Here is a 115343-nt window from a genome sequence, read left to right on the forward strand (position 1 = left end):
CGCCGACCTCCTCCTCAACGCCCTCACCAACCTCGACGCCGACCAGATCGCGATCGAGCTCAAAGGCGACCCGATCGCCTGACCCGCCCCACCCCTGCCCTCGCCCTGCCCCACACACATCACCCCACGTCGCGAACTCCTTCCGGACGGACATAGCGGCTCCGCCGCTCGAAAACTCCGTCGTTACGGAGACACAGACGGCGTGTCACGCGAGAACTCCTGTTGTACACATGTCGGCCTTCTCCACAGATTTCGGGATGCGGTCCCGGCCTCCTGGGCGTATGGCCAAGCTCGCTGTATGCACACCTGGAATCTCGACGACTTCGGCGGTATCGCCTCCCGATCTCAGCTCGCTGCCGCGGGCGCGACACCGCGCGAGCTGGCCACAGCCGTACGTGACGGAGCCCTCGTGCGCGTCAGACGCGGAGTGTATGCGCTCCCCGCGGTGCGTGGGCCAGCGTGCGACGCCGCGCGGATGGGCGGGCGCCTTCAGTTGCGTGTCCGCAGCCAGGAGCTACGGATGGTGGGGAGGGATGGATGCGCGCACGCATGTGCGGGTGCCGCCGACGGCTCGCGGCGTCCGGCGCGAGACGAGCGTCGTCGTTCACTGGACGGCGTCGGAAGACTGCGCCGATGTCTGGCGGGTGTCGCGCGCGGACTGCCTCAGGAGCGTCGTGCGGTGCGCGGACGCGGAGACGGCCGTCGCGGTGCTCGACACGGCGCTGTCCAGCGAGGATGTGCGGCTGCAGGAGCTGCCAGACGTCTTCTCCGGCGAGCCTCGGCGTTCGCGAGCGGTCGCGCGTCTCGCTCGGCCAGGCTCGGATTCCGGGGTGGAGTCGATCGTTCGTCAGCGGTTGGCCGCTGCCGGTTTCGCGGTCGAGCAGCAGGTGGCGGTGCCGGGCGTCGGCCGGGTGGATCTGCGCGTGGACGGCTGGCTGTACATCGAGCTCGACGGGTTTCGATTTCACGGCGGCAGGGATGCGTTCGAGCGCGATCGTGCACGCGACCTCGGCCTCGCGCTGCGCGGCGGCGGGAGGCTGAGGTTCTCGGCCGCGCAGGTGCTGAACGAGTGGCAGACGGTGCTGGACAGCATCCACGCGGTCGTTCGGCAGGAGGAATCACGCGACACGCTGCCGATTTCTCCGTTCGGAAGGAGTATCGGGCGCGCGGGTGCAGGTTCTCCGTCGAAACGGAGCCGGGGCGCGGCGGCAACCGGTGGGATGGTGAGAGCGCTGGGCGCGACGGCCGGGAGCCGGTCGTGACCGGCGCCCGCCTCACGTCAGACGATGTTGAGGAGCAGGTGGCCGGACGAGACCGTTTCGCCCACGGCGGCGTTGATGCCGGCGACCGTGCCGTCCTTGTGGGCGGTGAGCGGCTGTTCCATCTTCATGGCCTCGAGCACGAGCACCAGGTCGCCCTTGACGACCTCGTCTCCGTCGGAGACCGCCAGCTTGACGACGGTGGCCTGCATCGGGGCCGTCACCGAGTCTCCGGTGGCGGTGTCGACGGCGTGCGCTCCGCCACGTCGGCGAGGTGCTGGGGCGGATGCGCTGGTGTCGGCGCCGCCGGTGAGGAGCCTCGCGGGGAGGGAGACCTCGATGCGCTTGCCCTCCACCTCGACGACCACGCTGTTGCGGCGTTCGGCCGTGGCGGCGTCGCCGAGCTCGCCGGACCAGGGGGCGATGTCGCCCTGCCAGTCCGTCTCGATCCAGCGGGTGTAGATGGAGAACGGCTCGCCGTCCTGAGGGGCGAAGGCAGGGTCGCGGACGATGGCGCGGTGGAACGGGAGCACGGTCGGGAGACCGGCGACCTCGAACTCGTCCAGGGCGCGGCGGGAGCGCTCGAGCGCCTCTTCGCGGTTCGCGCCCGTGACGATCAGCTTGGCCAGCATCGAGTCGAACGATCCGCTGATCACGTCGCCGGCCTGGATGCCGCTGTCGACGCGGACACCGGGGCCGCCCGGCGCCTTGAAGACGTGCACAGGACCGGGGGAGGGGATGAAGCCGCGGCCGGCGTCCTCGCCGTTGATGCGGAATTCGAACGAGTGCCCGGTGGCGACGGGGTCCGCGTAGTCGAGCTCGCCGCCCTCGGCGAGACGGAACTGCTCGCGCACCAGGTCGATGCCGGTGACCTCCTCGGACACCGGGTGCTCCACCTGGAGGCGCGTGTTGACCTCGAGGAAGGAGACGGTGCCGTCCTTGCCGATCAGGAACTCACAGGTGCCAGCGCCCTGGTAGCCGACCTCCCTGAGGATGGCCTTGGATGCGGAGTAGAGCTGGTCGGTCTGCTCCTGCGTGAGGAACGGTGCAGGAGCCTCCTCGACGAGCTTCTGGTGCCTGCGCTGCAGAGAGCAGTCGCGGGTGGAGACGACGACCACGTTGCCGTACGCGTCCGCGAGGCACTGGGTCTCGACGTGGCGCGGCTGATCCAGGTACTTCTCGACGAAGCACTCGCCGCGGCCGAACGCAGCGATGGCCTCGCGGGTGGCCGACTCGAACAGCTCGGGGACCTCGTCGCGGGTGCGGGCGACCTTGAGGCCGCGCCCTCCGCCGCCGAACGCCGCCTTGATGGCGACAGGCAGGCCGTGGATGTCCACGAAGTCGAGCACCTCGGAGGCGTCGGCGACCGGGTTGAGCGTTCCTGGGGCGAGCGGTGCGCCCACCTTCTCCGCCACGTGGCGCGCGGAGACCTTGTCTCCGAGGCGCTCGATCGCGTCGGCGGACGGGCCGATCCAGGTCAGGCCGGCGCCGATGACGGCGCGGGCGAAGTCGGCGTTCTCCGCGAGGAAGCCGTATCCGGGGTGCACGGCATCTGCGCCGGACCTGCGTGCGATGGAGAGCAGCTTGTCGATGACCAGGTAGGTCTCCGCGCTCGTCGTGCCGTCGAGCGCGTACGCCTCATCGGCGAGGCGGACGTGCATGGCGTCTCTATCCTGGTCGGCGTAGACCGCGACGGACGCGATACCGCTGTCTTTCGCTGCGCGGACGACCCGGACGGCGATCTCGCCCCGGTTGGCGATGAGGACCTTGGTGATACGTGGCACAGTTTCCTAGCCTATTGCGCTGGCGGGGGAGCCTTTTGGGCGATCCCCACAAAAATGGTCGGGTCGGACGTGAGGGTGGCTACAGTCGCCGGTTCCAGAGGTCGGGCCAGTTCACGCCCAGTTCGACGAACAGCTCTCTCAGGGTGGAGAGGGAGAGACCCACCACGGTACTCGGGTCTCCGTCGACCCGTGTGATGAACGGGCCGCCGAGGCTGTCGATCGTGAATGCGCCGGCGACCTCGAGGGGCTCGCCGGTGGCGACGTACGCGTCGATCTCGTCCTCGGACACATCCGCGAAGGAGACGGACGCCACCGCCGTCCGTCCGACGGCCTGGTTCTCGATGCCGTTCCTGTGGTCGATCAGCCAGTGGCCGGAGTGCAGCTGTCCCGTGCGGCCGCGCTGCGCGAGCCAGCGCGAGCGTGCCGTCTCCGGCAGGTGCGGCTTGCCGTGGATCTCGCCGTCGAGTTCGAACGCGGAGTCGCCGCCGAGGATGAAGCCGTCGATGGGCTCGCCGTTCAGGTCCCCGCGCACGGCCTCGGCCTTCAGCCTGGCGAGCAGCTGCACCATCGCGGAGGCGGACAGCGGGCCGTGCTCGGCTTCCGCCGCGAGGACGGCGGCCGGTTCGTCCACGTGGGAGGGGACGACGATCGGCTCGATCCCCGCGGCGCGGAGCAGTGCGAGCCTGGCTGGTGACGTTGATGCCAAGTAGAGGCGCATGGGTTCCTGTGGGATGCTCGACGGATGCCCCAGTTCGATGAGGTCGACCTCGACATTACCAACGTCGCCCACGGCGGCGTCTTCGTCGCACGCCACGAAGGCCGCGTCGTCTTCGTGCCCGACACCCTGCCGGGAGAGCGCATCCGGGCCAGGATCACCGATCAGAAGCACGACAGCTTCTGGCGCGCGGAGACCCTGGAGGTGCTCGAAGCCGCTCCGGAGCGGCAGGAGCACGTCTGGGAGGCGGCGTCCATCCACCGGGACCCTGGCACCAGGGCTGGCGGCGCCGAGTTCGGCCACATCCGCCTCTCCCACCAGCGCGAGCTCAAGCGTCAGGTGATCGCGGACGCGATGCAGCGCATGGCGAAACTGGACACTGATGTACAGGTCGAGCCCGTCGCCGGCGAGACCGCAGACGGCACGGGATGGCGCACACGCGTTCGGCTGCAGGTCGACAGGTCGGGAGCGGTCGGCCCGTACGCCGCGCGCTCGCACACCGTCGTCCCCGTGACGAACCTGCCGCTCGCGACGGAGCTCGTCGACAAGACGGCGCCGTTCGGCCAGACCTTCCCCGGCGCAGAGTCCGTCGACGTGGTCGCAACGGCCACGGGTGCAGCGCACCTCCTCGTGAACGAAGCCCCCGTCAAGCGCGGCAGGAAGCTCGTCCGACCGCGGCAGCGGCCTGTGCCGATCCGCGAGATCGTCGGCGACCGCGAGTTCCAGTTGGATGCACGCGGCTTCTGGCAGGTGCACCGTGCGGCAGCGGCCACGCTCACCGAGGCCGTCCAGTCCGCGGTGGATGAGGCCCTGTTCGACCCGCGCGCGGCGAACCTCGACCTCTACGGCGGCGTCGGGCTCCTCGCCGCGGCGCTCGGCGACCGCTTCGGGTCGACGCTGCGCATCACCTCGGTGGAGAGCGACGAGGCTGCAACGGACAATGCGGCGGAGAACCTGGCCGACTGGCTCGGCGCAGCCACCGTCACCGACAGAGTCGAGCGGTTCGTCCAGCGACTCGCCGGGGAGGCGTCCGCCGTCGAGCGGGCCAGACTGCGTGCCGCGACCGTCGTCCTCGACCCTCCGCGCTCCGGGGCGGGTCGCGCCGTCGTCGACGCCATCGCGTCGCTCGCACCCGCGCAGATCGTCTACGTCGCCTGCGATCCCGTGGCACTCGCCCGCGACGTCGCCCTCTTCGCCGAGCGGGGCTATCCGCTGCGCACGCTGCGCGCCTTCGACCTGTTTCCAAACACCCACCACGTCGAGGCCGTCGCCACGCTGGCGCCGTGAGCACGTCAGCGTCGCGTCGCCCCACTACGATGGTCAGCATGGTGCGGGTGGCAATCGTCGATGATCACGAGTCCGTGCGTCTTGGGCTGAAAGCGGCCTGTCAGGACGCGGGCTACGAGGTGCTCGTCACCGCGCCCACCGTCGACGAGTTCGTCACGCTGCTCGGCGCGCAGGAGTGCGACGTCGTCGTCCTCGACCTCTCCCTCGGAGACGGCTCGAAGGTCACGGACAACGTCAAGCGCGCGCAGGCGACCGGCGCCGCCGTGCTCGTGCACAGCATCGCCGACAGGGTCGCCAGCGTCCGCGAGGCGCTCGCCGCGGGCGCGGCGGGAGTCATCCCCAAGTCGTCGCCGACCACAACGGTCATGAACGCGATCAAGACGGTGGCGAGCGGCGACGTGCTCAACAACCTCGAGTGGGCGACGGCGATCGATGCTGACAGCGACTTCGCCAAGGCCCAGCTCGGCCGCCGCGAACGGGATGTGCTGCACCTGTACGCCTCCGGCTTGCCGCTCAAGGCGGTCGCCGCCCAGCTCGGCATCGCCAACTCGACCGCCCGCGAATATCTCGACCGCATCCGGGTGAAGTACGTCGAGGTCGGCCGCCCCGCCCCGACCAAGGTCGACCTGCTCCGCCGTGCCGTCGAAGACGGAATCCTGCCCGGGCTCGACCCCGACACGGGCAATGAGCGCAACTAGCGCGCCACCGCGGACCGCCCCTCCCGAGGCGTCCCAACCGCGCAACCCGATCAGCCGCGAGCGGTTCGAGCGCATCGCGGGCCGGAGCGTTTCGGCCTTCGGCCTGGTGTTCGGCCTGCAGACGATCCCGACCGCTCTCGGTCAGCTTCCTGGGCTCCGCTCACCGTGGGGCCTGATCGAGATCGTCGTGGTGTTCGGCGGTCTGGCCGCCATCGTCCTGCTCGCGATCGTGCAGCGGTTCGTGAAGGCCGCGATGGCCACCCTGTCCGTCATCTACTTCGCCGCCATCGTCACCTGGCCGCTGATCGCGCTCGACTCGCACTCGTTTGCGGCAGACAAACCGTGGGTGTGGTTCCTCTGCTCCGTGTTCACCGCGTTCGCGGCCGTCGCCCTGCCGCTCTGGCTGGCGACCGCGTACACGTTCATCACCCCGATCGCGTACGGCGTGGTCAGGGCGCTTCCCGCCGGCGGCGGCGTCGGCGCCGAGCTGGCCGGCCTCGACGCGCTGTACGCGATCATCCTCGGCGGGGTGATCCTGGTGATCATCGCGATGCTGCGGCAGGCCGCATCCACCGTCGACACCGCGCAGAGCCAGGCGCTCGCCAAGTACGCGAACGCCGTGCGTCAGCACGCGACGGAGGTGGAGCGCGTCCAGGTGGATGCGATCGTGCACGACAGCGTGCTGACCACCCTGCTGTCCGCGGCCAGCGCCCGCACGCCTGAGGCCAAGGAGCTCGCGGCGCGCATGGCGTCCGATGCGATCGGCCACCTGCACGCAGCGGAGGCGTCGAGCCCGGAGGACCAGTCGCTGGTGGGGCTCGACCGGCTGAGTGAGCGGATCTTCACCGCGGCCAACGCGTTCTCGTCCCCGTTCGAACTGGATGTGCGGGACGTCGAGGTGCACGTGCTGCCCGTGAACGTCGCCGAGGCCGTCTACTCCGCGACCGTGCAGGCGATGGTGAACAGCATGCAGCACGCGGGCAACAAGGATGTGCGTCGCACGCTCTCGATCCGCGGCGGAAGCCCGCAGGCGACGGTGCACATCGTCGTGGCAGACACCGGTCGCGGATTCTCGGCAGCGGATGTGCCTGCGGAGCGGCTCGGGTTGCGGGTGAGCATCCGGGAGCGGTTGTCGAAGGTGGGCGGTCACGCCAGGATCGAGTCCGCGCCCGGCGAGGGCACGACGGTGACCATTCTCTGGCCGTCGTCTGAGAGTGACGCGGAGGTGCGGTCGTGATCACCCTGCCCCGGTTCCTCTTCCTCGGCCTCGGGGCGCTGTTCTCCGCGTACCACCTGTTCCTCGCGCTCTCGTCGCTGTCGACGCCGGTGAACCCCGGGCCGCCGATCGCCGCGATGATCCTGTATGCGGTCGCCACGGTGATCAGCCTGTGGCCGACCAGCCCGACCAAGATGCCGCTCTGGCTCGCCGCGTTCGACCTCGCTGTCTGCGTCGCCATCCCGATCCTGGTCACCAGCCAGCTCGATCCGGCGAAGGACAACGGGTACGCCACCTGGTACGTCGCGGCCGTCGGAACGCTGATGACGATCGTCGCCGTGCGCCGGCAGCAGTTCGCGGCCTGGGTGGGTGTCGGCTACCTGGCCGTGCAGACCATCGTCTGGGCAGGGGTTCCCGCGCTCGCCGGGCTCGGCGTGATCGGCTCCGTGGTGTGGGTGGGCGTCGCGGTGGTCATCTCCGGCTCGCTCGCGAAGGCCGGAAGGGACGCGTTGCAGTTCGCCAGAGCGGAGCGTGAGGCCACCGAGTGGCAGGCCGCTCAGGAGGCGCACGTCATGGAGCGTCAGCTGCGCCTCAGGCAGACCTACCGGGTGGCAGCTCCGATGCTCGCGGAGATCGTGCGCCGCGGCGGCGATCTGACAGAGGCGGAGCGGCGGGAGTGCCGCTATCTCGAGGGGGCCATCCGCGACGAGATCCGCGGCCGCCGCCTGCTCAACGACGACGTGCGCCGCCAGGTGATGGATGCGCGTCGCCGGGGCGTCGTCGTCAGCCTCCTCGACGAGGGCGGCATCGACGACCTCGACCAGCGCGCCCTGGACGGCGTGTTGCGCCGCTTGGCGGACGCGATCCGCGGCACCACGACGGACAAGCTCATCGTGCGCACGGTGCCGCGTTCCTCGAAGACGGCGGTGACGGTCGTGGGGTTGCGCATGTCCGACGACGGAAACGCCAACGCGCTTGGCGCGGACACCGAGGACGACGAGGTCGACCTCTGGCTGGAGATCCCGCGCCCGATCCACGAGGCGTAACGCACTCGTTCGACCGCACCAACTGACCTACACCGCGTATCCGCGACAGGCTGCGTATCTGCAACAGAAAAGGAGAAAGGGGCCGACACCCGAATTGTCGGCCCCTTTTCAAACCCCGAGTCAGGGCGACAACCCGAATATCGCCCTGACTCGCCCCCAAAACACTCGCCCGCTTACCCTAGTCGGCGAGTGATTGGCGGTGTGACTCACGAGGAGAGACACCTAGCACTGTCTATAGTGCCGATGATCCCAAGAGATAAAAAGTCGTCATTTTGGAGGACATGGGGGACAATCCGCCCCACGCGGCCCTCCGCCCCCGCGAAAAGCGGCTTGTCCCGCACTCGGGGGCCGCTGATCGTGGGGTACAGCCGGTCAGCCGGTGAACGAGCGCCATGCTCCGACCCCGGGAGTGAGCGGTGTGCGCAGGGAGCGCTGGCTCCGTGCCCAGGCGTCAGGGCCGGTCTCGGGGCGCGCATCCCGTGCGGCAGCTTCTGCCTCGGCCATGGCGGCCGTGAGCACGGCGGTCACCGCGGCGACCTCCTCCGGCGTCACGCCGCGCGTGACGATCCGGATGTTCTCGGCGTCAGAACTCACAGCGGGATGTTCCCGTGCTTCTTCGGCGGCATCGACGCGCGCTTGGTGCGCAGCGCCCTCAGTGCTTTGATCACGGACACACGCGTCGCGGCGGGCTCGATCACGCCGTCGAGCTCCCCGCGCTCCGCGGCGAGGAACGGGCTGGCGACGTTGTATGTGTACTCGTTGGCGAGCTTCGTGCGGACGGCGGCGACGTCCTCGCCGGCCTCCTCCGCGCGCTTGATCTCGCCGCGGTACAGGATGTTCACGGCGCCCTGCCCGCCCATGACGGCGATCTCGGCTGTCGGCCATGCCAGGTTGATGTCCGCCCCGAGCTGCTTGGAGCCCATGACGATGTATGCGCCGCCGTACGCCTTGCGGGTGATGATCGTCACCAGCGGAACGGTGGCCTCCGCGTACGCGTAGAGCAGCTTGGCACCGCGGCGGATCACGCCGGTCCACTCCTGGTCGGTGCCCGGGAGGTAACCAGGCACATCCACCAGCGTGAGGATCGGGATGCTGAACGCGTCGCAGAAGCGCACGAACCTGGACGCCTTCTCGCCGGCGTCGATGTTGAGGGTTCCCGCCATGGCACTCGGCTGGTTGGCCACGATGCCGACGGAGCGGCCCTCGACCCTGGCGAAGCCGATGACGATGTTCGGGGCGAACAGTGGCTGGATCTCGAGGAACTCACCGTCGTCGACGACGCCCTCGATGATCGACTTCACGTCGTACGGCTGGTTGGGCGAGTCGGGGATGATCGTGTTGAGCTTGCGGTCGGCGTCCGTCAGCTCCAGCTCCGGCTCCGCACCGAACACCGGCAGCTCCGCCAGGTTGTTCTGCGGCAGGTAGCTGAGCAGGGTGCGTGCGTAGTCGAGGGCATCCTCTTCGTCGCTCGCCAGGTAGTGCGAGACGCCGGAGATCTTGTTGTGGGTGAGCGCGCCGCCGAGCTCCTCGAAGCCGACGTCCTCACCGGTGACCGTCTTGATCACGTCGGGGCCCGTCACGAACATGTGGCTCGACTTGTCGACCATGATGACGAAGTCGGTCAGCGCCGGGGAGTACACGGCGCCGCCTGCTGCCGGCCCCATGACGATCGAGATCTGCGGGATGACACCGGACGCGGCCGTGTTGCGGCGGAAGATCTCGCCGTACTTGCCGAGCGCGACGACACCCTCCTGGATGCGCGCGCCGCCGGAGTCGAGGATGCCGATCATCGGAACGCCGGTCTTGAGCGCGTGATCCATCACCTTGATGATCTTCTCGCCCGCGACCTCGCCGAGCGAGCCGCCGAAGATGGTGAAGTCCTGGCTGAACACGGCGACGTTGCGCCCGTGGATCGTGCCGACGCCGGTGACGACCGCGTCGCCGTACGGCCGCTTGTTCTCCATGCCGAAGGCGTGCGTGCGGTGGCGGACGAACTCGTCGAACTCCACGAACGAGCCCTGGTCGAGCAGCAGGTCGATGCGCTCGCGCGCTGTGAGCTTGCCTTTGGCGTGCTGCTTCTCGATGGCCGACTGGCCGCTCGCCGTCACGGCCTCGTGGAAGCGCTCCTTGAGGTCGGCGAGCTTGCCTGCTGTGGTGTGGAGATCGGCAGTCTGTCCAGGTTCTGTGTCGGTCACGCCGTTCACTCTACCTGCCAGCAGTTAGCCGGTGCCGTTGAGGAATCCCTACAAATTCCTCACCCGTCGCTGGCAGACTGGAGCAATGGAGCTCCGCCGCAGTCGCGCAATCGTCCCCGTGATCGACTTCCTCGCCGAGGCGGGATCGACCAACGACGTCGTCGTCGCTCGCGCGGCAGAGCTGCCGGACCTCGCGGTCGTCGTCACCGACAACCAGACGGGAGGCCGGGGGCGCCTCGGCCGGGTGTGGGTGTCGCCTCCCGGCACGGCCATCGCGGTCTCGGTGCTGGTCAAGCCCTCCGGCCTGCCCGTCCCGTCGTACGGCTGGTTTCCGCTGATCGCCGGGCTCGCGATGAGCAGAGCGCTGAATCCGCTGGTGCCGGGCGAGGTCGAGGTCAAGTGGCCGAACGACGTGCTGATCGACGGCGACAAGGTCTGCGGCATCCTCACCGAGCTCCTGCCCGATCTCTCCGGTCTGGTCATCGGCTCCGGTGTCAACCTGACCCAGACGCGCGATGAGCTGCCGACGGAGACCTCCACCTCGCTGCTGGTGGCCGGAGCACAGGACATCGATGTGGATGTGGTGCTCTCCTCCTACCTCACCCATCTCACCACCCTCTACCGCGAGTTCCAGACAGCAGGGGGCGATCCCGTGACGAGCGCCATCCGCGACGAGGTGGCTGAGGCCTGCCACACCATCGGCCGGAGCGTCCGCGTGCTGCTGCCAGCGGGGGACGACCTGCTCGGAACGGCCATCGGCATCGACGAGGACGGACGCCTGCTCGTCGAGTCGGATGCCGGGATCACGGCTGTCGCGGCGGGCGACGTCACGCACCTGAGGTATTAATTGACCATGAGCAACACGCCCAACGATTCAGGAGCGCAGGCCGCGCCTCCCGAGCGCATCGTGGCGCGTCTGCGCTCCAACGCGAGAGCCATGTTCTGGCCGAGCATCGTCCTGATCGCCGCGTGCGGCGCCCTCGGCTACTTCGCGGGGCGGTTCGACGAGGTGTGGGAGATCGTCCTGCTGTGGTCGGCCGCGGCCGCCGTCATCCTGCTGCTGTTCCTGCTTCCGCTCGCCTCGTGGCTGAGCAGGAGGTACACCATCACGACCAGGCGGATCATCCTGCGTCACGGGTTCTTCGTGCGGGTGCGCCAGGAACTGCTGCACAGCCGCGGCTACGACGTCACCGTCAAGCGAAACTGGCTGCAGAGTGCGTTCCGGTCGGGGGATGTGCGCATCAACTCCGGGCTGGAGCGCCCCGTCGTGCTCAAGGACGTCCCGAAGGCCGACACTGTGCAGCGGGCGCTGAACGACCTGATGGAGCACGCGCAGACCGTCGTCGCCGTGCGGCGTCAGCAGTCGGAGTCAGTCTCGGACGAGACCACCGTCTGGGGCTCCAGGTAGCGTCGCCGCCGGCAGGGATGCGGACGTGAGCACGGACTCCGTCGTCGCCCGCGCTGCGGTGGTGCGATCGCCGCGGTGCGGGGAGAACACCCACCAGCGGTAGAACGCGAACCGGAACACCGTGCCGAGCGCGAGGCCGACCACGTTGTTGGCGATGTTGTCGGACAGGCGGCTGTCGAAGCCGAGCACGAAGCGCGACACGTAGACGCAGAGCACGGGGATGACGAGGCCGCAGATGCTCACGATGAGGAACTCGACGCCCTCGCGTGCGACGTTCGCTCTGCGCTCCTTCGCGAACGCCCAGTACCGGTTGCCGACGTAGTTCGTGGCGATGGCCACGGCGTTGGCGATCACGGTCGCGATCAGGGCGCCCCAGTGCGAGGCGGACATCGGCGTGAGCAGCAAGGCGTTGAACACCGCGAGGTTGACGAGAACGCCGACGGCGCCGACGGCGCCGAATTTCGCCAGCTGCGGCAGGAGCCGCGACTGCCGGCTTTCCGGCTGTTTCTCGATCGTCATACGTCCTACCCGATGTGCGCGAAGATAGATGAGGGCGCTCGCGAGCATACGCGCGAACGATATCCCCAATCTGAGAGTTGCCCCCGTCCACCCTGAAGAGTATCGAGGAGAACATCCGATGGCCAAGAACACGGTCGGCGTGATCGGCGGAGGGCAGCTCGCTCGCATGATGGTCCCGCCCGCTGTCGAGCTCGGAATCGACATCCGCGTCCTCGAGGAGGCGGAGGGCATGAGCGCCGAGATCGCAGCGACCGGCGTCGGAGACTACCGCGACCTCGACACCGTCCTGGCCTTCGCCGAGACCGTGGATGTGGTCACCTTCGACCACGAGCACGTCCCGCCTGCGATCCTCCGCGAGCTGGTGTCGCGCGGCATCGAGGTGCATCCTGGGCCGGACGCCCTGCTCTACGCGCAGGACAAGCTGCAGATGCGCGCCAAGCTCAGCGAGCTCGGGCTTCCCGTGCCGGACTGGGCGGCTGTCGAGTCCGCCGACGAGCTCGGCGCGTTCCTCGACGACCACGGCGGCCGTGCTGTGGTCAAGACGGCGCGCGGCGGCTACGACGGCAAGGGCGTCCGCGTCGTCACGGAGGCCGCAGGGGCGGACGACTGGTTCCTCGCGCTCGCCGAGGACGGCAGGGGAGGCGCGCTGCTCGTCGAGGAGCTGGTCTCGTTCAGCAGGGAGCTGGCGCAGCTCGTCGCCCGCAGGCCGTCCGGCGAGATGGCCGTCTGGCCGGTGGTGGAGACCGTGCAGCGCGACGGCGTCTGCGCCGAGGTCATCGCTCCCGCTCCTGGTTCCACGGGTCGTGCGGCAGAGCTCGCAGCGGACATCGCCAGGACGATCGCAGACGGGCTCGGCGTGACCGGCGTGCTCGCCGTGGAGCTGTTCGAGACGACGGACGGCCGCATCCTGGTCAACGAGCTCGCGATGCGCCCGCACAACAGCGGGCACTGGTCCATCGAGGGCGCGGTGACCAGCCAGTTCGAGCAGCACCTGCGCGCGGTGCTCGACCTGCCACTCGGGTCGACGGCGACGCGCGACGACTGGTCGGTGATGATCAACATCCTGGGCGGCCCTGCTGAGGGCTCGCTGCAGGACAGATACCCTGCCGCGCTCGCCGCGCATCCCGAGGCCAAGTTCCACGGCTACGGGAAAGACCCGCGACCCGGCCGCAAGGTCGGCCACGTCACCGTCGGCGGAGACGACCTCGACGACGTCGTGTACCAGGCACGGGCCGCAGCTGCCTTCTTCACCGACTGACGCCGCGCGGGGCGTGCCGTCCCAGTCGCCGGGCGGAGCGCATCTAGCATGGTGGTCATGCCCGCAGCCTCCACCAGCCCGCTCGTCTCCGTGGTGATGGGGTCGGACTCCGATTGGTCGGTGATGCAGGATGCGTCACGGCTGCTCGCCGAGTTCGGCGTCGACCACGAGGTCGAGGTCGTCTCCGCACACCGCACCCCGGAGAAGATGATCGACTTCGGCAAGCGCGCCGCGTCCCGCGGCGTGAAGGTGATCATCGCCGGCGCTGGTGGCGCCGCCCACCTGCCGGGGATGCTCGCGGCGGTCACGACGTTGCCCGTCGTCGGCGTCCCCGTCCCGCTCGCCAGGCTCGACGGCCTGGACTCGCTGCTCTCGATCGTGCAGATGCCCGCTGGCGTCCCCGTGGCGACCGTCTCGATCGGGGGAGCGCGAAACGCCGGGCTCCTCGCCGTGAAGATCCTCGCCACCTCCGACGGCGCGCTGCAGACGGCCCTGGAGACGTTCGCCGCCGACCTCGAGGCCAGCGTCGAAGAGAAGAACCGGGCCCTCCAAGCAAAGCTATGAGCATCGCGACCCCGCTGCGACACCCGGATGTGTCGTCCGCTCCGATCATGACGAAGCGGGCGTGGTGGCTCGTCGGCCTGAACGTGCTTCTGCCGGGCTCCGCCCAGATCGTCGCCGGCAGCAAGAAGCTCGGCCGTGTCGGCATCGTCGCCACGCTGCTGCTCTGGCTGCTGGCGATCGTCACGCTCGTCGTCTACCTGATCTCCCCATCGTCGATCTACACGCTGTTCACCCAGACCGGCGGCCTGCTGGTGCTGCAGATCCTCCTGGTCGCGTACGCGGTGCTGTGGATCGTTCTCACCCTGGACACGCTGCGCCTGGTGCGGCTCGTCAAGGCGAAGCCGAACGCACGCGGCTGGATCGCGGCGTTCTCCGTGATCGTGCTGGTCGGGCTCACCTGCACGGCGGGGTACGCCTCTGTCGTCGCAGGGTCGGCGCGCGGCGCCCTCGGCAACATCTTCTCGGCAGGCCCGTCGCAGCCGCCCGTTGACGGCCGGTACAACATCATGCTTCTCGGCGGCGACGCCGGCCCAGATCGCGACGGCCTGCGCCCGGACAGCATGTCCGTGGTCAGCATCGACGCGAACACCGGTCAGGCGGTCACGATCGGTCTCCCGCGCGACCTCGACCCTGTTCCGTTCTCCGCGAAGTCGCCGCTGCGCACCATCTATCCAGACGGCTACGGCTACGAGGACCGCTGCGACGTGGACGTCTGCCAGCTCAACTCGATCTACACGGAGGTCGAGCTGTACAAGCCGGAGCTGTACCCGAACGCGAAGAAGAACCACAGCGAGCCGGGAATCGAGGCGATGCGGGATGCGCTGGAGGGCGCGACCGGCCTGACCATCCAGTACTACGTGCTGATCGACATGCAGGGCTTCTCCGATCTGGTCGACGCGCTCGGCGGCGTCGACATCAACGTGACGGAGCGCGTCCCGATCGGCGGCGACGAGAACCTCAACGGCGTCGCGGAGTGGATCGAGCCCGGGATGCACCACATGGACGGCTATCACGCCCAGTGGTACGCCAGGGCGCGGCACGGGTCGACCGACTACGACCGCATGGCCAGGCAGCGTCAGCTCCAGGATGCGATCCTCAAGCAGGTGAACCCCGTCAACGTCGTGAGCAAGTTCCAGGAAATCGCCTCGGCGGGCGCCCAGGTAATGAAGACCGACATCCCGCAGTCGATGCTCGGCTACTTCGTCGACCTCGGCATGAAGACCAAGTCCCTCCCGGTGAAGCAGCTCGAGCTGGTGCCCCCGACGATCGACCCTGAACACCCCGACTACGCGCAGATTCACGGTCTCGTGACGCAGGCTCTCGCCACTACCACTCCCACGCCGTCTGGCAAATAGGCGCCCGCACGCTCTCAGGCGACCCCTAAACAGGTCACAGTAACCCCTGAGGCGCAATGGGTAGCGTGTCACGCCTATGTCGAGTACTGGTGTGAATGTGACGAAAAAGACGAGCGAACGACTGGCTTCCCTCGACGGCCTTCGAGGGGCGGCGGCGCTGATCGTGCTGCTGCATCACGCCATGTACACGAACCCGAACTTCCCTGGCACCCCCGGCTCCGGAGTGGCCCCGACCGGCTCGCCGATGTGGTGGATCAGCTACACGCCGCTGAAGCTGTTCACGGCGGGCTGGGAGTCCGTGATCGTCTTCTTCGTCCTCTCCGGTCTGGTCGTCACCCTGCCGGTGGTCCGCAAGCGCGGCTTCGACTGGATCGCATACTTCCCCCGCCGCGCCGTGCGGCTGATGGTGCCGGTGATGGCCTCCGTGCTGCTTGCAGCAGGATTCGTGGCCGCCATCCCGCAGATCACCACCCAGCCCAAGGGAACCTGGCTCAGCGACTCGTCGACGCCCAACTTCAGCTGGGAGTACATCGTCAAGGCGTGGGATCTGCTCGGCGGAGACGGCCAGATCAACAACCCGCTCTGGTCGCTGCGCTGGGAGCTGATCTTCTCGCTCGCGCTCCCTGTCTTCGCCATCGCCGCGATCGCGGTGCGCCGCTGGTGGCTGGGCGGCCTGGCCGCCGCCGTGCTGCTGACCTGGCTCGGCGTCCGCACGGACGCCGGCGCGCTGTCCTACCTGCCTGCGTTCTTCGTCGGGGCGGTCATCGCCGTCCGTCTGGACTCGGTGCGGATCTTCGCCGAGCGGATGAACGCCCGTCGCATCCGGCACCTCGCCTGGGCCGGGATGACGATCGGAAGCGGTGCGCTGATGATCGCGCCGTGGCTGTTCGGCCCTGGCGTCGCCGACCTGCCGGAGTTCGTCGCCGTGCTCAAAGGCCTGATGCCGCTGGCCGCGGCCGGGCTCGTGGTGGCGGCAATCGGCTGGAAGCCGTTGCGTGCCCTGTTCGAGTCCCGCCCTCTGCAGTTCGCGGGGACCATCTCGTTCAGCCTGTACCTGGTGCACGTGCCGATCCTGATCTTCAGCACGTACCTGTTCGCCGGACAGGCCTGGTATGTGCCGCTGCTGTTCGCGATCCCCGTTGCGATGCTGGTGGCGGTCGGCTTCACTTGGCTGATCGAGAAGCGCAGCCACGGCTGGTCGCGCGCGGTCGGCGCCTGGGCATCCGGACGCTACAGCGCCTGGTTCGGGCCGGAGGAGGCGTCGACGCAGGAGAAGGCGTCGACGCAGGAGAAGGCGTCGACGCAGGAGAAGGCGTCCGAGACAGGCTCAGCCCGCAAGGCCGCAGTGGAGTCAGGCACGCGGGTCGGGCGCTAGTTCGCGCGGCTCCGCCTGGGCAGGCGCGGCCTTCGCATCGTCTCCGCCACGGGTGGCGAAGGCGTGGGCGACGACTGCTCCGGTGAGCTTCGACAGGGTGTGCGATCGCTTCTCGACCAGCCAGTAGAACCCGGCAGCCACGGCGATGGCGGTCGTCACCGCGAGCACAGCGACGACGGGGAGTGAGAGCGTCGGGAAGAGGTAGTAGAACGTGATGATGATCGGCACGTGCACCAGGTAGAGGCTGAACGAGACCGTGCCGGCCCAGCGCAGCGGCCCGACCGACAGCAGCCAGGCCAGCGGTCCCCACTCCAGGCAGCAGATCAGGATGATGAGCGCCGCGATGGGCTGGAAGCCCGCGAGGAACATGGCGGGGATGGGGGTCAGCGCCGGGAACAGCCAGGTGCCGATCAGCAGCATCGACGCCGCCACGAGGACGACCGCCCAGACCAGATGCCCGATCCGCCACGACGAGATGGTCTCGCCCAGCGTGCGGATGCGGGGGAACATCGCTGCCGCGAGGGTGCCGACGAAGAACGCGGGCAGGTACCGGAAGCTCTGCGCTTGCGAGTCGATTCCGAAGAAGGTGGAGACGACGACCAGCGCCAGGATGAGCGGCCAGAACCGCTTGAGCGCCACCGCGAGCCCGACGAACAGCGCCAACGCCATCGAGAACGCCATCTCCCAGAAGATGGACCACAGCGGGTTGTTGAGCGACACGTCCGTCATCAGCGGGTCGATGTTGACGAGGAACCGCTCGATGCTCAGGGGATGCACGCTCGTCGAGGCGACCCACGCGCTGGTCCCGAACCGCGGGATCTGCGGCACGAGGAGCGCGAGCGCCGCCGCGAACACGAGAGAGCAGAGCACGGGCAGCCCGATACGCACCACGCGTCGAGGGAAGTACGCCATCCAGTCGAACTCCCGCGGACGGAGCACGGGCAGACTCAGCACGAACCCGCTGAGCACGAAGAAGATGATGACCGCCTCCGGCCCAGCCGTCAGGAGCTTCAGCGGCGAGTGGCTGAACCACCAGGTGAGCGAGCCCTCCGCGGGAAGGTCCCCTCCCATGTAGGTGGCCGCGAACGGCTGGTACAGCAGGCTCACGTGGTGCGCGACCACGATCAGCGCGGCGACACCGCGGAGACCGTCGAGGGACGTGAGGCGACGGGGGGAGGAAGACATGACCGGGACAGGATAGCAATCCGCGGCTGAGCGGGCTCTCGGAGCGCGCCGTGGGCGAGGACAGGTCGCCGACTACAGGTCGGCGTGCAGCTGCCAGACCCGCTCGGCGGAGTCGCGCCAGCTGAACGCGCGGGCGCGGTCTGCGGCGAGGATGCCGAGTCTCGTGCGCAGTTCGTCGTCGTTCAGCACCCGGCCGATGGCGCCGGCGAGCCGCTCGGAGTATGCGGGGTCGTCAGGGGTCTCCGGCCGCTCGACCACGAGACCTGCGCCGGCGGCGACCTCCACGAGAGCCGGATCGTCGGAGTGGATGACCGGCAGCCCGAACTTGAACGCCTCGACGATCGGCAGGCCGAAGCCCTCCGCGAGGCTCGGGAAGACGAAGACCATAGCACGGTCGAGGGCGACGGCGAGGTCGGCGTCGTCGAGGTGGCCGAGAGCGCGCACCCTGTCCTCCGGCAGCCCGGCAGCAGCGGCGACGCCGGTGGCCGACCCGTCGCCGAACCTGTCCGGCCCGGCGATGATGAGCGGGATGTCCTGAGCATCCGGCAGGGCGACCGCCCGGATGAGCGGCGCGATGCCCTTGCGCGGCATGATCGAGCCGAGGGTGAGGGCGTACCGCTCCGGCAGGCCCAGTCGCTCGGCGCGCTCGTCCGCATCCGCGGGGAGCCGCAGGGTCGTGGCAGGTGCGCCGCCGATGACGCGCACCCTGTCGCCGAAGTCGATGAACTCGCCGAGCTGGTCGGCGATGGCGTGCGTCGGGACGACGATGGCGTCCGCGTGCTTTCGCGCGCGCTTGGCCATCGCCTTGTGCCAGAGGGCGTTCGCGGAGCCGAGCGACTCCGGATGCAGCCACGGAAGCACGTCGTGGATGGTCACGGCGATCTGGTCGCCGTCGTTCACCCTGTCGTGCTTGCGCAGGGGAGCCAGCAGGCTGGGCGCGTGCACCATTCCGGACACCCCACCGAGCTTGAGGCCGGACTGCCACGCCATGACGAGCTCGCGCCTGCCCATCGGCAGCTTCGTGATCGCTGCGATGCCCGGCAGGCGCATCCGGAGGTCGTCGATGACCTCGTCGGGGACGTTCGGGACGATGCCCTCCACCTGGCAGCCGGAGGGCGCCGTGGCGATGAGTTGCCTGGTCAGTTCCTCGGTGTATCTGCGCGCCCCGCCAGGAGCGTCGCCGATGAGCTCATCAACGACCACTCTCAGGGTTGTCATGCTGCTCCAGAACTCCGTGTCGCGCTGCGTCCGCCAGTGCTTCATCCCATGCGCGCATGGGCTCGAGGCCGGCAGCGCGCCACGCCTCGTGACCGAGCACCGAGTACGAGGGCCGAGGTGCGGGGCGGACGAACGCGGAGCTGTCGGTCGGTGTGACCCTATCAGGGTTCAAACCGGCCTCGCTGAACACCGCCTTCGCGAATCCGTACCAGCTCGTCTGGCCAGCGTTCGTGCCGTGATAGACGCCGGCAGGCGCTTCGGCGTCGAGCAGCGCGACGATCTGCGCCGCGAGGTCGACGGTCCACGTCGGCTGGCCGAGCTGGTCCTCCACGACGCTCACGGTCTCGTGGCTGCCTGCCAGTTTCACCATCGTCTTGGCGAAGTTCGCTCCGCCTGCTCCGTAGAGCCAGGCGGTGCGAACGACGTACGTCCCGTCGGGATGCGCGGCGAGCGCCAGCTCCTCGCCTGCGGCCTTCGTGCGGCCGTAGGCGTTGATCGGGTCGCGTGGGGCGTCCTCGGCGTACGGCGCGGTGCCGTTGCCGTCGAACACGTAGTCGGTGGAGACGGTGACGAGCTTGGCGCCGTGCTGCTTCGCGGCGATGGCGAGGTTCTGCGGGCCCGTCGCGTTGATCGCGTACGCCTCGTCTTCGTGCGTCTCGGCGTTGTCTACGTTGGTGTACGCGGCCGCGTTGATGACCACGTCGTGGCCAGCGACGGCGGCGAGCACCGCATCCAGGTCGGCCACGTCGAGGTCGGCACGACGCAGCGCGGTGACCTCACGGTCGGCGAGCGCCAGCTGCAGGTCGAGGCCGAGCTGGCCTGCTGCTCCCGTGATGAGGTAGCGCGTCATCAGTTGTCCAGCGCGGCGCGGGCCTTGAGCGGCTCCCACCAGCTGCGGTTGTCGCGGTACCACTGCACCACGTCGGCGAGACCCTGCTGGAACGGTACCTGCGGCTCGTAGCCGAGCTCGGCGCGGATCTTGGAGATGTCGACCGAATACCGCAGGTCGTGCCCGAGGCGGTCGGCGACGCGGTCGACGTACGACCAGTCCTTGCCGGTCGCATCCAGCAGAAGCTGGGTGAGCTCCTTGTTGGTGAGCTCTGTCCCTCCGCCGATGTTGTAGATCTCGCCGGCGCGGCCGTTCACGAGCACCATCGCGATGCCGCGCGTGTGGTCGTCGACGTGCAGCCAGTCGCGGATGTTGTTGCCCTCGCCGTACAGCGGGACGTGCTTGTCGTCGATCAGGTTGGTGACGAACAGCGGGATGACCTTCTCGGGGAAGTGGTACGGCCCGTAGTTGTTCGAGCAGCGCGTGATCGAGACGTTGAGCCCGTGCGTGCGGTAGTAGCTGCGGGCGAGCAGGTCGCTGCCGGCCTTCGACGCCGAGTACGGCGAGTTCGGCTCGAGCGGGCGCTCCTCGTCCCACGAGCCATCGGCGATGGAGCCGTAGACCTCGTCGGTGGAGACGTGGACGAAGCGCTTGACGTCGTTGCGGAGCGCGGCGTCGAGGAGCTGCTGGGTTCCGAGCACGTTGGTCTCGACGAAGATGGATGCGTCTCGCACTGAGCGGTCGACGTGCGACTCCGCGGCGAAGTGCACCACGGCGTCGATGTCCGGGAACAGCTCGTCGAGCAGGCCGCCGTTGCGGATGTCGCCCTTGATGAAGGTGTAGCGGGGAGAGTCTGCGACCGGCGCCAGGTTCTCGAGGTTGCCGGAGTACGTCAGTGCGTCGAGCACCACGACCTCAGCGCCTTCGAGCCCGGGGTATGCGTCCTGCAGCGTGCGCCGGACGAAGTTGGAGCCGATGAAACCGGCGCCGCCGGTGACGAGAATTTTCATGGAAGTTACGACCTGCCTCACGGATTCTGGACTGCCGCAGAGATTCTACCGGGTCGCTTCCTGAGAGCCTTCATCGATAGGTATCGCGGATATTGCACGACTGCACGGTTCCGCCTAGGCTCGCGCTCGTGACTAACTCGGGGGAGCGCACAGGTGCGCGAATGACACTGTTCGGAATGATCGCGGCGGGGGCCACGGCGATCGCGCTCTTGTCGGCGCCCGTGGCGGCGAACGCCGACACGGCGGACGATCAGAAGGCGGCTCGGTACTACGCGCAGGTGCAGGCGGCCGCTGCGGGGACGGAGACGTCGCAGGAGGCAGAGCAGCAGAACGTCGTCGACGGGATCGGCGAGTTCCAGACGGCGGGCGCCGCCGACGCGGTGCCGTCGAAGTTCGTCGCAGGCGATCTGGCCAGCGATGCCGTGTTCTACAAGGGCAACGCGTGGAGCGCCGCGACCATCCAGTCCTTCCTGAACACCAAGGGCTCCGGATGCACGACCGCGGCTGCGCCGGGGTGCCTCAAGAACTTCAAACAGACCACGCCCACCAAGGTGGCCGACCCGATGTGCGCCGCGTACACGGGTGCTGCGGGGGAGACGGCGGCGACGATCATCGCGAAGGTCGGCGTCGCGTGCGGCATCAACCCCGTCGCGCTCCTCACCATTATCCAGAAGGAGCAGGGTCTCGTCTCTACGACGGCGCCGACCCAGTGGATGTACGACCACGCGACAGGGTGGAACTGCCCGGACACCGCCATCGGCTGCAGCACGAGCGCATCCTCGACCGGCTTCTTCAACCAGGTCTACGGCGCGGCGTGGCAGTTCAAGCGCTACGCCAACCCTGCAGGCACGAGCAACTACTTCACCTGGATCCCCGTCGGGAAGGTCAAGGCCGTCCAGTACAACCTCGACGCATCCTGCGGCACCAAGCAGGTCGCGATCTTCAACAAGGCGACCGCCGCTCTGTATTACTACACGCCGTACACCCCGAACGACGCATCGCTCGCCAGCTACCCCGGCGAGGGCGACGGCTGCTCCGCATACGGCATCCGCAACTTCTGGATGCTGTTCAACGCCTGGTACGGATCGTCCACCGCCGGATCCGTCCCCGCCATGGCGCGGCTCTCCGGCAGCGACAGGTTCGAGACGTCCGCCGCCATCTCGCGCGCCGCATATCCGACGCCCGGCGCCGGCGTGGCGTCGGCATACATCGCCAGCGGCATGAACTTCCCCGACGCGCTCGCCGCCGCCCCGGCAGCCGCGAAACTCGGAGGCCCTCTGCTGCTCGTGCAGACGACCGCGGTTCCATCGCCGATCATGACGGAGCTGCGCAGGCTCAAGCCGAAGACGATCTACGTGGCCGGCGGCGTCGCCTCGGTGACGAACGGCGTCCTGGCGCAGCTGCGAACCGTCACTCCGACGGTCAAGCGCGTCGCCGACTACGACCGCTTCGCCACGGCGAGGGCCATCGCGAACCAGGCGTTCGGGTCGGGCGTCGACACCGCGTACGTCACGTCTGGCATGAACTTCCCCGACGCGCTCTCCGCCGGGGGAGCGGCCGGTGCGCAGGGCAAGCCGGTGCTGCTGGTCAACGGTGCGCTCGGCGCCCCGGACAGCCTCACCGTCGCGGAGCTGCGCTCGCTCAAGGTCACGAAGGTCAACGTCGTCGGCGGCCCTGCCAGCGTCTCGGCCGGCTTCGCCAACGGGCTGCAGAAGGCTGGCTTCGCCGTGACGAGGCTCGCCGGCAGCGACAGGTTCGCCACCAGCGTCGCCGTCAACGCCGCCGCGTTCCCCGGAGCGACGTCGACAGCACTGCTCGCGTCCGGCGCAGCGTTCCCCGACGCGCTCTCCGGCGCAGCGTACGCCGCGACTGCGAAGAGCCCGCTGCAGGTCACACCCCAGGGATGCGTCTACCCCCGGGCTGCCGTGCAGACCCTCAGGGCGCCGACGTACAAGCTCCTCGGCGGCACGACGGCGCTCAGCGATCTCGTGGGGAAGCTCAGCGTCTGCCAGTAGACTCCTCGGGTGCAGATTCGCGAACTGAGTATTCCTGACGCTTACGAGATCACTCCGAAGCAGCACGCGGACGACCGCGGACTGTTCCTGGAGTGGTACAGGTTCGACCGTCTGGAGGAGACCGTCGGCCACGCGCTGAACCTCCGTCAGGGCAACACCTCCGTCTCGAAGCGCGGTTCGGTGCGCGGCATCCACTTCGCCGACATCCCGGTCGGGCAGGCCAAGTACGTCACGGCCACGCACGGCGCCGTGCTCGACTTCGCCATCGACATCCGGGTGGGCTCCCCGACATACGGTCAGTGGGACACGGTCCTGCTCGACGACAAGGACCGCAAGGCGATCTACGTCTCCGAGGCGCTCGGGCACTGCTTCGTCGCGCTGACCGACGACGCGACCGTCAGCTACCTCGTCACCGACGTGTACAACCCCACCAGGGAGCACGGGATCAACCCGCTCGACGCCGAGATCGGGCTCCGCTTCCCCGAGGAGGCAGGCGAACTGCTGCTCTCCCCGAAAGACACAGAGGCCCCCGGCCTCGCCGAGGCCGCAGCGGCCGGGCTGCTCCCCACCTGGGAGGCCGCCCGCGCGTTCTACGCCTCGCTCGACAACGGAGGTAACTGACCGATGCGCGGAATCATCCTGGCCGGCGGCTCAGGCACGCGACTGTGGCCGATCACCAAGGGCATCTCCAAGCAGCTGATGCCGATCTACGACAAGCCGATGATCTACTACCCGCTGTCCACGCTGATGATGGCGGGGATCAACGAGATCCTGATCATCACGACCCCGGAGTACAACCAGCAGTTCAAGGCGCTGCTCGGCGACGGCTCCGAGCTCGGCATCCGGCTCGAGTACGCGGTGCAGCCGTCCCCGGACGGCCTGGCGCAGGCGTTCATCATCGGTGAGGAGTTCATCGGGGACGAGTCCGTCGCGTTGGTGCTCGGCGACAACATCTTCCACGGCGCCGGCCTCGGCTCGTCGCTGCGCAACCACAGCGAGGTCGACGGAGCGCTGATCTTCGCGTACCACGTGAGCAACCCGACCGCGTACGGCGTCGTCGAGTTCGACGAGACCTTCACCGCCGTCTCCATCGAGGAGAAGCCGGTCAAGCCGAAGAGCAACTACGCCGTCCCCGGCCTCTACTTCTACGACAACTCCGTCGTGGAGATCGCCAAGACGATCGAGCCGAGCGCGCGCGGGGAACTCGAGATCTCGACCGTCAACGAGCGCTACCTGGATGCGGGAACCCTGCAGGTCCAGGTGCTCGACCGCGGAACGGCGTGGCTCGACACCGGGACATTCGAGTCGATGATGCAGGCGTCGGAGTACGTGCGCGTCATCGAGGACCGGCAGGGCTTCAAGGTGGGCTGCATCGAGGAGATCGCCTGGCGCGCCGGCTGGATCGACGACGACCAGCTCGCCACGCTCGCCGCACCGCTGGTCAAGAGCGGGTACGGACGCTACCTCAACGGGCTGCTGGCCGTCGAGGCCTGAGCGCTACGCGCATCCACTGCTGACGAAGCTCCCGCCGTGCGACGGCGGGAGCTTCGTCGTTTCGTCGGCGTGGCGAGCCTGCGCTGAACGGTTCGGCGTCGAATAGGGTGGCTGTGGCGCCCGACCGCGCTGTCTACCGGCTCGCCCGGCACACCGGCTACGAGGAGCAGCAATGTCCAACCTCCGTATGGGTACGGCGATCGTCGCCGCCGTCAGCGCGATCGTCGCCCTGGGGATCGCGGGTCCCGCCATCGCCGCTCCCGCTCCAGGAGCTGCCGCGAGCAGCATCAGGCAGACCGCGGATCCGGCGCCGTCGGCCCCACCGGCTGCGGCCCCACCGGCTGCGACGCCGAAGAAGATGGGAGAGTACGCTCCCGAGCAGTTCACAGCGGCGGCGGAGGAGCTTCCCGCCGACCTGACCGACGCCGTCGCACGCGACCTCGGGCTGACCCCTGAGCAGTACCTGAGCGACGCAGCGGCCGCCACGGATGCCGCCGGCGTCGTCACCTCGCTCAAGAAGGACGGCGTCGACGTCGTCGCCTCGCGCATCGACGGCACGGAGCTGCACGTCACGGTCGCGTCGCAGGCGGATGTCGCGTCGGCGGAAGCGTCAGGGGCGACGGTGACGGTCGGCACAGCGGCGCCGGCCCCGAGCGGCCTGACACTCAACGCAGCAGCCTCTCCGCTCCTCGGCGGCACGGCCTGGGGATACCTCACCAACGCCACCACCGGCGAAGGGGAGCGCTGCTCGATCGGCTTCAACGGCACGAACGCCGCCAATCAGCCGCAGTTCGTGACGGCAGGTCACTGCATCCAGGGCACGCCGCAGTCGTCGATCATGCAGATCGTGCAGAGCAGGCCGAGCGACCCTGCGGCCCAGTTCGGAGCGTCGATCGGCGCACCGCTGGCGGGAAGCTTCCGCTTCGGCGGAGGGTTCGACTCCGGGATCGTCTCCGTCACCAGCACGGGATTCGCGCCGCAGGCGGCCATCTCGACCTGGGGAGGAGCGCAGGGAGCGCCGACCGCGAGCTCGCTCGCGATCAAGGGCGACACCACGGCCGTCGTCGGCGCGGCGATGTGCAAGTCAGGGTCGAGCAGCGGCTGGACCTGCGGCAAGATCCTCTACGTCGACGACCTCGTCAACGTCGACGACCAGCAGGTCAACGAGATCATCAGCGACGCGTGCGTGCTGAAGGGCGACAGCGGCGGTTCCGCGGTGGTCGGCGCGTACGCCCTCGGTGTCACCAGCGCCAGCTCGCAGTCGACCACCTGCGGCTCTGGGCAGCTCGGCGCGTTCTTCCCGCTCCGGTCGGCGACGGCCAACAGCGTCGCGGCGCAGCAGCCGGGCTGGAAGCTATCGGTCGCGGTCGCCGCCCCCGTCCCCACGGTGCACAACGGGTCGACCGTCTTCACGCCAGGCTCGTTCACCGGCTCCGTCGCCGGCGGCAACGCGCAGACGACCGTGTCGGTCTACTACGACGGGCGCACGGACGCAGCTGGCGCGAACGCCACGGCGACGGTCTCGTCGGCCGGCGCGTGGAGCGTCCCGCTGCCGACGACGCCGGGCGCGCACACCTACCGCCTCGTCTCCCGCTGGGGCACGACCTCCTCCGCGACGACCACGGGTTCGATCAGGACCGTCGCGAAGCCGGCCGTCGCCCGCCTCTCCGGCAGCGACCGGTTCGACACGGCCGTGCAGATCTCGAAGGCAGGATTCCCCGGCACGGCGGCGACCGTCGTCGTCGCCTCCGGAGTCGACTTCCCCGACGCCCTGTCCGCCGCTCCCGCCGCCGTCAAGCTCGGCGGCCCCCTGCTGCTGACTATGCCGGGCGCGCTGCCCGCATCCATCGCTGCGGAGATCGCCAGGCTCAAGCCGAAGAACATCGTCGTGGTCGGGGGCGTGAACGCCGTCTCTCCCGCCGTCGCCACCGCGCTCGGCCGGTACGGCAAGGTGACGCGTCTGGCGGGAGGCGACCGCTACGAGACGTCCAGGCTGGTCACCTCCTACGCGTTCGGCTCCGCGAAGCGCGTCTACATCGCCACGGGGACCTCGTTCCCCGATGCGCTCTCCGCTGGTGCCGCCGCGGGGTCGTTCGCCAACCCCGTCGTCCTGATGCCCGGATACGCGACGGGCGTGGACGCGGGAACCTCGGCTCTCATCACCAAGCTCGGCGCCACCTCGATCGCTGTGGTCGGCGGCCCGGTCAGCGTCTCCACCGCGCTCGCCGCCTCGCTCGGTCGCATCGCCCCTGTCACGCGGCTGGGCGGCAGCGACCGCTTCGAGACGGCGCAGGTTGTCAATACGAACGCGTTCGCCACGGACTCCGCGCTGTTCGTCGCCTCGGGTGTCACCTTCCCCGACGCGCTGGCCGGCTCTGCGCTCGCCGGCGCGAAGGGCGCTCCGCTCTACGTGGTGCCCAACGGATGCGTGGCACAGAGCACCGTCGCGGAGGTCGGCCGTCTCGGCGCGTCGGCGATGACCGTACTCGGCGGCACGTCGGCGCTCTCGTCGGGCATCTCGTCGCTGAGCGTGTGCCCCTGACGCGGCCGGGACGGGGACCGCGTCTCGACCACCCCCGAACAGGGTTCGTCAAAACTGAGGCAAATTCAATAAACCAGCGTTCCGCGCACAATACGTGCAATTCTTTTGCGTCGGAGGGCACGAACGCTGCGTATCCTGGCTAGGCTCGACGATGTGTTGACCCGCCAGACTCACGCGCGCCTTCTCGCAGCGCTCATGACGACCATCGCCGTGACGCTCGGAGGCGCCATTCTCGGCGCGCCGGCACAGGCCACCGAGGCGGCTGTCGCAGCCCCTGCTGTGTCCGCGGAGGCATCGGCCTCCGCATCCCGCGCCGCATCCGTCGAGAGCGTCCTCGGCCCGGTGAAGACGGCCGTCGGCTCCGACTTCAAGCCCGGCTACATCATCAGCGACTACAACTTCTACAACGGCTCAGCGCTCGACGCCGGCAGAATCCAGAGCTTCCTCAACTCCCAGGTCTCCTCCTGCCGAGCCGGATACACCTGCCTGAAGGACTACCGCCAGAACACGTACAGCAGGGCGGGGGATGCGCTCTGCGCGGCGTACACGGGCGGCGCCAACGAGACGGCGGCGACGATCATCGCCAAGGTCGGGGCGGCATGCGGCATCAGCCAGAAGGTCATCCTCGTGCTCCTGCAGAAGGAGCAGAGCCTGGTCACGGACGACTGGCCGACGACCGGCCAGTACAACAAGGCCACCGGATACGCCTGCCCTGACACCTCCGCATGCGACACCCAGTACTACGGCTTCTACAACCAGGTCTACATGGCGGCCTGGCAGTTCAAGCGCTACGGCAACCCGCCGGGGACGAGCAATTCGTTCACCTGGTTCCCTGTCGGCCAGGTCAGCGCCATCCGCTGGAGTCCCGTCGCGTCCTGCGGGGCAGGCAACGTGCTCATCCAGAACGCGGCGACCGCTGCGCTCTACTACTACACGCCGTACCAGCCGAACGCCGCGGCGCTCGCCAACATGTACGGCACGGGCGACAGCTGCTCCGCGTACGGCAACCGCAATTTCTGGCGGCTGTACACCGACTGGTTCGGCCCGACCACCGGCGGCGCAGCTCCGATCGGCAACTACGAGTCGGCCACGGTCGGCGGCTCGACGTTCGCCATCGCGGGCTGGGCGATCGACCAGACGATGATGCGTGCCGTGGTGAACGTGCAGATCACCTGGAACACCCCGTCCGGTGTCACCACCCAGACCGTCGCGGCCAACGGCAACAGGCCGGACGTCGGGAACGCGTATCCGTTCGCCGGAGCCAACCACGGTTTCACCGCGAGCATCCCGCGCTCCGGCGACGGGCAGTACTCCGCCTGCGTGACGGCCATCGCCACGACAGGCAACACCGCAGGCAACTCGGCCTTCGGCTGCCGCACGGTGCTGTTCTCGTCCGGCATCAACGGCAGCCCGTCCTCGAGCAGGGTGCAGGGAGCCGACCGCTTCGACACCTCGGTCGCCGTCTCCAAGGCTGCGTACCCGGCAGCGGGCGTTCCCGTGGTCTACATCGCTTCCGGCGCGAACTTCGCGGACGCCATCAGCGCAGGACCGGCCGCGGCCGCCCAGAAGGGCCCGCTGCTGCTCGCCAACGTCGGCTTCGTCCCCGCGTCCGTGCTGGCAGAGATCAAGCGGCTCTCGCCCGCGAAGATCGTGGTGGTCGGCGGAGCGGCGGCGATCGGTGACTCGGTCGTCGCAACCCTGAAGACCGTCCAGCCGAACACGGTCAGGGTCGCAGGCTACGACCGCTTCGAGACCTCGAGGCAGCTCGCCAGGTACGCCTTCCCCGCCGCGACGGGCGCGTACTTCGCGTCCGGCGTGAACTTCCCGGATGCGCTCTCTGCGGCCGCGGCAGCCGCTGTCGCCGCCCAGCCGATGCTGCTCGTCACGGGCTCCGCTGCGGTGGATGCGCCGACAGCGGCCTACCTCGCAGGGTCGAAGGTGAAGACGGCCACCGTCATCGGCGGACCGAGTGCGGTGGGCACGGGCTTCGAGAGCTCCCTCCAGAGCAGGGGAGTGGCGGCGACGAGAATCGGCGGAAGCGACAGGTTCGACACGAGCCACCTGATCAACGCGGCGAAGTTCCCCACCGCATCCACGGTCTACATCGCGGCGGGCACGACGTTCCCCGATGCGCTCTCCGGCTCGACGCTGGCAGGCGCGACCCGCAGCCCGCTGTTCGTGACGCCAGGCTGGTGCGTGCCCCGCGCGATCGGCAACGACATCGCGAAGATGAAGGCGACCAGGGTCGTGTTCATCGGTGGCCCGTCTGTGCTGTCGGGAGACGCGACGGCGTTCAAGCCGTGCTGACGGGCGCCGCCGGTACGACTTACGCCGCGCTGTCGTCCAGCTGCAGGTAACGGTAGAACTCCGCCTTCAACTCCGCGAGCGAGTGGTGCTGGTTGGTCTCGTCGAGGACGAACTCGATCGGAGTGTCGACCTTGCGCAGGCGCCAGCCGCGTTTGCGGGCGTAGCCGCACATCCACACGTCCTCGAGGAACGCGAAGTAGCGGGGGAGGTCGGTGAAGAACGACGTGTCCGCCACGATGTCGATGTCGCAGGCGCAGCCGCCCGTGCCGACGTAGCTGACCCTGTCGCCCGGCTCGGCGGGGCGGCGTGCCCAGTAGTCGCCGTCCATCGTCCAGGCCCAGAAACCGGCGATCGTGTGCGGGCCGGAGGCCGCGAGCAGGTCGGTGACGAGGTGGTCGCTGACGTCCTGGTCGTCGTCGAGCATCAGGAAAGCGCCGCGGTAGCCCTCCTGGTGCAGTTTGCGAGCGACGAAGAAGCGGCCGAGACCTCCGACGTTCACCCTGCTCGTGAACAGGCTCACCTCGGCGATGGCGCCGTGCGGACGGTACGCGGCGATGTGCTCGCGGTAGTACGCGGCGTCGGCAGGGCGGTTGTTCCAGAACAGGAGGCGGATGCGGGTGTCCTGCTGCGCATCCAGCTGGGTGAGGATCGCGTCGATGCGCTCCCTGCGATTCCAGAGGCAGACGATGATCGCGATCTCGCCGCCCTGTGCTTCCCCGAGGAGACGTTTCGGCTGGAACCGTCCTGCGCGATAGCGCGCCATCGCCCAGCGCCAGCGCGCGGCGGACACGGCCCGGCGCGCGAACGACGACGCACTCACCTGGAGACCCACCAGAGTCTGCCCCAGAGGCCGAAGCGGACGGCCAGGCGCAGCGGGGCGAAGTACCAACCGGCGTACTTGCGCGACAGGTAGCGGTATGCGCTGTCGTGGTGCGCCTTCTCCATCGTGTGCGCGTCGCGCGAGGTGGAGTGGGCGCCGGTGTGCGTGACCACCGCCTCCGGGATGTACATATTGCGCCAGCCGGCCCTGCCGAGGCGCGCGCCGAGGTCGACGTCCTCGAAGTACATGAAGTATCCGGGGTCGAAGCCGCCGAGCTCGCGGTACGCCTCAGAGCGCACGAGCACGCACGCGCCGGACAGCCAGCCTGCTGCGCGGCGGCTCTCGGTCTCGCGCTCTGCGCGGTAGCGCACCGTCCACGGGTTGGCAGGCCAGATGCGGCCGAAGAGCGCGTGGGCGACCCCCGTGCGCAGGGAGGGGAGGCGGCGGGCGGACGGGTAGACCGTGCCGTCCGCATCCAGGATCTTGGGGCCGAGGGATCCTGCGCCCGGCAGCTCGGCGGCGGCGTCCGCGAGCACGTCGATGGCGCCTGGCTGGAAGATCACGTCGGGGTTGGCCACGAGGATGAGGTCAGGGTTCGACGTCGCGGCCTCGACGCCGGCACGCACACCGCCGCCGTAGCCCTCGTTCTTCGGCAGCTCCAGGAAGGTGTACCCGGCCGCGCGCACCAGCTCGCCGGTCTCCGCGGCGCCGTCCGACGCGTTGTCGACCACGATGACCTCCGCGACGCTCGACCCTGCCGACGGCAGCGACGACAGGAACGGGCGCATGGCCTCTGTCGAGTTGTACGTCACCGTGACGACGAGAACGGAAGGAGTCATGCGTGCTTTCTTGTGCGGCCTGCTGGCGGGGTGGTCAGGAGGAGAGGTCGACGACCTCCGGCACCGCGTGGATGACACCCACCGCGAGCGGGTAGTACGGCACGTCGAACGAGCACGCCTGCGGCATGTCGGAGAGGTGACGGCCTGCGCTGTCCATCAGCGACGCGTTCACGAAGTACTTGCCTGCGCCGAACTGCGCATCCTTCAGCACGATGGCGACCGTGCGGCGCGCCCTGAGCCTGGACAGGTCGGCGCCGATGCGGGCCGTGGTGGTGCCGTAGACCGGCAGGCCCATCGTGTTGTCGATCTGGATGGCGCACATCCAGTCGTCGATGCCGGTGTCGTGCTCCAGCGTGACCTCGATGCGCACGTCGTCGCCCGGCTGCACAGGCTCGCCCGGCTCGCGGCCGACCGCGAACACGCGGGCGTCGATCACCCGGCCGTGCTCTGCGACGGAACCGGGGTGCTTGTTCGCCTGAACGGCGGCCTCGGCCTCTGCCTCGACCACGCGGCGGTCTTCGAGGATGTTGCGGAACTCGGTGACCGCCTCGCCTGGATCGCCGTCGAAGACGACGGCGCCGCGGTTGAGGAGGACGGCACGGTCGGCGAGCTCTGTGACCTGGTTGAGGTTGTGCGTCACGAGGATGATCGTGCGCCCCTCCTCCTGGAAGGAGCGGATCTTGTCGAGGCACTTGCGCTGGAACGCTTCGTCGCCGACCGCCAGCACCTCGTCGACCAGGAGCAGGTCGGGGTCGGTGTGCACGGCAACGGCGAACGCCAGGCGCACGTACATGCCGGACGAGTAGAACTTGACCTGCGTGTCGATGAAGTCGCCGATGCCGGAGAAGCTCAGGATCTCGTCGAACCTCTCCTCCGTCTGCTCCCGGCTGAGGCCGAGGATGGAGGCGTTGAGGTAGACGTTCTCCCGGCCGGTGAGGTCGGGGTGGAACCCGGCGCCCAACTCCAGCAGCGCGGCGATGCGGCCGCGGCGCGAGACGCTGCCGGAGGTCGGGTCGATGATGCCGCCGATGACCTTGAGCAGGGTGGACTTGCCGGACCCGTTGTGGCCGATGAGGGCGACGGTCGTGCCGGCGCGCATCGTGATGCTGACGTCTTTGAGCGCCCAGAACTCCTCGCGGTGCTCACGGCCGCGCCCGAAGGCCACCAGGCGCTCCTTGAGCGAGTTGTCCTTCCGGATGACGAAGCGCTTGGAGACGTCGGTCACGCGCACGACCTCTGGAGCTTCGCCCCCAGCGCCCGTCGCGGTCCCGTTCTCGGTGAGATTGGTCGTCATCGTCACACCACCTGCGCGAAGTTGCCCTGCAGACGGGAGAACACCCGCTGGAAAACGAAGAGGAGGACGACGCCGATCGCGAACGCGATGCCCATGCGCATCAGCAGCAGGTCAGGGTACTCTGCGACGCCCTGGCCGCCGACCCACATCGCCTTCTGGAAGCCGAGGACGGCGAGGGTGATCGGATTGTCGGTGTAGATGTCGAGCGCGAGCGAGTGACCGAGCGCATCCCTGACCATGGTCCAGGAGTAGACGATCGGCGATGCCCAGAGAAGGAGCAGCAGCACGACCTCCACGAGGTACTGCACGTCGCGCAGATACACGTTGACCGCCGACAGCAGCAGGCCGAACGCCGTGCCGAACACCAGCAGCAGCAGCACGGACGGGATGAGGTACCACGTCTCCGCGTGCAGCGGCGGCTTGCCGATCACCAGGGTGGCCACCAGCAGGATCACGAACTGGATCAGGAAGTTGAAGATGGCGGAGCCGACGCTCGCCAGCGGGAAGATCTCGCGCGGCAGGTAGATCTTCTTGATCAGCCCGGAGTTACCGACGATGGATGCGGTGGTGCCGCTGATGATCTCGGAGAACAGCGAGTAGACCGTCAGGCCGGTGAAGACGTAGATCGCGAAGTCCGGGATGTTCCTGGCGGCGCCGAGCACCTGGCCGATCACGATCGCATAGATGAGGAGCTGCGTGAGCGGGCGCACCAGCGTCCAGACGAAGCCGAGCACGCTGTCTTTGTAGCGCGACTTGAGGTCGCGGCGGACGAGGAGGGAGAGGAGCTCGCGGTGGCGGAAGATCTCGCGCAGCGAGTGCCACGATCCGGATTTGCTGTCGCCTCCGACCGTCACCATCCGCTCTTGGGAGAGCGCAAGGTATCGATCCTGTGCAGTCATTCAGTCGTCAATCTGTGTCGGGGTGTTGTCGGCGAGCGCTCGATGGATTATAGCTCGGGGCGTCGCCCGGTCAGGCGTTCCGCCACTGCGCGCAGCGGCTTGGTGAGCCGCCACGACGAGCTGTTCTCGAGTCCGGCGATGCGCTTGTGCAGGTCGTTGTTGATCCTGGTGCGCTCCGAGACGATGCCCTGGACGCGGTCGGGCGCCGGGGTCGGGTTCTTGCAGAACTCGATGAGCGGCGTGAGCGAGGTGGCCCAGGTCATCCCGGCGGCGAAGCGCTCGACGTTGCCGGCGATGCGGGCGCGCTCGTCCGCGTCGAAGAGGAGCTCCTCGATGGCGGAGGCAAGCGCATCCACGTCTTCCGGCGGGACGACGCGGCCGAGCTCGTTGTCGCGGATCAGCTCCGCGAAAGTGTCGCCGTCCGTGCTGATGATCGGCAGCGAGGCCCACAGGTAGTCCAGGATGCGCGTGCGGAAGCTGAACGCGGTCTCCAGGTGGTCGTAGTGGGTGCTCACGCCGAGGTCGGCGTCGAGCAGGAAGTCGGCGCGCTCCGTGTACGGCACCCAGGCGTCGTTGAAGAACACGACGCTGCCGGTGAGGCCGAGCTCTTCCGCGCGCTTGCGGGCTTCGACCGCCATCCGCATGGTCGGGATGTTCGGGTTCGGGTGGCTTGCGCCGAGGAAGTAGAGCCGCAGGTCGGGGTGGGCCTTGGCCGCGATCGCGACGGCCTCGATGAGGGTCAGCGGGTCGAACCAGTTGTAGATGCCTCCGCCCCAGATGATCACCTTGTCGTCCGCGGCGATGCCAGGGACGGTGCCCTTGATGCCGTGCGCCCGCTGGACGGGTGCGTCGTTCTCGACGCCGAAGGGGGCGACATCCAGGAGAGAGCGCATGCTCGGGTCCCTGTCGTAGGTCGCCGGGTTGATCCTGGCGAGCCCGGCGAGCTGACCGAGCCAGAAGTCGCGCTGCTTCTCCGATGCACAGACCATGAAGTCGGCGCGTTCGAGCTGGTCGTTGAGCACCTCGACGGTGTCGATGGCGACGGCGAGGCGATCGGCGGCGCCCAGGTCTTTGCCCTGCTCCAGCTGCTCCAGGTGCATCGGGTCGTAGATGTCGGCCACGATGATCGTGTCGGTGTCCTTGATCCACTGGTGGGTGCGCAGGATGTGCCCCTGGAAGACGAGCACCTCCGCCCACTCGACGTGCGAGTGCAGGCTGGAGTCGTCTGCGAAGTGCACGGGGAAGGCATCGGAGTGGATCTCGGCCTTGTTGGTCGAGACGAGGCGCACGTCGGCGAACGCGGAGAGCGCCTTCGCGATCTCCCACGCCCGGATCGCCGGGCCGGCCATCAGCACGCCGAGGGTGTCGGGGGTGACGACCAGGATGCGGCGCCTGCTGCCCGCTTCCCCTGGTGCGGTTCCGGTCTGCGACGGTTGCGACGGTGTGGACGTCATGGAATAAGAGTCTCCTGCTTGCACGTGATGGTGCGCCAGGGCATTCTGGCGTCGGATGACGTGCTTCTCGCCCGCGTCGGGCACGCCCAGCACGAAAAGCCGTCGGCAGGCTACCACTGCAATCGGGGAAGTCGGTGTGATCCCGTCAGCTCAGCGGGGGGCTCAGCGGCGTCCGCGGCCGAGCATCCTTGCAGCGCCGTCCGCGATGCGCACGATGCGGCGGGAGGTGAGGCGGTCTATGAACTCTCGCAGGGCGCGATTCTCCTCGCGCAATGTGTCGACCTCGCGCTCCAGCCCTGTCGCCTGCGCGTCGGCGGCGGAGACGCGCCTGTCCAGGTCGGCGATGGCCAGGCCGATCGCCCGCGCCTCAGCGACGGCCGCGTCGTCGACCGGCACGTCGGCCACGGGGGAGGCGACCGAGTCGGCGATGCGGGTGTCCGGCACGTACTCTCCGGAGGCGATCCCCGCTGCGAGCTCTGCGTCGTCAGGGTGGCGGCAGAGATAGAGGGGGAAGAGCACGCCGTCGAGCAGGCGCCGGTAGTCGCGCATCCCGTGGTGGTTGGGGCTGGGGGTGAGGTCGGGCGAGTTCTCGTACGCGCTTCCTGCGTTCCGCACCTTGCGGCTGTACTGCTCCCAGGAGCGCCACGGGAAGTGCAGCACCTCGACCTCGAAGCCCCTTGGGACCTGCCCGCGGTTCTCCAGGCTGACGAAGTGGTTGCCCTGCACGACCTCGACCTCTGCGTCGCCGATGTGGGCCGCGTCGTGGGTGGCGTGTGCTTTGAGACCGACGCGCTGAAGCGCATCCACCGAACGCAGGTCGCGGTACGCGAGACGCTGCAGGCCGGAACCGGCGATGGCGGCTGGGCCGATCATGTCGTGCACGGGCACGTCGAACGCCTGGATGTCCACCGGGATGTTCTCGAACGCCTCCTTGAGCGTGATCCCGTGCCGAACGGGCAGCCAGAACTCGTCGGCGTCGGCGTTGATCACCCAGTCCGCGCCGTGCACGGTCTTGGCCTCGCGGGCCATGCGGGTGACGGTGACGCCCTGCTGCTTCTGGTGCACAGGATCGCTGCGCAGGTCGACGACGCCGCGCTCCGCATAGCCCTGCAACAGCTCGTATGTGCCGTCGACGGAGCCGTTGTCGGTCACGATGATCACGTCGACGCCCTGCCGGAGGTGGTGATCGAGCATCGCACCGACGATGTCGACTTCGTCGCGCACCATCAGGGTCATCGCCAACTTCACTCGCTGCCTCCTCGCCGCACAGTCTAGATGACCGGTCGCCTCGGCTCCGCCGCTAGACTTGCCCGGATGAACACCTGGAAGGACAGTGCCGGACGCGCGTTCCGATCGATGCTTCCGCCCGAATCCGCACCTCGTCGTGTTCTCCGCGCAACCCGTGGCGCGGCCCGCAGTTTCCGCGACACGCTCAGCGCGCCGCAGGCGGAGGTCGGCCACGAGGGGCCGGGGCTCACCGACTACGCGCAGTGGCGCGCGGAGCAGCCGGCCCTCGAACCGCTGCCGAGCGACCAGCAGGAGACGACCTTCGTCGTCGTGGTCGAGACGAGCGCGCATCCGGATGAGCGGGAGACCAGTGCGGTCGACGCGACGGTCGCGAGCGTCGAGGCTCAGCGCACCGTCACGGCCCGCACCGTGGTCGCTGTCTCCGGCACACCGCTCGCCGAACTGCTCGACGGAGCGGACGAGCACTTCGCTCTGTTCCTCACGTCCGGCTCCGTGCTGGACCCCGCAGCGCTCGAACAGGTCGCGAAGGAGCACAGGGTCGACCCCGTGCGCCGCGTCATCGCGTTCGACACGGACCAGGTGACGAGCACGGGCGAGCGCGTCTCTCCGCGGTTCAGGCCCACCTGGTCGCCAGAGATCATGCTCGGCGTCAACTACCTCGGGCGCGCGTTCGCCATCCGCACGTCAGCGGCCAGCGCCGACGACAGCGCGACCCTCGACTCGCACGGCATCTGGAAGCTGCTGCTCGGCACAGAGCTGTCGGATGCGGTGGTCGGCCTCATCCCGCACATCCTGCTGTCGACGCCCGCCGGTCCGATCCGCGGCGCGACGGAGGCGGACGCCGCCATGGTGCAGCGTTGCCTGCGCGAACGGGGAGAAGCCGCGACCGCCCAGGTCAGCAACGGGATCGTGCGGGTCGCGTTCGAGCTGGAGACCTGGCCGAGCGTGTCCATCGTCATTCCCACCAAGCACTCGACGGCGAACCTGGAGCGGCTGCTGCCCAGCCTGGCGAGCACCGACTACCCCTCCTTCGACGTCACCATCGTGGACAACGGGGGAGAGACGGAGGAGCACGAGTCCTGGTACGCGGAGCTCGACGCCGGAATCCCGGTGCGCCACGTCTGGTGGGACGAGGAGCCGTTCAACTACTCCCGCGTGAACACCGTCACGGCCGCATCCACCGATGGCGACGTGCTGGTGTTCCTCAACGACGACACCGAGATCGTCGACCCTGACTGGCTGCGCGAAATGGTGGGGATGCTGCACCGCGAAGGTGTCGGCACGGTGGGCTACCAGCACAGGACGGCCGACGGGCTGGTGCAGCACGGCGGTGTGATGCTCGGCCCAGGCGGGTTCGCCGCCAACCTGTTCGCCGGGATGCGCCCGGACGACGACAGCCTGCTCGGCCCTGTCCGCTGGTACCGCAACGCGCTTGCGGTCACCGCCGCCTGCGTCGCGATCCGCCGCGAGCTGTTCGACGTCGGCGGGTTCGACGAACGCTTCCAGCTCACCGGCAGCGACGTGGTGCTCGGCCTCGACCAGATCATCAGAGGCAGGCGCAACGTCGTCATCCCGTTCGACGCCGTCCGCCACTTCGAGTCGCTGACCCGCGGCGCCCACGCCCCGCGCGCTGACTCGTTCGCGAGCTACTGGCGCTACCACCCGTGGCTCGCCGCGGGCGACCCGTACTCGTCGCCCAACCTGTGCAGGCTCACCGAGGTCCCGCGCTTCGCCGCGGCGGACGACCCGTCTCCGCTGCAGCTCGCGATGGCCGGACTCGGCCGCGAGTTCGCCTCCGACGCGCAGAAGTCGACCATCTCCGAGGACGCGACGGCGCTCATGTCGCTCGCGACCATCTCCGCTGAGGAGGTCGCCGCCGTCGTCTCGACGCACGCATCCACCACAGGGCACCGTGAGGTGCGCACGATCAACTGGCTGCTGCCCGGCTTCGACATGCCGTTCTTCGGCGGGGTCAACACCACGCTGCGCATCGCGGACAAGCTCGCGCGCGAGCACGGCGTCGTCAACCGCTTCCTGGTCAACGGGCACCCGAACAACGAGTTCTACGAGTCGGCGATCGTCGCCGCCTTCCCCGGCCTGGCCGGCTCGGAGGTGGGCAACTACTACGGAGACGACGACGGAATCGCGGCCGTCCCTCCCGCCGATGTCGCCATCGCGACGTTCTGGCTGACGGCCGTGGATGTTGCCAAGACGCCTGGCACACCGCGCAAGTTCTACCTCATCCAGGACTACGAGCCGTCGTTCTATCCGGCGAGCACGCTGTTCGCGATGACGGAGCAGACATACAAGCTCGGTCTGTACGGCATCTGCAACACCGAGAGCATGCACGACATCTACGCCGGAGGGTACGGCGGCACGGCCACCTACTTCACGCCGGCGGTGGACAGAGGCATCTACCACCCTGTCGGCCGCCGCGAACGCGGTGACGACGAGCCGGTGACGATCTTCGCATACGCCCGCGACCACTTCCGCAATTGCTGGGAGCTGGTGTTCGCCGCGCTCAGCGAGGTCAAGCGCAGGCACGGCGACCGGGTGCGGATCATCGCCGCCGGCGCCAAGTATCTGCCGCCGAGCGCCGACTTCATCGACCTCGGTCTGCTCGACTACCGTGCGACGGGCCGGCTGTACCGCGAGACGGACATCGGCGTCACGATGCAGATCTCTCGGCACCCGTCCTACCTGCCGCTCGAACTGATGGCGAGCGGCGTGGCGATGGTCGCTCCTGACTCCGACTGGTTCCGCTGGCTGTTCCACCCGGACGAGAACGCGCGCACCACGATGATGACCTACGACGATGTCGTGGCCGGGATCGACGAGCTGGTGCAGGATGCGCAGAAGCGTCGCGCCATCCAGGCCGCGGGCATCCAGACCATCGACGTCGCCCACTCCGACTGGGATGCGGCGCTCGACCACCTCTACGACTACCTCTGCGACCCGGAGGCCAACGCCATCCCTTCCTCCTCCCCTCGCACCGTCGCCCCCTGACCCGGCCCTGCCGCCCAACCTCGACCATCGAGTCGGGACTTGTGCACGCCGTCAGCGGCGTGTCGCCTGTATAACTCCCGGCTCGATTATCGGGGGACGGGAGTCAGGAGGCGGGGGAGGGCGCGGTAGGTGGCGACGACGAAGAAGGTGAGGGCGAGGAGGACGGCGAGCGTGAGGGGGATGACTCCGCCAGGGGGCTGCCAGGTGGGGGTGAAGAAGGCCGCGGTCCAGGAGGTGGAGCCGGTAGCGTAACGGCGGAGCGTGAACGCGAACGCGGCGAGCTGACCGAGCGCGAGCACGACAGCCGCCGCGCGCAGCGACGCGACCGTGTTGCGCGAGCCGACGCCGATCTCCGCATTGTCGAGCGCCATACCGCCCCAGATCGCCAGCACGAGCACGATCGCCAGCATGTAACGTCCCTGCCAGACGTCGCCCACCTGCCGCCACAGCGCGACCTGCACGATGACGGGGATGATGACGAGGGCGACGGAGAAGCCGAGCGCGATCCAGCGCTCCCTGCCGCGTCCGAGCACGATCGGCAGCAGCACCAGCAGGCCGAGCACTCCGAACCAGACCGCGATCACCCCGTCCGGCGCAGGAACATCGACCGTGCCGAACAGCCCGATCAGCTGCTTCGCGTACGAGAAGGTGTTCTCCAGTACCGTCTGCGCCACGGTGAACAGGCTGCCGGGCGTCGGCTCGATCTGCGCCTTCACCTGGTTCTCCGGACGAGTGAACCAGAACAGCTGGCCGGCTCCGACGACGGCCAGCAGCGCCAGCACGACCCAGGTGGATGCGCGCCGAACCAGATACCGCCAGTCCGCCCCGCGCATGGCGAGCACGACCGACACGGCGATGAGGAGGAGCCACAGCATCCCGAGGCTGCGGCCGCCGGTCACGAGGGCGGCCGAGACGATGGCGGTGACGGACGACAGCCAGAGCAGCCACCCGGCAGGGCGGTGCCTGGCGATGGTGAGCAGGGACACCAGGAGCGCGCCGGCGGACGCCAGCTCGACGCCGTTCGGGTTGATGGCACCGCCGAGGAAGAACACCATCGGGGTCAGCGCGCCGACGGGGAGCAGCAGCGCCCAGCGCGCGCCTGGCCAGCAGCGCACCAGCGCGGCGAGCACGGCGAGAAGCGCTGCGACGATGGCGCCGGAGAAGATGCGCATGGCGTGGATGGCCGTCTCGCCGGAGAACACCAGGGACGGGAGACCGACCACCACGTAGTAGACGGGGCTGTTCGTGTATGCGGTGGTGATCAGGCGCTTCTGCTCGCCAGGGGAGGCGTTCGAGCTGCCGACGCAGGCGGGCGTGACGGTCGGCTGCCCGGCGAAGCAGCTGCCCGCGCCGGGGATGTAGAGGTAGGCAGGGGCCTCGAAGTACTTGTTGTCGCCAACGATCTCGCCGCGCGCGGCCGTTGTCGCCCGCACCGTGTGCGACGCCTCGTCCGGCACCGAGTAGATCGGCGTCGCGAGAGACCAGGCGGTGAGCAGCACGAACAGGGTGCAGAAGACCGCAGCGAACAGTCTCAGAGGGAACCGCATCCCCGTCACCCCTGCGGGATGAACAGGGATGCGAGGAACACGAACGCGCCGACGCCCGCCATGATCCAGCGCGGCACGGGCCGCTTCGCCAGCAGCAGGGCTGCACAGGCGAGGAAGAACGGGATGAGCGAGATGCCGTAGCGCGCGGGCGGCGGATCCGGATATGTGCCGAGGGCTGCATACGTCACGATCGACAGCAGCGGCGCCGAGATGACGGCTGCAGCGAAGGTCGCCCACGCGACAGCGGCGCGGCGGCCGCCCCAGCGCGCGACCATGAGCAGGCCGATGACCCCGGCGATGGTGACCCAGGCGACCGCGTAGTTCGAGATGAGCCCAGGGCCCTTGAGGAACGTGGTGGTGTCCCCGACGCCACGTGCTGAGCCGTCGATGAAGAGGCCGGACTGCAGGATGAGGGAGGTGATCCCGAGCGGCCGGACCTTGCCCATGTCCGGTGCTGGTCCGACCGCCGTGACCGACGAGTAGACGGTCCAGGCGAGCTGCAGCACCATCGAGACGACAACGGAGACGATGCCGGTGATGGTCCGCCCGTCGGCGAACGTCCGGCCGATCCAGCCGGCCTTGGAGGTGCGGTTGCGGTAGGCGTCGATGGCGGCGCGGATGATCAGGAAGAACACGGCGGCTGCGACGGCCGCGAGGTTCTGCACCTTCAGCATGGTCACGAACGCCGCGCCTGCCGCGAACCACACGTACCCTCTGCGGCGATCGGCGACGGTGGCGAGATAGAGCATGAGCCCGCCGGCGAACAGGGCGGTCGCATCCGTGCTGATGTAGGTGTTCGACCAGTACGCGGGCAGCGAGCCGATCATCAGCAGGCCGACGCCCGTCGCGGCGACCGGATGCACTTTCAGCCGTCGCAGCGCGAGGTACAGGAACAGGGCGGCGGCGGCCAGCCAGATCGCGCCGACGAACCGGCCGGCATCCACCAGGTCGACGCCGAGCCAGACCAGTGGCTCGGCGATCACCCGGGTGATGCCGAAGTAGAGCGGGGTGTAGATGTACGCCGAGGTCGCGCCGTGGAACGGGAACAGCTCGGCGTTCTTGGCGTTCGAGAGGTCGCAGCGGGCATCGGGAGACGGGGCGAGCAGGCGCAGACCGCGGCAGCCCAGCTGCTGACGGGCGTACGTGCCCGTCGGCTCCCCGCGGTGAACGGTGAACTCATGCCCCATCTTGGCGAAGTAGTCGATGTAGACGTACTCGTCGACGGGCGAGACGCCGCGGTGGCCAGGGACCTGGACGATGCCGACCAGCAGGGAGGCGATGATGAGCAGGGCGGGCGCGATGGCGCTCCGCGAGAACAGGCGCGCGAAGAACCCGCGTCGCCCCGCAGGGGCTTCGGACTCGATGTCGATGCTGATGATGCGGCCTTACGCTCGTGGGTCTCACCGGTGGATCGCACCGGGCGGCGAACTGCGCCAGCTTAGCAATCAGTCGCTGGGAGGCACGGGCGACGCGGCCGCCACAGCCCGCCTTGGTAAGCTGGCGGGCGCACACGCCCATGCGAAAGGACCGTATGCCTGCAACGCGACCAGGGGTCGTCTCGGTCGTCCTCGTCAATTTCCGGGGAACAGACGACACGCTCACCGCCATCGAACACCTCGGCCGCCTCGACTGGCCGGCCGACCGGCTCGAGATCGTGGTGGTCGAGAACGCCTCAGGCGACGACAGCGCCGCGCGCATCCGGGCTGCGGCGCCGCACGTGCTGCTGATCGAGTCGAAGTCGAACCTCGGGTTCGCCGGGGGATGCAACCTGGGCGTCAAGGAGGCGAGCGGCGAGTACGTCGCCTTCCTCAACAATGACGCCAAGCCGGATGCAGCGTGGGTGCGCGCCGCCGTCGAGCGCTTCGAGTCCAGCCCGTCGGTCGGCGCCGTCGCCAGCCGCGTGCTCGACTGGGAGGGGCAGAACGTCGACTTCATCGGGTCGGCGATGACCTGGTTCGGCCAGGGGTACAAGCCGCTCACCGCACAGCCGGTGCCGAGCACGCCTGACGTGCCGCACGACGTGCTGTTCGGCACGGGTTCCGCGATGTTCGTCCGCCGCTCGGTGTACGAGCAGCTCGGCGGGTTCGACGAGCGCTATTTCATGTTCTTCGAGGACGTCGACCTCGGCTGGCGGCTCAACCTGATGGGCCACCGGTACGTCTACGAGCCCGCCTCGCTGGCGTATCACAAGCACCACGCATCCATGTCGTCGTTCGGCGCCTTCAAGGAGACATACCTCCTGGAGCGGAACGCGCTGTTCACGCAGTACAAGAACCTGGGCGACGAGGCGCTCGCCAACGCCCTGCCGGCGACGCTCGCGCTCACCGTGCGCCGTGGCGTGGCGAAGGGCGAGCTCGACTCGACCTCGTTCGACCTGCGCAAGGGCGCATCCAACGACCCGACGATGGAGATCTCGAAGGAGACCGTCGCCGCCGTGTACGCGATCGACCAGTTCGTGGAGCACCTGCCGTCGCTGGTCGAGTCGCGCGAGCAGATCCAGCGCACCAGGGTCGTCTCCGACAGCCGCATCTGGTCGCTGTTCGGCGAGACCGACGCCCCGTCGTACACGGCGGAGCACTACCTCGAGGGATACGACAAGCTCGTCACGGCGTTCCCCGTCACGGAGAGCCCGGATGTCACCCGCGTGCTGATCATCACGGGCGACCCGATCGGCGTCAAGATGGCCGGTCCGGCGATCCGCGCGTGGAGCATGGCGGAGGCGCTCGCGAAGGACAATCTGGTGACCCTGGTTTCGCTGTCCGGCGTCGAGCCGGTGTCCGCGCCGTTCGACATCGTGCACATCCGCCCGGGCGATGACCGGTCGATGCGCAAGCTCGAACGCGAGAGCGACGTGATCGTCTTCCAGGGGCTCGCGATGGCGCTGTTCGACAGCCTGCGCAAGACCGACAAGATCATCGTCGCCGACGTCTACGACCCGATGCACCTCGAACAGCTCGAACAGGGCAAGGAGCTCGGCCGCGAACAGTGGGACAAGCAGGTCGGCGACGCGACCGACGTGCTCAACGAGCAGCTCGAACGCGGCGACTTCTTCCTCTGCGCCTCCGAACGTCAGCGCCACTTCTACCTCGGTCAGCTCGCCGCCCTCGGCCGCATCAACCCGGCCAACTACGCGGACGACCCCGACCTCGACCACCTCATCGACGTGGTGCCGTTCGGGCTCTCCGAGACGCCGCCCGCGCACGAGCGGGATGTGCTGAAGGGAGTCCTTCCCGGCATCGGCGCAGACGACAAGCTCCTGCTCTGGAGCGGCGGCCTCTACAACTGGTTCGACCCCAAGTCGCTGATCAGCGCTGTTGCGAAGCTGTCGGAGACCCACGACGACGTCCGCCTGTTCTTCCAGGGCACCAAGCACCCGCATCCCGGTGTTCCGGAGATGGCGATCGTCGCGGAGTCGCGCGGGCTCGCCCAGGACCTCGGCGTGCTCGACAGGTCCGTCTTCTTCAACAGCTCCTGGGTCGACTACGCCGACAGGCAGAACTACCTCACCGAGGCGGACGCCGGCGTCAGCACCCACTTCTCGCACGTCGAGACGACGTTCTCGTTCCGCACGCGCATCCTGGACTACCTCTGGGCAGGGCTGCCGATGGTCGTCACAGCCGGCGACCACTTCGCGCAGCTGGTCGAGGAGGAGAAGCTCGGTGTCGTCGTCCCGTCCGGCGACGTGGATGCGCTCGCAGCGGCCCTCGAGACCGTGCTGTACGACGAGAAGTTCATCGCGTCGGCCAAGCGCAACATCCAGCGGGTGCGGAAGCGCTACTTCTGGAACGTGGTGCTCGCTCCGCTGGTGGACTTCGTCGCAGACCCCCGGCACGCGGCCGACCTGGTCGCGAAGGGCGTCGTCGGCGCAGGCGGCGCACCGCGCAAGACGACGACCAGGCGCAAGAAGCACGGCATCCGTCACGACGTCGGCCTGTTCTTCCACTACATGAAGAACGGCGGGCCGGCCGTGGTGGCCAAGAAGGTGCGGAGCAGGCTGGGGAGACGCTGACCGTGGCGCGCACGATCTCCGTCGCGCTCTGCACGTTCAACGGCGCGAGGTACATCCGCAGGCAGCTCGCGAGTGTGCTCGCGCAGACGGTTCCCCCGATGCAGATCGTCGTCTCCGACGACGGCTCGACGGACGCGACGATCGCGATGCTGGAGGAGGAGCTGCGGGCGCACGAGGCGGCCACGGGATGGAACCCGGAGGTCGTCGTTCTGCGCAACGAGGCGCCGCTGGGAGTCACGGCGAACTTCGAGCAGGCGCTGCGCGCATCCACCGGCGAGCTGATCGCGCTGTGCGACCAGGACGACGAGTGGGAGCCGCGCAAGCTGGAGAAGCTGGCCGGGATGTTCGACGCGCGGCCGGGGCTCGGCTTCCTGCACACGGACGCCACCCTGATCGACGACGACGGCGCCCCGACGGGAGGAACGATCTTCGGAGCGCTGGAGGTGTCGGACGAGGATCGGCAGGCCGTCCACTCCGGCCGGGCTTTCTCCGTCTTCGTCCGCCGCAACATCGCGACGGGCGCGACGGCGATGGTGCACCGCGACCTCGTGGCGGCGTGCGGACCGTTCCCCGCCGCGTGGGTGCACGACGAGTGGCTGGCGATCCAGGCCGCCGCGCGCGACAGGCTCGACCTCAGCGAGGAGCCGCTGACTCGTTACCGGCGGCACGCGGCCAACCAGATCGGCGCCGGCGACCCGACCATCGGTCACAAGATCCGCCGCGTGCTCGGGGCGCGAGGCGACCGCAACAGGATGCTCGCCGAGCGGTCGCGCATCCTGGCCGACAGCCTGCTGGGAGCGGACGGCGTCGACTCTTCTAAGGCCGCGCTCGCCGAGCGCAAAGCGGAGTTCGAGGCGACGCGCGCTGCTCTTCCCGCCAACCGGCTGCGGCGGTTCGTCCCTGTGCTGCGGCTCGCGACGGCCGGCGACTACCCGCGGCTGGCGAGCCAGGGGTGGATGGACGTGGTCAGAGACCTGTTCCAGCCGGCGTGAGGCTCGGCTGGGGTTCCTGCTGCGCCTCCGGCTGCTGAAGCGCCTCGTCCTGACGTCGCGGCTGTTCCTCCTCGAGCGCCGGGGACGCCGCGACAGCATCCACGACCTCCTCCGGCTGCCGCGACCACGCGGAAACGTGCAGCAGCAGCGCAGCTGCCGCAACGAGCAGCACGGCGAAGACGGCCAGCCAGAGCCAGACCCCGCCGGGAGGAGCCCACGCCGGCTGCCCGAACAGGTAGGTGCGCATCGAGCCGTTGGACCCCACCGCGTAGCGGCGGAGCGTCGCCTCGAACGCCCAGAACTGCGCGCCGGCAGCGCCGACCACCACGATCACGGCGATGCGCCGCCAGGCGTACGACGCGCGCACGAACGCGGTGTCGCCGAGCAGCGCGGCCAGGCCGACGACGAGACAGAGGAACAGTGGCAGGTTGTACCGTCCCTGCCAGATCATCCCTCCGCCGTGGATGTACGCGGCCTGCACCAGCGCAGGGCAGAGCAGGAAGGCGGCGACGAGCAGCCACGCGACGAGCAGGCGGCGGCGCCGGAGCACGACCACCGCGCCGACCGCGACGGCGCCGATGGCGAGCCCCCACAGGTAGAGCACGACGTCCGGTGCGGGGGTGTCGAGCCAGCCGAACAGGCCGACGAGGCCTTGGCTGTATCCGATCGTGCCGATGAAGACCTTCTGGAAGCCGACGAGCGGCGACGAGCCGATGCCGGGGAAGGAGAGCGCCTGGTCGGGATGCTCGATGGCGTTCGCCAGCGAGTTGGTGCCGACCGTCCACAGGCCGGCAGCGATGGTGCCGGCTGCGACGACGGCGATCAGCACGATGACGGCGCGTCGCCTGAGCAGGGCGACCAGCGCATCCCGATCGGTGAGCAGCAGCAGCGGGATCACGAGGGCGAGCGCCACCCACAGCGGCGAGAGGCCGCGGGAGTTGACGGCCACGACCGCTCCGGCCATCACCACGACCGCCCGGCCGGTGAGACGGGCCGGATCGGGGGAGAGGGTGATCGCGAGCATCCCGCAGAACACGGCGAGCGTGGCCGTCGCCTCGACGGCGCTCGGGTTGACCGAGCCGCCGAGGAACAGGAGCATCGGAGTGACCGCAACCGCGAACGCGAGCAACGGCATCCGGCGATTGCGCATCGTGAACACGATGGCGAACGCGAGCGCGGCGAACAGGGTCGTCAGCAGGGCGCTCAGGATGCGCATGGCGTAGATTCCGCCCGCGTCGTGGAAGACCAGGGACGGGAGCCCGACGACGGCGTAGTAGAGGGGGTTGTACAGGCCGGCGGTGGTCGGCGCCTCGACGCTCTGCCACGGGTCGGCGCTCGGCGTGAAGGCGCAGTTCGCGGTGACGGCGGGATTGAACGCGAAACAGGTGACGGCGTGCGACTCGGCGATGTAGCGCGGGACGGTCACGATGTGGCCGCTCTGCGACGGCGTGCCGACGAGCTCTCCGCGGACGACGCTGGCCGCGCGAACGATGTGGGCCGGTTCGTCCGGCGACGCGGAGGGAGGGGTCGCGAACACCCACGCTGTCATCAGCGCGAACAGCACGGCCCAGGCCCCGAAGAACGCGGTCAGCGGGATGGAGCGGCGCCTGCGGGCCGGATGGGCGGTCGGCGCGACCGTGTCGCCGCCCGCCTGTGGGTTTCCCATGAGGCAAAGATATCCGACCGGAGGGTCAGATCGCGGCAGGCGGCTCCACCGGCGTGACCGGCTTGTCGGCGTCTCCGACCCTTCGCACAGCGCGGAGCGCCAGCCAGCACGCAACGACGACCAGCGCCGCGAACACCAGCAGCGACAGCAGGTTCCCGCCGGGCGGAGCCCACGGCGGGGTGCCGAACAGGAACTGCTTCAGCGAGCCGATCGGCGTCACAGAGTATCGACGCAGCGTGTTCTCGAAGGCGTAGAGCTGCCCGAAGGCGAGCACGATGACGACGAGCCAGGCGAAGCGCCTCCACGTCGCGGTCGCCCAGTCGGCGGGGATGCGCGTGGCCAGCACGACGGCGAGGCCGACGATCAGGCAGAGGAACAGCGGCATGTTGTACCTGCCCTGCCAGATCACGCCGCCGCCGGTGATGTACGCGGCCTGGATGACGGGCGGAAGCAGGATGAACGCGCCGAAGAGCACCCAGGCGAAGACGAGCATCCTGGATCGCAGCAGCACGAGCGCGGCGACGAGCACGATGCCGATCATGGCGGCCCAGATGAAGTAGACCTCCGGAGGGGCGGGGGTGTCGAGCCAGCCGAAGATGCCGATCAGGCCGTGGCCGTACTCCGCGGTGCGCACGAGGGTGATGAAGAAACCGCTGAGAGGGTTGGTGCCGACGCCGATGAAGCTCTGCGGGGTCTGGTCGGGGTTGTCGACGGCGTTGTGCAGGGAGTTCGTGCCGACCGTCCAGGCCAGCGCAGCGATCGTGGCGAGCACGACGCCGACCGCCGCGGCGATCACCGCCGGCTTCCTCAGCAGCGCGAGCACGGTCCGCCACGGCACGAGCACGAACGGGATGAGGATTGCCAGCAGCACCCAGAGCGGCGAGAGTCCGCGGGTGTTCACCGCGACCGCCCCGCTTGCCAGCACGATCATGGCGCGCGACAGTAACCGGGAGCGGTCGGGATCGAGCACCACAGCGAGGATTCCGGCGAACACGGCGAGAGTGGCCGTCGCCTCCACGCCGTTCGGGTTGACGGAGCCGCCCAGGAACAGCAGCATCGGCGTCACGGCGACGGCGAAGCCGAGCACCGGGATGGCTCGCCGTCGCAGTCCCCAGAGCACGGCGAACGCGAGCGCCGCGAACAGTGCTGTGACGATGCCGCTGACGATGCGCATCGCGTAGATGCCCGAGGTGTCGTGCAGCAGGAGCGTCGGCCAGCCGACCAGCAGGTAGTACACCGGGTTGTACAGGCCGGCGGTCGTGTACGACGTGGTGAGCGCGCCAGGGTCGGTGAGCGGGGCGAGTCCGCACGCGGCAGGTCGCTCCTGATGGAAGGCGAAGCAGGTGTCGTCCTGGGTGCGCGCCACGTAGGCGGGGACGGTGACCCTGTGGCCGTCGGCGGACGGGGTGCCGATGAACTGGCCGCGCGCGACGCTCGCCGCCTTCACGATGTGCGCAGGCTCGTCCGGCGACGCACCGATCGGCGTGGCGACGGCCCAGCTGGCGCAGAGGGCGGACAGCAGCACCCAGACGACGAGGAACGCGCGCCAGACCCTCGGCCGTTCGCTTGTGCTCTGTTCCTGGGGGGTCGAGAGCGAGCCGGCGGACGGCGTGGTGTCGGTGGTGCTCACCGGGTGTTACTCCTTTTCGTCGCTGAGTGCGGCGATGCGCTGCTCCAGCTCGGCGATCCGCAGCTCGTGCAGCGCGCTGCGCTCTGCGAGGGTGCGGGTCTTGCTCTCGAGGGTGGTCAGTTCCGAGCTGTGCTGGATGCAGACCAGGAACAGCACGGCGATGCTCACGAAGAACACCAGGTTGACGGGCGCTCCGACGCCGATCAGGCCGGCCAGCCAGTCCAGGATGGTCGGGAAGACGCCGATGATGAGGGCGAGGACACCGGCGATCAGCCACCAGATCGCGTGGCGTTCGCGCATCCGGCCGCGGCGCAGCATCTCGATGACGACCGCGAGGGTGAGCAGGGCGGCGAGGATTCCGAAGATGTAGCTGGTGATCGACATGGTCAGGCTGTTGCCGTTTCCTTGATGGCGGTGCGGGGGCGCATGAGCGCGACGACGAGGGCGATGAAGGCGCGGGCCAGATAGACGGCCGCCTTGATCGGGTTGTGCGACGGCTGACCGCCGGCTCTCGGCCGCATCGAGGTGGGCACCTGAGCGACCCGCAGTCCGCCGCGAGCGGCGATCACCAGCGCCTCGACCGTGTCTCCGAGGTATTCGGCGGGGAAGGAGTGCGCGAACAGGTCGATCGCGCGGGGGCCGTTGGCCTTGAAGCCGCTGGTGGTGTCGTTGAGGCGCGTGTTCACGACGCGGCTGAGCACCGTCGAGAGCACGTTCATGGCCCAACGGCGAGGACCCCGGACCTCGTAGTCGCCCTGCCCGGAGAACCGGGCGCCGATCACCAGGTCGGCATCGTCGAGGGCGGCGAGCAGCGACGGGACGTTGCCAGGGTCGTGCTGGCCGTCCGCGTCGATCTGCACGGCGACGGAGAAGCCGTTGTCGCGGGCGAACTGGAAGCCGAGGCGCATCGCGCCGCCGACCCCCATGTTGAACGGCATGGATGCGACGAGTGCCCCTGCCTCTTTGGCGATGCGCGCAGTTTCGTCCGTCGAGCCGTCGTCGACGACGAGGCAGGTCACGCCTGGCAGTTTGGCGTAGACCTCGGTGACGACGTCTGCGACGGATGCCTCCTCGTTGAAGGCGGGCATCACGATCAGCGTCTGAGAGAGATCGAAGGGCATGGAAGTCAACGTACTAGATCGGTGTGGGCGTCAGAGGGGGTGCGCTCGGCCGGTCGGGAAGGACGGCCTCTGTCGGTTCCCCATTGTCGCATGTCCTGCTGAGCGTCCTGATCAGGAGCCACACCGCCAGTCCCGTCGTGATCGCGAAGACGACGGTGACGAGGAGCCACCCGCCTGGCGGCTGCCACTGCGGCGCCCTGAGCATGTCGATCCAGGTGAGGTTCTGCTGCAGCCCGGTGACGTAACGGCGCAGCATCCAGAGGAACGCTGCGAGCTGGGCGATGCCGAGCAGCACGACAGCCACCCGCATCACAGCGGTCAGCCGCTTGTCCGCTGCCGGGAGCGCGTGGTCGAGGCCGATCCCCGCGAGCACCGCGAGGAGCACGGCGGGCGCGATGGTGTACCTGCCCTGCCAGATGTATCCGGCGTCGTGGATGACAGCGGCCTGCGAGAACGGCGGAACGAACACGATCGCCAGTCCGAGCAGCAGGGCGCCGATCTTCACGTTGCGGGGTCCGAGCGTGGAGCCGAGCAGGATCACCATGCCGCCGACCGTCGACCACACGGCCACCGTGAGCGCCGGGGCCGGGATTTCCATCCAGCCGAACTGCGCGATCCAGCCGATCATGAAGCTGAACGTGCCGTCGAGCGTGTTCGAGAAGCCTTGCCACCAACTGCTCCCGGCCCCCACGGGCGCATAGCCGGGGGTCAGAGAGCGCGGGCGAAGATAGAACAGCGCTGCGGCGACAGCGACGGCGCCGATCACGACGATGCCCGCCCAGGTCAGCCACGACCGGAACACGGTGCGCAGCACCTCCCGCTTGCCGAGCAGCAGCGCGATCACGAACGCGAGCGCCAGCCACAGCATCGCGATGCTCCTGGTGTTCACCAGCAGCAGGCTCACCGCCACGATGCCCAGGATGCGCAGCACCAGCCGGCTGCCGGCAGCCGGCGTCCCGAAGGTCAGCAGCAGGAGCGCGAACGCGGCCGCGGACGCGGCGACCTCGATCCCGTTCGGGTTGAGCGTTCCGGAGAGGAAGAGCACCATCGGCGTGACGCCGACCGCGAGCCCGGCCAGCGCCCAGCGGGAGCGGGGGAGTGCGCGGAGGGCGGTGAACGCGAGAGCGAGCAGGGCCGAGCAGAGCAGCGCGTTGACCAGCCGCATCCCGTACAGGCCCTTCGCGCCGTCGAGGAAGGCGGTCGGCCAGCCGACGAGGACGTAGAAGACAGGGGTGTTGACCGTGGTGGAGGTGTGGCCGGTGGTCGGCGCATCCTGGTTCTCGACGGGGGCGACGCAGGACGGGGTGACCGCCACGTTCCTCTTGAAGCACGGCATGTGCGACTCGAGCTTGGCGAAGTATGTGGACACGGTCTGGTCGATGGTGCCGGGGATGCTCGCCGAGTCCGGGCCGAAGAGCTCGCCGTGCGCTGCGGCGTACGCGCGAATGGCATGCGCAGGCTCGTCAGGGCTCGCGCCCTGCGGGGTGGCGACGGAGAAACTCGCCATCAGGAGGAACAGCAGGCCGAAGGCGATGCCGAACACGGTGATCGGGCGGCGGGCGGGCCGGACGTGCCCGTCGTGCTTGGTCATGCACCGTCCTGTCGTCGTTCGGATGGCCGACGGCCCGGCGCGTGAGGTAGGTTCGGATCTCGGACAACCGGGTTCCATCGGAGAGGAACAAGTGGACGATATCACCCGTCGCCCCGCTTCCCGCTGGTGGGTGGTGGGCGTGCTGCTCATCGCCGTTGCCGCGGGCCTGGTGGCCGTCGGCGCCGGCTGGACGGTGTGGATCCTGGCCGCGGCGGCCGCGCTGTGCCTGGCGACGGGGGTCGCAGCCTTCGGCGGCTGGAGCCTCGGCGTCGTGTCGGCGATCGCCGTCCCGCTCGCTGTCGAGGCGTTCGCGATCAGGGTCTTCCACCGGATCGGACTCGGCGTCTTCACCGGCAATCTGCTCGTCTTCGTCCTCATCGCCCTGGCCGGGCTGGTGCTCGTCGCCGCCGGCGGCGACCGGCTGCGGCTGCCTGGCCGGAGGATCTGGTGGGGAGTCCTTCCCGCTGCCGTGATCCCGGCCGCGGTCGGGGCGGTGTTCGCGATCCTCCCCGCGCTGCGCGACGGCAACGCGCTCTCCTGGGCGATGCGCAGCGACGCGGTATGGAACCTGGTGTCCGCGAGATTCCTGCTCGACGACCGCGGTCTCATCCCGTCCCTTCACCCGAACTCGTCCCCGATGACCGCGATCCTGCTCGCAGCAGGCATGGCGCCCGGACGGGCCGGGATCGCGATGACCGACCTGTTCAAGCACGACATCGCTGCGATGGCAGGGACGTTCGCGCTGGCGACGGTGATCACCAGCCTGCTCGCCGGTCTCGTGATCGCGCAGCTGATCCGGCCGGAGCATCCGGTGTTCCGGGCGATCGGGGCCGTCCTCGGCTCCGCGCTGATCGCATCCTGGTTCGTCGCTGGGTTCTCGTTCGAGTTCGGGTTCTACAACGTGATGCCCACCGTCGCCTGCCTGCTGGGAAGCTGGCTCGCCTGGCGGGCAGCGCCCCGTTCCCCGGTGATCGCCGTGGCGCTGCTGTTCGCGATGACGACAGCTCTGCTCGCCCTCTGGGCCTTCCTCGCCATCGTGCCGCTCGCGCTCGCCGCTGTGCTGGCCGTGCGCCACATCCTGCGCAGCCCGCGCTCGCTCGGGTGGCTGTCCTGGACGATCCTCGGGGTCGCGGCGGTGCAACTGCTCGCATACGGGGTGCTGGTCTCGCTGCGGGACCTGCGCCGCGACCAGGGCGCGCTCGCGCAGGGCGGCTCGATGGCGCCGGTGACGCCGGCGCTGCTCTTCATCATGATCGGCCTCTGCGTCGCCATCGCCGCCGTCTCTGCGCGGACGGCGGGAACGCGCGCCGACCTCGTCGGAGTGGTCACGGTGTCCGTCTCCTTCGCCGGGCTGTACGCCTACCTCGGCACGCAGGTGCAGGCGGCCGCGTACTGGTGGGGCTACTACCCGGCCAAGCTGGTCTGGTTCGGCGGCATCCTGCTCCTCGTCGTCGCGATCGGTCTCGTGCTGGAACGCCTGTCGCGCGTCGACCTCGCGGTCTGGCCCAGGGTGGCGGCGACGGCAGGGGTGCTCGTCGCGATCGTGTCGGTGGCGGCGAGCGTCCTCCCCAAACCGCCGACCGTCGGCTCCCTGCTCCCGTACGCCGACATCCTCGCGGGAGAGGGGGTCGCGTCCGGCGACGATGTCCTCCCGACGATGTTCGCCCTGGACGACCCGGCCGACGCGAAGAACATGCTCGTCGGATACTTCGACTGGAAAGCGGACGGCTTCGCCAACCTCTGGCTCCTCGGCGCATCGGCGACCAGCGGCACCGACCCGATCCGCCCGTACTCCTACTACCTCGACACGACGTCGGTGAAAGACGTGTGCTCGGCCGTCAAGGCCTGGGGCGATGGCGTGACCATTCACACCAGGAGCGAGTCGCTGCCGGCGAAGCTCGCGCTGACCTGCCCGGATGTGGACGTGACGGTGCTGGTGGGACGGGTACCGACGGCGGGGTGATCGCGCGCGGCGCGGTCACCACCCGAGGAACATGTGCCTCAGCAGCGACCGCATCCCTGCGCCGTCGCGCTTCGCCAGCGCGGACGGAAGCTTCGTCGCCGCGTTGAGCCGTGACGACCAGTGCGCGGACGACACGCGCGCCGCCCTGCGCCAGCCGCGCTTCTTCAGCACCGCCGCCGCGGTGAGGAAGAACGCGCGCTCCTCGTCGAAGCGGCTGCCGTCCTGCGCCGTCCAGGAGGAGACGCTGCCCGCGTGCCTGCGGTAGCGGAACTCGTGGTCGGGCAGCAGCACGAGGCTGCCGCCGTCGAGGACGATGTCGAGCTGCAGGTTGAGGTCGAGGACCACGTCGAACTCGGGGTCGAAGCCGTGACGGCGGACAGCGTCCGTTCGCCAGCAGATCGACGGGAAGTACGTCCAGTTGCCCCGCAGCAGGCTCACCGCCAGCTTCTCGCCGCTCAGCTCGACCGGCGTGCTGTGCGACGGCCGGTACCAGGATTTCACCCGGTCGGCGAGGGGGAGCGTCTGCGTGCCGTCGTCGCCGATCACGGTAACCGCCGGCTGGAAGTACGCGCCGGTGGGATGCGCGGCGATCGCGGCGCGCATCCTGGCCACGTAGCCGGGTTCCAGCAGGTCGTCGCACCCCATCAGCACGAAGTGCTCGCTGGTGACCAGCTCCACCGACTTGGTGAAGTTGCCGCTCACGCCCAGGTTGGTCTCGTTGCGCAGATAGTGGATGCGCGCATCGCCGAGACCGCTCACCCACTCGCCAGGCTCCGTGTCGGGGTAGACGTCGTCGATCACGACGAGTCGCCAGTCCTGGTCGGTCTGGGCGATGACGCTGCGCACGGCGTCGCGGAACAGTTCGGGGTCGCCGTAGAACGGCATCATGATGTCGATGGTCACGGTGGAGGGTTTCGTCCGCTCGGAGCTTTTCGTCGTAGGGTTGGCCTGCCGCGCCTAGCGGCAGAGCATCCATCCTGTCATGCCACCCCTGGAGTCTCCCATCACCAGCTACGAGCCGCTCAACGAGCCGATCCCCGACGAGTGGGAGTCTCAGCCGGCCGGGTCGGGCGGGCGCTCGTCGGTCGCTCTGATCCTCGGAGCGACGGTCGTCTCCGGGCTCGCTGGGTATGTGGTCACCTGGCGGGTGTTCACCTCCGTCGGCGCAGCGGGATACGGCGTGTTCTCGGTGTTCTGGTCCGCCCTGTTCCTGGTGGTCGGCATCCTCTTCGGCTTGCAGCAGGAGTCCACGAGGGCGGTGGCCCAGACCGCCATGCAGGCGCAGGCCGACGTGGATGCGCGCACCGCGTCAGCAGTGCGCGCCGTCTCCGCCTCCCGCCGCACCTCGATGTGGCGGTTCGCCGCGATGGTCGCCGTCGTGGTCGTGCTCGCCGTGCTGGCGACCAGCCTGCTCTGGGCGACGCCGAGCCTGGGAGAGCAGAACGCCGGCCTCGCCTGGTTCGTCGCGATCGGCGCGGGCCTCAACTGCCTGGTGGCCGCCGCATCCGGTGTCATGGCCGGCGCAGGCATGTGGCGGCAGCTCGCGGCCATCGTCGCGCTCGACGGTGTGCTGCGCGTCATCGGCGTCGTCGCCGTGCTGGCGTTCACCGACAACCTGGTCGCTCTCGCCATCGCCGTCATCCTGCCGTTCCCGGTCTCGCTGGCGATCGTCTTCGCCTCCGCGCCGAAGGCGCTCGTCGCCAACGCGCGCGTCACCATCGGCGTCTCCGCACTCGTCGCCAACACGGGGCGCACGATGCTGGCGGCGTCGGCGACCGCCATCCTGATCAACGGCTTCCCGCTGGTGCTGTCGTTCTTCTCCGGGCCGCAGAACCATGCGGACCTCGGATCGCTGGTGCTCGCCGTCACGCTGACGCGCGCGCCCATCCTGGTGCCCCTGATGGCGCTGTCGAGCTTCCTGGTCAGCCAGTTCTCGCACCATCCGGAGCGGGCCACGCGCACCATGCTCACGATCATCGCCGGCATCGCCGCTGTGATCGTCGTGCTGTGCCTCGCCGCCTGGCTGTGGGGCGTGCCAGTGATGCACTTCGTGTTCGGCGAGCAGTTCGACCTGGGTGCAGGGGTTCTCGTCGCCCTGATCGCGTCGTCCGGCCTGATCGGCGCGCTCTGCGTCAGCGGCTCCGCCGTGCTCGCCAAGGGGCTGCACGGCGGATACGCGACCGGCTGGGTGGTGGCGTCGCTCGTCTCGCTCGCCGTGCTGTTCATCCCGATCGACCTGCCGATCCGGGCGGCGCTCGCCCTCGCGTCAGGGCCGGCGGTCGGCCTCGCGGTGCACCTGGTCTGGCTGCGGGTCAGCTCTGGTCGTGCCGTGCCAGCCGAAGCCGCCAGCTCATCCCCTGCGAGGCCTTGACCGCGCAGATCACGAGGAGCAGCCAGCCGGCCTCCACGAGGATCGAGCTCTCGAACACGCTGGTGACGAGCAGCGCCACCAGCACGAGCGGGGCCCAGGCGTAGACGACGCTGCGCTTGTTGGATGCGAGCAGCCAGGAGCGCCCGAACGCGAGCGCGAGCAGCGCGACAAAGAGCAGCAGGCCGATGATGCCGACCTGCAGATAGACGTCGAGATACGCGTTGAGGCCGTCTGCGTGGTAGACGCCCGTGGCCGCTTGGATGGCCGTGAACGGATACAGCTCGGTCGGCCAGCTTCCCACCCAGCCCCAGCCGACCGTCTGCTCCACCGGGATCAGCTCCCAGATCTGGATCCACAGCTGGTAGCGCACCTGGAAGTCGGCCCTGGCGTTCAGCAGGTCGATCACTCTGGTGCGGTAGATCCACGCCGAGACGAGCACGGCGATGGTCAGGACCGCGAGGCCCCACTGGTAGTACGGCCGCTGGTGGGCCGGCACTTTGCGCAGCGCGAACAGCGCGAGCGTCGCGAGGCCGACGACGACCGCCACCGCCGCGATCACGGGGGAGTGGGCGAAGAGCAGACAGAGCACGGCGAGCGAGATGGAGACCGCGGCCAGCGGCGCGCGCACGGAGCGGGTGCGGAGCTCCACCAGGAACGTCACGAACGCGATCAGCGCCACGATGCTGAGCGCATTGCGCGAGCCGAACAATCCCTGGATCGGCCCTCCGAGTGCGATGTTGCCCTGGATGCCGAGGAACCGGATCGGCAGGTCGAGCAGGATGCCGCTCAGCACCTCCAGCGCGAGGGATGCGGTCAGCAGCACCCGCAGCACGTCGCCGACCACTCGCACGATCTGGATCGCATCGCGCACCAGGGCGATGTAGACGGCCAGGAAGGCGAAGCTGAGCTGATAGAGCACCCCGGCGAGCGTCGCCCACTGGTACGTGCTCCAGAAGATGGAGACGGCGCACCAGCCGACGAACAGCAGGATCGAGATCGGCAGCAGGCCGTGCCACTCGATCAGCTTCCGCTGCGCGATGAACGACAGCGCGGCGAGCACCACGACGACGGCGAGAGCGCCGATGAGGCCAGGCCAGCCGATGACCGCGCGGATCGCGTGCGTGGAGAATCCGACGCCGACGGCCACGAGCGACAGGGCGGAGTTGAACCGCGCAGAACCCAGGAACTCGGTCACCGCGACGGGGACCAGGGTTCGACGGGTCGCGGCCATGAACGCAATCCTACGGTGTGGTCTGCTTCGTCTTCACGGAGAGCACGACGAGCATCGCCCAGCCCGCTTCGATCAGGATGCGGCTCTCCGCGGCGCTCTGCGCGATGAGGGCGGCGATCAGCAGCAGCGGCAGCAGCCCGAGCGCGGTGTACGGCTGGGTGTCCGCGACGGTGGTGCGCGGCCGGTCGACGGCGAAGAACCAGGAGCGGCCGAGCGTTGTCGCGACCAGGAGGATGAAGACGATCAGCCCGACGATGCCCAGCTGCAGCCACACATCCAGCCAGGCGTTGTGCGCCTGCAGATACTGCACGTGGTTGCGGACGGCGAGGCCCTTGAACGGCTCGACCCACGGCGCCCAGTAGCTCACCCAGCCCCAGCCGAACGCCGGGCGCTCCTGCGCGAGCCCGATCACGGCGTGCCAGATGTCCAGGCGACCCGTCAGGTCCTCGCTCTTGCCGAACAGGGCCGGGATGCGCGACGCGAACGCGATCAGCAGCCCGCCGACGACCACGACGAGCGCCGCTGCGGTGAGGTAGACGGGACGCCGCCGGTCGGGGCCGACCCTGCGCATCCACATCGCGAAGGCGAAGACGACAGCGGTGGCGAGGCCGGCGACGATGACGGTGGAGGAGCGGGTGAGGCCGAGCGTCAGCACGGCGATCACCAGCCAGGTGATGCCTGCTCCGCGGCGGACCGTGCGGTCGGCGAGCTGGATGGCGAACACGATCACGGCGAGCAGCGCCACCATCGCGAGAAGGTTGCTGTTGCCCTGGATGCCCTGGATCTGCCCGCCGTGGAAGAGCAGCCCTCTGCTCCAGTAGAACGCTGCAGGCAGCTTGCCGGAGGGGTACTCCGCCCAGAACGGCAGCACGGGGTGCCGCACGAACGCGGCCACGATGAACTCGAATAGCAGCGACAGGCCGAGGATCCAGCGGAACGCGTTCGACAGCACGCGCAGCAGCTGCGACCAGTCGAGGCAGAGGGCGAGGAACACCGCACCCGCTGTCGTCGCGTACTGGGCGAACACACCGAGAGCGCTCGCGCCGGGGTATGCCGACCACGCGATCGAGACCGTCGCCAGCAGCAGGAACAGCACGAGCATCCTGGGCAGCCTGCGCCAGTGGAAGGCGGGGCGGCTGCGCACCAGGATCACGATGCTGCCGGCGGCGAGGAGCCCGGCGAGCACGAAGTAGGCCGGCCAGCTGATCAGGTTCCGCCAGAAGTCGCCCGCGAACAGCGTGAACAGCAGCAGGGTCGCGAACGCCGCGACGCCCGTGCCGGACGCGGCGGCGGCGACGCGTGCTCTGACGGATGAAGCGGTGGGAGCGGAGGTCACGTTGGGAAGACTAGCGGACGGGAATTCAGGCGTTCGGTGTGGCGACGAACACCGTTCCGTCTCCGGAGACGGTGACCGCGGCCTCGTCCGGCGTGATGAAGACGGACTCGCCGCGCGCGAGCGTCAGGCCGTCGTGCTCTCCCGCGAGCTGCACAGAGCCTGCGGTGCAGATCGCGATGCCTGCGCCAGGCAGGGGGATGCGCGTCGACGGCGTCGCCGCCCCGACCGTCACATGGTCGAGGGCGAAGTCCGGCACGTCCGGCCGGAACACGTCGACCCCTGGTGCAGGGTGCTCCGCGGCCATCGGCGTCGCGACGATCGGGCGGAAGTCGAGGATGCTCATCAGCTCGGGAACGTCGATCCGCTTCGGCGTCAGGCCGCCGCGCAGCACGTTGTCCGAGGCGGCCATGAGCTCGATGCCGAGCCCGCGCAGGTACGCGTGGATGTTCCCTGCCGGGAGGTAGAGCACCTCGCCAGGGCGCAGCGTCGCCCGGTTGAGCAGCAGAGCGAGCACGATTCCGGGGTCGCCGGGGAAGGCCTCGGCGAGCATCCGGACGGTGTCGGCGGCGACAGCGAGGTCGTCGCCGGCAGGGTCTGGCTCGATCGCGATGGCCGTGGCGACGACCGCCCCGACGAGTTCTCCGACTGAGTGGTCGCCGCCGAGCAGCCACTCGGTGGCGGCGCGGAGCACGGCGGTCGGCTCGCCGGTCAGCGTCGCAGCGAAGGCGGAGATGACGGCCTGCTCGCCATCCGCCGCCGTCTCCGCCAGTGCGGAGAAGATGGCGGCGCTCCTGGCGACGTCGCGGAACCCGCAGAGCGCGTCGAAGGTGTCGCTGAGCGCGTAGATGAGTTCGGGCTTGTGGAACGGGTCCTTGTAGTTGCGCTCTGGGGAGTCGAGCGGGATGCCGGCGGCGTTCTCCCGAGCGAACCCTTCCGCTGCCTGGGCGGACGACGGGTGGGCCTGCAGGGAGAGCGGACCGGCGGCGGCCAGCACCTTCAGCAGGTACGGGAGGTGCGCATCCGGCTGCCCGAGGGATGTCTGAGGGTCAGCTGCTGTCCAGGCGGCGAGGTCGGCGGCGCCCCCGGTCTGCGACGGGTCGGCGATCACCGACGGCGATCCTGGATGCGCGCCCAGCCACAGCTCGGCCTCCGGCTTGCCGCTCGGCGTGGTGCCGAGAAGCCCGGCGATGGCGGTGGTGGAACCCCAGGCGTAGTCGCGGGGGGTATTGCCGATGCGCACAAACATCCGTCGTGGTCCCTTTCGATTCGTTAGACCAAACTACCAATCGCTTTTGCGCGCGGATTCCCCGTCTCTAGGCTGACGCTGGTCGCCTGCCTCGCGCCGGCGGACCCGTCATCCCGCCGAACGACGCAATGGAGCAGCAATGTCCTTCGAGACCCTCGCCAGCGATTTCTACGGATATGAGGACCTTCTCAGCACCAGGGAGAAGGAATTCCTCGCGGACCTCAGGGTCTACCTCGAGACCGAGGTGAAGCCGATCGTGAACGAGCACTGGGAGCGCGCGGAGTTCCCGCACCAGATCATCGAGGGTCTGCACGAGACGGGCACCATCGGGCTCGGCTTCCCCGAGACGGCGCAGTTCGAGAACTCGGCCGTGTTCCGCGGCTGGGTCGCGCTCGAACTCGCCAGGGTGGATGCGTCCGTCAGCACGTACGTCGGGGTGCAGAACGGTCTCGCGCTCGGCGCCATCGGCGTCTGCGGCTCCGATGAGCAGAAGGCGGAGTGGCTGCCGAAGCTCGCCAGCGGCGACGTGCTCGGCGCGTTCGGCCTCACGGAGCCGCTGTCCGGCTCCGACTCCGCGCAGGGCCTCCGCACGATCGCCACACGCGACGGCGACAACTGGGTGCTCAACGGCTCGAAGCGCTGGATCGGAAACGCCACCTTCAGCGACATCACGATCATCTGGGCGAAGAGCGCCGAGGACGGCCAGGTGAAGGGCTTCATCGTCCCGACCTCGACGCCCGGATACACGGCGACCAAGATCGAGGGCAAGCAGTCCCTCCGCATGGTCCAGAACGCGGACATCACCCTCGAGAACGTGGTCGTGCCGGAGTCGCTGCGCCTGCAGCACGCCAACTCGTTCAAAGACACGGCGGCCGTGCTCCGCCTCACCCGTGCCGAGGTCGCCTGGGCGGCCGTCGGCGTCGCGATCGGCGCGTACGAGGCGGCGGTGGCCTACGCCAAGGAGCGCGTGCAGTTCGGCAAGCCCCTGGGAGCACACCAGCTCATCCAGGATCTGCTGGTCAAGTCGCTCGGCAACATCACCGCGTCCATCGCCCTCTGCACCCGCGTCTCCGAGATGCTCGACGCCGGTCAGCAGCGCGACGAGCACTCCGCGCTCGCCAAGGCGTTCACCACCTCCCGGATGCGCGAGACCGTCGCCTGGTGCCGCGAGATCCTGGGCGGGAACGGCATCGTGATCGACTACGACGTCGCCCGTTTCTTCGCCGACGCCGAGGCGCTGTACTCCTACGAGGGCACCCGCGAGATGAACACCCTGATCGTCGGCCGCTCCATCACCGGCCAGGCCGCGTTCGTCTAGGAGCGGTCACCGCGCGCCGCTAGGCTGGGCCTTCCGCAGTCGAGCGAAAGAGGAGGACCGCGTGGCGTGGTTGGTGACCGGAGGAGCTGGGTACATCGGCTCGCACATCGTGCGGGCGTTCCGTTCGGAGGGCATCGACGTCGTCGTGGTCGACGACCTGTCGAGCGGGCATGAGGAATTCGTGCCTGCCGAGGTCCCCTTCTACCGGGGGACCATCCTCGACGGCGCGCTTCTCGAGAAGGTGTTCTCCGAGAACAGCGTGTCCGGCGTCGTGCACGTCGCTGGTTTCAAGTACGCCGGCGTCTCCGTGCAGCGCCCGCTGCACACCTACGAGCAGAACGTGACGGCGACGGCCGTGCTGCTGGCCGCGATGCAGGAGGCAGGCGTCGACGCGATGGTGTTCTCCTCGTCCGCCGCCGTCTACGGCACGCCGGACACGGACCTCGTCACGGAGGAGACCCCCAAGAGCCCCGAGTCGCCGTACGGCGAGTCGAAGCTGATCGGCGAGTGGCTGCTGCGCGACCAGGGCGTCGCCGCCGGCCTCCGCCACACCAGCCTGCGCTACTTCAACGTGGTCGGCTCCGGCGATCCCTCGCTGCGCGACACCAGCCCGCACAACCTGTTCCCTCTGGTGTTCAACGCGCTGGTGGACGGCCGGACTCCGCGGATCAACGGCACCGACTATCCGACCCAGGACGGCACCTGCGTGCGCGACTACATCCACGTCGCCGACCTGGCCGTCTCGCACGTCGCGGCGGCCAAGCGGTTGGATGCGGGCGAGAGCATCGAGCCGGTGTACAACCTGGGCAGCGGCGACGGGGTCTCCGTCGGCGAGATCATGTCGACCGTGTCGAGCGTGACCGGCATCGACTTCACCCCAGAAGTGGGGCCGCGCCGAGCCGGAGATCCTGCAAGGATCGTCGCATCCGGTGAACTCGCCGCCCGGGATCTGGACTGGAAGATGCGCCACACACTGGACGAGATGGTCCGGAGCGCCTGGGAAGCACGTCAAGCGGCGTCCTGACGCTTCCCCGGGCCGCTCGACGGGGGTAGAACGGCCGGGCGTGTCGGGATTGTTGTCGACCGTCGGCGCGTCGCGAAGTCTCGACCTGGACTTAAGGCTTTACGATTTGCGACTTGACTCTGGCGAATGACAACGGTGTAATTATTCCAACACGTTGTCTTGCGTGCTTAGCAGTTAATGGGTGGGAGTCCGATATGACAGTTCCTGAATATCGCTCTGGAGTACCCGACGACTGGTTCATCGACCCGGTCAAACTGGGGGTTCCGGGTGTCCGGCCGAATGTCGACGACGACAATCCGCTTGCCTGGCAGTCCGACTCGCTCTGCGCACAGACCGACCCAGAAGCCTTCTTCCCGGAAAAGGGCGGGTCGACCCGCGACGCGAAGCGGATCTGCACCTCGTGCGAGGTGCGGACGCAGTGCCTCGAGTACGCTCTCGCGAACGACGAGCGATTCGGCATCTGGGGCGGCCTCTCCGAGCGCGAGCGTCGCAAGCTCCGCAAGCGCGCCAGCTGACGTCGATCCACCACGGTCCGACACGCGTCCGACCCGTTCTTCTGCCTGCGATCAGCTCGAACTCACCCGACTCCCAGGGCCGATCGTAAATTTGCGCCGCGCCCGATCTGCCTCCACGGATCGACGCGACGCCAACCTAGGCTGACTCCCGATGTATCCGAGAGTCACTGCCATCGTCGTCGCCCAGAGTGGCGGTCCCCATCTTCAGCGCACTCTCGACGCCATCGCGGCACAGACGAGACAACCGGACGCCGTGATCGCCGTCGACTGTGCGTCGACAGACGACGCCGCCAAGCTGCTCGCCGACTTCCGCCCGACCCAGCTGCTCTCCGTGCAGGAGAAGCTGCCGTTCGGCGCCGCCGTCGCCACCGGCGTGCGCGTCACGGCCCCTCCGTCGTCCGATCACGAGTGGCTGTGGCTGCTCGCGCAGGACACAGCGCCGGAGCCCGGCGCTCTCGAAGCGCTCCTCGGCGCGGTCGAGGTCTCTCCGTCGGTCGCCGTTGCCGGGCCAAAGCTGGTCGACTGGGAGGACGCTGCGTTCATCCGCGAGTTCGGTGTGGCGATGACGCCGCTCGGGGCAGCGGTTCCCCTCGTCGAGAACGAGATGGACCAGGCCCAGCACGACGGCCTCAGCGATGTGCTCGGCGTCTCGTCGGCCGGGATGATCGTCCGCCAGACCGTGTGGGATGCGCTCGGCGGGTTCGATCCTGGCCTCCCGACCGCAGACGACGGTCTCGACTTCTGCACCAGGGTGCGCCTGGCCGGATACCGCGTCTCGCTCGTGGCGCAGGCCAGAGTGGCCATCGCAGGCGACGGCGTCGCCGGCCCCAACCTCTCGCGTAAGTGGACGGTGCGCCGCCGCCTCACCAAGGAGCGTCGCGCAGCACAGCTCCACCGCCGGATGGTCTACGCGCCGGCAGCTGCCGTCCCGTTCCACTGGCTCAGCCTTGTGCCGCTCGCGATCCTGCGCTCCATCGGGCGCATCCTGCGCAAGGAGCCAGGCTCCGTCGGCGGTGAGCTCGCGGCCGCCTTCCGCGTCGCGTTCTCCGGGATGAAGGTGAGCAACGCCCGCCGGATGCTCGCCACGAACAAGACCGTCGGCTGGGCCGCCGTCGCGCCTCTGCGCATCCCGTTCGACGAGGTGCGTCGTGCGCGCGCGCTGAAACGCGAGGCCGCGCTGGTCGGCCAGCAGGGCGAACGCCAGGAGCTCGACTTCTTCGGGACGGGTGGCGGCTGGACGGTGCTCGCCGCTCTCGTTGTGGGCGTCGCGCTGTTCTTCCCGCTGTTCGGCAGCAGCGCACTGACCGGGGGAGGGCTGCTCCCGCTGACCTCCTCTGTCGGCCAGCTCTGGGCGAACCTCGGTTACGGCTGGCGGGATGTCGGCCTCGGCTTCACCGGCGCCGCCGACCCGTTCTCCGCCGTGCTGGCGGTGCTCGGCACGTTGACGTTCTGGCAGCCGTCCGTCGCGATGGTCGGGCTGTACTTCCTCGCGATCCCGCTCGCCGCCCTCGGCGCCTGGCTCGCCGCTGCGCGACTCACCGCGAAGACGACGCTGCGCGTCTTCGCCGGTCTCGCGTACGCGCTCGCGCCGACGCTGCTCGTCGCGCTCCAGGGCGGCCGGCCGGCCGCCGTGCTCGCGCACGTCCTGCTTCCGTGGCTGTTCTTCGCCGGCCTCGCCGCGCGCCGTTCCTGGGCGGCCAGCGCTGTCACGGCTCTGCTGGCGGCTGCGACGGCGGCGTGCGCCCCCGTGCTGATCCCCGCGCTGCTGGTGGCCTGGATCGCGGCGATCGCGTTCAGCGGGCGTCGTGCTGGACGCATCGCGTTCATCCCGCTGCCCGCGGTGGTGCTGTTCGCGCCGCTCGTCTGGCAGCAGGCCACCCGCGGCGCGTGGCTGTCGATCTTCGCCGATCCAGGGGTGGCCCTGGATGCGCGTCAGACGCCCGCCTGGCAACTCGCCCTCGGCTTCCCGGACGGGACGCTCGGCGGCTGGCACGACCTGGGCGCAGCGCTCGGCTCGAGCTTCGCCCTCCCAGAGGCCGCGCCGAACGTCATCGTCCCGATCCTGCTCGCCCCGCTCGGCGTTCTCGCCATCCTCGCTCTGTTCCTCAAAGGATCGAGCAGGGCGATCGTCGCGCTGGTCGTCGCGCTGGTCGGCTTCCTCTCCGCCGTCACGGCCCTGCACGTCCAGGTCGCGGTCGCAGGCTCGACCGTCGTTCCGATCTGGCCCGGCAGTGCGCTCAGCCTCTACTGGCTCGGGCTGATCGGCGCCGCCGTGCTCGCCCTGTCCGCCATCGGGCGCGCCGCGGTGTACCCCGCCTGGGTCGCGATCCTCACCATCGCCATCGCTGCGGTCCCATCGGCCATCGCCATGCACGACGGCCAGTCCGACGTCGTCGCGAGCGACGGACGCACGATGCCGGCGGTCGTCACGGCCAAGGCGGCCACCCAGCCGCGAACGGGCACCCTGCGGATCACACCGCAGCCGGACGGCAGCATCTCCGCCGAACTCGTCCGCGGAGCAGGCCAGACCCTGGATGTGCAGACCACGCTGAGCTCCACGGAACGCACGCTCAGCTCCGGCCAGAAGGACCTGGCGACGCTTGCGGGCAACCTCTCGTCGCAGAGCGGCTACGACGGTTCTGCCACGATGAAGCGCCTCGGCATCGACTTCGTGCTGCTCGCGCCGGCCGCGGTGGAGCTCAACCAGACGTCGAACACGCCTCGGCCGGTCAGCGAGCCTGCGAAGGTCAGCGGGACGCGGGCATCCACTGCCCTGGACGCGAACCCGCTGCTCGCGCCGGTCGGAGCGACGGTGAGCGGCCAGCTCTGGGCGTTCGATCGCGGGACCTCCGTCGAGCCGAAGGCCGCGATCGTCCCTGCGGACGCCGGCGGAATCTGGCGCCTGATCGTGCTGCTGGTGCAGGGCATCGTCATCGGCATCACGCTGCTGATGGCCATCCCGACCACCCGCTCGGCCGACCGGGTCGCCGAGCTGAACGCCCGCCGCCCGAAGCGCCGCCACGGCGGAGAGGACGACGGCGTCGTGACGCCGGACGACGAGCCGGAGGCTCCGAAGGACGGCGAGGAGGCCGTCGCAGACGAGACGCTGTCCGAGTACGAGGCAGAACCGGACGACGAGGCCTCCGTGGAGTCTGCCGAGGAGGAGACGGAGCCGGAGCGCGAGCCGCAGGCGGAGCCGGCCCAGGAGCCGGAGCCGCAGCCGCAGGTGGAACCGGTTCAGGAGCCGGAACCAGAGCAGGAGCCAGAACCGGACCCGGACCCCGAGCCCGAACCGGAGCGTGACGCCGAACCTCAGCCCGAGACCACGGCAGAACCAGAGCCGGAGCCGGAATCGAAGCCAGCTGCCACCGACGACGCGCTCGTCACAACGCCCACCACCCCCACAACGCTCGAGGAAGGTCTCGAGGAGACGATCATCCGCCCGCGTCGCGGAACGGAAGGAGGCGACCGTGGCTGACAAGCGAGGTATCGCCAGGGTGAGCATCCGGGTCGTCAGCGGTGTCATCGGTCTCGGCGTCGCCGGCATCGCCATCGCGGGCGCGTCGCTGCTGCCGCTCCCGTCGTTCCAGATCTCCGCACCCGTCTCCACCGTGAAGCCGGTGCCGGCCGACCAGCAGCGCGTCTGCCCCGGCCCGCTGCTCGCCCTCGCGGCCGACGCCGGAGCGGCGACCACCGCCTCCCCGTTCGGTCCGGCCAGCTCCACATACGGCGCGGACGGCGGGAGCATCGAGACCAGGTCGCTGAAGGCGGACTCGGACGGCGGGAGCCGCTCTGAGGCACCGCAGACGCTCACCATCGCCACGCCGCAGGGTGCGAGCACGCCGCCGCTCCTCGCCGGCGCCCAGTCCCAGAACGCCACGACCGACGACCTCGCAGGCGTCGCTGCGGCCGCGTGCGGCGAAGCGAGCGCGGACAGCTGGCTCGTCGCCGGTTCGACCTCTCTCGGTCAGACAAGCCTGGTCATGCTCTCCAACCCGACCTCCGTGCAGGCGACCGTCAACCTCACGATCTTCGCCGAGACCGGGGCCGTTGCCGCACCGGGCGCCGCCGGCATCGTCGTCCCAGCCGGGGCGCAGAAGGTGATCCCGCTCGCCGGCCTCGCGCCCTCCGTCGCCGCTCCCGTCGTCCACGTGCAGAGCACGGGCGGGCAGGTGCTCGCGTCGCTGCAGCAGAGCTTCGAGCAGGGGATCGACCCGCGTGGCGTCGAGCTGTCAGGCGCGACAGGCTCTCCGTCGCGCGTACAGGTGATCTCCGGCATGACGATCGCGAACCTCGCGACCATCGAGGGCGCGCAGTCCGGCGAGAGCTACGGCGCCGACCTCCCCGCCGTCCGCGTGTTCGTGCCAGGCGATCAGGATGCGGACATCACCGTCGGCGCCGTCGGCGAGAACGGAACGGCCGTCGGCAACTCGTACGCGCAGACGGTGAAGGCCGGCGTCGTCGCCGAGATCCCGCTCGACCACCTGAAGGACGGCAACTACACCGTCACCGTCCGCTCGTCCGTGCCTGTCGTCGCCGCAGCGCGCACCTCGGTGGCGGGTTCCAAGTCGCAGGACTTCACCTGGTTCACGTCGTCGCAGCCGATGGGGGACACCTTCCTCGCCGCTGTGCCGCCGGCACCGACCCCGATGATGCACTTCGCCAACCCGGGCGAGAAGGACCAGAAGGTCACCATCGAGGGCCGCACGGGCAAGCCTGCCACGCTCACCATTCCCGCTGAGGGAGCGGCGAACGTCAAGGTGGGCGCTGGGATGTACACGGTCACCGGCGGCGACGGCCTCTACGTGAGCGTCAGCTTCGCCGCGGACGGTCTCGCCAGCTCGTTCGCGCTCAACCCGCCTGGCCCGCTGGCCGCACCGATCGAGGTCTACCCGCGGTAGCGGAGACCGACGCGTGCTCTCGCTCGCAAGCGTCAGAAGTGCCGGTAGCGATCCGGCGCCAGGTCCCACGGGTCTTTGCCAAGCAACTCGGCGACCGCGCGGAACACGCAGCCCTCGACGTACATCCTGCGGTGCAGGTCGTCGTTGCGGTGCAACTTGGTGAGGCGCTGGATGGGCACGCGGTAGAGCACGATGCGGCGCTGAGCGTGGTCGACGTGCCAGCGGTCGACGCCGTCGCTTCCCGTGTTGCCGATCGGGGTCGCAGCGACCTCGAAGTGCACGTCGGCGAGCTCGTTCGGCCAGACGCCCTTGAGGTAGTCGGCCGTGGATGCGACGGTCATGTCGAAGAGGTCGATGCGGTTGTTCAGCATCGGCAGGTGCGGGCCCGTCACCGGCCCCCGCGCTCCCCGCCCGTGCCTGCTGCGCCACCGGGAGGTGGCAGGCGGCTGGCTGCTCGAGCGGCGGTTCCGGGGCATGTCGCCATCCTACGACGCGCAGGCTCGGGTATTCTGAGCCCGATGTTGAGCCGACCATGTTCCCGCGTGGCGTGTCCACGCGATGCCGTGGCCACGCTCACGTACGTGTACGCGGACTCGATGGCTGTCCTCGGCCCGCTGAGCCTGAGCCACGAGCCGCACTCGTACGATCTGTGCGCCATCCACGCCGAGCGACTGTCCGCGCCGCAGGGCTGGCAGATTGTGCGACACGAGGTGTTCGGTGAAGTAGGTTATGGGGCGTGAGCAGCAACCGTGATGTCCCCAGCAACTCCTCGCTCGACGCCGTGGTCAAGACCTACGACATCCGTGGTCTCGTCGGCAAGGATCTGACGGAGGAGGTCGTCACCGCCATCGCCGCCGGATTCGTCGACGAAGTCGGGGCGGCTGGCAAGGACGTCATCGTCGGCCACGACATGCGCGACTCATCGCCGACGTTCGCCGCGGCGTTCGCGCGCGGAGCGCAGGCCAGGGGCGCCAACGTGGTGTCGATCGGGCTGTGCTCGACGGACGAGTCGTACTTCGCGTCCGGTGCTCTGGCCGCTGACGCGGCCATGTTCACCGCCAGCCACAACCCCGCGACGTACAACGGCATCAAGCTCTCCAGGGCGGGGGCGCAGGGTCTCAGCATGAACACCGGGCTCGCCGGTGTGCGCGACCGCGCAGCCGTCTACCTGCACGACGGCGTCGACGCTGTCGCAGAGCCAGGCGGCTTCCGCGAGCAGGACGTCATCGCCGACTACGCCGCATACCTGCGGTCCCTGGTCGACCTGTCCGGCATCCGGCCGATCACCGTGGTGGTGGATGCGGGCAACGGCATGGGTGGACTGACCGTGCCGGCGGTGCTCGGCGAGGCGGCGGGGCTTCCCGCCCTTCCGCTCACGATCGTCCCGATGTACTTCGAGCTCGACGGATCGTTCCCCAACCACGAGGCCAACCCGCTCGACCCGAAGAACTTGGTCGACCTGCAGCGCGCGGTGGTCGAGCACGGGGCCGACCTCGGGCTCGCCTTCGACGGGGACGCCGACCGCTGCTTCGTGGTGGACGAGAACGGCGACGCCGTCACGCCGTCCGCCGTCGCGGCGATCGTCGCGCTGCGCGAGATCGCCCGGGCGCGCCGCGAGGACCCTGACGCCGACATCACGGTGATCCACAACCTGATCACGTCCAACGTCGTCCCGGAGACCATCGAGGCCGCGGGCGCCACCCCGCTGCGCACGCGCGTCGGCCACACGCTGATCAAGGACGCGATGCGCGAGTCCGGTGCGATCTTCGGCGGAGAGCACTCCGCGCACTACTACTTCCGCGACTTCTGGAGTGCGGACAACGGGATGCTCGCGGCGATGCACCTGCTCGCCGAGTTCGGCGGCCAGGACGAGCCGCTGTCGGCGCTGTCCGCCCGGTTCACGCCGTACCCGATGTCCGGCGAGATCAACTCGACCGTCGACGACGTGCCTGCCGCGTTCACGCGCATCGTCGAGGAGTTCACCGGACGCGCGGAATTCGACGAGTTCGACGGCCTGACCGTGACCGGATTCGTCGGAGGCGACGAGCCGTTCTGGTGGTTCTCCGTCCGTCCGTCGAACACCGAGCCGCTACTCAGGCTCAACGTCGAGGCGGCCGACCTCCCGACGATGGAGCGCATCCGCGACGAGGTGCTGGCGCTCATCCGCGCCTGACCACGCGCCGCAGGCACACGCGCTCGTCACACGACTGTGCGAGTCGGGCACCGGATGCGACAATGGGGCAATGGCCACAACCACCCTCGCTGAATCCACCTCCACTCTTCCGTTCAAGGTCGCCGATCTCTCCCTCGCTGAGGCAGGGCGCCACCAGATCCGTCTGGCAGAGAACGAGATGCCAGGCCTCATGTCCCTCCGCGAGGAGTTCGGGGCGTCGAAGCCGCTCGCCGGCGCCCGCATCGCCGGTTCGCTGCACATGACCGTGCAGACCGCCGTGCTGATCGAGACCCTCGTCGCACTCGGCGCGCAGGTGCGCTGGGCGAGCTGCAACATCTTCTCCACCCAGGACGATGCCGCTGCCGCCATCGCGGTCGGCCCGACCGGCACGGTGGATGCACCGGCCGGGGTTCCCGTGTTCGCCTGGAAGGGCGAATCGCTGGAGGAGTACTGGTGGTGCACCCAGCAGATCTTCGACTGGACGACCGAGGCCGAGAAGGAGGGAGCCGACTGGATCGGCCCCAACCTGATCCTCGACGACGGCGGCGACGCGACCCTCCTGGTGCACAAGGGCCGCGAGTTCGAGCTCGCCGGCGCTGTTCCAGACGACGCGGCAGGGGACAGCCACGAGTACCGCGTGATCCTGGCAGCGCTCCGCGCATCCATCGCTGAGTCGGCGGACCGCTGGACGCGGGTCGCCGCCGACATCCTCGGCGTGACGGAGGAGACCACCACCGGTGTCCACCGCCTGTACGAGCTCGCCCGCGACGGCCAGCTCCTCTTCCCGGCTATCAACGTCAACGACTCGGTGACCAAGAGCAAGTTCGACAACAAGTACGGCATCCGCCACTCGCTGCCGGACGGCCTCAACCGCGCTACCGACGTGCTCATCGGCGGCAAGGTCGCGTTCGTCGCCGGCTACGGCGATGTCGGCAAGGGCGCAGCGGAAGCGCTGCGTGGCCAGGGCGCCCGCGTGATCGTCAGCGAGGTCGACCCGATCAACGCGCTGCAGGCGGCGATGGACGGCTACCAGGTGGCCCGCATCGAATCCGTCGTCGACCAGGTCGACATCTTCATCTCCGGCACGGGCAACCTGAACGTGATCACCCTGGACCACATCCTGGCGATGAAGCACCAGGCCATCGTCGCCAACGTCGGCCACTTCGACAACGAGATCGACATGGCCGGCCTCGAAGCGCTCGAAGGCGCTGTGAAGGTCGAGATCAAGCCGCAGGTGCATGAGTGGCGCCTGCCGAGCGGTCGCAGCGTGCTCGTGCTCTCCGAGGGCCGCCTGATGAACCTCGGGAACGCCACAGGTCACCCGAGCTTCGTGATGAGCAACTCGTTCACCAACCAGGTGCTCGCGCAGCTCGAGCTGTACGTCTCGACGGAGAACTACCCGATCGGTGTGTACGTGCTGCCGAAGCACCTCGACGAGAAGGTCGCCCGCCTCCACCTGGATGCGCTCGGCGTCGAGCTGACCACCCTCACCCCCGAGCAGGCCGCATACATCGGCGTGAGCGTCGACGGCCCGTACAAGGTCGACCACTACCGATACTGATGCCACTCACCTTCACCGACCGCGAGCTGCCGGGCGGCCTCATCCTGCGCGTGCGCAGGCCTGAGGACGCCCCGGCGCTCGCGGCAGCATACGTCGCCAACCGCGGACACCTCGCGCCGTGGGAACCCACCCGCACGGAGGAGTTCTTCACGCCGGAGGGCCAGCTCAAGCGCACCACGGAGCTCCTCGCCCTGTATGAGGCCAGCACGGCCGTCCCGCTGCTCATCCTGGACGGAGACGCCGTCGCAGGCGGCTTCGACCTGAGCAGCATCGTGCGCGGCGCGTTCGAGAGCGCCATGATCGGCTACTGGCTCGACCGCGCGCACACCAAGCAGGGACTCGCCTCCGCCGCCCTCGCCGCCATCGTGGAGGCGGCGCGCGACGACTTCGGCCTGCACCGCATCCAGGCCGCGACGCTGCTGCACAACCAGGCGTCGCAGTCCGTCCTCACCCGCTCCGGATTCGAGCGCATCGGGGTGGCCCCGAACTACCTGAAGATCGCCGGTCGCTGGCAGGACCACGTGCTGTTCCAGCGCATCCTGCACGACTGACGCTGCGTCGCCGGTCCGGTCGGCCGCTGCGCTAGACCTCCGCGTACGCCCGCACGGGGAAGGTTCCGAACCCCTCGACGGCGGGCGGCGCGGCGGTGAACCGTGCGCCGCGCGCGGGAACCTCGCCGAGATTCGTCAGGTGTTCCACCACGTGGATGCCGGCGGCCAGCAGCAGTGTGTGCGCAGGTCGCTCACCACCGGATTCCGTGTCGTCGATGTTGAGCGAGTCGATGCCGACCAGGGTCACCCCGGCATCCACCAGGTGACGTGCACCGTCTTCGGTGAGGAACGGCGCACCCGTGGCGTACTCCGGCTGTCCGAAGTGCGCATCCCAGCCGGTGTGCAGCAGCACGGCCGTGCCTGCCAGCTCGCGGTCGTGGAAGACGGTGGCCGGAATGCCACGCGAACCGAGGTCGGTGAGGTGGAAGACCTCGGCGGGGAGCCCGACCAGCGTCGAGAGATCGAGGGACGCGAGGTCGCCGCCGTCCGCGTAGCGGTGGAACGGGCTGTCGAGATACGTGCCCGTATTGCCGATCATCGTGATGATGTCCATCGCGAACTGCGTGCCGGGGGCATACGTCGCCACCGAGGCCTCGCGGGTCAGGTGCGGCGTGATCGTCGGCGCGGGCAGACCGGGGTAGGTGACGAGCCCCGCCCGGATGCGGTGGCTCAGGTCGACCACGCGCGCTTTGTCCGGCACGGGCACGCGAGCGAGCTCCGGGCTGATCCCTCTGCTGCCCCTGTGCTGCTCCTCGACGATGCGGAGCGCGTTCAGCCGCACCTCGCCGACCAGCGCGAGCCCGAGGTGCCGCACGAACAGCTCGGCGATCTGCTCCTCGGACAGCTCGGCGTCCGGCAGGTCGAGCCGGAACCCGTTCGTCTGCAGGCTTCCGCCGTTGACGAACGTCACGGTGGCGTCGAAGTGGGCGCGATACTCGGTCACTGGTCTCCTAGCGGTCTGGGAAGGCGTGGGGGAGTCCGTCGAGCACCGGCTCGAGGCGCTGCAGGCGCGCCTGCTCGATGGCGAGCCCAGCCGCATCGCGCTGACGGCGGAGGAGGGCGACGGCCACGAGGAACGTCTCGGCGTCCACAGGAGGAAGCGGGGACACGTACGCCGACGCCTCGGCGGCGAGTTCGGCGCTGAGGCCGGCACGCGCTGCCTGCGTGAGCTGCGGCGCCTGACGCACGAACTGGGCGATGCGACGTGACAGCCTGTCCGGGAGCTTCGCCACGTCGGCCGTCTGCGCCCAGCCGGTCAGGTGCGGGGCGAGGTAGAGCGGGAGCGGCGTCGCCTGCGGCGCACGCTCGTACTGGCTGTACGTGCCGGCCAGCAGGTCGCCGAGGCGCTTGGAGCGGGCATTGAGGAGGCCGGTGAGCGCTGCGACGCCTCCGATGGTCATGAAGATCTCCAGCACGCCGACGAGCGCCCGGATGAACGCGTGCCGGAAGCCGATCGCGCCGCCGTCGTCCCTGACGATGCGCGCGCCGACGGCGAGCTTCCCGAGCGACTTTCCCCTGGTCGCGAGTTCGACCGTGGTGGGGAGCACGACCATCCCGAACACCAGGATGAGGACGACGAGCGCCCTCCCTGCCGCCGCATCCAGGCCGCCGCCTGTTGCGACGAGCAGCAGGATGCAGCCGAACATCACCAGCATGTACACCAGCCAGTCGATGGCGGCGCCCGCCGCCCGCAGGATGTAGCTCGCCGGTTTGACGTCGAGGGTGACGGCCTCGCCCGTGACGAGTTCGCGCTCGCCCCGGGATGGGGGTGGCGCTGCGACTGTCTGGCCAGGTGCCGTCATGGCTATCATTCAAGCAGATGGATCTCGACGCATATACGGCAGCGCGCAGCGCAGACTGGGACAGACTCGCCCAGCTCGCCAAACGACGCCGCCTCGACGGCAGGGAAGCCGACGAGCTCATCGACCTCTACCAGTCCGGTGCGTCCGATCTGTCCGCGATCAAGACCATCGCAGGGTCGACGGCCACCGGGGACAGGCTCTCCCTCGCGCTCGCCTCCGCGCGCCTGCGGTTCACCGGCGCCGGCGCGAACGTGTTCTCCATGCTGCCCCGGTTCTTCGTCTACCAGCTCCCCGCAGCGCTGTACCGCATCCGGTGGGTGGTGCTGGCGGTCGCGGTCGCCACCGTCGTGGTGGCGACGCTCTACGCGATCTGGATCAGCGGCAACCCGGAGGTGCTCCGCAACTTCGGCACCGATGCGCAGCTGCGGCAGTACGTCGACCACTCGTTCATCGACTACTACTCGAACAACCCCGCCGCGTCGTTCTCCGGCCAGGTCTGGACGAACAACGCCTGGATCGCAGCGCAGTGCATCGCGTTCGGCATCACCGGCGTCTACGTGCCGTTCGTGCTGCTGCAGAACGCCATCGGCGTCGGCACGGCGGCCGGTGTGATGTTCGCGTACGGGCGCGGCGACGTGATGTTCTCGTACATCCTGCCGCACGGGATGCTCGAGCTCACCAGCGTCTTCGTTGCCGCTGCTGCGGGCCTGCGGATCTTCTGGGCCTGGATCGCGCCGGGCGCCCGCACCCGCGCTCAAGCGCTCGCCGAGGACGGCCGCGCCTTGTTCACCGTCGCTGTGGGATGCGCGATCTCACTGTTCGTCTCCGGCCTGATCGAGGGCTTCGTGACGCCGTCCGAGCTTCCGGTCTGGGCGAAGATCACGATCGGCGCTCTCGCGCTCGCGGCGTTCCTCGCGTACATGCTGGTGCTCGGCCGTCGCGCGGTGCGCCTCGGCGAGACGGGCGACCTGACGGAGTACGAGTCAGGCTCGCGCCGCGTCGTGGCCGGCTGACGCCCGGCCATCGTGCGCCAGTAGGCAGACAGCAGTAGGCAGCTACCAGGAGGCGCCTACAGCCGACCGGCCGCCTTCAGCGCCAGGTAGACGTCGCTCAGTGCGGGTGGCAGGTCCTCCGGGGATCCGGTCACCACATCCGCCCCCAGCCGCTGGATCCCGGCCGTCACCCGGCTCACATCCAGCAGCGAGCGTTCCGCCGCGGCCGCGCGATACACCTCCTCGCGGTTCTTCCGCCGGCCTGCCGCCTGGATCGACTCTGGGTCGGTCACCGACGCGACCACCACGATGTGCTTCTTCGTGAGCTGCGGCAGCACGGACAGCAGCCCACGGGATGCGCCGGGCGACTCCACGGAGGTCAGCAGCACGACCAGAGAGCGCTGGCTCGTGATCGCGGACACCTGCGCGGGGACCGCCGACCAGTCCATCTCGATCAGCGCTGGCTCGATGCCCGCCATCGCGTCGACCATCCTGGACAGCAGCTCCGGACCTGTGGCTCCCTGCACCCGTCCCCGCACCGCGCGGTCGTATGCGAGCAGATCGACTCTGTCTCCCGCTCGTGTCGCCAGCGCGGCGAGCAGCAGGGAGGCCTCGAACGCCGTGTCGATGCGCGGTTCGTCGCCGATCCGCGCGGCAGAGGTGCGCGCCGTGTCGATGACGATGACCACGCGTCTGTCCCGCTCGGGCCGCCAGGTGCGCACCATCACGCGGGCTCCGCGGCCGCTGTTCGGGTCGTGGCGGCGTGCGGTCGCACGCCAGTCGATGGAGCGCACGTCGTCTCCGCGCACGTACTCGCGCAGCGAGTCGAACTCTGTGCCCTGCCCGCGCAGCATCACGCTGGTGGTCCCGTCCAGCTCGCGCAGCCGCGCCAGCCGCGAGGGGAGGTGCTTGCGGGACGTGAACGGCGGCAGCACCCTGATGCGCCCCGGCGCTTCGAGCGTCGCCTGTCGTGCCCAGAGGTGCAGCGGCCCCCACGACCGGATGGTCACCTGGGACACCCGGCGCTCTCCACGTCGCCACGGGGTCAGCGTCGCCGTGATCCGTCTGCGCTCCCCTGCGGGGATGGAGACGCTCGTGCGCGACCTGTCGAGGCCCGCCGACGGCTCCCAGGCATCCCTGACCGTGCCGCGGATGGCCCTGCCGCCCGTGTTCGTCACGAGCAGCTCGCTCGACGCCTCCGTTCCGAGACGCACTCTGGCCGGGAGCGAGCGCTCCAACGCGACGCGGCGCGGCGACCCAGCGAACACGAGATCGAGCAGGCCGAGGAGCACGCAGAGCAGCACCCAGGCGCCGAGCGCGAGATACGAGGCGCCCTCTGCCCCGCCGAACAGCACGACGGGGATCGCCCCGAGCGCGAGCAGGGCGACGAAACGTCCGGATACGGTCACGCGGCGGCCTAGATCGGAACCTGGACCTGCTGCACGATCGACCGCAGGATGGCATCGACCCCGACGCCCTCCAGCTCGGCCTCCGGCCGCAGCTGCACCCTGTGCCTCCAGACCGGCACCAGCATCGCCTGCACGTGGTCGGGGGTGATCGAGTCGTAGCCGGACAGCCACGCCCACGCCTTGGCCGCTGCGAGCAGCGCCGTCGTGCCGCGCGGGCTCACACCGAGCTTCACAGACGGGCTGGTGCGCGTGGCGCGTGCCAGGTCGACGATGTACGCGAGCACGTCGCCCGTCGCTCCGACGGATGCGGCTGCGGCGCGTGCTGCGTGCAGCTCTGCGGCGCTGAGTGCCGGCGTGACGCCGGCCGCCGCGAGGTCGCGCGGGTTGAAACCGGCCGCATGACGGCGCAGCACCTCCACCTCGGTGTCGCGCGGTGGCACATCCAGGGTCAGCTTGAGCAGGAAGCGGTCGAGCTGCGCCTCTGGCAGCGAGTACGTGCCTTCGTATTCGATCGGGTTCTGCGTCGCCGCCACGATGAACGGGTCTGGCAGCTGGCGGCTGACGCCGTCGACGCTGACCTGGCGCTCCTCCATCGCCTCCAGCAGAGCAGACTGCGTCTTCGGTGGCGTCCTGTTGATCTCGTCTGCGAGCAGGATGTTCGTGAACACCGGGCCCTCGCGGAACTCGAAGCCGCCCGTCCGGCCGTCGTAGACCAGCGACCCCGTCACGTCCCCGGGCATGAGGTCCGGCGTGAACTGGATGCGCTTGGTGTCCAGGCTGAGCGCCTCGCTCAGCGATCGCACCAGCAGGGTCTTCGCGACGCCCGGCACGCCCTCCAGCAGCACGTGACCGCGGGCGAGCAGCGCGATGATCAGCCCGGTGACGGCGCCATCCTGCCCGACGACCGCCTTGCCGACCTCGGTGCGCACGCGGGCGAGCGCGTGGCGCAGGGCTGTCGAGTCCGTCGTGCCGGCCTGCGGCTGCTGCTGTGCAGCGTGCTGCGGTGCGGAGGGCGGCGTCGCCTGCGCGGGGTTCTGGCTGTGGATGGGGGCTCCGCTCGATCCTGTCGTGACGTCGGTCATGCATCCATTCTTCCGGTCGGCCCCGGCGGTGCGGGGGTGGCTGCTGCTGCGGTGGCTCGTTCGAGCTCTGCCAGATCGTCTGACAGGGCGATCAGGTCGGCGTCCGTGCGAGGCACGGCGTCGATCAGGGTTCTGTGCACGGCCGCTCTGTCCCGCCCTGTCGCCGGTGCGACGGCGTCCGCGATCTCGACGGCGGTCGCCGCGCGCGGCAGGCCGGTCGCGGAGGCCAGGCGTCCGACAGCGCCGATGCGCAGCGCATCCGCGGCACGCAGACGGGCGGACGAGCGCTGGTACAGCCGGGCGCGGCCTTCGCGCGTCTCGCCTGCGCGGACGACGACCGGCAGGTTCTCGACCACCAGAGGGCCGAAGCGCCGCCCACGCCAGAACGCCGCTGCGATGAAGACGAGCACGAGCAGGATCACGACCGGCGTCACCCAGCCGGGCGTGAGCGCGCCGATGTCCGGTGGCCCGGTGACCGGCCGGTCGTCGATGCTCGGCAGGTACCAGACGAGCGTGCGGTGCTGTCCGAGGACGCTGAGCGCGAGCGCGGCGTTGCCTGCCCGGTCGACACCGTCGTTCATCAGGATGCTCGCCGAGCCGATCAGGTCGATCGTGCGGCCGTCCGACCTGGTCGTCACGAACGAGTACCTGTCGGTCCCCGTGCGGAAGCAGCCGAGCGCGTCCCCTCCGTCGACGCGGAACGAACCGGCGAAACTGACGTCTTTCGTGGTCTCTGTCGGCGTCGGGTCGATGGTCTCCGCCCGGACGGCGGCCGGCACGGAGCAGCCGGAGGCGATCGGGGTCGTGGCGGAGACCGCCCCTGCCGCCGACACGTGCGGAGCGAGCCTGTTCAGCGCGTCGAAGTCGGGCTCGACGACCACGATCGTGCTCGCGACCGAGGTGAGCCGGTCGTATCCGCTCGAATCGAGGTTGCCGGCGGGGTCGAAGACGAGGACGGTCGTGTCGTCGGTGGCGGCATCCTCCACCTGGCTCAGTGTGGTCGCGCTGTGCACGGCGACGCCCTGGCCCCTGAGTACCTGGGCGACCGCCTTCGCGCCGATGGGGCCGGCGTTCGCAGCATCCATCGGGACGCCGACGCGCGCGCCGCCTCCCGTGAGCAGAACGCCCAGAAGCGCGACGAACACCGCGATCGCCGCCAGCACGATCCACGGGATGCTCTTCCTCCCGACCTGACGGAGGCCGGGGGAGACGGCCGCAGCCTCGGACGGCCCGCTCGGTGCAGCCCCTGTATCGTGCTCGCGCTCGAGCGTCTGCGCGGTGCCCTGTGCCGTCATCGGGCCGCCTCGGCGCGCATCGGCGACGGCAGTCGCGCATCCTGCAGGCTCTGGTCGAGGGCGACGAGATGCTGGTACTGCGCCTCCGTCCCCTGGCGTTCCAGGTAGCGGACATCGTCGAACGCGCGGGCCGCGGCGAGCAGACGCTCCCGTTCAGCAGGCACGGCGCTCGCAGCGCGGTGAGCGAACTCGTTCGCGGTCGTCCCGGGGCTCACCGTCACGATGGTGCGCTCGTCCAGGCCCTGCGCGACGGCGCGGAACTGCTCCTCGATCGCCTGGACCCAGTCGCCCGCCGACGCGGCGGCCGCGGCGGAACGCCTGAGCTGCGCCGCCGTTCGCGTATCGTCGTCGCCGAACAGGGAGCGGCGGCCGTCCGCCGTCCTCCTGTTGATGCGCGGGCGCCCGAAGATGAAGAACGCCGCGACGATCAGCCCCGCGATCACCAGCACCACCGCGAGCAGCAGCACAGGGCCGGCGGAGCCGCCAGGCCCCTGGAACAGTGACGCGATCCAGTCCTGGACGGCCTTGGACGCCAGGTCGAACCACGTCGGCTTCGCCGTCTGGTACTCGGGCTTGGCGAGCTCGTCGCCGATCCACTGGCGGGCGTCTGGCGAGCTCGGGTCGACGGGGACGTCCGCGCGCACCAAGGCGACGAATGCGGAGAGGAGGCCGACCGTCATGCGCCAGGCGGGGGAGGAGGCCAGGAGCCGGGAGGCGGATACGACCCCGGCGCAGGCGGATACGACGCAGCAGGCGGAACGAAGACTGGACCGGCGAGGTATGGATCCTGCGCATCCTGACCGGTCTGCCGTGCCTCAACGAAGCGCACGAGCTGCAGGTCCAGGCCCTCCTTGCGCATCCGGAGGTCGATGTAGATGAGCGCGACGACGGAGGTCTGCACGACGCCCATGATCGCGCCGACGATCGCGCCGACGACGCTCGCCAGCAGGTTGACGCCGATCTGGCTGGTCAGCACCTGGCTGAAGCTCGCCGAGTCAGGGGACGAGAGCGACGTCGGGGCGAAGATGCCTCCGACGATTCCGCCGACGACGCCGAACGGGATCGAGATGATCTGCGCCACCGCGTAGACGATCACGGCGATCAGGGCGACCGTGCCGAAAGTCTTCCAGAAGTATCCGCTGGTGAGCCCCCAGGAGCGGGCCATCGCCCTGCGGATCGGAAGCCGCTCGAGCACGATGGCGCTCGGCACGAGCACGAGCTTGGTGTTCAGCCAGATGGCGAGGGCGACGAGGCCGAGGAAACCGAAGATGAGCACGAGCACACCGCCGACCACTCCGGCGGGACCGAGAGCGAACAGCACGGCGGCCACGACGATGACGAGCGCAGCGGCGACGATCCACGCCAGGGCGACCAGGAACGTCCAGCCGATCAGCGCGCCGACGCGACCCCGCACGAGCTGCCAGATGCCGCGGAAGGTCAGCTTCTCACCGACGGTTCCGCGGGCGACCTCTCCGACGATGACGCCCTGCAGCAGCGCACTGGAGATGCCGTCGATCACGGCGGAGAGCAGGCCGAGCACGATCGTCCCGCCCGCTGCTCCCGCCAGGAGCGCGCTGCGGTCGTCCGCTGTCGCGTTGGCCGCCCTGTCCAACAGCAGATAGATGCCGAAGAAGATGAGCACGCTCGCGATGATCGACGGGATGCCCCGCAGCAGCAGGGCGGCGCCGACCGTGATCTTGGGATTGCGCCGAAGGGTCTGGAACGGCGCGCCGATGAGGGTGCCGAAGCCGAGCGGCCGCAGCGGGATGAGGCCGGGCTTCGGCGGGGGAGTCCAGCCTGGCTGCTGCGGGAACCCCTGGCCAGGCCGGCCGTACGCGAAGCCGGGAGGAGGATAGCCGGGGCCAGGCTGCTGCTGGCCCTGCTGCTGGCCCTGCTGCTGGCCCTGCTGCTGGCCGTAGCCCTGAGGCTGGCTATTGTCCGGCGCGTACTCGCCGTAGCGCGGCGCAGGCGGCACTGGCGCCTGCTCGTGGCCGGCTCCCGCGTCTGCTTGAGACCCCGGTGCCTGCCAGTTCTGCTCGTCGGTCACGCGGTGCCCCTCTTTCCCGTGCGTCTTCCGCACCCCATGCTGGCACATCCGCGCCACGAGCACTGCCCCACCCACAGGGCACGTTCGGCTGGCTTTCACGGGTGGCGCAGGAGTCTCCACTACGCTTGCACAGAGACTTCAGCGGTCATCGGGGCCTCAGTGGTAACCGGCCGCCCGAGAATGGTTGTGGGAAACTTCGGACATGAACAGTCGCATCCTGGTGGTCGACGACGACACCGCCCTCGCCGAGATGATCGGCATCGTGCTTCGCACCGAGGGATTCGACCCCGTCTTCTGCGAGGACGGCGCGCTCGCCGTCGATATCTTCCGCTCCTCGAAGCCCGACCTCGTCCTGCTCGACCTCATGCTCCCCGGTCTCGACGGCATCGAGGTGTGCAGCCGCATCAGAGCGGAGTCGGGAACGCCCGTCATCATGCTCACCGCCAAGTCGGACACCGCCGATGTCGTCAAGGGCCTCGAGTCCGGCGCGGACGACTACATGGTCAAGCCGTTCAACCCGAAAGAGCTCGTCGCGCGGATCAAGACCAGGCTGCGGCCTGCATCCACTGTGCCGGCAGCCGAACAGCTCCGCATCGGCGACCTGGTCGTCGACGTCGCGGGCCACGAGGTCAAGCGCGGCGACGCCCGCATCAACCTCACGCCTCTCGAGTTCGACCTGCTGCTCGCGCTCGCCTCGAAGCCGCAGCAGGTGTTCACCCGCGAGATGCTGCTCGAGCAGGTCTGGGGTTACCACTACAAGGCGGACACCCGCCTGGTGAACGTGCACGTGCAGCGGCTGCGCGCCAAGGTCGAGCAGGACCCGGACAACCCCAAGATCGTGATGACCGTGCGCGGGGTCGGCTACCGCGCCGGCGCCGTCACGTAGCACGCCGGACGCGGCGGCCCGATGCGGTACAGGTGGATGGACGGGCGATGGTGGCGGCAGCTCCCCTCGCAGCTCGTGGGCGTCTGGCGGCGCTCGCTGCAGGTCCGCACCGTCGCGATCACCCTACTGCTGACCGGCATCGCCATCCTGGTGACGGGCATCTACATGGCCCTCAGCATCAGCAACGACCTCTATCAGTCGCGCCTCGACCAGGCGCTCCGCGACTCCAGCAGGGCGACCACCTCCGCGCAGTCGACCCTGAACGCCTCGGACGTCTCCGCCTCCGACTCCGGTAAGAACCTCCTCAACTCCACGCTGCAGACCGTGCAGGGCGCGACATCGAGCAGACTCATCGCCGCGTACCGCGTGCCAGGCCAGGACGTCTCCATCCCCGCCCCTCCTGACAGGGCGAGCCCAGGGCTGAACGGCGTGATCTCCGACGAGCTGCGTCAGCAGGTGCAGAACGGAGGGACCAAGCAGTTCTACCAGTCCGTCGCGTTGCCTGCGGGGAACGGGACGACCGACCCCGGCATCGTCGTCGGCACGCAGCTCACGCTCCCGAGCTTCGGGCACTACGAGCTCTACATCGGCTACAACCTCCGCGACTCGGAGAACACGCTGCTGTTCGTGCAGGGCACGCTGCTGCTCGCCGGGTTCGCGCTCATCCTGCTGATCGGGGCGATCACCTGGGTGATCGTGCGGTTCGCCGTCCAGCCGATCCGGGTCGCTGCCGAGACCAGCGAGCGCCTCGCCGCCGGCGACCTGGCCGTGCGCATCCCGGAGCACGGCGAGGACGTGTTCGCGTCGCTCGCCCGCTCGTTCAACGGGATGGCGGACAGTCTGCAGAGCCAGATCAACCAGCTCGCGACGCTGTCGCAGCTGCAGCAGCGGTTCGTCTCCGACGTCTCGCACGAGCTGCGCACACCGCTCACGACCATCCGGCTGGCAGGCGACGTGATCTACGACCAGCGCGAGTCGTTCCCGCCCGCCACCGAGCGCACCGCAGAGCTGCTGCACACCCAGATCGAGCGCTTCGACCGGCTGCTCTCCGACCTGCTCGAGATCAGCAGGTACGACGCCGGTTCCGTCGCCCTCGACCCGGAGCCGACCAACCTGGTGCGGCTCGCCGACGACGTGGTGGACGAGCTGCGCACCCTCGCGGAGCAGAACGGCTCGGAGCTGCGACTGGATGCGCCAGGCGGCTACTTCGACGTCGGCATGGACCCGAGGCGCATCCGGCGCGTGGTGCGCAACCTCATCGGCAACGCCATCGAGCACGGAGACGGCAAGCCGGTCGTCGTCACGGTCGACAGCAACGAGAGCGCCGTCGCGCTCACCGTGCGCGACTACGGGATCGGGATGAGCCAGCAGGAGGTCAACCACGTGTTCGACCGGTTCTGGAGGGCCGACCCTTCGCGCAAGCGCACCATCGGCGGCACGGGCCTCGGGCTCGCGATCTCGCTGGAGGACGCGACGCTGCACTCCGGCTGGCTGCAGGTCTGGTCCGCGCCTGGCGCAGGCTCGTGCTTCCGGCTGACGCTCCCGCGGGTCTCCGGCAAGGAGATCGCATCGTCGCCGCTTCCGCTGCCGCCGACGGACGCAGGAGCCACGGATGCAGCGGCGACCGGTGCGGCGGCGACCGATGCCGCGGTCACCGATGGGGGCGCGCGGGTGCACGGTCACGCCGCAGACGAGCAGTTCACCGACAGAGGAGCCAGAACATGACCGCCCGCCGCTCGTTGCGCCGCGCCGTCGCCGGCGTGGTCGCTGTGGCCGTGCTGGTCGTCCTCGCCGCGTGCGCGAGCATCCCGAGCTCAGGGCCGGTGCGCCAGGGCGGCCCTGTCGCCCAGGTGAACGACCCGCTCGACCTCGACTTCAACCCGTCTCCTCCGGAGAAGGGCGCGACCCAGCAGCGCATCGTGCAGGGCTTCATCGACGCGGCGTCGAGCCCGAAGAACAACTTCGACATCGCCAGGAAGTACCTCACCAGGTCGATGTCCGCCAAGTGGAACCCGGACGAGTCCGTGACCGTCGACGACGGCAGGAACCGCTCGTTCGACCACGACGACAACCAGTGGAGCGTATCGGTCAACCCCGTCGCCAACGTCGACAGTGCGGGTGCGTACCACCCCGTCACGAGCACGGCTCCCGTCGGGCTCCGCTACGAACTCGAGAAGCAGGACGGCGAGTGGCGGATCGCGGTCGCCCCGAACGGCGTCGTCATCGACGACCCGACGTTCCGCTCCGTCTACTCGCAGCAGCCGATCTACTTCTTCAGTCCCGACTACGCCTACCTGGTCCCGGATGCGCGGTGGTTCCCCGCCCGCGTCGCCACGGCGGCGACGAGGGTGGCGAGCGCGATCCTGGCCGGCCCATCCAAGTGGCTGACCGGGGCGGTGACCAGCGCCTTCCCGCAGGGCACCCAGCTCGCGCTGCCGTCGGTGACGACCTCGGGAGGCGTCGCCAGGGTCGATCTCAGCTCGGAGGCCGGCCAGGCGGACACGATGGCGTTGCAGCGGATGCAGCTCGAACTCGAACAGAGCCTCGGCAGCCTCGCGCAGTCGGTCGAAATCTCCATCGAGGGCAACCAGCAGCAGATCCCTCCGCTCAGCGACGCGAACGCCCCGGCGCAGGACCCTCCCGTCGACTCGCACGCCATCGTCTACCGTCAGAACACGTTCGGCCTGCTGAGCGGGTCGAGCGTCACCGAGCTCAGCGGGATGAGCGACAAGATCATCGCCCTGCAGCCGACCGCCGTCGCACTGAACGCCGCACGGGACGAGGCCGCTGTGCAGTCCCACGGGGCTGCGTACTTCGTGCGCAAGAGCGCAGAGCCGGCCAAGGTGGATGCGCGACCCGGCCTGATCGCGCCGGTCATCGACACCAGCGGCTGGGTCTGGTCGGTTCCGCAGGCGAGCCCTGGAGCCCTGCAGGCGTACAGCCCGGACGGGCAGGCCCACGCCATCAAGACCGAGTGGCCGTCGGCGACCGCCATCGTGTCGATCGCCGTCTCGCGGGATGGAACGCGCATCGTGGCACTGCTGAAGAACGGCGCACAGTCGCTGCTCGTGGCCGCGGGGATCGTGCGAGGGGAGGCCGGTGTTCCCACCGGTCTCACGGAGCCGGTCGAGCTGGCGGTCGGCGCTGGGACGCCGCGTTCCGTCGCGTGGACAGGCGAGCTCACCGTCGCTGTGCTCAGCAACACGACGGGGGATGCGACCTCCATCACAGAGCAGACGATCGGAGGGACGTCGACGACCACGGCAGGGCCGGGCGGCGGGACGACGATCGTCGGCGCAGGCGGCCTCTCGCGGTACCTGGTGCTGACCTCGGACGGCTCGCTGCAGGCGCCGACGGGCACGGGCTGGCAGGCGCAGACCGACAAGGTGGGGGCCGTCGCCGTGCAACTCGGCCAGCCGTGACCTGCGCACCGGGCTGCTGAGCAGGATCCCTCCACAACCAGCGCTCTGCCCACGTTCTCCACTGGTCCGTCGACGCCCCGCCACGCTGACCGCTGAGCGCGCAGGCTCGAACCATGACGACGACGAACCAGCTCAGAACGAACCAGCTCAGAGAATCCATCCTCGACGCGGCCGCGGTGCTGCAACCCGTGCAGTGCAGCGGCTGCGGCGAAGAAGACAGAGCGGTGTGCGCCGCGTGCTCCGCCGCGCTCCTGCCTGGCATGATCGCGGCGGAGGGCGCAGCTCCGCCCCTGTTCGCAGCCCTCGCATACGACGGCGTCGTTCGCCGTGTGCTGCTGGCGTACAAGGACTCCGGTCGCACGGACGCCGCTTCCGCGCTCGCCGTCACGCTGCGTGCCGCGATCGTGACGGCGCAGTCTCAGGCCGGCCCGGGGGCCGACTCGGGGGCCGGGTCGCGGGCCAGGACGCGGGCCGGGCTCCAGCCGCATCCGCCGGTGGATGCGCGGCACGCGCTGCTCCCCGTCGTCATCCCGTCCACGCGCGCAGCGTTCCGCCGCAGGGGATACCATCCGACGGCGCTCCTCCTGCGGAGGTCGCGCATCCTGGTCCCTCCGTTGTGGCGTGCTCTGCGCCTCACCAGGCAGACAGAGGACCAGGCAGGGCTGACCGCGCAGCAGCGGACGCGCAACAGAGCGGGCAGCATGGTCGCGTCCCGCCGGCTGCGGGGAAGGGACTGCGTGATCGTCGACGACATCGTCACGACCGGGGCGACGGTGCGCGAAGCTGCACGGGCGATCACCGCCGCCGGGGGCAGGGTCGTGTTCGCGGTAGCAGTCGCACGCACGCCGTTGCGAGGCGGCTCGCCGGTCGTCGCGTGACCCTCGGGGAGTGCACGGGAAAGGTTCGGCAGATAGTCCGGTTCTCCCTGTTCACTTCCGAGGCAGACGGCACTACGGTGGTCGAAAAGGTGTGGACGACCCGCCCTTCGTGATCCGGGCGGACGGCACGCCGGAACAGGGAGGTCTCCATGGACATCAACATCATCGGACGCAACCTGGGCATCACCGATCGTTTCCGTGAATACGCGACTGAGAAGGCGGAAAAGGTCTCGCACCTCGCCGAACGCGCGATCTCTTTCGAGATCAAGGTCAGCCGCCACAACGAGAAGGTCGGCTCCCAGAACGGCGATGATCGCGTCGAACTGACTCTCGTCGGCCCGAAGGCCGTCGTGAGGTCGGAAGCGACCGGGACCGACAAGTACGCGGCGTTCGACATCGCCCTCGGGAAGCTCCTCGAACGGGTGCGCAGGGCGAAGGATCGTCGCAAGGTGCATCGCGGCCAGCACAGGCCGACATCGCTCCGAGAGGCGAGCACGGACGGTTTCAGCACCGTCGGACTCGCTGCGGCTCCTGTCGCGGTACTCGATCAGGTGAGGACGGGAAGCGTTCCCGTCGTCTCCGATGATGCGGAGGCCGCCGCGGAGGCGGAGGACGACTACTGCCCCGTCGTCATCCGCAAGAAGGTCTTCGCCTCCGTCCCGATGACAGTCGACGACGCCCTGTATTACATGGAACTCGTCGGCCACGACTTCTACCTCTTCATCGACCAGGAGAACCAGCGCCCGAGCGTCGTCTACCGACGCAAGGGCTGGGACTACGGCGTGATCGCCCTGGACGACGAAGCAGACGAACTCCAGGAGGTCGCGACGGCGAGCCGCAAGCTCGGCAGCTGAGCCGACTGCGCTCCTGCAGCGCCGATTCCGCGCCGATGGTGGCGGCCCAGGCGGCCGTCGCCATCGGCGCTTCGCTTTCCGGAGCGCCCTCACAGGAACTACCCTCCGAACGCAATGGCGGAACAAGTACGATATGTCTAGCGTCGGCCCAGGTCGGCGGTTCGACGTGCGCCCGACTGGGCGACAGGCGATACCAGCCTGAACAAACAAAGTGGAGTGCATAAGTGGCCTCAGTACTGGAAAAGGTCCTCCGTGTCGGTGAGGGTCGCACCCTCCGCCGCCTGGAGGCGTACGCCAAAGCGGTGAACGCGCTCGAAGACGACTTCAGCGAGCTCACCGACGAAGAGCTGATGCACGAGACCGTCGAACTGCGGGAGCGCTACAGCAACGGAGAGTCGCTCGACGACCTCCTGCCTGAGGCGTTCGCCGCCGTCCGCGAGGCGGCGAAGCGCACGCTCGGGATGCGTCACTTCGACGTGCAGATCATGGGCGGCGCCGCCCTGCACCTCGGCAACATCGCCGAGATGAAGACGGGTGAAGGCAAAACCCTCGTTGCGACGACGGCCGCGTACCTCAACGCGATCTCCAGCCGCGGCGTCCACGTCATCACGGTCAACGACTACCTGGCCAGCTACCAGTCGGAGCTCATGGGCCGCGTCTTCCGCGCGCTCGGCATGACCACCGGCGTGATCCTCGCGGGCCAGACGCCGGAGGAGCGCCGCGAGCAGTACGCGGCCGACATCACATACGGCACCAACAACGAGTTCGGCTTCGACTATCTGCGCGACAACATGGCGTGGCAGGCGAGCGACATGGTGCAGCGCGGCCACTTCTTCGCGATCGTCGACGAGGTGGACTCGATCCTCATCGACGAGGCGCGCACCCCGCTGATCATCTCCGGGCCGTCGTCCGGCGAGGCGAACCGCTGGTTCAACGAGTTCGCCAACCTCGCCAAGCGACTCGAGCCGGAGGTCGACTACGAGATCGACGAGAAGAAGCGCACCGTCGGCGTGCTCGAGCCAGGCATCGAGAAGGTCGAGGACTACCTCGGCATCGACAACCTGTACGAGTCGGCCAACACGCCCCTCATCTCGTTCTTGAACAACGCGATCAAGGCGAACGCCCTGTTCAAGCGCGACAAGGACTACGTCGTGATGAACGGCGAGGTGCTGATCGTCGACGAGCACACCGGCCGCATCCTGATGGGCCGCAGGTACAACGAGGGCATCCACCAGGCCATCGAGGCCAAGGAGGGCGTCGAGGTCAAGGCCGAGAACCAGACCCTCGCCACCGTGACCTTGCAGAACTACTTCCGCCTGTACAAGAAGCTGTCCGGCATGACCGGTACCGCCGAGACAGAGGCGGCCGAGTTCATGAGCACGTACAAGCTCGGCGTCGTCCCCATCCCGACCAACAAGCCGATGCAGAGGATCGACCAGTCCGACCTCGTCTACAAGAACGAGCAGGCGAAGTTCGCCCAGGTCGTCGAAGACATCGCCAAGCGCCACGAGAAGGGCCAGCCCGTCCTCGTCGGAACGACCAGCGTCGAGAAGAGCGAGTACCTGTCGCGTCTGCTCGCGAAGAAGGGCGTGCGTCACGAGGTCCTGAACGCGAAGAACCACGCCCGTGAGGCCGCGATCGTCGCGCAGGCAGGCCGCCTCGGCGCCGTGACCGTCGCGACCAACATGGCGGGACGTGGAACGGACATCATGCTCGGCGGAAACGCCGAGTTCATCGCCGTCGCCGAGATGAACTCCCGCGGCCTGTCGCCTGTCGACACCCCGGAGGAGTACGAGGCGGCGTGGGACGAGGTCTTCAGCTCAGTCAAGGAGAAGGTGCAGACCGAGGCGGACAAGGTCGTCGAGGCCGGCGGTCTCTACGTGCTCGGCACCGAGCGCCACGAGTCGCGCCGCATCGACAACCAGCTCCGTGGTCGTTCCGGCCGTCAGGGTGACCCAGGCGAGAGCCGCTTCTACCTGTCGCTGACCGACGACCTGATGCGCCTCTTCAACGCGGGCGCAGCCGAGACGCTGATGGGCAGGGGCAACGTCCCCGACGACCTCGCCATCGAGTCGAAGGTGGTCAGCAGGGCCATCCGCAGCGCGCAGTCGCAGGTCGAGGCGCGGAACGCGGAGATCCGCAAGAACGTCCTCAAGTACGACGACGTCCTCAACCGGCAGCGCGAGGCGATCTACGGCGACCGCAGGCACATCCTCGAGGGCGACGACCTGCACGAGCGCACCCAGCAGTTCCTCACCGAGGTGATCGACGACATCCTCGACCAGCACACCGGTGAGGGCAACGGAGACGACTGGGACTTCGACGCCCTGTGGGCCGAGCTCAAGACCCTCTACCCGGTGGGCGTGACGATCGACGAGGTCATCACCGAGGCGGGCAACAAGGGCAAGATCAACCGCGACTTCATGCGTCGCGAGATCCTGTCGGATGCGCGGATCGCTTACCAGAAGCGCGAAGAATCGCTCGGTTCCCCGGCGATGCGCGAACTGGAGCGCCGGGTGGTGCTGTCGGTGATCGACCGCCGCTGGCGAGACCACCTCTACGAGATGGACTACCTCAAGGACGGCATCGGCCTGCGCGCCATGGCGCAGCGCGACCCGCTGGTCGAGTACCAGCGCGAGGGCTACGCGATGTTCCAGCAGATGATGGGGTCGATCCGCGAGGAGACCGTCGGCTTCCTGTTCAACCTCGAGGTGGAGGTCAACGAGGCGCCAGGCGAGGTCGAGGCTCCGAGCGTCGCTGCCAAGGGGCTCGGCCGTGGCGAAGGCGAGGCCCGCCTCAGCTACTCCGCCCCGAGCGACGCCGGCGGCGTCGAGGTGCGCAACCAGCGTGGACAGATCGAGCAGAGCGCGACGGCGCGCGCGCAGCGCACCCAGCAGCAGCTCAACGAGGCGTCGGCACCGCCTGCGCAGGGTGCGACGCAGCGCGGCGCATTCGGTCAGCGCGTCAGCGACAGCGACGCGCCGGCTCCCGCCAACCGTGCGGAGCGTCGCGCACAGGGCAAGAAGGGCTGACCAGCGCCGATCACGTGATGGCCGTCCCGATCGGGGCGGCCATTCGCGTCTCACCCCGCCGTCGAGCGGCCGTGAGCAGGGCAGCCCTCACGGTCACAGCACGCTGATCGCGCTCGCCCGCCAGCGCTCCCCGACGGCGTCGAGCCGGATGGCGACAGCCCTGGACCTGTTCGGCTGGTGCACGAGCACCACCGCCTCGACGACGCCGTCCAGTGGCCGCGCGACGACAGGGTCGCCGACCAGCAGACGCGGCCGTTGCACGGTGGCCCCTGTGAGCCGTCTGGTGCGCGCCGCGATCGCGGAGCGGCGCAGCAGATGGATGAAGACGTCGTCACTCACCCAGCGGCTGAGCTGGTCGATGTTCCTCGCCCCCGCGAGAATCTCCACAACGCAGAGCGCGAGGTTGGCGACCAGGGGTGCTGGGTCGGGGAAGCCGCTGTCGTCGGTGACGATCGGCAGCTCCACCACAGGATGCGGTGCGCGGCGGGCCTCGCCCCCTCGTGCAGCGGCTCCCACCCGCCCGGCACGGCCAGGGTGCGGCGGCAGGCCCACCGGCCTGTAGCGGTCATGGTTGTGATCGAGCACGGTGCTCACAGGAGAATCCCCTCAAACGTGGCCGCTGCTGCGCGGCGGCTTTCATCGGCAGCGGCGGCGGAAGCCGTCCCACTTCGGCCGTCGCGTGGGAGCCACTCAAGCAGGCGCATCCCCTGGGCGTCCAGGGCTCTAACACGGGCTGTGGATAACATCCGTGATCATTTCGAGGTTCTGCCTAGACTAGGGGCGTGTCGACGCTCAGTGATCTCGTGCAAGCCCATGGCCGTTCCTCGGAGGAGGATGTCGATTGGCTCCACGGCCTCGTCGGCGACTGGCAGCTCCTCGCCGACCTCGCCTTTGCCGACATCGTGCTCTGGGTGCCGACGACGGACGACGACTTCGTCGCGGTGGCCCACGCTCGACCGTCGAGCGCTGCGACGCTGTTCTACCGCGACTTCGTCGGGCAGCGGATCAAGCCGGAGTGGCGCCAGCAGGTCACCGATGCGTTCGAGACCAAACAGATCATCGACACCAACGCGCCGGACTGGTTCGAGGAGACGCCGACCCGCGTGCTCGCCGTGCCGGTCATCCGCAGGCTGAGCGTCAATTCCCCGCAGACCGCCGAGCAGCCCGTCGCCGTCATCACGCGGCACTCGAACCTCAGTGAGGCGCGAACACCGGGGCGCCAGGAGCTCACGTTCAACGCCTGCGCGAACGACCTGTTCAACATGATCGCGACGGGGGACTTCCCCGATCTCGGGGCGCCGAGCGGTCCTCGACGCGGTGCGCCCCGCGCATCCGATGGCCTGATCAGACTCGACGTGGACGGCATCACCACCTTCGCGAGCCCCAACGCCCTCAGCGCGTTCAACAGGATGGGCTTCACGGAGGAGCTCGAGGGCGAGTCGCTCGCGACGGTCACCACGCGCCTGCTCTCCGGCAGGATGACCGTCGACGAGTCCCTGCCGCTCGTCGTCACGGGGCGCGCGCCCTGGCGCACGGACATCGAGGCGCGCGGCGTCACCGTGTCTCTCCGGGCCATCCCGATCCGCAACAGGGGGGAGAGGGTCGGTGCGATCGTGCTTTGCCGCGATGTGTCGGAGCTGCGCCACCAGGAGCGCGAGCTCATCACCAAGGACGCGACCATCCGCGAGATCCACCACAGGGTCAAGAACAACCTGCAGACCGTCGCATCCCTGCTGCGCATCCAGGCGCGTCGCACGCACTCCGAGGAGGCGCGGGAGGCCCTCAGCCAGGCGATGCGCCGGGTGGCTGCCATCGCGGTCGTGCACGACACGCTCTCCACCGGCCTCAACCAGATCGTCGACTTCGACGACGTGTTCGCCCGCGTGCTGCTGCTCGTGGCGGAGGTGGCGTCGAGCCACAACACCACCGTGCATCCCAAGTCGTCCGGCAGTTTCGGCTCACTGCCCAGCGAGTACGCGACCCCGCTCGCGCTCGCGCTGACCGAACTCGTCACGAACGCTGTCGAGCACGGTCTCGCCGGCCGCGAAGGTCAGGTCGAGATCATCGCGAACCGTTCGGAGGATTCGCTCACGGTCAAAGTCGTCGACAACGGCTCCGGCCTGCCGGAGGGCAAGGTCGGCAGCGGGCTCGGCACGCAGATCGTGCGCACCCTCATCCAGGGCGAGCTCGGTGGCACGATCGACTGGCACACGATGATGGGCCAGGGCACAGAGGTGACCATCGAGGTGCCGTTGCGCTACCTCACCAAGTCGTAGCGTCCGGTTGTCCGGCCGGTTGCGCGCCGACAAACGAAAGCCGAGGCCGCTCCCTCTTCTGCTAGGTGTGTGAGGGAGCGCCTCGGCGTGCGCGGGTGATGTTGCGGGTCAGGAAGCGCGGCGGGCGCGTGCTGCGCGACGCTTGAGAGCGCGGCGCTCGTCCTCGGAGAGACCGCCCCAGACGCCGGAGTCCTGGCCGGTCTCCAGCGCGTACTGCAGGCAGATCTCCGTCACGGTGCAGCGTGCGCACACGGACTTGGCCTTGTCGATCTGGTCGACTGCGGGCCCGGTGTTGCCGACGGGGAAGAAGAGTTCGGGGTCCGCGGTGAGGCAGGCAGCTTTGTCGCGCCAGTCCATGAAAATGTGCTCCTTGTTTGCTGATTGTTCCCCGGCCACGACGGCCTAGGATGCATGTTAAGCAGTCGAGCTACAGGGTGAATGATCCGTGGGGGATAGACCTGCCCACGACCCTGTGAGCGCTAACTCGACCTCGAATATGCTCCCATAGCGCATAATCCGAATCAATAGTTTTGTATGAGATAACGCTGTGAACACAAGCGAGAAATGAATGAGTGCTAGAGTTCCGCCCCCGGATGGGGACCAGTCCAATCGTTCCACGGACCCAGTCGGCGACGCCGTGAGCGACCGCGTCGGCGGCACTGGAGCCGGCCAAGGCGCCGCTCGGCGCCCCCCCATGCTCATCGCGCTCTCCGTCCTGCTCTTCCTCGAGGCCGCCCTCGTCGCGGGAGCGGCCGTCTGGCTGCTCGTCGAGCTGCTCACGCAGCGGCCGGAGTCGTTCGCGACGGCCGTCGCCATCGTCGTGCTCGTCGTGCTCGCCGCGATCTGGGTCGTCGCGACGGCGATCGGGGCGCTGCGCGCGCAGAATTGGTCGCGAGCGTCGGCGGTGACCATCCAGATCCTGCAGATCGCGGTCGCTGTCGGCTCGTTCCAGGGCCTGTACGCTCGTCCGGATCTGGGCTGGGCGCTGCTCGTCCCCGCCGTGGTCGGCATCGTCCTCGCCGTCTCTCCGCAGGTCGTGAAGGCGACGACGCGCAACACTCCGCAACACGAATAGGGCGGAAGCGGGAACAAGTCGCACACTCGGATGGTTATGCCCGACATCGTGACTGAAACATCCTCCGCCCCGCTCGCCTCCGCATCCACCATCGACGAAGCCCGCGCCGGCCATCAGGCGTGGCGCGACGCCCGCCTCTCCTCCGTGGTATCCGCAACGGGGAACCTCAGCCTCATCGAGACCCGCTGGCTGCAGCCCGGCGACGAGACGACGGCTCAGGATGCGCTGGCCGGTCAGCCGGAGACGGTCACCGCCACCGAGCTCACCCGCACGAACCTCGACACAGGGCAGCCGGAGCGCGGCATCCGACTCTGGGATGCGAACTCACCGGCGATCCAGGCGTTCGAGACCGTCACCGCCTTCCCGTTCGACCCGGACTGGGTCATCGAGGCGACCTTCACGCCGGTCGACGGCGCCCGCACGGTGCCGTTCGAGCACATCCGCGACAACGGTGGAACGCGCGATCTCGTCGTGCCGGGCGACATCACCTTCAGCAAGGACGGCGTCTCGTACTCGCTCAGCGCGTTCGACGACGACGGCACCCTCCTGCTCGTGTTCGGCGACCCGACCAACGGCGCCGACGGAGCGAACGGCACGTACGGCTCAGGCCGCTTCCTGTTCGTGCAGCACGACGGCGAGAAGGCCATCCTCGACTTCAACCGCGCGTTCGTGCCGCCGTGCGGTTTCTCCGACCAGTACAACTGCCCGCTCCCTCCGCGCAACAACCGCTTCGACATCCCCGTCGAAGCAGGCGAGAAGATCGTCGTGTTCCGCGACGGCGCAGCGCACTAGTACAGCGCACCAGCACCACAGCACACGCTTCACAGCACAGCAACCCCCTCACCCCCACCAGGAGAACTCCGTTGAGAAAGAAGTCCATTCTCGTCGTGCTCGCCACGGCCGTCGCCACCACGCTGGCGCTCGCCGGCTGCTCGGGCGCATCGTCGTCGTCGAGCGGCGCTGACGCATCCATCGCCATCGGCTCGCTGTACGAGCCGGTCAACCTCGACAACACCGCAGGCGGAGGGCAGGGCGTCACAGAAGCCCTGAACGGCAACGTCTACGAAGGCCTGTTCAAGCTCACCGACGACGGCAAGGTCGAGCCGCTGCTCGCCACGAAATACACCGCGAGCGAGGACGGCCTCACATACACGTTCACCCTGCGCGACGGCGTGAAGTTCCACTCAGGCAAGCCGCTGACCAGCGCGGACGTCAAGAGCAGCATCGAGCGGGTGACCGCCGCGGACTCGCAGTCGGCGCGCAAGTCGCAGCTCGCCGTCATCTCCGGCATCGCCACGCCGGACGACAAGACCGTCGTCATCTCGCTGAAGTCGCGCTCGATCTCGCTGCCGTACAACCTGAGCTACATCTGGATCTACGGCCCTGGCGCCAAGAACTACAAGACGGCGGAGGACGGCACCGGCCCGTACACGCTCGGCACCTGGAAGCGCGGCAGCTCGCTCAGCCTCGAGCGCAACAGCGAATACTGGGGCAGCAAGGCGAAGAACAAGGAAGTCGTCTACGACTACTTCACCGACGCCACCGCGCTCTCCAACGCCCTCCTCACCAACCAGGTGGATGTGGTCACCAGCATCCAGAGCCCGGATGCGCTGACCCAGTTCGACGGCAACAAGGACTACACGATCACCAACGGCAAGTCGACCACGAAGGAGCTGCTGGCCTTCAACGACAAGGTCGCGCCGTTCGACAAGGCCGAGGTCCGCAAGGCCGTGTACTCCGCCATCGACACCAAGAAGCTGCTGAGCTCCATCTGGGGCAAGTACGGCACGCTGATCGGCTCGATGGTCCCGCCGAGCGACCCCTGGTACGAAGACCTCACCAAGGTCAACCCGTACGACGTGACCCTCGCCAAGAAGGAGCTGGCAGAGGCCGGCCTCCCGAACGGCTTCACGTTCACTCTCGACACCCCGACCTACGACCCGCACCCCGCGGTCGCCGAGTTCCTGAAGAGCGAGCTGGCCAAGGTCGGCATCACGGTCAACATCAACTCCATCTCGGCAGACGAGTGGTACACGAAGGTGTTCAAGAACCACGACTTCGCCGCAACGCTGCAGGAGCACGTCAACGACCGCGACGTGGTCTGGTACGGAAACCCCGACTTCTACTGGGGCTACGACAACCCGCAGGTCACCCAGTGGGTGAACGAAGCAGAGCAGGCGACGAGCACCGCGGAGCAGACCGCCAAGCTGAAGCTCGTCAACGAGCAGATCGCGAAAGACGCCGCCAGCGCCTGGCTGTACCTCTACCCGCAGATCGTCGTCGCGTCGAGTGACGTCAGCGGGTACCCGGTCAACGGGCTGAACTCGCAGTTCTACGCGTACGACATCGTCAAGAAGTAGACAGGGGCGAGTCATCCACAGGATGCTCGGGGGGCCGTTCACCGGCTCCCCGAGCATTTACTCTTGAGAACGTCATGGCCGTCTATCTTCTGCGTCGCTTCGCCTTCCTGGTGGTGTCGTTGCTGCTCGCCATGGTGGTGCTGTTCCTCCTGCTGAGGGTGCTGCCCGGCGACCCGTCGAACGCGCTGCTGTCCGTCAACGCCACCCCGGAGCAGATCAAAGCCGCGCAGGAGCAGGTCGGCAGCGACCAGCCGCTGCTGCAGCAGTTCGTCACCTGGTTCGGGCAGATGCTGACGCTGAACCTGGGGGCGTCGTTCATCACGTCGCTCCCCGTCGGGCCTGAGATCGCTTCGCGGCTGGCCGTGACGATCCCGCTGACCCTCATCTCGTTCGTCATCGCGCTGGCGCTCGCGCTCGTGATCGGGTTCGTCGCCGCCTGGAAATCGGACACCTGGTACGGCATCGCGCTGTCCGCCATCTCGCAGCTCGGGATCGCCGTGCCGGTTTTCTGGGTCGGCATCCTGCTGGTGAGCGCGTTCTCGATCAACCTCCGCTGGTTCCCGTCCGGCGGCTTCCCGCGCGATGACTGGGCAGACCCGGCCGCCGCCCTCAACTCGCTCGCGCTTCCCGTGATCACGATCGCGGTCGTGATGAGCGCATCCATTGCGCGGTACGTGCGCAGCGCGACCCTGGATGTGATCGGCAGCGACTACCTGCGCAACTCGCGTGCGCTCGGCTCCAGCTTCGGCCAGGCGATGTGGCGGCACGGCCTGCGCAACGGGGCGGTGCCGGTCATCTCGATCCTGGGCATCGAGCTGGCGACCACCTTCCTGGGGGCGGTCGTGGTCGAGAGCGTCTTCACGCTGCCCGGCCTCGGGAGCATGCTGTTGCGCGCGATCCAGCAGCACGACTACCCGAACATCCAGGGCATCCTGTTCGTGAGCACCCTTGCCGTGCTGCTGATCGGCTTCGCGGCCGACCTGGTGCAGCGTCTCGTCGACCCGCGACTGCGGCTGAGCATTTCGGGCAACCGATGAGCGCGATCGTGGACGAGGCGGCCGGGCACGCCGGCGAGAGCGGACAGGAGGCGCGGGCGCCGGAGCGCACCCGTCGCCGTCGTTCGGTGACGCTCACCATCGGGATCGTGCTGGTCGGGCTCGTTGTGGTGGTGGCCGTCGTCTCGTTCTTCTGGCTGCCGTTCGCGCCGAGCGACACCTCGGGCGGCCGGCTCGAGCATCCGGATGCGACGCACTGGCTCGGCACGGACAAGCTCGGCCGCGACCTCACGACGCAGCTCATGATCGGTGCACGGATCGCGCTCGCGGTCGGCATCGGCTCCGTCGCCATCGGTGCCCTGATCGGCATCACCCTCGGCCTGCTGGCGGCGTTCGCCACCACCTGGCTGGACGACACGATCTCGGCAGCGCTCGACATCCTCATCGCGTTCCCGACGCTGCTGCTCGCGATGCTCATCGTCGCCGCCCAGGGGGCATCCCTCGGCACGGCGATCCTCGCGATCGGCCTCGCGATGTCGGCGGTCGTCGCCAGGCTCACCCGCGTTCTGGCGAAGCGGGTGCTCTCCCAGCAGTACGTCACCGCGGCGCGCACTTCGGGGACGAGCTGGCTCGGTGTTGTCGGCAAGCACATCCTGCCCAACATCTGGCCGACGCTCGGCGTGAACCTCGCCCTGCAGTTCGGCGTCGCCGTGCTGGCGGAGGCGAGCCTGTCGTACCTCGGTCTCGGCGCTCCACCGCCGAATGCGTCGTGGGGCCGGCTGCTGCAGGAGGCGCAGGGCACCGTCGCGACGGCTCCTGTCGGGGCGATCGCCCCCGGCATCGCTCTCGTGGTGCTGGTGATCGGCGTGAATCTCGTGGCGGACGGTCTCCGCGATGTCGCAGACCCGACGAGGAGGCGGTCACGATGAGTGCGGATGCGCAGAGCACTGTGTTGCTGGAGGTCAGGGATCTCGGGGTCGTTTCGGCGACGGGCGCCCCGCTGGTCCGGGATGTGTCGTTCAGCATCGCGGCGGGGGAGCGGCTCAGCCTCATCGGCGAGTCCGGCTCTGGCAAGTCGCTCACCTCGTTCGCGGTGACAGGGCTGCTTCCCGCAGGGCTCGTCGCATCGGGGAGCGCCGTTCTCGGCGGCGTCGAGGTGGTCGGCGCGAAGGAGCGCGACCTGGTCGCGCTGCGCGGACGTGTCGCCTCCGTCGTCTTCCAGGAGCCGCTGACGGCGCTCGATCCCCTGATGCGCCTCGGCAAGCAGGTCGCGGAGCCGCTGCGACGGCATCTCGGGCTGCGCGGCGACGCCCTCAAGCGCGCGGTGCTCGACGCGCTCGCCGAGGTGCGGCTGCCGGAGCCGGAGCGGATCGCCAGGGCGTACCCGCACGAGATCTCGGGAGGGCAGCGTCAGCGCGTCGCCATCGCCGCCGCGCTCGCCTGCGCACCGCAGCTCCTCATCGCCGACGAGCCGACCACGGCGCTCGACGTGACCGTGCAGGCGGAGATCCTGTCGCTCATCGACGCACTCGTCGCCGAGCGCGGCATGGCGCTGCTGTTCGTCAGCCACGACCTCGCCGTCGTCTCCCGGATGACGGAGCGCGCTCTCGTCCTCCGTGCGGGACGCGTGGTCGAGTCAGGCACCATCGAAAACCTGCTCGCGGCCCCCAGCGAGCCGTACACGGTCGAACTCGTCGCGAGCGCACGCGAGCTCGACCGAGCCCTGGAGGTGTCGTGAGCGCCATCCTGGAGCTTCGTGAGGCGGGTTTCCGCTATCGTCGCGCATCCACTGCCGCGCTGGAGGGCGTCTCGCTGGCTGTCGAGCCTGGACGCAACGTCGGCCTGGTCGGCGAGTCGGGCGCAGGCAAGACCACCGCGCTGTCGATCCTGCTCGGCCTGAGCAGCCCGACCAGCGGCGAACTGCTGTTCGACGGCGTTCGGCTCGACCGGCGGGATCGCGCCAGGATGCGCGAGTTCCGCCGCAGCGTGCAGACAGTGTTCCAAGACCCGTACTCGTCGCTCGACCCTCGGCAGAGCGTCGGGCGCATCATCGCCGAGCCGCTGACGAGCCTCAGGGTCGCCTCCGGTCAGGATGCGCGCGACAGGGTGGCGGAGGCGCTGGCGGCAGTCGGGCTCCCCGGGGATGCGGCTGGGAGGTATCCGCACGAGTTCTCCGGAGGACAGCGGCAGCGTATCGCCATCGCGCGCGCCGTGGTGTCCCGGCCGAGGGTGCTGCTCGCCGACGAGCCGGTGAGCGCGCTCGACGTGACGACGCGCATCCAGATCATCGACCTCCTCTCCGAGCTGAGCAGGCGCGAGGGAATGACGGTGGTGATGGTGTCCCACGACCTCGGGGTCGTCGCTTCGCTGTGCGAGCAGACCGTGGTGCTCCGCGGCGGCAGGGTGGTCGAGCAGGGGGAGACGCGCTCCGTGCTGGGGAACCCTCAGGACGCGTACACGCAGCGCCTGCTCGCGTCCGTGCCGCGGCTGCCCGCCTGATCCGGCGCTCTGCTCAGTCGATGCCGAGCTTCTTGCGCAGCATGGCGACGTGTCCCGTCGCCTTCACGTTGTACAGCGGGAGGCGCACGCTGCCGTCAGGGTCGACGACGAAGGTCGAGCGGATGACGCCAGTGACCGTCTTGCCGTAGAGCTTCTTCTCTCCGTATGCGCCGTACGCCTGGTGCACGGCGAGGTCCTCATCGCTCAGCAGCGGGAAGTTGAGGCCCTCCTGCTCCTGGAACTGCTTGTTCTTCGCGGGGGCGTCCTTGGAGATGCCGATGACCTGATAGCCGGACGACGCCAGCGAATTCAGGTTGTCGCGGAAGTCGCACGCTTCCTTCGTGCAGCCCGGCGTCATCGCCGCAGGGTAGAAGTACACGATCACGTTCTTGCCCGCGTAGTCGCCGAGCGAGACGGCAGCGCCGTCCTGGTCCTTCAGAGTGAACGCCGGTGCGGCGTCTCCCGCTTCGAGTCGCACATCAGTCATGCACTCATTCTGACGCACGCGTGCGAGCGGCGCTCAGGCGAACGTCGCGAGCAGCCGCTGCAGCGAGTCCAGTCGTGCCCGCCCGGCATCGCCGAGCGCTCCGGCCTCGACGGCTTCGATGATCGCGCAGTCCGGCGCGTCAGGGAGGTGCGTGCATCCGCGGGGGCAGTCCTCCGCCAGCTCTGCGAGGTCGGTGAACGACTTGAGGATGCTGTCGGTGTTGATGTGCCCGAGCCCGAACGAGCGGACGCCAGGGGTGTCGATCACCCAGCCGTGCCCCTCGGCGTTCTCGACGCGCAGCGACACGGTGGACGACGAGGTGTGCCTGCCGCGGCCGGTCACCACGTTGACGTGGCCCGTCGCGCGCAGCGCGCCAGGCACGATCTCGTTCACGAGGGTCGACTTGCCGACTCCGGAGTGACCGACGACCACCGTGTCGTGACCGACGAGGGCGGCGGTGATCGCGTCGACGGGGATGTGGTCCTCACGGCTCGTGAACACCGGGAGGTCGAGCCCGGCGAAGTTCTCCAGGAACGGACCCGGATCGGCGAGGTCGATCTTGGTCACGCACAGCATCGGCGTGATCCCCGCGTCGTATGCGGCGACCAGGTAGCGGTCCACCAGGCGCGTGCGCGGCTCGGGGTTCGCGGCGGCCACCACGATCAGCATCTGATCGGCGTTGGCGACGATCACCCGCTCCACCTCGTCGGTGTCGTCGGCGCTCCTGCGCAGCAGGGTGGTGCGCGGCTCGATGCGCACGATCCGGCCGAGCGTGCCGTCCTCGCCCGTCGTGTCGCCGACGATGGCCACCCTGTCGCCGGTCACGATGGCCTGCTTGCGCAGCTCGCTGGCGCGGGCCGCCGTCATCTGCCGTTCGTCAGCGGTGTCCTCGTCGAGGAGCACGGTGTACCTGCCGCGGTCTACGCCGAGCACCCTGGCGATCTGCGCGTCCCCGTGCTCCGGCCTGGTCTTGGTGCGCGGCCGGTTGCCCTTCGGGTTGGGGCGGCTCCGGATGCTCGACTCGTCGAACTCGGAGTACTCCTCGTCATCGTCGTCGCCGTCGTCCCACCACGACCCAGTCTGCTCCGTCACGCTGCGTTCTCCGTCACGCTGGGGCGGTGCCTTCCTCGACCAGGCGCGTCCAGAGCTGTGTGAACTGGGGGAGTGTCTTGGCGGTCGTCGCGACGTTCTCGATCTCGACGCCGGGGACTACCAGTCCGATGATCGCGCCCGCCGTCGCCATCCTGTGGTCCTCGTAGCTGCGCCACACGCCGCCGGTGAGCGGCCGCGGTTCGATCCGCAGCCCGTCCTCGAGCTCGGTGACCGCGCCGCCGAGGCCGTTGATCTCAGCGACGAGAGCGGCGAGCCGATCGGTCTCGTGGTGGCGGATGTGTCCGATGCCGGTGATCTCGCTCGGACCGTCCGCGAGGGCTGCGATGGCCACCAGCGCAGGCGCGAGCTCGCCGCCCGTGGTCAGGTCGAGCTCCACACCGGGGATGCTCTCGCCTCCTGTGACGGTGAGCCGGTCGCCGTCGCGCGTGACCGTCGCTCCGAACAGGGGGAGCAGCTCGGCCAGGTCGGCTCCGACCTGCGTCGTGCGCTCCGGCCAGCCGGTGAAGGTGACAGAGCCGCCGGTGACCACCGCCGCCGCCAGGAACGGCGCAGCGTTGGAGAGGTCGGGCTCGATGTCCACGTCCCGCGCCGCGATGGCGCCGGGGGAGACGATCCAGCGGCCGACCTCCGGCGACTCGACCGTGACGCCGCGCGCCGCGAGGGTGTCGATGGTCATCTCGATGTGCGGCAGGCTCGGGAGGCGTTCGCCGGAGTGCCGGAGGTCGAGGCCGTCCTCGAAGCGGCTCGCCGAGAGCAGCAGCGCGCTGACGAACTGGCTGGACGACGAGGCGTCGATGGTGATCGCGCCGCCGCGCACGGTGCCCGTGCCGTGGACGGTGAACGGCAGCGATCCCCTGCCGTCGTCGTTGACGTCGACGCCGAGGTCGCGCAGCGAGGAGATGATCGACGACATCGGGCGTCCGCGCGCGGAGTCGTCCGCGTCGAACATCGTCGGCCCGAGGGCGAGACCGGCGATCGGCGGCACGAACCGCATGACCGTTCCCGCCTGACCGCACTCGATGGTGGTGCTGCCGAGCAGTTCCTCCGCCGGCGTCACAAGGAGGTCGTCTCCGAACTCGCTCGCGCCCTTCTTCGCCTCGATGGACACTCCGAGGGCACGCAGTGCCTCGACCATGTTCTCGCTGTCGCGCGAGTGCAGCGGCGCGCGCAGCAGCGACGGGCCGTCTGCCAGAGCGGAGAGCACCAGCTCGCGCGCTGTCAGCGATTTCGAGCCAGGCAACGACACGGATGCGTTCAGCGGGCCCCTGGCGACGGGCGCTGGCCACAGCGTGTTCGGCTCGTCGGCGCGGTTGTCGCCGTACGGATCGAACTCTGGCGCGGAATATTTCGAGATCAGCATCGTTGTCAAGGGTATCCGCGTTTTCGATCGAAGGAAGGAAAGTCTGTGACCCTCACGAGCACCGTCCTCGACTCTCCGCGCGTGCACACACGCGCGGAACTAGACTTGCCCGTGATGACCACCGCAACTGACGACCTCGGTCCGCTCTTCGAAGAGCAGGCGCTGCAGTACATGGACCAGCTGTACGCAGCGGCTCTCCGCATGACCAGAAACCCTGCAGACGCGCAGGATCTGGTGCAGGAGACCTTCGTCAAGGCGTACGCGGCGTTCAACCAGTTCCAGCAGGGCACCAACCTGAAGGCCTGGTTGTACCGCATCCTCACGAACACCTTCATCAACACGTACCGCAAGAAGCAGCGCGAGCCGTACCAGGGCACCATCGACGAGCTCGAGGACTGGCAGCTCGGCGGCGCGGAGTCGACCACCGCATCCTCGAGCCGTTCGGCAGAGGCAGAGGCGATCGACCACCTGCCGGACAGCGCGGTCAAAGACGCGCTGCAGGCCATCCCGGAGGACTTCAGGATGGCTGTGTACTTCGCTGATGTCGAGGGGTTCTCCTACCAGGAGATCGCCGACATCATGAAGACCCCGATCGGCACCGTGATGAGCCGCCTCCACCGCGGCCGCCGGATGCTGAGGGAGCTTCTCACCGACTACGCGCACGAGCGGGGACTGTCCGCCGTGCAGACACCCAGGAGCACGAAATGACCGACTGCGGCTGCGACAAGGCCAAACAAGACCTCGAGGAATACCTGCGCAACGAGCTCTGCAGCGAAGATGCCGCAGACATCCGCGAGCACCTCGCCACCTGCAATGGATGCGCGGACGAAGCGCACCTGAGCGTCGTGCTCACCGAGGTGGTGCAGCGGGCATGCAAGGAGACGGCGCCGGAGACGCTCCGCGCCGAGGTGCTGCTGCGCATCAGGGGCTTCCAGGCGACGCACTGACCGTGCAGGCGCGCCAGAGCGCGCGCTACTGCTGCCGCACCTGGTGCAGCAGGAACAGTCCGCCGAGCGGGTCCGTGACCTGAGCGAACCGGCCGAACTCGCTGTCCCACGGGTCGCGGATCACGGTGCCGCCGAGCTCGACCACGCGGGCGCACGACTCCTCCGCGTCCGCGACGCCGAAGTAGACCACCCAGTGCGACGGGACGCCCTCAGGGAGCATCTTGTCCGCGTCGTACACGCCGCCGGCCGGTGCTCCATCGGGCCCGAACGTGGAGTAGCGGAAGTCTGCGGTGTCGCCGAGCACCTGCGTCTGCCAGTTGAAGACCTTCGTGTAGAAGTCCACCTGCGCCGCGAAACTGCGCGCGTACAGCTCATGCCAGGCTGGGCCGCCGATCTCCGCCGTCAGCTCGAAGCCGCGGTGCGCGCCGGGCTCCCAGAGGCCGACCACCGCTCCGCCAGGGTCGGCGACCACGGCCATCCTGCCCTGATCGCCGACCGTCATCGCCGGCGCGTACACCTGGGCTCCTGCATCCGTTGCGGCCTTCTCCGACGCATCCACGTCTTCGACGAGCAGGTAGGTGAGCCAGCTGTTCGGCTTCTCGTCGCCCATCACCGCGCCGAGTCCGGCGACGGCGTGGCCGTCCCTGCGGAAGGTGATGTATCCGCCGTACTCCCCGCCGCCCTCGTCGGCCGTCCAGCCGAACAGTGCGGTGTAGAAGTCACGGGCCCTGGGAACGTCTGAGCTCGCGTAGTCGACCCAGCAGGGCTCTCCGAGGCGGTGCGTCGTCACGACAGTCATGTCGTCACCATACGCGCGGCCGCCGCAAACGGCGAGGGGCGCCTCGCGCTGACGCGAGACGCCCCTCGCCGGGCACGGATGCGGTTACAGCGTGAGCGCCCGCTGGATCAGAATGCTCTGCTCCTGAGCGTGACGCTTGGCCGAGCCGGCCGCCGGCGATGCAGACGCTGCGCGCGAGATGACACCCAGCGGGCGCGGGCCCAGCTTGGAGGTCTCGAGGATCATGTACGGCCAGGCTCCCTGGTTCTCCGGCTCGTCCTGCACCCACACCAGCTCGGCGTTGGGGTAGGAGTCGACGACCGCCTTGAGCTCAGCGGCGGGCAGCGGGTAGTACTGCTCGACGCGGACCAGCGCGATCTCCGGGTTGGGGTTCTTCTGGAGTTCGTTGAGCAGGTCGTAGTACAGCTTGCCCGCCATCAGCAGCACGCGCTTGACGGCGCCCTTGTCGCTGATCCTGGCGTCGTCGATCACCGGCTCGAACTTGCCCTGGGTGAAGTCGCTGACCTCACTGGATGCTCCGCGCAGTCGCAGCATCGCCTTCGGGGTGAAGACGACGAGCGGGCGGCGCGGGCGGGCGTACGCCTGGCGGCGCAGCAGGTGGAAGTACGACGCGGGGGTCGACGGGCGTGCGACGGTCATGTTGTTCTCTGCGCACAGCTGCAGGTAGCGCTCGATGCGGGCGCTGGAGTGGTCGGGTCCCTGACCCTCGTAGCCGTGCGGGAGCAGCAGCACGAGCGACGAGCGCTGGCCCCACTTCTGCTCGGCCGACGACACGAACTCGTCGATGATCGTCTGGGCGCCGTTGGCGAAGTCGCCGAACTGCGCCTCCCACAGCACCAGTGCGTCAGGGCGCTCGACCGAGTACCCGTACTCGAAGCCCATGGCCGCGTACTCGCTGAGCAGCGAGTCGTAGATCCAGAACTTGGCCTGGTTGTCGCTGAGGTTGGCCAGCGGCAGCCACTCCTGGCCGTTCGTGCGGTCGTGGAAGACGGCGTGACGCTGCACGAAGGTGCCGCGACGGGTGTCCTGCCCTGCCATGCGCACCGGGGTGCCTTCGAGCAGCAGGGAGCCGAGGGCGAGGAGCTCGCCGAAGCCCCAGTCGATTCCGCCGTTGCGGCTCATCTCTCCGCGCTTGGTGAGGAGCTGCTGCAGCTTCGGGTGCACGGAGAATCCGGCGGGCGGGTTGTTGAACGCGTCGCCGATGAGCTGGATGACCTGGTCGGTGACCGCCGTGGTCTCCGGCTCTCCGACGTTGTCCTCCTGCTGCGCCGCCGGCAGCTCGAGGTCGGCGACGGCGCCCTCGCCCGTGACGACGGGCACCGAGTTGGTCTGCGCAGCGTGCGTCTCCATGAAGGCGCGCTCCAGGCGATCCTGGAAGTCGCGGTGCGCCTGCTCGTACTCCTCTTCCGTGATGTCGCCGCGGCCGACGAGGGCCTCGGTGTACAGACGGCGGACGGAGCGCTTCGCCTCGATGAGGTTGTACATCAGCGGCTGGGTCATCGAGGGGTCGTCTCCCTCGTTGTGACCGCGGCGGCGGTAGCAGATGAGGTCGATGACCACGTCGCGCTTGAACTCCTGGCGGTACTCGAACGCCAGCTGGGCGACGCGCACGACGGCCTCGGGGTCGTCGCCGTTCACGTGGAAGATCGGCGCCTGGATGGTCTTGGCGACGTCCGTCGAGTACACCGACGAGCGGGACTCTGTCGGCGGCGTGGTGAAGCCGACCTGGTTGTTGATGTTCACATGGATGGTGCCGCCCGTGCGGTATGCGCGCAGCTGCGACATCTGCAGCGTCTCGACCACGATGCCCTGGCCCGCCATCGCGGCGTCGCCGTGGATGAGGACGGGCAGCGTGAGGAACGTCATCGGGGGGCGGCGGTCCTGCTTGGCGCGGACGATGCCCTCCATGACGCCGTCGACGGCTTCCAGGTGCGAGGGGTTCGCCGCGAGGTAGACCGGGATCTCCTCGCCGTTGGCGCCGCGGAACGTGCCCTCTGTTCCGAGGTGGTACTTGACGTCGCCGGAGCCCTGGACGGTGCGGGGATCCTGCGTGCCCTCGAACTCGCGGAAGATCTGGCCGTAGGTCTTGCCTGCGATGTTGGTGAGGACGTTGAGGCGGCCGCGGTGCGCCATGCCGATGGCGACCTCGTCGAGGTTCTCCTTCGCGGCTCCCTCGAGGATCGCATCCAGCAGGGCGATCGTGGACTCGCCTCCTTCGAGGCTGAACCGCTTCTGGCCGACGTACTTGGTCTGCAGGAAGGTCTCGAACGCCTCTGCCTCGTTCAGCTTGCCGAGGATGCGGAGCTGCTCGTCGTGGGACGGCTTCTCGTAGCCGCGCTCGACCTTGTTCTGGATCCACTTGCGCTGGGCAGGGTCCTGGATGTGCATGTACTCGATGCCGACCGTGCGGCAGTACGAGTCACGCAGGACGCCGAGGATGTCGCGGAGCAGCATCTTGCGCTTGTCGCCGCCGAACTGGCCGGTGACGAACTCGCGGTCGAGGTCCCAGAAGGTGAGGCCGTGGCTGGCGATGTCGAGGTCGGGGTGCGTGCGCTGCACGTACTCGAGAGGGTCGATGTCCGCCATCAGGTGGCCGCGGACGCGGAACGCGTTGATGAGCTCCTGCACGCGGGCCGTCTTGTCGACGGCGCTCGCGAGGTCGACGCTGATGTCCGGTGCCCAGCGGATGGGCTCGTACGGAATGCGCAGCGCGGCGAAGATGTCCTCGTAGAAGCTGCGCTTGCCGATCAGCATCTCGTGCACGATCTTCAGGAACTCGCCGGAGCCTGCGCCCTGGATGACGCGGTGGTCGTACGTGCTGGTGAGCGTGATCGTCTTGCCGATCGCGAGGCCGGCGAGCGTCTTCTCGCTCGAGCCCTGGAACTCGGCCGGGTATTCGAGCGCACCGGCGCCGATGATCGCTCCCTGGCCCTTCATCAGGCGGGGCACGGAGTGCACGGTGCCGATGCCGCCCGGGTTGGTGAGCGAGATGGTGGTGCCGGCGAAGTCGCCTGCGCCCAGCTTGTTGTTGCGGGCCCGCGTGACGAGGTCTTCGTACGCGGCGAGGTACTCGCCGAAGCCCATCGTGTCTGCGCGCTTGATGCTCGGCACGAGGAGGGCACGGGTGCCGTCCGGCTTCGGCAGGTCGATGGCGATGCCGAGGTTGACGTGCGCTGGGGCGACGACGGACGGCTTGCCGTCCACCTCGTCGTAGAACACGTTCTGGCTCGGGAACTCCTTGAGCGCCTGGATGAGCGCCCAGCCGATGAGGTGCGTGAAGGAGACCTTGCCGCCGCGGGCGCGCTTGAGGTGGTTGTTGATGACGATGCGGTTGTCGATCATCAGCTTGGCCGGGATGGTGCGGACGCTCGTGGCTGTGGGGACCGTGAGCGACGCATCCATGTTGGTGGCGAGCGTCTTCGACATGCCGCGGAGCGGGGTGACCTTGTCCTGCGGCTCAGGGGTGCCGTCTTCCGCGAGCACCGTCTGCGGGGCGGTGACAGGGGCGTCTGCGGGGACAGGCTGCGGCTTCGGGGCGATCGAGGTGGTGCGGGCGACGGGCTGCGCGCCGATCACGGGGATGGGGGCGGTGACGGGGTGAGCGTCTCCTGCGGGCGTCGACGGCTCCGCCGGGGAGGGAGCGTTCGGCTCCGTGGGGCTCGGGGCCGTCGGCTCGGTCGGAGTGGGAACGGTGGGCTCGGCCGGGGTGGGGGCCGGGGTCTCGCTGGGGGCTGGGGTGGAGGCCTGCTCGGTGGAGGCCTGCTCGGTGGAGGCCTGCTCGGTGGAGGTCGATGCCTGGCCGTCGTCCTTCACTGTCGGCTGGTAACTCTCCAGGATCGGCCACCACGACTTGTCGACCGAATTCTTGTCGACGATGAACTGCTCGTACAGCTCGTCGACGAGCCACTCATTGGCTCCGAATTCGCCCGACGATCCGTCGTCGGTTCCCACACCTGTCAGTTGGCTCGACACAGCCGCTCGCCCACTCTCTCCATTGATTTTTGTTGCACAGGCAGCACGGTCACCGCCCGTTTCCATCCAGTCGTCAAGCCTAATCCCTTCCAGCGGCGGGTGCGGGCGTTCACCGGGGAGGGATACCGTTATTCCCATGCAGTTCTATGGAACGACCCCGCGCCACGATCTCACATACTCCGACGTGTTCCTCGTGCCGTCGAGATCCGATGTCACGAGCCGCCTCGACGTGTCGCTCGCGCCGGACGACGGCACGGGAGCGACCATCCCGATCGTGTCGGCCAACATGAACTCGGTGACGGGAAAACGCCTCGCAGCGACCCTCGCCCGCCGCGGAGGTCTCGGCGTCCTGCCGCAGGACATGCACCTGCAAGACCTGGACGACGCGATCCGCTGGGTCAAGGAGCAGCCGGTCGCCTTCGACACCCCGTACACCGCATCGCTGGAGGAGACGGTCGCGGACGCTCTGCGGCGGCTGCCGGCCGTCGAGGGGCACGGCATCGTGATCCACGGAGCTGACGGCGCATACCTCGGCTGCCTCGCGGCGACGCAGCTCGGCTCCGCCCTTCCGGATGCGCGCCTCGGCGACCTGCTGCACGGCGCGCTCACGTCGCTCGACGCGGAAGATCTGCCAGACGCCAGGGCAGCCTTCGACGTGATGAGCGCCGCCGGCCTCGAGTTCGCCCCCGTGCTCGACCACGGCCGCGTCGTCGGCACCCTCAGCAGGAAGAGCGCGATGCGCTCCACCATCTACCAGCCGGCGCTCGACGCGCACGGCAGGCTGCGCGTGGCAGCGGCGGTCGGCATCAACGGAGACGTCGCGAGCAAGGCCAAGGCGCTCGCCGCCGCAGGGGTCGACGTTCTGGTCATCGACACGGCGCACGGCGACCAGGACGGGATGCGGCGCGCCATCCACACGGTCAAGGGGCTCGGCCTCGGGCTGCCGATCGTGGCGGGCAACGTCGTCACGGAGCAGGCCGTCCGCGACCTCGTCGCCGCCGGCGCGGACATCCTCAAGGTCGGCGTCGGGCCCGGCGCGATGTGCACCACTCGCATGATGACCGCCGTCGGTCGCCCGCAGTTCTCCGCCGTGCTCGAGACCTCGCAGGCCGCGCGGGAGCTCGGCGCCCACGTCTGGGCGGACGGCGGGGTCCGCTACCCGCGCGACGTCGCCCTCGCGCTCGCCGCCGGTGGCGCATCCGTGATGATCGGCTCCTGGTTCGCCGGCACGATCGAGGCACCTGGTCTGCTCGACAGGGACGCGAACGGAGCGCTGTTCAAGGAGAGCTGGGGCATGGCGAGCACCAAGGCCGTCACAGGGCGTTTCGAGCGCCTCGACGCATACGAGCTCGCCAGGAAGACGCTCTTCGCCGAGGGGATCTCCAGCTCGCGCATCTACCTCGACCCGCAGCGGCCGTCCGTCGAAGACCTGCTCGACATGATCACCACAGGCGTGCGCAGCTCGTTCACCTACGCCGGTGCACGCTCGGTCGCGGAGTTCCACGACAGGGCCCTGGTGGGCATCCAGTCGGCGGCGGGGTACGAGGAGGGCAAGGCGCTGCCGGTCTCCTGGTAGGCCACCTCAGGCGCGAGGCTCAGCCGTTGTTCTGCGTCTGCCCGCCTGTTCCGCCGTTCTGACCCGTTCCGCCGTTCTGGCCGAAGCCGCCGTTGCCGCCGAACTGACGCGGCTGGAAGTTCTGCCCCGTGCCGATGCCGGCACGTCCGTGGTCGACGGCGTTCGCCGTGAAGAAGCCGGCGAAGAACACCACGACGAGCACGGCGACCGCGCCGACGATCACCGCGGTGTTCTGAGCCCAGCGCGGCCAGCGGTGCAGCACGTATCCGGCTGGCGCCGGTGTCGCGGCGGCCGATGGATGAGGTGCCCGCTGCGCCTGCTGGTACGGCGGCTGCGGAGGCACGGGAGGCTGCTGCGGCGGCACCGGAGGCTGCTGCTGCGGCGGCACCGTCCCCTGGTACGGCGGCTGCTGGGGCGGAACGGGAGGGCCGGGCTGCCATGGCTGTCCGTTCGGTGCTCCGTATTCCGGGCTGGTGGAGGTCATCGTGCTGTCCTTCTCTTCGTGCTGGGTGAGCGATGCGAGTGTGACCGGCGGCGCTCAGCGACCGCTATGAACGGATTACGGACTTGCTGGGAGTGCCGAGGAACCGCGGATGCACACATCCTTTTCCCGGAAACTCCGCCGGTATACTGAGCGGGAAATGGACGACCCTCCTTCTGCTAGCCCATTCGCCCTGGCGAGTTCCACGACCTCGCCGCCCACCCGCGGTCTGAGACCGGAGCGGGGTGACCGCCGTGCTCTATGAGTGGATCATGCTCGGCGTCGGCCTGCTGCTGACCATCGGGACCGGCCTCTTCGTCGCAAGCGAGTTCGCGCTGGTCAACCTCGACCGCGGAGACCTCGAGGCGCGCCGCGAGCGGGGTGAGTCCCGGCTGACGATGACCATCGCCGCGCTCAAGATCACGTCAACGCACCTCTCGAGCGCCCAGCTCGGAATCACCCTCACCACGCTGCTCACCGGTTACACGATGGAGCCGGCGATCAGCACGCTGCTGAACGGGCCGCTGACCTCGATCGGGATTCCGGAGGCGGTGGTCGCCCCGATCGCGACGACCGTCGCCATCGTGGTCGCCACGCTGCTGTCGATGATCCTCGGCGAGCTGGTGCCGAAGAACTTCGCCCTTGCGCTCCCTCTGGCCACCGCCAAGCTCGTCATCCCGTTCCAGACGGTGTTCACCGCGATCTTCCGGCCGTTCATCGTCGTGCTCAACGGCACGGCGAACGGCGTGCTCAGGATGCTCGGGGTCGAGCCAAAGGAGGAGCTGTCCGGCGCGCGCACGGCCGAGGAGCTGTCGTCGCTCGTGCGGCGCTCGGCCAGCGCCGGGCTGCTCGAAGCTGACACGGCGACGCTGCTCAGCCGCACCCTCGCGTTCTCAAACCACACGGCGTCGGACGTGATGACGCCGAGGCCGCGCATCGCGACCGTGCAGCGCAGCGAGCCTGCGCAAGCCGTGCTCGACCTGGCCAGATCCACGGGGTACTCGCGCTTCCCCGTGGTCGACGACGACATCGACGACGTGGTGGGCTTCGTCCACGTGAAGCAGGCCGTCGCCGTTCCCCGGCCGCGCAGAGCGAAGGTCCCTGTCTCCGCCCTGCAGACGGACGCGCTGCGGGTGCCGGAGACGATGAATCTCGACACGCTGCTCGGCGAGCTCCGCGGACGCGGCTACCAGATGGCCGTCGTCGTGGACGAGTACGGAGGCACCTCCGGTATCGCCACGCTCGAAGACCTGGTGGAGGAGATCGTCGGCGAGGTGGCTGACGAGCACGACCGCACCCGCGCCGGAGTCGTCCGCGGCAGGGACTCGCTGACCTTCCCCGGCATCCTGCGGCCGGACGAACTGCTCGAACGCGCAGGCGTGACGGTCCCGGAGGACGGCCCGTACGAGACCGTCGCCGGTTTCGTGATGAACGAGCTCGGCCGCCTGCCGAAGGTCGGCGACGAGGTGCTGATCGACGGAGGGACCCTGCGGGTCGAGCGACTGGAGGGGCGACGGGTGGACCGCATCCGGTACACGCCGGATCCTGTACTGCCGGGCGAGGAGGTGAACGGCCATGAGTGATTGGGCCGGAATCGCCTGGCTGGTGGTGCTGCTGATGGTCAACGCGTTCTTCGTCGGCGCCGAGTTCGCCGTCATCTCCGCGCGCAGGTCGCAGATCGAGCCGCTCGCAGAGCGCGGGAAGCGGAGCGCCAAGACGGCGCTCTACGCGATGGAACACGCGACGCTGATGCTCGCGACCACTCAGCTCGGCATCACCGTCTGCTCTCTGCTGATCCTGAACGTCTCCGAACCGGCGATCCACCACCTCCTCGAAGTGCCGCTGCACGCGACGGGATGGTCGGACGACGTCATCGGGACGGTCGCGTTCATCGTGACCCTGGTGCTCGTGTCGTTCCTGCACGTGGTGTTCGGCGAGATGGTGCCGAAGAACATCTCGTTCTCGATGCCGGACAAGGCCGCCCTGCTCCTCGCACCCCCGCTCGTGGCCATCGGCCGCGTTGTGAAGCCGATCATCGTCGCCCTCAACGCCACGGCGAACAGCGTGCTGCGCCTGTTCGGGGTGGAGCCGAAGGACGAGGCCGCGAGCACGTTCACGCTCGAAGAGGTGGCGAACATCGTCAACCAGTCGACGAGGGAGGGTGTGCTCACCGACCGGACGGGCGCACTGACCGCCGCGTTCGAGTTCACGGAGAAGAAGGTGCGCGATGTCGCACTCGGCCTCGACAAGCTCGTGGCGCTTCCCGCTCAGCCCACGCCCGCCGACGTGGAGAAGGCCGTGTCGAAGAACGGCTTCTCCCGCTACGTGGTTTTGGACGAGTCCGGCGAGCCGACAGGCTACCTGCACCTCAAGGACGTGCTCGACCTGGAGGAGACCGGCTTCGAACTGCCGGTGCCCGCCAAGCGCATCCGGAGACTGGTGACGGTGTTCGCGGAGAGCGACCTGGAGGACGCCCTGGCGACCATGCGTCGCTCGGGGAGCCACCTGGCGCGCGTAGTGGATGCCGAGGGTCGAACGGTCGGGGTGCTCTTCCTGGAGGACATCATCGAAGAGCTCGTCGGTGAGGTTCAGGACGCGACGAGGCGTTCGTGAGCCGCGACGTGACCGCGGGACCGCAGCCGCCGTCCGACGATGTCCTGGCGGCGTTCGGTGCGTCGGGAACACCGGTGCTGCTGCCGGGCGGCCGCGGCCTGACCTGGCGCGCGGGCGACGTGGTCCTGCGCCCTGCGGAGCCGTCGGAGGAGACGGAGTGGAAGTCGAGCGTACTGGCGGCGCTCGCCGAGTCGGACGAGTTCACCGTCCCACGACCGCTCCGCGACGACAGAGGCCGGTGGATGCGCGGCGGCTGGGAAGCCCTCGCCTGGGTCCCAGGAGGGGCGGACCCGACGCGCGTCGAGGACGTGGTGCGCGCCGGCCTGGCCTTCCAGCGTGCCGTCGCCGCGCATCCGGAGCCGCCGTTCATCGCGGAGACGGATCACGCGTGGGCGAGAGCCGACCGCGTGGCCTGGGGTGAGGAGCCGGCGCCGGACGATCCGCTGATCGCCGCCCTGACCGCGGAGTTCCGGCCGGTGGATGCGCCGAGTCAGGTCATCCACGCCGACCTGCTCGGGAACGTCCTGTTCGTCGAGGGCGGGCCACCTGCGGTGATCGACTGGGCGCCGTACTGGCGGCCGGCCGGCTTGGCCGCCGCGATCGCTGTCGCAGACGCGGTCTGCTGGCACGGCTACCCCGTCGAGCGGCTGGGCGAGGACTATGACATCCCGTCGTGGCGGCAGCTGCTGCTGCGCGCGCTGGTGTTCCGGATGGCCACGCTGCACCTGCTCGGGGTGTGGGACGACGAGCACACGCGGCGGCACGCTCCCGTGGTGCACGCCGTGATCGCGCTCGCCCGCTAGCGGTCGCCGCTGCTAGTCTCGACGGAGACCGGACGAGCGAAAGAGGAGGTGGTACCCGTGAACGAATCGACGTGGGTGCTCCTTCCTGGGGTCACGGTCGGGCGGTAGGTCGCCCGGGAGCGCCCTTCAGGAGCACTCTCGAAAGGCACGACCATGCACCTTCATTTCACCTCTGAACAGCGCCTCGACGGCGACGGCAGCGCTACCGATACCACTGCCGACACCAGTGTCAGCGAACGCGCATTCACCCTGGGCGATATCCCCGGCGTCCTCTGGACGCCTGCCTCCGCCACCGCCTCGGCTCCAGCGCCGCTGATACTGCTCGGCCACCCTGGCGGCCTCGGCATGATGCACTCCCGGCTGGCCGGGCGGGCGAGGAGCGCCGCAGCCAGCGGTTTCGCTTCGGCCTCCATCGAATTGCCAGGCAGCGGCGACCGGCCGCGATCGGCCGATGCCGAGCAAGCCCGGTCCGACCTGCACGGGGCGCTCGCCGCCGGAGAGCCGGTGGACGAGATCGTCGACAGGCTGGTCCTCCCGCTGGTCGAGCGGGCCGTACCGGAGTGGCAGGCGACACTGGATGCGCTGCTCGCGCTCCCTGAGATCGGCGGTCCCGTCGGCTTCTCCGGGGGAGTGACCGCCATCGCCATCAAACTGGCGGCCGTCGACCAGCGGATCGCGGCGGCCGGTCTCTTCGCCGGCAGCTACGTCCCGCGCGCGATGTTCGACGACGCCAGCCAGCTCACGATCCCCGTGCACATGCTGCTGCAGTGGGACGACGAGGGGAACGACCGTCAGCTCGCCCTCGACCTGTTCGACGCCATCGGCTCCACGGAGAAGACGCTGCAAGCCAACATGGGCGGCCACCGAGGCGTGCCGTCCTACGCAGGAGACGACGCCGGCCGGTTCTTCGAGCGCCACCTCCGATGAGCCGCCGCCGCGCGGTGTACGCGCCGCCGCGGCGGTCTGGCCGCGCCGCTGCGCTACCGGCGCCGCCGCGCTACCGGCGCCATTGGGCACGCAGGTACTGCGGCGGCCAGAAGTCGACGTCGTAGCCGAGCTCGTGCGCGGCCCGCAGCGGGAAGTGCGGGTCGCGCAGCAGCTCGCGCGCCAGCATCACGGCGTCCGCCCTGCCGCCCTCCACGATGTCCGCCGCCTGCTCCGGGGTGGTGATGAGCCCGACGGCGCTCACCTCGACCTCGGCCGACGACCGGACGTGCGCGGCGAACGGCACCTGATAGCCGGGCTCCAACGGGATGCGGATGCCACTCTGGATGCCACCGCTGGAGATGTCGAAGAAGTCGGCTCCCGCATCCTGCGCCCAGCCGGCGACCGTCGCGGTCTGCTGCTCGTCCCAGCCTCCCGGCGTCCAGTCGCTGCCGGAGAACCGGACGAACAGCGGAACATCGCCGCCGACCTCGGCGCGGACCGCCTCCACGATGCGCAGGAGAAGGCGGGCTCTGTTCTCGAGGCTGCCGCCGTATTCGTCCGTGCGCTGGTTGGCGATGGGGGAGAGGAACTGGTGCAGGAGGTAACCGTGCGCCGCGTGCAGTTCGAGCACCTGGAACCCGGCGTCGACGGCGCGGCGGGCCGCTGACCGGAAGTCGTCGACGATCGCGTCGATGCCCGCAGGGTAGAGCTCTGCAGGCACCGCCAGGTCGCCGAACGCCACAGGCGACGGCGCGACCGTCGGCCAGCCGCCCTCCTCAGGAGGAACGCTGCCGGTGCGATCCTCGTAACCCCAGGCCGGCCAGCTCGACGCTTTGCGTCCAGCGTGGCCGAGCTGCATCCCCGGCACAGCACCGTGCTCGGCGATGAACGCGGCGATCGGCTTCCACGCGTCGCGCTGCTCGTCGTTCCAGATGCCGGTGTCGCGCGGGGAGATGCGCGCCTCAGGGTTCACCGCGGTCGCCTCGGTGAACACGATGCCGCTGCCGCCTGTGGCGAAGGAGCCCAGATGGACGAGGTGCCAGGGCTGCGGGACGCCGGACTCGTCGATGACGGAGTACTGGCACATCGGAGAGGTCCAGATGCGGTTGCGGACCGTGACGCCGCGCAGGGTCAGGGGGTCGAAGAGTGTTGCCATGCTGGTTCTAAGCCGCCAATGCTTCGAGATATGCCCGCAGATCGGACGCCGTGGTGAAGACATGCCCAGCGATGCCGAGGTCTTCCGCCCCTCGCACGTTGATCTCCTTGTTGTCGATGAAGACCATCTCTGCCGGGCCGATGCCGAGCTCGCGCATCACGTGCTCGAAGATGTCGGCGCTCGGCTTGATGGTGCCGAGCTCGCCGCTCACGAACACCTGCTCGAACAGATCGCCCAGGGTGCCGTGCCGGAAGTACGAGCCGAAGTCGCGCCCGGCGTTGGAGAGCAGCGCCATGCGGGTGCCTCCGTCGTGCAGGTCGACCAGCACATCCAGGGTGTCGTGGTCGATGCTCAGCCAGCTGCGGAAGTCGGCCAGCCAGAGCCGGTGGATCTTCGCATCCCCCCACTGCTCGCCCAGCTCGCGTTCGATGCCCCTCCAGTACTGCTGGATGCTCATCGTGCCCTGATCGAGCGCGTCGCGATGCCGCCAGTATGCGGGCCAGAACACCTCGGCGTCCCCGCCGGCGAGACCCGCGAGCTGCTCGCGATCCGCTTCGGACGGCGTGGTCGAGATGACCTCGCCGTAGTCGAACACGATGACCCTGCCCGGGATGCTGATA

Annotated in this window: 95 protein-coding genes and 2 pseudogenes (1 of these 97 cut by a window edge); 53 read left to right on the forward strand and 44 right to left on the reverse strand. The window is 69.0% G+C overall.

Going from position 1 to position 115343, the window contains the following annotated elements; translation table 11 throughout:
• Positions 1-298: 298 nt before the first annotated feature.
• Both ACIRCZ_RS14370 and ACIRCZ_RS14375 read left to right on the forward strand, forming a co-directional pair.
• Positions 299-388: pseudogene (locus ACIRCZ_RS14370) on the forward strand (hypothetical protein); the annotation flags it as partial.
• A 442-nt stretch (positions 389-830) separates the two neighbouring features.
• A complete protein-coding gene (locus ACIRCZ_RS14375) occupies positions 831-1262 on the forward strand; it encodes an endonuclease domain-containing protein (protein ID WP_235500333.1) in 432 nt (143 codons plus the stop codon).
• Positions 1263-1279: 17 nt separating this feature from the next.
• Here ACIRCZ_RS14375 and ACIRCZ_RS14380 read toward each other — a convergent pair whose 3' ends face one another.
• Together ACIRCZ_RS14380 and ACIRCZ_RS14385 are read right to left on the reverse strand one after the other, a co-directional pair.
• Complete coding sequence (locus ACIRCZ_RS14380; RefSeq protein ID WP_055890740.1) at positions 1280-3043, reverse strand: biotin carboxylase N-terminal domain-containing protein; 1764 nt, start codon at positions 3041-3043, stop codon at positions 1280-1282.
• Positions 3044-3122: 79 nt separating this feature from the next.
• Positions 3123-3761 carry a nucleoside triphosphate pyrophosphatase gene (locus ACIRCZ_RS14385; protein ID WP_055890742.1) on the reverse strand — a complete coding sequence of 213 codons (639 nt, stop codon included), beginning with the start codon at positions 3759-3761 and terminating at the stop codon, positions 3123-3125.
• 24 nt (positions 3762-3785) lie between these two features.
• On the opposite strand from ACIRCZ_RS14385, the gene ACIRCZ_RS14390 reads away from it, so the two are divergent.
• The 4 genes from ACIRCZ_RS14390 to ACIRCZ_RS14405 are packed head-to-tail and all read left to right on the forward strand — an operon-like array spanning position 3786 to position 8005.
• Complete coding sequence (locus tag ACIRCZ_RS14390) at positions 3786-5045, forward strand: class I SAM-dependent RNA methyltransferase (protein ID WP_402854274.1); 1260 nt, start codon at positions 3786-3788, stop codon at positions 5043-5045.
• A 38-nt stretch (positions 5046-5083) separates the two neighbouring features.
• Positions 5084-5743, forward strand: a complete 660-nt coding sequence (locus ACIRCZ_RS14395; protein WP_055890744.1) for a response regulator transcription factor — start codon at positions 5084-5086, stop codon at positions 5741-5743.
• Positions 5730-6980 (forward strand): sensor histidine kinase, encoded by a 1251-nt coding sequence (locus ACIRCZ_RS14400; protein WP_055890746.1) that lies wholly within the window; start codon positions 5730-5732, stop codon positions 6978-6980. Before ACIRCZ_RS14395 ends, ACIRCZ_RS14400 begins: the two co-directional genes overlap by 14 nt.
• Complete coding sequence (locus ACIRCZ_RS14405; protein WP_055890748.1) at positions 6977-8005, forward strand: hypothetical protein; 1029 nt, start codon at positions 6977-6979, stop codon at positions 8003-8005. The genes ACIRCZ_RS14400 and ACIRCZ_RS14405 overlap by 4 nt, the downstream gene beginning before the upstream one ends.
• Before the next feature lie 372 nt (positions 8006-8377).
• Here ACIRCZ_RS14405 and ACIRCZ_RS14410 read toward each other — a convergent pair whose 3' ends face one another.
• The gene (locus ACIRCZ_RS14410) at positions 8378-8599 is read right to left on the reverse strand and encodes an acyl-CoA carboxylase epsilon subunit (RefSeq protein WP_055890749.1); all 222 of its coding nucleotides are present in this window, start codon (positions 8597-8599) and stop codon (positions 8378-8380) included.
• Positions 8596-10209 carry an acyl-CoA carboxylase subunit beta gene (locus tag ACIRCZ_RS14415; RefSeq protein WP_402854281.1) on the reverse strand — a complete coding sequence of 538 codons (1614 nt, stop codon included), beginning with the start codon at positions 10207-10209 and terminating at the stop codon, positions 8596-8598. Before ACIRCZ_RS14415 ends, ACIRCZ_RS14410 begins: the two co-directional genes overlap by 4 nt.
• A 76-nt stretch (positions 10210-10285) precedes the next feature.
• Here ACIRCZ_RS14415 and ACIRCZ_RS14420 point away from each other — a divergent pair, with 76 nt between their 5' ends.
• Together ACIRCZ_RS14420 and ACIRCZ_RS14425 are read left to right on the forward strand one after the other, a co-directional pair.
• A complete protein-coding gene (locus tag ACIRCZ_RS14420; protein WP_402854284.1) occupies positions 10286-11047 on the forward strand; it encodes a biotin--[acetyl-CoA-carboxylase] ligase in 762 nt (253 codons plus the stop codon).
• 6 nt (positions 11048-11053) lie between these two features.
• Positions 11054-11608 (forward strand): PH domain-containing protein, encoded by a 555-nt coding sequence (locus ACIRCZ_RS14425; RefSeq protein WP_235500335.1) that lies wholly within the window; start codon positions 11054-11056, stop codon positions 11606-11608.
• Here ACIRCZ_RS14425 and ACIRCZ_RS14430 read toward each other — a convergent pair.
• Complete coding sequence (locus ACIRCZ_RS14430) at positions 11570-12127, reverse strand: GtrA family protein (RefSeq protein WP_082581217.1); 558 nt, start codon at positions 12125-12127, stop codon at positions 11570-11572. The genes ACIRCZ_RS14425 and ACIRCZ_RS14430 overlap by 39 nt on opposite strands.
• Positions 12128-12245: 118 nt before the next feature.
• On the opposite strand from ACIRCZ_RS14430, the gene ACIRCZ_RS14435 reads away from it, so the two are divergent.
• The 4 genes from ACIRCZ_RS14435 to ACIRCZ_RS14450 all read left to right on the forward strand — a co-directional run bounded on the left by ACIRCZ_RS14435 (position 12246) and on the right by ACIRCZ_RS14450 (position 16679).
• On the forward strand, positions 12246-13385 hold the full coding sequence (locus ACIRCZ_RS14435; RefSeq protein WP_402854288.1) for a 5-(carboxyamino)imidazole ribonucleotide synthase: 1140 nt from the start codon (positions 12246-12248) through the stop codon (positions 13383-13385).
• A 48-nt stretch (positions 13386-13433) separates the two neighbouring features.
• A complete protein-coding gene (gene purE, locus ACIRCZ_RS14440; RefSeq protein WP_402854291.1) occupies positions 13434-13949 on the forward strand; it encodes a 5-(carboxyamino)imidazole ribonucleotide mutase in 516 nt (171 codons plus the stop codon).
• Positions 13946-15304, forward strand: coding sequence for an LCP family protein (locus ACIRCZ_RS14445; protein ID WP_402854293.1), 1359 nt, complete (start codon positions 13946-13948; stop codon positions 15302-15304). Before purE ends, ACIRCZ_RS14445 begins: the two co-directional genes overlap by 4 nt.
• A 91-nt stretch (positions 15305-15395) precedes the next feature.
• Positions 15396-16679, forward strand: coding sequence for an acyltransferase family protein (locus ACIRCZ_RS14450; RefSeq protein WP_402854296.1), 1284 nt, complete (start codon positions 15396-15398; stop codon positions 16677-16679).
• Here the strand turns inward: ACIRCZ_RS14450 and ACIRCZ_RS14455 are convergent.
• The 4 genes from ACIRCZ_RS14455 to rfbB form a co-directional block, all read right to left on the reverse strand.
• On the reverse strand, positions 16656-17864 hold the full coding sequence (locus ACIRCZ_RS14455) for an acyltransferase family protein (protein ID WP_402854299.1): 1209 nt from the start codon (positions 17862-17864) through the stop codon (positions 16656-16658). The two genes, ACIRCZ_RS14450 and ACIRCZ_RS14455, sit on opposite strands and share 24 nt — an antisense overlap.
• Before the next feature lie 72 nt (positions 17865-17936).
• Positions 17937-19082 (reverse strand): glycosyltransferase family 4 protein, encoded by a 1146-nt coding sequence (locus ACIRCZ_RS14460; RefSeq protein ID WP_402854301.1) that lies wholly within the window; start codon positions 19080-19082, stop codon positions 17937-17939.
• Entirely contained in the window at positions 19057-19932 is an 876-nt protein-coding gene (rfbD, locus tag ACIRCZ_RS14465) for a dTDP-4-dehydrorhamnose reductase (protein ID WP_402854303.1), read from the reverse strand. The genes ACIRCZ_RS14460 and rfbD overlap by 26 nt, the downstream gene beginning before the upstream one ends.
• Positions 19932-20921, reverse strand: a complete 990-nt coding sequence (gene rfbB, locus ACIRCZ_RS14470) for a dTDP-glucose 4,6-dehydratase (protein ID WP_055890771.1) — start codon at positions 20919-20921, stop codon at positions 19932-19934. Before rfbB ends, rfbD begins: the two co-directional genes overlap by 1 nt.
• Positions 20922-21082: 161 nt before the next feature.
• Here rfbB and ACIRCZ_RS14475 point away from each other — a divergent pair, with 161 nt between their 5' ends.
• From ACIRCZ_RS14475 to ACIRCZ_RS14495, 5 genes are all read left to right on the forward strand, one after another.
• Positions 21083-22936 (forward strand): cell wall-binding repeat-containing protein, encoded by a 1854-nt coding sequence (locus tag ACIRCZ_RS14475; RefSeq protein WP_402854304.1) that lies wholly within the window; start codon positions 21083-21085, stop codon positions 22934-22936.
• Positions 22937-22945: 9 nt separating this feature from the next.
• A complete protein-coding gene (locus ACIRCZ_RS14480; RefSeq protein WP_402854306.1) occupies positions 22946-23557 on the forward strand; it encodes a dTDP-4-dehydrorhamnose 3,5-epimerase family protein in 612 nt (203 codons plus the stop codon).
• A 3-nt stretch (positions 23558-23560) separates the two neighbouring features.
• On the forward strand, positions 23561-24430 hold the full coding sequence (rfbA, locus tag ACIRCZ_RS14485; RefSeq protein WP_055890781.1) for a glucose-1-phosphate thymidylyltransferase RfbA: 870 nt from the start codon (positions 23561-23563) through the stop codon (positions 24428-24430).
• A gap of 172 nt (positions 24431-24602) precedes the next feature.
• On the forward strand, positions 24603-26972 hold the full coding sequence (locus ACIRCZ_RS14490; RefSeq protein ID WP_402854308.1) for a cell wall-binding repeat-containing protein: 2370 nt from the start codon (positions 24603-24605) through the stop codon (positions 26970-26972).
• A gap of 195 nt (positions 26973-27167) precedes the next feature.
• Positions 27168-29279, forward strand: a complete 2112-nt coding sequence (locus tag ACIRCZ_RS14495; RefSeq protein WP_402854310.1) for a cell wall-binding repeat-containing protein — start codon at positions 27168-27170, stop codon at positions 29277-29279.
• Between the two features lie 19 nt (positions 29280-29298).
• On the opposite strand, the gene ACIRCZ_RS14500 is transcribed toward ACIRCZ_RS14495, so the two are convergent.
• From ACIRCZ_RS14500 to ACIRCZ_RS14525, 6 genes are all read right to left on the reverse strand, one after another.
• Positions 29299-30099, reverse strand: a complete 801-nt coding sequence (locus tag ACIRCZ_RS14500) for a hypothetical protein (protein ID WP_402854312.1) — start codon at positions 30097-30099, stop codon at positions 29299-29301.
• Entirely contained in the window at positions 30096-30938 is an 843-nt protein-coding gene (locus ACIRCZ_RS14505; RefSeq protein WP_402854314.1) for a glycosyltransferase family 2 protein, read from the reverse strand. The genes ACIRCZ_RS14500 and ACIRCZ_RS14505 overlap by 4 nt, the downstream gene beginning before the upstream one ends.
• 34 nt (positions 30939-30972) lie before the next feature.
• Entirely contained in the window at positions 30973-32232 is a 1260-nt protein-coding gene (locus ACIRCZ_RS14510; RefSeq protein WP_402854316.1) for an ABC transporter ATP-binding protein, read from the reverse strand.
• A 2-nt stretch (positions 32233-32234) separates the two neighbouring features.
• A complete protein-coding gene (locus ACIRCZ_RS14515; protein WP_055890801.1) occupies positions 32235-33131 on the reverse strand; it encodes an ABC transporter permease in 897 nt (298 codons plus the stop codon).
• Positions 33132-33178: 47 nt separating this feature from the next.
• Positions 33179-34585, reverse strand: a complete 1407-nt coding sequence (locus tag ACIRCZ_RS14520; RefSeq protein WP_402854319.1) for a glycosyltransferase — start codon at positions 34583-34585, stop codon at positions 33179-33181.
• A 162-nt stretch (positions 34586-34747) separates the two neighbouring features.
• Positions 34748-35833, reverse strand: a complete 1086-nt coding sequence (locus tag ACIRCZ_RS14525; protein ID WP_402854321.1) for a glycosyltransferase family 2 protein — start codon at positions 35831-35833, stop codon at positions 34748-34750.
• Between the two features lie 66 nt (positions 35834-35899).
• Here ACIRCZ_RS14525 and ACIRCZ_RS14530 point away from each other — a divergent pair, with 66 nt between their 5' ends.
• On the forward strand, positions 35900-38839 hold the full coding sequence (locus ACIRCZ_RS14530) for a glycosyltransferase (RefSeq protein WP_402854323.1): 2940 nt from the start codon (positions 35900-35902) through the stop codon (positions 38837-38839).
• Positions 38840-38925: 86 nt separating this feature from the next.
• Here ACIRCZ_RS14530 and ACIRCZ_RS14535 read toward each other — a convergent pair whose 3' ends face one another.
• Both ACIRCZ_RS14535 and ACIRCZ_RS14540 read right to left on the reverse strand, forming a co-directional pair.
• Positions 38926-40386 carry a DUF2142 domain-containing protein gene (locus ACIRCZ_RS14535; RefSeq protein ID WP_402854325.1) on the reverse strand — a complete coding sequence of 487 codons (1461 nt, stop codon included), beginning with the start codon at positions 40384-40386 and terminating at the stop codon, positions 38926-38928.
• 5 nt (positions 40387-40391) lie between these two features.
• Entirely contained in the window at positions 40392-41573 is a 1182-nt protein-coding gene (locus ACIRCZ_RS14540; protein WP_402854327.1) for a hypothetical protein, read from the reverse strand.
• Between the two features lie 344 nt (positions 41574-41917).
• Between ACIRCZ_RS14540 and ACIRCZ_RS14545 the strand changes: the two genes are divergently transcribed.
• Together ACIRCZ_RS14545 and ACIRCZ_RS14550 are read left to right on the forward strand one after the other, a co-directional pair.
• The gene (locus tag ACIRCZ_RS14545) at positions 41918-44395 is read left to right on the forward strand and encodes a glycosyltransferase (RefSeq protein WP_402854329.1); all 2478 of its coding nucleotides are present in this window, start codon (positions 41918-41920) and stop codon (positions 44393-44395) included.
• A gap of 2 nt (positions 44396-44397) precedes the next feature.
• Positions 44398-45387 carry a glycosyltransferase family 2 protein gene (locus ACIRCZ_RS14550; RefSeq protein WP_402854331.1) on the forward strand — a complete coding sequence of 330 codons (990 nt, stop codon included), beginning with the start codon at positions 44398-44400 and terminating at the stop codon, positions 45385-45387.
• Here ACIRCZ_RS14550 and ACIRCZ_RS14555 read toward each other — a convergent pair.
• From ACIRCZ_RS14555 to ACIRCZ_RS14575, 5 genes are read right to left on the reverse strand one after another with little or no spacing between them, the layout of a single operon-like run.
• Positions 45362-47053: a DUF2142 domain-containing protein gene (locus tag ACIRCZ_RS14555; protein ID WP_402854333.1), complete on the reverse strand. Its 1692-nt coding sequence runs from the start codon at positions 47051-47053 to the stop codon at positions 45362-45364. The genes ACIRCZ_RS14550 and ACIRCZ_RS14555 overlap by 26 nt on opposite strands.
• A gap of 25 nt (positions 47054-47078) precedes the next feature.
• Positions 47079-48683, reverse strand: coding sequence for a DUF2142 domain-containing protein (locus ACIRCZ_RS14560; RefSeq protein WP_055890827.1), 1605 nt, complete (start codon positions 48681-48683; stop codon positions 47079-47081).
• A gap of 6 nt (positions 48684-48689) precedes the next feature.
• Entirely contained in the window at positions 48690-49067 is a 378-nt protein-coding gene (locus tag ACIRCZ_RS14565) for a DUF2304 domain-containing protein (protein WP_055890832.1), read from the reverse strand.
• Between the two features lie 2 nt (positions 49068-49069).
• Positions 49070-49804, reverse strand: coding sequence for a glycosyltransferase family 2 protein (locus ACIRCZ_RS14570; protein WP_055890836.1), 735 nt, complete (start codon positions 49802-49804; stop codon positions 49070-49072).
• 13 nt (positions 49805-49817) lie between these two features.
• Positions 49818-51395, reverse strand: coding sequence for a DUF2142 domain-containing protein (locus ACIRCZ_RS14575; protein WP_402854337.1), 1578 nt, complete (start codon positions 51393-51395; stop codon positions 49818-49820).
• 91 nt (positions 51396-51486) lie between these two features.
• Here ACIRCZ_RS14575 and ACIRCZ_RS14580 point away from each other — a divergent pair, with 91 nt between their 5' ends.
• Positions 51487-53358, forward strand: coding sequence for a hypothetical protein (locus ACIRCZ_RS14580; RefSeq protein WP_402854339.1), 1872 nt, complete (start codon positions 51487-51489; stop codon positions 53356-53358).
• A gap of 15 nt (positions 53359-53373) precedes the next feature.
• Here ACIRCZ_RS14580 and ACIRCZ_RS14585 read toward each other — a convergent pair whose 3' ends face one another.
• Positions 53374-54261, reverse strand: a complete 888-nt coding sequence (locus tag ACIRCZ_RS14585; protein WP_402854341.1) for a glycosyltransferase family 2 protein — start codon at positions 54259-54261, stop codon at positions 53374-53376.
• A 79-nt stretch (positions 54262-54340) separates the two neighbouring features.
• Here ACIRCZ_RS14585 and ACIRCZ_RS14590 point away from each other — a divergent pair, with 79 nt between their 5' ends.
• Positions 54341-55729 carry a lipopolysaccharide biosynthesis protein gene (locus ACIRCZ_RS14590; RefSeq protein ID WP_402854343.1) on the forward strand — a complete coding sequence of 463 codons (1389 nt, stop codon included), beginning with the start codon at positions 54341-54343 and terminating at the stop codon, positions 55727-55729.
• On the opposite strand, the gene ACIRCZ_RS14595 is transcribed toward ACIRCZ_RS14590, so the two are convergent.
• Genes ACIRCZ_RS14595 through manA form a run of 3 tightly spaced genes read right to left on the reverse strand, consistent with a single transcriptional unit; the run spans position 55671 to position 59542 of the window.
• A complete protein-coding gene (locus tag ACIRCZ_RS14595) occupies positions 55671-56960 on the reverse strand; it encodes an exopolysaccharide production protein (RefSeq protein WP_055890853.1) in 1290 nt (429 codons plus the stop codon). The two genes, ACIRCZ_RS14590 and ACIRCZ_RS14595, sit on opposite strands and share 59 nt — an antisense overlap.
• Before the next feature lie 10 nt (positions 56961-56970).
• A complete protein-coding gene (locus ACIRCZ_RS14600; protein ID WP_402854345.1) occupies positions 56971-58296 on the reverse strand; it encodes an O-antigen ligase family protein in 1326 nt (441 codons plus the stop codon).
• 25 nt (positions 58297-58321) lie between these two features.
• Positions 58322-59542, reverse strand: coding sequence for a mannose-6-phosphate isomerase, class I (gene manA / locus ACIRCZ_RS14605; RefSeq protein WP_055890859.1), 1221 nt, complete (start codon positions 59540-59542; stop codon positions 58322-58324).
• A gap of 139 nt (positions 59543-59681) precedes the next feature.
• On the opposite strand from manA, the gene ACIRCZ_RS14610 reads away from it, so the two are divergent.
• From ACIRCZ_RS14610 to ACIRCZ_RS14630, 5 genes are all read left to right on the forward strand, one after another.
• Positions 59682-60860: an acyl-CoA dehydrogenase family protein gene (locus tag ACIRCZ_RS14610; RefSeq protein ID WP_402854348.1), complete on the forward strand. Its 1179-nt coding sequence runs from the start codon at positions 59682-59684 to the stop codon at positions 60858-60860.
• 61 nt (positions 60861-60921) lie between these two features.
• Positions 60922-61884 carry a UDP-glucose 4-epimerase GalE gene (gene galE, locus ACIRCZ_RS14615; protein WP_402854350.1) on the forward strand — a complete coding sequence of 321 codons (963 nt, stop codon included), beginning with the start codon at positions 60922-60924 and terminating at the stop codon, positions 61882-61884.
• Positions 61885-62078: 194 nt separating this feature from the next.
• Positions 62079-62399, forward strand: a complete 321-nt coding sequence (locus tag ACIRCZ_RS14620) for a WhiB family transcriptional regulator (RefSeq protein ID WP_082581223.1) — start codon at positions 62079-62081, stop codon at positions 62397-62399.
• Positions 62400-62550: 151 nt separating this feature from the next.
• Positions 62551-65877: a glycosyltransferase family 2 protein gene (locus tag ACIRCZ_RS14625; RefSeq protein ID WP_402854353.1), complete on the forward strand. Its 3327-nt coding sequence runs from the start codon at positions 62551-62553 to the stop codon at positions 65875-65877.
• A complete protein-coding gene (locus tag ACIRCZ_RS14630) occupies positions 65870-67300 on the forward strand; it encodes a DUF5719 family protein (protein ID WP_402854355.1) in 1431 nt (476 codons plus the stop codon). The genes ACIRCZ_RS14625 and ACIRCZ_RS14630 overlap by 8 nt, the downstream gene beginning before the upstream one ends.
• Positions 67301-67332: 32 nt before the next feature.
• Here ACIRCZ_RS14630 and ACIRCZ_RS14635 read toward each other — a convergent pair whose 3' ends face one another.
• On the reverse strand, positions 67333-67776 hold the full coding sequence (locus ACIRCZ_RS14635; RefSeq protein ID WP_055890879.1) for a metallopeptidase family protein: 444 nt from the start codon (positions 67774-67776) through the stop codon (positions 67333-67335).
• 42 nt (positions 67777-67818) lie between these two features.
• On the opposite strand from ACIRCZ_RS14635, the pseudogene ACIRCZ_RS14640 reads away from it, so the two are divergent.
• The 4 genes and pseudogenes from ACIRCZ_RS14640 to ACIRCZ_RS14655 form a co-directional block, all read left to right on the forward strand.
• Positions 67819-68004 (forward strand): annotated as a pseudogene (locus ACIRCZ_RS14640) (DUF3499 family protein); the annotation flags it as partial.
• A gap of 32 nt (positions 68005-68036) precedes the next feature.
• Positions 68037-69473: a phosphomannomutase/phosphoglucomutase gene (locus ACIRCZ_RS14645; protein ID WP_402854357.1), complete on the forward strand. Its 1437-nt coding sequence runs from the start codon at positions 68037-68039 to the stop codon at positions 69471-69473.
• Between the two features lie 70 nt (positions 69474-69543).
• Positions 69544-71034, forward strand: a complete 1491-nt coding sequence (gene ahcY / locus ACIRCZ_RS14650; RefSeq protein ID WP_402854359.1) for an adenosylhomocysteinase — start codon at positions 69544-69546, stop codon at positions 71032-71034.
• Positions 71034-71585, forward strand: a complete 552-nt coding sequence (locus tag ACIRCZ_RS14655; RefSeq protein WP_055890893.1) for a GNAT family N-acetyltransferase — start codon at positions 71034-71036, stop codon at positions 71583-71585. The genes ahcY and ACIRCZ_RS14655 overlap by 1 nt, the downstream gene beginning before the upstream one ends.
• A gap of 31 nt (positions 71586-71616) precedes the next feature.
• Here ACIRCZ_RS14655 and ACIRCZ_RS14660 read toward each other — a convergent pair whose 3' ends face one another.
• Together ACIRCZ_RS14660 and ACIRCZ_RS14665 are read right to left on the reverse strand one after the other, a co-directional pair.
• Positions 71617-72528 carry a cyclase family protein gene (locus ACIRCZ_RS14660; RefSeq protein WP_402854361.1) on the reverse strand — a complete coding sequence of 304 codons (912 nt, stop codon included), beginning with the start codon at positions 72526-72528 and terminating at the stop codon, positions 71617-71619.
• Positions 72529-72535: 7 nt separating this feature from the next.
• Positions 72536-73387, reverse strand: a complete 852-nt coding sequence (locus ACIRCZ_RS14665; RefSeq protein ID WP_402854363.1) for an RDD family protein — start codon at positions 73385-73387, stop codon at positions 72536-72538.
• 17 nt (positions 73388-73404) lie between these two features.
• Here ACIRCZ_RS14665 and ACIRCZ_RS14670 point away from each other — a divergent pair, with 17 nt between their 5' ends.
• Positions 73405-74400, forward strand: coding sequence for a stage II sporulation protein M (locus ACIRCZ_RS14670; RefSeq protein WP_402854365.1), 996 nt, complete (start codon positions 73405-73407; stop codon positions 74398-74400).
• 56 nt (positions 74401-74456) lie between these two features.
• Here the strand turns inward: ACIRCZ_RS14670 and ACIRCZ_RS14675 are convergent, their stop codons facing one another.
• Genes ACIRCZ_RS14675 through ACIRCZ_RS14695 form a run of 5 tightly spaced genes read right to left on the reverse strand, consistent with a single transcriptional unit; the run spans position 74457 to position 80212 of the window.
• On the reverse strand, positions 74457-75788 hold the full coding sequence (locus ACIRCZ_RS14675) for a DUF58 domain-containing protein (RefSeq protein WP_402854367.1): 1332 nt from the start codon (positions 75786-75788) through the stop codon (positions 74457-74459).
• Positions 75789-75796: 8 nt separating this feature from the next.
• The gene (locus tag ACIRCZ_RS14680) at positions 75797-76870 is read right to left on the reverse strand and encodes a MoxR family ATPase (RefSeq protein WP_235500343.1); all 1074 of its coding nucleotides are present in this window, start codon (positions 76868-76870) and stop codon (positions 75797-75799) included.
• Complete coding sequence (locus ACIRCZ_RS14685) at positions 76867-78165, reverse strand: DUF4350 domain-containing protein (RefSeq protein ID WP_402854370.1); 1299 nt, start codon at positions 78163-78165, stop codon at positions 76867-76869. Before ACIRCZ_RS14685 ends, ACIRCZ_RS14680 begins: the two co-directional genes overlap by 4 nt.
• Positions 78162-78845 carry a DUF4129 domain-containing protein gene (locus ACIRCZ_RS14690; protein ID WP_402854372.1) on the reverse strand — a complete coding sequence of 228 codons (684 nt, stop codon included), beginning with the start codon at positions 78843-78845 and terminating at the stop codon, positions 78162-78164. The genes ACIRCZ_RS14685 and ACIRCZ_RS14690 overlap by 4 nt, the downstream gene beginning before the upstream one ends.
• Complete coding sequence (locus ACIRCZ_RS14695; RefSeq protein WP_402854374.1) at positions 78842-80212, reverse strand: hypothetical protein; 1371 nt, start codon at positions 80210-80212, stop codon at positions 78842-78844. Before ACIRCZ_RS14695 ends, ACIRCZ_RS14690 begins: the two co-directional genes overlap by 4 nt.
• A gap of 202 nt (positions 80213-80414) precedes the next feature.
• On the opposite strand from ACIRCZ_RS14695, the gene mtrA reads away from it, so the two are divergent.
• The 6 genes from mtrA (at position 80415) to secA (ending at position 89284) form a co-directional block, all read left to right on the forward strand.
• Positions 80415-81098 (forward strand): MtrAB system response regulator MtrA, encoded by a 684-nt coding sequence (gene mtrA, locus ACIRCZ_RS14700; RefSeq protein WP_055890916.1) that lies wholly within the window; start codon positions 80415-80417, stop codon positions 81096-81098.
• Between the two features lie 21 nt (positions 81099-81119).
• Positions 81120-82823: an MtrAB system histidine kinase MtrB gene (mtrB, locus tag ACIRCZ_RS14705; protein WP_402854376.1), complete on the forward strand. Its 1704-nt coding sequence runs from the start codon at positions 81120-81122 to the stop codon at positions 82821-82823.
• Positions 82820-84520 carry a GerMN domain-containing protein gene (locus ACIRCZ_RS14710; protein ID WP_402854378.1) on the forward strand — a complete coding sequence of 567 codons (1701 nt, stop codon included), beginning with the start codon at positions 82820-82822 and terminating at the stop codon, positions 84518-84520. The genes mtrB and ACIRCZ_RS14710 overlap by 4 nt, the downstream gene beginning before the upstream one ends.
• A 113-nt stretch (positions 84521-84633) precedes the next feature.
• Positions 84634-85398 (forward strand): ComF family protein, encoded by a 765-nt coding sequence (locus tag ACIRCZ_RS14715; RefSeq protein ID WP_402854380.1) that lies wholly within the window; start codon positions 84634-84636, stop codon positions 85396-85398.
• A 149-nt stretch (positions 85399-85547) separates the two neighbouring features.
• Complete coding sequence (hpf, locus tag ACIRCZ_RS14720; RefSeq protein WP_055890928.1) at positions 85548-86252, forward strand: ribosome hibernation-promoting factor, HPF/YfiA family; 705 nt, start codon at positions 85548-85550, stop codon at positions 86250-86252.
• 224 nt (positions 86253-86476) lie between these two features.
• Positions 86477-89284, forward strand: coding sequence for a preprotein translocase subunit SecA (gene secA / locus ACIRCZ_RS14725; protein WP_402854383.1), 2808 nt, complete (start codon positions 86477-86479; stop codon positions 89282-89284).
• A 93-nt stretch (positions 89285-89377) separates the two neighbouring features.
• On the opposite strand, the gene ACIRCZ_RS14730 is transcribed toward secA, so the two are convergent.
• On the reverse strand, positions 89378-89878 hold the full coding sequence (locus tag ACIRCZ_RS14730) for an Rv3235 family protein (protein WP_402854385.1): 501 nt from the start codon (positions 89876-89878) through the stop codon (positions 89378-89380).
• Between the two features lie 188 nt (positions 89879-90066).
• On the opposite strand from ACIRCZ_RS14730, the gene ACIRCZ_RS14735 reads away from it, so the two are divergent.
• Entirely contained in the window at positions 90067-91560 is a 1494-nt protein-coding gene (locus ACIRCZ_RS14735) for a sensor histidine kinase (protein ID WP_402854387.1), read from the forward strand.
• Between the two features lie 108 nt (positions 91561-91668).
• Here ACIRCZ_RS14735 and ACIRCZ_RS14740 read toward each other — a convergent pair whose 3' ends face one another.
• Positions 91669-91917 carry a WhiB family transcriptional regulator gene (locus tag ACIRCZ_RS14740; protein ID WP_055890939.1) on the reverse strand — a complete coding sequence of 83 codons (249 nt, stop codon included), beginning with the start codon at positions 91915-91917 and terminating at the stop codon, positions 91669-91671.
• 337 nt (positions 91918-92254) lie between these two features.
• Here ACIRCZ_RS14740 and ACIRCZ_RS14745 point away from each other — a divergent pair, with 337 nt between their 5' ends.
• The 7 genes from ACIRCZ_RS14745 (at position 92255) to ACIRCZ_RS14775 (ending at position 98489) form a co-directional block, all read left to right on the forward strand.
• A complete protein-coding gene (locus ACIRCZ_RS14745; RefSeq protein WP_055890943.1) occupies positions 92255-92635 on the forward strand; it encodes a hypothetical protein in 381 nt (126 codons plus the stop codon).
• A 48-nt stretch (positions 92636-92683) separates the two neighbouring features.
• Entirely contained in the window at positions 92684-93427 is a 744-nt protein-coding gene (locus ACIRCZ_RS14750) for a DUF1684 domain-containing protein (protein ID WP_402854390.1), read from the forward strand.
• Between the two features lie 71 nt (positions 93428-93498).
• On the forward strand, positions 93499-94995 hold the full coding sequence (locus ACIRCZ_RS14755; protein WP_402854392.1) for an ABC transporter substrate-binding protein: 1497 nt from the start codon (positions 93499-93501) through the stop codon (positions 94993-94995).
• Between the two features lie 74 nt (positions 94996-95069).
• Positions 95070-96032, forward strand: coding sequence for an ABC transporter permease (locus ACIRCZ_RS14760; protein WP_055890951.1), 963 nt, complete (start codon positions 95070-95072; stop codon positions 96030-96032).
• Positions 96029-96919 carry an ABC transporter permease gene (locus ACIRCZ_RS14765; protein WP_402854394.1) on the forward strand — a complete coding sequence of 297 codons (891 nt, stop codon included), beginning with the start codon at positions 96029-96031 and terminating at the stop codon, positions 96917-96919. Before ACIRCZ_RS14760 ends, ACIRCZ_RS14765 begins: the two co-directional genes overlap by 4 nt.
• Entirely contained in the window at positions 96916-97728 is an 813-nt protein-coding gene (locus tag ACIRCZ_RS14770; RefSeq protein WP_402854396.1) for an ATP-binding cassette domain-containing protein, read from the forward strand. The genes ACIRCZ_RS14765 and ACIRCZ_RS14770 overlap by 4 nt, the downstream gene beginning before the upstream one ends.
• Positions 97725-98489 (forward strand): ABC transporter ATP-binding protein, encoded by a 765-nt coding sequence (locus ACIRCZ_RS14775; protein ID WP_055890959.1) that lies wholly within the window; start codon positions 97725-97727, stop codon positions 98487-98489. The genes ACIRCZ_RS14770 and ACIRCZ_RS14775 overlap by 4 nt, the downstream gene beginning before the upstream one ends.
• 13 nt (positions 98490-98502) lie before the next feature.
• Here ACIRCZ_RS14775 and bcp read toward each other — a convergent pair whose 3' ends face one another.
• Genes bcp through aroA form a run of 3 tightly spaced genes read right to left on the reverse strand, consistent with a single transcriptional unit; the run spans position 98503 to position 101449 of the window.
• Positions 98503-98976: a thioredoxin-dependent thiol peroxidase gene (gene bcp, locus ACIRCZ_RS14780; protein ID WP_055890962.1), complete on the reverse strand. Its 474-nt coding sequence runs from the start codon at positions 98974-98976 to the stop codon at positions 98503-98505.
• A gap of 33 nt (positions 98977-99009) precedes the next feature.
• Positions 99010-100068, reverse strand: coding sequence for a ribosome small subunit-dependent GTPase A (gene rsgA, locus ACIRCZ_RS14785; protein ID WP_402854399.1), 1059 nt, complete (start codon positions 100066-100068; stop codon positions 99010-99012).
• 13 nt (positions 100069-100081) lie between these two features.
• Entirely contained in the window at positions 100082-101449 is a 1368-nt protein-coding gene (gene aroA, locus ACIRCZ_RS14790) for a 3-phosphoshikimate 1-carboxyvinyltransferase (protein WP_055890969.1), read from the reverse strand.
• Positions 101450-101563: 114 nt separating this feature from the next.
• Here aroA and ACIRCZ_RS14795 point away from each other — a divergent pair, with 114 nt between their 5' ends.
• Both ACIRCZ_RS14795 and ACIRCZ_RS14800 read left to right on the forward strand, forming a co-directional pair.
• Positions 101564-102157 (forward strand): sigma-70 family RNA polymerase sigma factor, encoded by a 594-nt coding sequence (locus tag ACIRCZ_RS14795; protein ID WP_157480102.1) that lies wholly within the window; start codon positions 101564-101566, stop codon positions 102155-102157.
• A complete protein-coding gene (locus ACIRCZ_RS14800; RefSeq protein WP_055890975.1) occupies positions 102154-102396 on the forward strand; it encodes a zf-HC2 domain-containing protein in 243 nt (80 codons plus the stop codon). Before ACIRCZ_RS14795 ends, ACIRCZ_RS14800 begins: the two co-directional genes overlap by 4 nt.
• A gap of 25 nt (positions 102397-102421) precedes the next feature.
• Here ACIRCZ_RS14800 and ACIRCZ_RS14805 read toward each other — a convergent pair whose 3' ends face one another.
• Together ACIRCZ_RS14805 and ACIRCZ_RS14810 are read right to left on the reverse strand one after the other, a co-directional pair.
• Positions 102422-103195 carry a VOC family protein gene (locus ACIRCZ_RS14805; protein ID WP_055890978.1) on the reverse strand — a complete coding sequence of 258 codons (774 nt, stop codon included), beginning with the start codon at positions 103193-103195 and terminating at the stop codon, positions 102422-102424.
• Between the two features lie 84 nt (positions 103196-103279).
• Positions 103280-107167: a multifunctional oxoglutarate decarboxylase/oxoglutarate dehydrogenase thiamine pyrophosphate-binding subunit/dihydrolipoyllysine-residue succinyltransferase subunit gene (locus ACIRCZ_RS14810; protein ID WP_402854403.1), complete on the reverse strand. Its 3888-nt coding sequence runs from the start codon at positions 107165-107167 to the stop codon at positions 103280-103282.
• A gap of 136 nt (positions 107168-107303) precedes the next feature.
• On the opposite strand from ACIRCZ_RS14810, the gene ACIRCZ_RS14815 reads away from it, so the two are divergent.
• Positions 107304-108743, forward strand: a complete 1440-nt coding sequence (locus ACIRCZ_RS14815) for a GuaB1 family IMP dehydrogenase-related protein (protein ID WP_402854405.1) — start codon at positions 107304-107306, stop codon at positions 108741-108743.
• 19 nt (positions 108744-108762) lie between these two features.
• On the opposite strand, the gene ACIRCZ_RS14820 is transcribed toward ACIRCZ_RS14815, so the two are convergent.
• Positions 108763-109227, reverse strand: a complete 465-nt coding sequence (locus ACIRCZ_RS14820; protein ID WP_402854407.1) for a hypothetical protein — start codon at positions 109225-109227, stop codon at positions 108763-108765.
• A 269-nt stretch (positions 109228-109496) separates the two neighbouring features.
• Between ACIRCZ_RS14820 and ACIRCZ_RS14825 the strand changes: the two genes are divergently transcribed.
• From ACIRCZ_RS14825 to ACIRCZ_RS14840, 4 genes are all read left to right on the forward strand, one after another.
• Positions 109497-110807, forward strand: a complete 1311-nt coding sequence (locus tag ACIRCZ_RS14825) for a hemolysin family protein (protein WP_055891629.1) — start codon at positions 109497-109499, stop codon at positions 110805-110807.
• Entirely contained in the window at positions 110800-111837 is a 1038-nt protein-coding gene (locus tag ACIRCZ_RS14830; protein ID WP_055890989.1) for a hemolysin family protein, read from the forward strand. Before ACIRCZ_RS14825 ends, ACIRCZ_RS14830 begins: the two co-directional genes overlap by 8 nt.
• Positions 111834-112640 (forward strand): hypothetical protein, encoded by an 807-nt coding sequence (locus ACIRCZ_RS14835; protein ID WP_402854410.1) that lies wholly within the window; start codon positions 111834-111836, stop codon positions 112638-112640. The genes ACIRCZ_RS14830 and ACIRCZ_RS14835 overlap by 4 nt, the downstream gene beginning before the upstream one ends.
• Positions 112641-112793: 153 nt before the next feature.
• The gene (locus tag ACIRCZ_RS14840; protein WP_402854412.1) at positions 112794-113567 is read left to right on the forward strand and encodes an alpha/beta hydrolase; all 774 of its coding nucleotides are present in this window, start codon (positions 112794-112796) and stop codon (positions 113565-113567) included.
• 70 nt (positions 113568-113637) lie between these two features.
• Here ACIRCZ_RS14840 and ACIRCZ_RS14845 read toward each other — a convergent pair whose 3' ends face one another.
• Entirely contained in the window at positions 113638-114723 is a 1086-nt protein-coding gene (locus ACIRCZ_RS14845; protein ID WP_402854414.1) for an NADH:flavin oxidoreductase/NADH oxidase, read from the reverse strand.
• 7 nt (positions 114724-114730) lie between these two features.
• A protein-coding gene (locus tag ACIRCZ_RS14850) for an HAD family phosphatase (protein WP_055890998.1) crosses the window boundary here: on the reverse strand, positions 114731-115343 show its 3' portion. Its footprint extends 5 nt past the window's final position; only the last 613 of its 618 coding nucleotides appear in the window; its start codon lies off the right edge, out of view — the gene reads right to left on this strand; the stop codon is at positions 114731-114733.

This window comes from Leifsonia sp. NPDC102414 (genome assembly GCF_044765685.1).
Lineage (GTDB): Bacteria > Actinomycetota > Actinomycetes > Actinomycetales > Microbacteriaceae > Leifsonia.

Excerpts from the sequence above, each read along its gene's own strand:
- ACIRCZ_RS14555 (WP_402854333.1), bottom strand. The coding sequence starts at position 47,053 with ATGGGAAACCCACAGGCGGGCGGCGACACGGTCGCGCCGACCGCCCAT.
- ACIRCZ_RS14840 (WP_402854412.1), top strand. The coding sequence starts at position 112,794 with ATGCACCTTCATTTCACCTCTGAACAGCGCCTCGACGGCGACGGCAGC.
- ACIRCZ_RS14715 (WP_402854380.1), top strand. The coding sequence starts at position 84,634 with ATGACGACGACGAACCAGCTCAGAACGAACCAGCTCAGAGAATCCATC.
- ACIRCZ_RS14495 (WP_402854310.1), top strand. The coding sequence starts at position 27,168 with ATGACGACCATCGCCGTGACGCTCGGAGGCGCCATTCTCGGCGCGCCG.
- ACIRCZ_RS14510 (WP_402854316.1), bottom strand. The coding sequence starts at position 32,232 with ATGACGACCAATCTCACCGAGAACGGGACCGCGACGGGCGCTGGGGGC.
- ACIRCZ_RS14460 (WP_402854301.1), bottom strand. The coding sequence starts at position 19,082 with ATGACAACCCTGAGAGTGGTCGTTGATGAGCTCATCGGCGACGCTCCT.
- ACIRCZ_RS14820 (WP_402854407.1), bottom strand. The coding sequence starts at position 109,227 with ATGACCTCCACCAGCCCGGAATACGGAGCACCGAACGGACAGCCATGG.
- ACIRCZ_RS14635 (WP_055890879.1), bottom strand. The coding sequence starts at position 67,776 with ATGCCCCGGAACCGCCGCTCGAGCAGCCAGCCGCCTGCCACCTCCCGG.
- ACIRCZ_RS14540 (WP_402854327.1), bottom strand. The coding sequence starts at position 41,573 with ATGGGGCATGAGTTCACCGTTCACCGCGGGGAGCCGACGGGCACGTAC.
- rfbB (WP_055890771.1), bottom strand. The coding sequence starts at position 20,921 with ATGAAAATTCTCGTCACCGGCGGCGCCGGTTTCATCGGCTCCAACTTC.
- ACIRCZ_RS14520 (WP_402854319.1), bottom strand. The coding sequence starts at position 34,585 with ATGACGTCCACACCGTCGCAACCGTCGCAGACCGGAACCGCACCAGGG.
- ACIRCZ_RS14445 (WP_402854293.1), top strand. The coding sequence starts at position 13,946 with ATGAGCATCGCGACCCCGCTGCGACACCCGGATGTGTCGTCCGCTCCG.
- ACIRCZ_RS14385 (WP_055890742.1), bottom strand. The coding sequence starts at position 3,761 with ATGCGCCTCTACTTGGCATCAACGTCACCAGCCAGGCTCGCACTGCTC.
- ACIRCZ_RS14825 (WP_055891629.1), top strand. The coding sequence starts at position 109,497 with ATGCTCGGCGTCGGCCTGCTGCTGACCATCGGGACCGGCCTCTTCGTC.
- ACIRCZ_RS14805 (WP_055890978.1), bottom strand. The coding sequence starts at position 103,195 with ATGACTGTCGTGACGACGCACCGCCTCGGAGAGCCCTGCTGGGTCGAC.
- ACIRCZ_RS14515 (WP_055890801.1), bottom strand. The coding sequence starts at position 33,131 with ATGACTGCACAGGATCGATACCTTGCGCTCTCCCAAGAGCGGATGGTG.
- mtrA (WP_055890916.1), top strand. The coding sequence starts at position 80,415 with ATGAACAGTCGCATCCTGGTGGTCGACGACGACACCGCCCTCGCCGAG.
- ACIRCZ_RS14670 (WP_402854365.1), top strand. The coding sequence starts at position 73,405 with ATGGATCTCGACGCATATACGGCAGCGCGCAGCGCAGACTGGGACAGA.
- ACIRCZ_RS14740 (WP_055890939.1), bottom strand. The coding sequence starts at position 91,917 with ATGGACTGGCGCGACAAAGCTGCCTGCCTCACCGCGGACCCCGAACTC.
- ACIRCZ_RS14505 (WP_402854314.1), bottom strand. The coding sequence starts at position 30,938 with ATGACTCCTTCCGTTCTCGTCGTCACGGTGACGTACAACTCGACAGAG.
- ACIRCZ_RS14685 (WP_402854370.1), bottom strand. The coding sequence starts at position 78,165 with ATGACGGCACAGGGCACCGCGCAGACGCTCGAGCGCGAGCACGATACA.
- manA (WP_055890859.1), bottom strand. The coding sequence starts at position 59,542 with ATGTTTGTGCGCATCGGCAATACCCCCCGCGACTACGCCTGGGGTTCC.
- bcp (WP_055890962.1), bottom strand. The coding sequence starts at position 98,976 with ATGACTGATGTGCGACTCGAAGCGGGAGACGCCGCACCGGCGTTCACT.
- ACIRCZ_RS14570 (WP_055890836.1), bottom strand. The coding sequence starts at position 49,804 with ATGCCCTTCGATCTCTCTCAGACGCTGATCGTGATGCCCGCCTTCAAC.
- ACIRCZ_RS14765 (WP_402854394.1), top strand. The coding sequence starts at position 96,029 with ATGAGCGCGATCGTGGACGAGGCGGCCGGGCACGCCGGCGAGAGCGGA.
- ACIRCZ_RS14535 (WP_402854325.1), bottom strand. The coding sequence starts at position 40,386 with ATGCGGTTCCCTCTGAGACTGTTCGCTGCGGTCTTCTGCACCCTGTTC.
- ahcY (WP_402854359.1), top strand. The coding sequence starts at position 69,544 with ATGGCCACAACCACCCTCGCTGAATCCACCTCCACTCTTCCGTTCAAG.
- ACIRCZ_RS14490 (WP_402854308.1), top strand. The coding sequence starts at position 24,603 with ATGTCCAACCTCCGTATGGGTACGGCGATCGTCGCCGCCGTCAGCGCG.
- aroA (WP_055890969.1), bottom strand. The coding sequence starts at position 101,449 with ATGCTGATCTCGAAATATTCCGCGCCAGAGTTCGATCCGTACGGCGAC.
- ACIRCZ_RS14745 (WP_055890943.1), top strand. The coding sequence starts at position 92,255 with ATGCTCATCGCGCTCTCCGTCCTGCTCTTCCTCGAGGCCGCCCTCGTC.
- ACIRCZ_RS14710 (WP_402854378.1), top strand. The coding sequence starts at position 82,820 with ATGACCGCCCGCCGCTCGTTGCGCCGCGCCGTCGCCGGCGTGGTCGCT.
- ACIRCZ_RS14625 (WP_402854353.1), top strand. The coding sequence starts at position 62,551 with ATGTATCCGAGAGTCACTGCCATCGTCGTCGCCCAGAGTGGCGGTCCC.
- hpf (WP_055890928.1), top strand. The coding sequence starts at position 85,548 with ATGGACATCAACATCATCGGACGCAACCTGGGCATCACCGATCGTTTC.
- ACIRCZ_RS14575 (WP_402854337.1), bottom strand. The coding sequence starts at position 51,395 with ATGACCAAGCACGACGGGCACGTCCGGCCCGCCCGCCGCCCGATCACC.
- ACIRCZ_RS14590 (WP_402854343.1), top strand. The coding sequence starts at position 54,341 with ATGCCACCCCTGGAGTCTCCCATCACCAGCTACGAGCCGCTCAACGAG.
- ACIRCZ_RS14620 (WP_082581223.1), top strand. The coding sequence starts at position 62,079 with ATGACAGTTCCTGAATATCGCTCTGGAGTACCCGACGACTGGTTCATC.
- ACIRCZ_RS14800 (WP_055890975.1), top strand. The coding sequence starts at position 102,154 with ATGACCGACTGCGGCTGCGACAAGGCCAAACAAGACCTCGAGGAATAC.
- ACIRCZ_RS14665 (WP_402854363.1), bottom strand. The coding sequence starts at position 73,387 with ATGACGGCACCTGGCCAGACAGTCGCAGCGCCACCCCCATCCCGGGGC.
- ACIRCZ_RS14690 (WP_402854372.1), bottom strand. The coding sequence starts at position 78,845 with ATGACGGTCGGCCTCCTCTCCGCATTCGTCGCCTTGGTGCGCGCGGAC.
- ACIRCZ_RS14475 (WP_402854304.1), top strand. The coding sequence starts at position 21,083 with ATGACACTGTTCGGAATGATCGCGGCGGGGGCCACGGCGATCGCGCTC.
- rfbD (WP_402854303.1), bottom strand. The coding sequence starts at position 19,932 with ATGACGCGCTACCTCATCACGGGAGCAGCAGGCCAGCTCGGCCTCGAC.
- ACIRCZ_RS14430 (WP_082581217.1), bottom strand. The coding sequence starts at position 12,127 with ATGACGATCGAGAAACAGCCGGAAAGCCGGCAGTCGCGGCTCCTGCCG.
- ACIRCZ_RS14845 (WP_402854414.1), bottom strand. The coding sequence starts at position 114,723 with ATGGCAACACTCTTCGACCCCCTGACCCTGCGCGGCGTCACGGTCCGC.
- ACIRCZ_RS14610 (WP_402854348.1), top strand. The coding sequence starts at position 59,682 with ATGTCCTTCGAGACCCTCGCCAGCGATTTCTACGGATATGAGGACCTT.
- rfbA (WP_055890781.1), top strand. The coding sequence starts at position 23,561 with ATGCGCGGAATCATCCTGGCCGGCGGCTCAGGCACGCGACTGTGGCCG.
- mtrB (WP_402854376.1), top strand. The coding sequence starts at position 81,120 with ATGCGGTACAGGTGGATGGACGGGCGATGGTGGCGGCAGCTCCCCTCG.
- ACIRCZ_RS14655 (WP_055890893.1), top strand. The coding sequence starts at position 71,034 with ATGCCACTCACCTTCACCGACCGCGAGCTGCCGGGCGGCCTCATCCTG.
- ACIRCZ_RS14455 (WP_402854299.1), bottom strand. The coding sequence starts at position 17,864 with ATGTCTTCCTCCCCCCGTCGCCTCACGTCCCTCGACGGTCTCCGCGGT.
- ACIRCZ_RS14595 (WP_055890853.1), bottom strand. The coding sequence starts at position 56,960 with ATGGCCGCGACCCGTCGAACCCTGGTCCCCGTCGCGGTGACCGAGTTC.
- ACIRCZ_RS14565 (WP_055890832.1), bottom strand. The coding sequence starts at position 49,067 with ATGTCGATCACCAGCTACATCTTCGGAATCCTCGCCGCCCTGCTCACC.
- ACIRCZ_RS14400 (WP_055890746.1), top strand. The coding sequence starts at position 5,730 with ATGAGCGCAACTAGCGCGCCACCGCGGACCGCCCCTCCCGAGGCGTCC.
- ACIRCZ_RS14770 (WP_402854396.1), top strand. The coding sequence starts at position 96,916 with ATGAGTGCGGATGCGCAGAGCACTGTGTTGCTGGAGGTCAGGGATCTC.
- ACIRCZ_RS14420 (WP_402854284.1), top strand. The coding sequence starts at position 10,286 with ATGGAGCTCCGCCGCAGTCGCGCAATCGTCCCCGTGATCGACTTCCTC.
- ACIRCZ_RS14815 (WP_402854405.1), top strand. The coding sequence starts at position 107,304 with ATGCAGTTCTATGGAACGACCCCGCGCCACGATCTCACATACTCCGAC.
- ACIRCZ_RS14530 (WP_402854323.1), top strand. The coding sequence starts at position 35,900 with ATGAACACCTGGAAGGACAGTGCCGGACGCGCGTTCCGATCGATGCTT.
- ACIRCZ_RS14795 (WP_157480102.1), top strand. The coding sequence starts at position 101,564 with ATGACCACCGCAACTGACGACCTCGGTCCGCTCTTCGAAGAGCAGGCG.
- ACIRCZ_RS14830 (WP_055890989.1), top strand. The coding sequence starts at position 110,800 with ATGAGTGATTGGGCCGGAATCGCCTGGCTGGTGGTGCTGCTGATGGTC.
- ACIRCZ_RS14390 (WP_402854274.1), top strand. The coding sequence starts at position 3,786 with ATGCCCCAGTTCGATGAGGTCGACCTCGACATTACCAACGTCGCCCAC.
- purE (WP_402854291.1), top strand. The coding sequence starts at position 13,434 with ATGGTGGTCATGCCCGCAGCCTCCACCAGCCCGCTCGTCTCCGTGGTG.
- ACIRCZ_RS14760 (WP_055890951.1), top strand. The coding sequence starts at position 95,070 with ATGGCCGTCTATCTTCTGCGTCGCTTCGCCTTCCTGGTGGTGTCGTTG.
- ACIRCZ_RS14545 (WP_402854329.1), top strand. The coding sequence starts at position 41,918 with ATGCCTGCAACGCGACCAGGGGTCGTCTCGGTCGTCCTCGTCAATTTC.
- ACIRCZ_RS14395 (WP_055890744.1), top strand. The coding sequence starts at position 5,084 with ATGGTGCGGGTGGCAATCGTCGATGATCACGAGTCCGTGCGTCTTGGG.
- ACIRCZ_RS14425 (WP_235500335.1), top strand. The coding sequence starts at position 11,054 with ATGAGCAACACGCCCAACGATTCAGGAGCGCAGGCCGCGCCTCCCGAG.
- ACIRCZ_RS14435 (WP_402854288.1), top strand. The coding sequence starts at position 12,246 with ATGGCCAAGAACACGGTCGGCGTGATCGGCGGAGGGCAGCTCGCTCGC.
- ACIRCZ_RS14680 (WP_235500343.1), bottom strand. The coding sequence starts at position 76,870 with ATGACCGACGTCACGACAGGATCGAGCGGAGCCCCCATCCACAGCCAG.